Origin of the sequence: Kribbella sp. VKM Ac-2571 (assembly GCF_004362255.1) — a bacterium.
In the GTDB taxonomy this organism is placed as follows: domain Bacteria; phylum Actinomycetota; class Actinomycetes; order Propionibacteriales; family Kribbellaceae; genus Kribbella; species Kribbella pratensis.
On record NZ_SNWS01000024.1, the window covers coordinates 1 to 114,755 of the forward strand.

Here is a 114,755-nt window from a genome sequence, read left to right on the forward strand (position 1 = left end):
TCCCGTCCTGGACTGAGGAGCGGAGGGAGCGAAGCGACCGGAGCGACGAGGGAAGGACGGGAGTTCCAGCCCCATGACCCGCCGCGCCGGAGGCGTGGCATCCAGTACTGGCCGTTGATCGACATGGTCCGAATAGACTAGCATCGCGGATTGTTCGGGATATTTGGATCATTGGAGCTGATGATGGCCGAGGTCGTGCTGTACCACCACTCACAGGGGCTGACCGACGGCGTGAAGGCGTTCGCCGACGAGCTCCGGCAGGCGGGTCACACCGTCCACACGCCGGACCTGTACGAAGGCAACACCTACGCGACGCTCGAGGAGGGGATGGACTACGCGCGGGCCACCGGCTTCGGGGTCATCGCCGAGCGCGGCGTCCAGGCCGCGCAGAGCCTGCCGTCGAACGTCGTGTACGCCGGGTTCTCGCTCGGCGTCGTACCGGCTCAGCAGTTGGCGCAGACTCGTCCCGGCGCTACCGGAGCGCTCTTCTACTACTCGTGCCTGCCGGTGGAGGAGTTCGGTGCCTGGCCGGACGGCGTACCGGTGCAGGTGCACGGCATGGACGAGGACCCGTACTTCACCGAGGAAGGCGGCGACCTGGACGCTGCCCGCGCCCTGGTCGCCGCCAACGAGAATGCCGAACTCTTCCTCTACCCCGGCAAGGAGCACCTGTTCGCCGACTCATCCCTCCCGGGATACGACGAGTCCGCCGCCAAGCTCGTCCTGGAGCGCACCCTCGCCTTCCTTGCTTAGATCCCGTCGAGGGCTGATCAATCGAAGGCAGTCAGGTTCCGGTCGGCCCAGCTGCGGAAGGTACGGGCAGGGCGGCCGGTGAGGTCCTGGACAGTCGTCGTGACCAGGTCGGAGGCTGGACGGTTCTGGGCGCTGCCGATGAGCGCCTCGACGAGCGCCGGCGGGCGACCATCTGCGAGCAGCTGTGCTCGCGCGTCGTCGAACGGTGTCGCCTCGAACGTCAGCTCGCGGCCGAGCGCGTCGCCGAGGATCCGCACCTGATCGGCCCGGCTGAGTACGTCGGGACCGGTCAGCGTGTGGGTCGTGCCGGGTTGCGAATCACGCAGTACGGCCGCCGCGACCGCAGCGATGTCCGCGGGGTCGATCACCGCGGTCGCGGCGCTGTCCGGCCCACGTACGACGTCACCCGCTCGGAGTTGCCCCGCCCAGCCGAGCGCGTTGGACGCGAACGTGTCCGCACGCAGGATCGTCCACTCCAGCCCCGACGCCTGCACCGCCGTCTCCAGATCGGCATGCAAACGGGTGATCGGATCCGTGTCGGCCCCGAACCGGACTGCCGACGACGACAGATAGACAACCCGCCGCGCTGACTCCGCGATCTTGCCGAGCACCGCACTGGCACCATCGGACGTGAGGAACGGCCAGACCAGGAAGACAGCGTCGACGCCCTCCAGATCAAGCGTCTCGGGCCGGGCGAGATCGGCACCCGACGAGCGGTCGAGCGCGCGCGCCTCCGGCAGCAGCGCCGCCAGTTCGCGCCCGACGTTGCCCGTTGCGCCGGTCAAGAGGATCACTCAGGCGGCAACCTGCTCAGGCGTTGTCGGTATTCCCGGCTACAGTGCTGTAGATGATCAACGGAGCGCATGTGATCATCTACTCCACCGACGCCGACGCGGATCGCGCCTTCTTCCGGGATGTGCTGGAGTACCCCTCCGTGGACGCGGGCCACGGGTGGCTGATCTTCAAGCTGCCGCCGGCCGAGGTCGCGATGCATCCGGCGGAGGCCGCCGCGCACGAGCTGCTGCTGATGTGCGACAACCTCGAGCAGACGATGGCAGACCTGTCGGCACACGGCGTGGAGTTCGTGCGACCGGTCGAGCGGCAGCAGTGGGGAGTGCTGACAGCGTTCCGGTTGCCGGGCGGGGGCGAGGTCGGGTTGTACGAGCCGCTGCACGAGCGGGCGCATGATCTCTGAGTTCCGGATCGCGGTGCCGGACGCGGAGCTTGCGGATCTGCGGGGCCGGCTGGCGCGGGTTCGTTGGGCTCGCCAACTACCTGGGGACGGGTGGCAGCGCGGCGTGCCGGTCGGGTACTTGCGGCGGGTGGTCGAGCGGTGGGCGGCGTACGACTGGCGGGCCTGGGAAGCACGGCTCAACGAGTATCCGCAGTACACGACCGAGATCGACGGGCAGACGATTCACTTCCTGCACGTGCGATCGGCCGAGCCGGATGCGTTGCCGTTGGTGCTCACGCACGGGTGGCCGGGGTCGGTGGCGGAGTTCCTGGAAGTGCTCGGGCCGTTGACCGATCCGGCGGCGTACGGCGGGGATCCGCGCGACGCGTTCCACGTCGTCGCGCCGTCCGTTCCGGGGCACGGGTTCTCGGTGCCGTTGACGTCTGGTTGGAATCACGTACGGATCGCCCGCGCTTGGGCGGAGCTGATGCGGCGCCTCGGGTACGAGCGGTACGGCGCGCAAGGCGGCGACACGGGATCCGTTGTCTCGCCCCTTGTGGGACAGGTGGATCCGGCGCACGTGGTCGGCGTACACATCAATGGGGGACTGGCGTATCCGGTCCTCGAACCGGGTGATCGCGAGCAGTTGAACGACGTCGAACGCGAGCGGCTCGCGGCGGCCGAGCGGTTGCGTGCGGTCGGCACCGGGTACGCCGAGTTGCAGGGGACTCGGCCGCAGACGGTGTCGTTCGGGCTGAGCGACTCGCCTGTCGGACAGTTGGCGTGGATTCTGGAGAAGTTCTGGGAGTGGACCGACCCGGCACGCGAACTGCCCGAGGACGCGATCGACCTCGACCACCTGCTGACGAACGTCTCGATCTACTGGTTCACCAACACCAGCGCAACCTCCGCCAACCTGTACTACGAGAACCGGCAAACCACCGACGACCTAACACCGGGCGTGCCGACAGGCATCGCAGTCTTCCCGACCGACCCAGCAATCCGCCGGGTACTGGACCGCCAACACCACATCGTCCATTGGTCAGAGTTCCCCCAAGGCGGCCACTTCGCCGCCCTGGAAGCCCCCGCCCTACTCGTCAACGACATCCGAACCTTCTTCCGCCTGCTCCGCTAGCCAGGTCCGCCCACGCAGCACTACGCCCGGCTCCTCCGTACCCTCACGGGTAAGCGATTGCTCGGCGAAGATGCGCATCCGACCTGACTAGTGTGTGAGCAAGCAGGGTAAGCACCATGCGGGAGGAAGTGTGGAGACCAAGGTCAGGACGCCGCATGAGGTGTTCTTCATGCCTCAGCGTCTGCTGGTCCCGCTGTTCCAGCGTCCGTACGTGTGGACGCGCGAGAATCAGTGGACAATGCTGTGGGACGACATCCGTCGCCACGCCAACCTCAGGCACTCGGGCATGCGTTCCAGCCCTCATTTCCTGGGGGCGGTAGTCCTGCAGAATCAGTCGGCGTCCGTGGGAAATCTGCCGTACTGGACGATCATCGACGGTCAGCAACGGCTCACCACGATGCAACTGCTTCTCGACGCTGCGCATCAAGCTCTGACGCTGGTGGGCTCGGAGACGCTGGCACGCCAGGTAGAGGACCTGATTCGCAATCCTGAGCACTTCTGCCGCACCGCCGAGGACCGGTTCAAGGTTTGGCCTACCAACCGTGACCGGGCCGCGTTCAACGAGGTCATGGCGGCGACGCTTCCGGTGGCCTACTCACGGCTCTCGCACCAAGACAGCCGCATGACGCAGGCGCACCAGTTCTTCAGCGACGAGATGACCGATTGGTTGTCGGGGGAAGACAGCGAATCCCGCGCCGAGGCCCTGACCCAGGTGCTGCTCAACGGATTGCAGCTGGTGGTGATCCAGCTCGAGGCCGACGAGGACAGCCAAGAGATCTTCGAGACGCTCAACGCCAGGGGTACGCCGCTGACCGCGGCTGATCTCATCAAGAACTTCGTCTTCCAGCGCCTCGACCTTCCGGCCAACGAGAGCGAGGCCGCCTACGAGAAGTATTGGAAGCTCTTCGAGACCGCCTTCTGGGAAAAGGAGGTCGGAGCCGGCCGCAACGCCATGGCCCGCAGCTCACTGTTCCTGAACCAGTGGCTCATCGCCCAGACCGCCGAGCCGATCGGCGTCCGCGAGGTGTTCTCCCGATTCAAGTACTTCACCACACACGATTCGAACGCACCGATGGGCGACCTGCTGCCCACGATCCATCGTGCTGCCCTCGACTACCAGTCGTGGACCGAGGCCGCACGCATCAAGGACGGCGCGCTCGACCGCCTGGCATTGTTCGTCTACCGAATCGGCGCCCTGGACTCCGAAGCGACCAAACCCCTGCTTATCTGGCTGAGAGACCCTGCTCTGGAAACGGTGGCTCCTGCAGTCGAGGAGCGCTTCCTCACGCATCTGGAGAGCTGGCTCGTCCGCAGGTCCTTGCTCCGCCTCTCGGCGCAGAGCTACTCAGACCTGATCGCGCTCCTGCTCCAAGAGCTCAAGGACAGACCCAGGCAGGAAGCCGCGATCGTCACCGAACGGATCCTGCGAGAGCAGACCTCGGGCAACCTCTACTGGCCCGCAGACGAAGAAGTGCAGACATGGCTGGCCACCGCGCCCATCTACCGGCGGCTACGTCGTGGTCGGCTGCGCATGGTGCTCGAAGCCATCGAGGACCACTTCCGCGGGTACGACAGCGACCGGCCTTCGTACGCCGGGCAACGGATAGCTCGCGACCACCACGCGATCGAACACATCTTGCCCCAGTACTGGCAAACCCACTGGCCGGTCGAAGACCTTGCAGCACGCCTTCGGCGAGACAACCACGTTCACGTTCTGGGCAACTTGACACTCCTTACGCGCGGTCTCAACAGCAAGGTGAGCAACGGACCTTGGCTCGGCGAGAACGGGAAGATGGCTCACCTCGCGCAGCATGACGTGATGCTGATGAATAACAACGTGCGGATATCCGGCGCGGACGGATGGGACGAGCAGAAGATCGACACGCGGACCACCGAAATGACCCGTGCGATCCTTGAAATCTGGCCCACCCCACCCGGGCACACGGGCGCCCACTCGGGGGCAGCGACCCAACCCACTTCCTACATCGGTTTGGATGCCCTGATCTCCGAGGGGCTGCTCAAAGTCGGTCAGACCCTTACTGGCCGGGGACGGTTCAGTGACGTCCAGGCGACGGTCCTGCCGGACGGATCGCTGCAGGTGGGCGACAGGATCTACGAGAGCCCCTCCGGCGCCGGCCGTGCCGTACGCAAGCGAAGCACGAACGGGTGGACGTTCTGGGAGGTCGATGCTGGCAACGGCATCAGGCTTGACGACCTCAGGGGCCAGTACTCGGTCCAGTTCGGTGTCGAGGTCGACAATGACGACGAGCAAGACACGTCGCCGCCCGCTTAAGGAAGCCCAAGCGCTGTGCGAGCATCGGAGAACGTGCTGGCCTGAAACCCCGTGACCACAGCGGTCGGCCACCCCGACGTGCATCCTTATCGAAGTGCGGCGCAAGCCCACACCCATCGTTGCCAGGCCACACAGCCCGCCCGCTCTCCCTGTGATACGGCACGGGGCGGCAGCGCGGCCTCGATGCGTGGCTACTTGGTGGCCCCGACTCGCCCCAGCTTGTCGCACCAGTCCCGTATGCGGGCGTTCCTGGCCGCGACGAAGTCCGCGACGTTGTCGAGGTAGTGGCGGTAGGCGTCGAGCGTCCGAGGCAGCGGGGGGCGACCGAAGTGCCACTCTCGACCGACATGGCCATCGAGCCACCGCACTGCGTCTGGGGATGCGAGGTCCTGCAGGTGGAAGAACTCGACGAAGGTAGCGAAACCTTGTGGCCCGGCGCCGAAGAGCCCGAAATAGTCGCCGTCCAGGCGCAGCACGTCGGCGAGCGGGTTGTCGGCCCAGCCGAGATAGTGCTGTCGAATGCACTCCAGAGTGAGGTCGAACCTGTCCGCGATGGTCCCCGCCGTGCCTCGTCGTTGGTTGAGGGACTGAGGTCGCGTCGGAAAGATGATGAAGCCGCCGATCGTGTAGAACGACCGACCGTATCTCGTCCGCTCGTTCTCAGTGAGGTTCTCCCACATCTGCGCGGCACCGAGGCGCCGGTAATTCGAGTGGGTGGTGGCGATGGTGTCGCTCGACACGCGAACATCGCCGTGGACCAAGCAGGAGGTGCCTGGCTCGAGATTCCAGGCGATCCGGTGACCGCTGGGCAGGGACTTGCTCCACAGTTGCTGGTGCCACCTCCTGAGCATGCGGCTGTCGCGGTCGGCGTCGGTGGCGAAATCGGGGTCGTCGTAGAAGCAGAAGTCGACGTTGATCTGGTCCACAATGCTCACGGTAGACGAGGACTCAGGCGATCTGCGCTGTCGCGAACTGGTGTGCGACACGTGCGCACGAAAGTCATGGCAGTCACTATCCCCGAGAAGGCACCTGTTCGATACCCGATGCACACCAGGTACCGAGGGGTACTCCGCGCCCGGGATCTGAATTCATCGTCAAAGTTTTACTCGGTTACATGGTCGGCAAGGAGGAGCCACCGCGGGAGGTGGTATTCGCAATGGGAACCCTGGCCAGCCGTGCATACAACCGCCTCCAGGCAGGATGGTCGGAAGTTCCGTCCGCCGTCAGTGGCCGCGCGCTTACGAGGACGACTCGGCCGCTAACGCCTCATGCCGCCGCAGGAGGCTTGAACGCCGTCAGATGGTCGTAATCACATCTGGACATGCCGCTTGTCGGCCGGTCGCGTCAAGGACAGGCGGCCGCTCGAGGGCCTACGCTCGCTCGAACGTCACGTCGACGGTTAGATCATCGAACGTCGGCTCGCCCGGACCCGCGCTGGCGTAGAGGATGACTGCCGTGTTGCCCCTTGGTTCGACGAGGAGACCGGCGTTCGATACCCAAGCCATCGTCGAGCCCCAGTGCTCGTGCTTCCAGATGTTCCAGATCCGAACAGAGAGCGCTTGACGGCCGCGTACCGGCTTCACATCGATCTCCACGCGGTTGGGTGCCGTGACCGTCCAGAGTGCAAACTGCTTGGCCTTCTCGCCGTTCACAGTGAGCCAGCCACCGTCCGCGCGAATGCCGACGCCCTGCTCGAGGTCTCCGGTAGCCCGCATTCGCACCTTCAAGACGCCGGCAGGCAGCGGCGCCATCACATGGGACATGTGTACGAACCGGCCATCCAACGCGATCGGCTCACCACGCGACTCCACAAATCGGCTGCCCAGATCGCTCACGCAGGAAGCATCCCACGGTGGCGATGCTGCCGCCCTGGTCCACAAACGCACTCATTTGCCGCGATCCGCGCCGTCATGCCAAGGGTCGGATGCGAGCATGCGCTCATCGCATCACCGGTTCGGGTTCTCACGCTGGCAAGTCGCGGTCGGTCGGCATCGCTTCGGCTCAGTGGCTGATCCGATGATCACGCGTTCCGCCGGCGCCCACGGGCCGACCATGCCGCTGGCCGCCCGAAACCGCCTTTGAATCTTCCGCGACCGGCCGGAACGCTCCTGCCAAGATTCCCACGTCTCGTGACGCGGGACGTGCCGCCGGAGGGTGTGCCAAAGGAGGACTCGCCGAACCCTCGTAGACAGCCGTGCAGGCTTCACTGCAAAGCCCGCGACGCCGAGTTCCACACGAACCTCGTCGCCACCCTCCGAATCACTGGAGCCCTAGTACTCCGAGGCCGCTGGACCCAGTTGCGACACACGAGGCATTGCGCGACAACCTTCTGACCACGTCGGCGCGTAGTGCGGCGACGGAGGAGCCGTGCGTAGCACCGCGTGGGGACACCACAGTCTGCGGGGTGGGCTGTCGGCGGGTGTTAGTGCGCCGGCATCACGTCGTGCATCGGCCGGAGGTCGCGGTTGAGGTGCTCGGGTTGCTCGTTGATGACGGGCACGGGTTCTTTGGGGTGGTTTGGTAGGCGGGCGGGGGTTGTGAAGGTTAGTTGGGCGCCGTCGCGTTCTACTGTTGCGTTGGGCCAGCGGCGGCGGAGCATGCGGAGGGAGCGGTCGTTGGCGGCGCTGACCACGAACAGGAAGTGGGTCGCGCCGGAGGCGATCGCGTCGGCGGCGGCGATGGAGAGCATTCGGATTCCGAGGCCGCGGCGCTGGTCGTCCTCGGCGATCACGGCCGCGAGTTCGGCGGTCGCTTCACCGGGAGCCCAGGCCCACATCGCGTGGCCGACGATCGTCTCGTCGCGGGTAGCGACGAAGGCAGCGCCGGTCGGGCACAGCATCCGCAGCAGCAACGCCTGACGTGGCGGCGTACCGATCGCGGTCTGGAACCGGAAGTAGCGGCTGAGGTCCGTCAGCCCGGACAACATCCTCGCCAGCTCGTCCGCGTCGGGTTCGCCGGCGCGGCGGACGAGTGGCGGTCTCGTCTGAGTCTGGTTCACGGATTCAGCCTTGCTCCACTTGGCTGAGTCTGTCAAGCAGACTTATGCTGGTTCACATGAGCGCGGCAGTAGATGAACAGGTGCCGGAGGCGATGAGCTGGTCCACGGAGAACTGCACGATCTCCCGGACGATGGACATCCTCGGCGACAAGTGGACTTTTCACGTCCTGCGCGAGGTCTTCGTCGGCGTCCGCCGGTTCGAGGACATCCGGGCGCGGGCCGGTGTGCCGCGCCAGGTTCTCACCGAGCGGCTCGCCGCGTTGATCGAGCGCGGTCTGATCCGCCGCCACCCGTACCGCCTGCCCGGTCAGCGCGAACGCTCGGAGTACCGGTTGACCCAGGCGGGGCTCGATCTCTACCCGGTGCTGGTGGCAATGATCCAGTGGGCCGACCAGTACCTGCCGCTCGACTCCGGTCCGCCGATCGAGCCGCGCCACCGGGGCGACTGCGGCGAGCGCGTCACGGTGGTCATGCGGTGCGAGGCCGGCCACGAGCCGACCCCGCGTGAAGTTGCCTTCCGTCCCGGGCCGGGCGCGCAACCGCGTTAGCGGTCGAGGTCCTCGATCGCCTTGCGGAGGATGGCTTCGGTCTCGCGAGGCTGGGCCGCGGTGATCGACACGGCGTCCATGGTGACGACGTACGTGTCCAGCTCCTCGCGCTTGTCGAGGTAGACCGCGCTGGTCAGATGCTCGATGTAGACGATGTCCGGGAGGTCGGCGTCGTTGAACCGGAGCAGCGTGAACGCACCGCCGGTCGCGGTGTACCCGCCCTTTTCGAACGGGATGATCTGCAGCGTCACGTTGTGCCGGCGCGCCGCCTCGATCAGGAACTCCAGCTGGGCCTTCAGAATCTGGCGGCTGCCGATCGGGCGTCGCACCACCGCCTCGTCGATCACCGCCCACAACCGCGCGGGTCGTTGCCGCGTCAACACTTCCTGGCGGCCCATTCGCAACGAAACAAGGCGATCCTGCTCGGCCCGCGACAACTGCCGGTCCTGCTGGCCGAGTTGCATGACGGCCCGCGCGTAGTCGGGCGTCTGCAGCAGACCCGGCACGAACTGCAGCTCGAACGTACGAATCAGGTCGGCCGCCATCTCCAGGCCGAGGTAGGAGTGGAACCACTGCGGCGTCAGGTCGTCGTACCGTTGCCACCACCCCGGATTGTTCGCGTCGCGGGCCAGCGTGAGCAGCCGCTCGCGTTCCTCCGGGTCCTCGAGCTTGTACAGCGTCAGCAGGTCGTCGACGTCGCGAACCTTGAACCCGACGCGGCCGAGCTCCAGGCGGCTGATCTTGGACTCCGAGCCGCGGATCGCCCAGCCCGCATCGGTGCGGCTGACCTTGGCGGCCTCGCGAAGCCGGCGCAGGTGCACACCGAGCACGATGCGCAGAGCGGTCGGGCCGCCGTACGCCTCCGGCTCGGTCACCTCTGGCCTCCCAGCAGCAATGGTTCGGTGTGCGGCAGCTGATCATTTCATAACAGGTCGTGAACATGTCCATACCGCACGCGGCGACACGGTGTGTTCAGCGCGCCGTACTCTCGGTAGAGTCGGGCGAACAGACTTCCCGATCACTCTCTGCGAGGTTCACTGATGGTCGACGCCACCAAGGCACCCAGTTCGATCCCGGTCGGCGTGGACACCTCCCGGGCCAGTATCGCCCGGGTGTACGACGCCTTCTTGGGGGGCAAGGACAACTTCGAGGTCGACCGCGAGGTACTGCGCGGGGTCCAGGCCGCCGCGCCGCAGGCCCAGGACCTGGCCAAGTCGAACCGGAACTTCCTGATCCGGGCCTGCCGGTTCCTGGCCGGCCAGGCGGGTATGACGCAGTACCTCGACTGCGGGTCCGGTCTGCCGACCGCCGAGAACACCCACCAGATCGTGCAGCGGATCCAGCCCGACGCCAAGGTGCTGTACATCGACAACGACCCGGTGGTGCTCGCGCACGGCCGCGCGCTGCTCGAAGAGAACGAGAACACGCTGTTCATCAGCGCCGACATCTTCGACCCGGACGAGGTGCTGGCCAACGACGAGGTGCGCAGCTTCCTCGACTTCAACGAGCCGATCGCCGTGATCCAGAACGGCACGCTGCACCACTACATCGGCACCGAAGGTGCGCAGATCATGCAGAAGTACGTCGACGCGGTGGTGCCCGGGTCGTACACGGTGGTGTCGCACTTCTTCAACCCGGAGACTCCGGAGCACTCCGAGGTCGCCCGGAAGATGGAGGACAAGTTCATCCACAGCCCGATGGGCAGCGGTAGGTTCCGCACCCGCGCGGAACTGATGGAGTTCTTCCCCGATCAGGAGCTCGTCGCCCCGGGCCTGGTGCTCTGCGACGACTGGTGGCCGGACGGTCCGCGGCTCAAGCCGCTGAACCAGGTGGAGGAGTGCATCGTCGGCGCGGTCGGCCGCAAGCTCTAGAAGCATCTGACCGTACGTCGCGACGCCCGGGACCACTGCGGTCCCGGGCGTCGCGCTGTTTCAGACCGTCCAGCGCTGCGCTGCCGAGTTGTTGCAGGTGGCAACGGTCACGGCGTTGCCGAGGGCGGCTGGTGCGGTGAGGCAGCGGCCTCCGGTCCGGATCGTGCCGTCGCCGGGCAATGTCCACTGCTGGTTCGTGCCGCCGTGGCAGCTGTAGAGGATCACGGTGCCGGCTTGGGTGGCGCTCGCGTCGAGGCAACTGAACAGGGCGTGGAACGTGGAGTTCTCCGCGTGCACCCAGTTCTGGTTGTTGCCGCCGGTGCAGGTGTACAGCAGGATCGTCGTACCGTCCGAGCCGGAGACGTCCAGGCAGCCGCCGCTGCCGCGGATGTCACCCGAGTCCGAGTTGCCGATGCCGTTCTCCTGGACGGCGGTCGATCCGTTCAGCGTGACCTGGCTGTCCGCGGCGCAGCCGCTGCTCTCCGACGTGCCGGTGAAGTGCGCGGTGAGGCTGCCGCTGGTCGGCGCGCTCATCGTAAGCTTCGAGTACGGTTCGTCGTCGCAGGTGGCCTTGTCGTTGTTCCAGTCGAAGTACTCGGTCCAGCTGACCATTCCCGACGTACTGATCGTGTTCCCGGAGCCGGTTTGCAGGCTGCCGAGTTTGAACGACGTACCGGCGGTGAGGTCGCGGACCGTCACGCCGTACCAGCCGCTGCCCTCGCTCGCGACGGCGAACGTGTAGGTGTGGCCGGCGGTCGGGGCCTGGTCGAGGCGGCAACTGCCGCCGGTGCCGTCCTCCTGGAATTTGATGCAGTAGGTGCCTGCGTCTCCGGCCTTCCAGGCTGTCGAGTTCCAGAGGGAGTACAGGAACATGCCGCCGCCGTCGCGGTGGGTCTGCATGCCGGTGTACCCGCCGACGTCGCCGCCGGTGAAGCCGAACTGATTGGCCCAGTAGACGTTCGCGCGGCCGGGGGAGGCGTTGATCGTCATCTTGAACTCGGCCTGGGTGAGCGATGCGGTGTCGAACGTGTAGTTGACGTAGGTGCCGGGGGTGACGCCGACTGCCGACGCGCTACCGGGAACGAGGGCGGCGGCGAGGCCGAGAAGAGCGCAGAGCAGTAAGGACTTGAGTCTCATCGGGGTGCTACCTCCAAGCGAAGTGGGGCGGGACTTCGTTAGAGAGCTCTCTGAAGTGATGATGCGCAGAGCTGCGCGTAGATGTCCAGAGGTGAGCAGTTAACGTTACAGATGCTCGAAAACGATCGTCGTTTGCTGTGCTGGCGGCCGGGTACCGCGAACGGGATGACCGGAACAGTCGAACGGATCCGAACGAGCCGTCGTGGCCCGTTCCTGGTGGTGGCGACAGGGTTGTTCGTGCTGCTGCTGGACGGGAACCTGCCGACGCCGCTGTACGGCGTGTACCGGGAGCGGTTCGGTTTCTCCGGGACCGAGCTGACGCTGATCTTCGCCGTGTACATGGCGGTCCTGGTCCCGTCGCTGATCGTCTTCGGCCAGTTGTCGGACCAGATCGGGCGGAAACGGGTGCTGCTCGGCGGGCTGGGTCTCGGCGCTGTCGGACTGATCCTGCTCGCGGCGGCCCAGAACACCGCGTGGCTCTTCGCCGGCCGGATCGCGGCAGGTATCGCTCTGGGCGCCACTGCGGGAACCGCGGCCGCGGCCCTGGTGGAGCTCGAACCGGACGACGATCATGGCAAGGCGGCGTTGGCCACGGTGCTCGCACAAAGTGGCGGCAGCGCGGCTGGACCGCTGGTGGCCGGCGTCGTGGCGGGGTGGGCGCCGGCGCCACGCCAGTTGCCGTACGGCGTGGGACTCGTGCTCACCGTAGTGACCGCGATCGCCGTCTCGCGGCTGCCGCACGAGCCGGTCGGTGGCCGCTGGCGGCCGCAGCGTCCGTCGGTCCCGCCCGAGATCCGGGCCGACTTCGCGCGGGCGAGCCTGAGTGCCGCGACCGTGTGGGCGACCGGTGGACTCTTCCTGTCGGTCGTTCCGTCGTACACCGCGCAACTGCTGCACACCCACAACCTGGCCTTGCTCGGCGCTGTCTCGGCGATGATGCTGGCGGCCGCCTGCGCCGTGCAGGCGGTCTCCGTCCGGGCGCAACTGCCGCCGCGCCGAGCTCAGCCTGCCGGCCTGGTGTCGCTCGTCGTCGGCCTGTCCGCACTTGTCAGCGCATTCCCGGCGAAGTCGCTCGCGCTCATCGTCGTCGCCGCGGTATTCGCAGGCGCCGGACTGGGGCTGACGTACTTCGGCTCGCAGGCCGAGATCAACCACCTCGCGCCGAGTGGGCGGCGTGGTGAGCTGACCGCGGCCTTCCTGACGTGCGTGTACCTCGGTGTGGCCGCGACCGCCATCTCCACGGGCTTGCTGAGCGATGCGTACTCGCTGCCGACCGCGATCGCCGTGGTATCGGCCGTGGCGGGCGCGACCGCGCTGCTTGCCTTCGGGTGGCAGCTGAAGCGGCGCTAGACGTGCTCGGAAACGAGCGTGGCCGCCGTACCTTCCTCGAGGGCCTGGAAGACGTGCGGCAGGTCGCCCGGGTAGGCGATGTAGTCGCCCGGGGTGAGTTCGACCGGGTCGTCGAGCGGGCCGACCAGGGCGCGGCCGGAGCCGAGGATGACGTGTTCGACGACGCCGGGCATGTGTGGCTCGGACTTCCGGCCGGGCCCGGGGGCGGCGACGATGCGGTAGATGTCACGGCGCGCGTTCGGCGGGCTGGAGGCGACCAGCGTGGCGCTGTACTCGGCCTGGTCGGAGTAGATCGCCGGACCCTCGCCGGCGCGGATGACCTGCACCTTCGGACGCGGCGGGTCGAGCAGCGCGGCGAACGGGGTGTCGAGCGCGACGGCCAGCGCCCACAGGGTTTCGACGCTCGGGTTGCCGGTGCCGGACTCGAGCTGGGACAGCGTGGACTTGGCGACGCCGGCGCGTTTCGCGACCTCGGTCAAGGACAGCCCGGCGCGGGCCCGGTGCCGGCGCAGGGAGGTCGCGATCACGTCGAGTGGTGCCTTGGTGTCCATCGCTGTTCGCTCCATCGGTCTGATCGTTCGGCTTGACGAACGGTCCATGCGTTGTTCATCATAATGCCCATGCGTTCGATCTGGCGAACACTCGATCGGGGACTCGCCCGCGACATCGGCCTGGTCTGCCTGGCCGACGGCGTCGTCGGGCTGTCGTACGGCGCGATCAGCGTCGGCGGCGGGCTGCCGTTGTGGGTACCGGTCCTGCTGTCGATCGTGGTCTTCGCGGGCGCGTCACAGTTCCTGTTCGTCGGGATCGTCGCGGCCGCCGGCAGCCCGATCGCGGCGATGGCCGCGGGACTCCTGGTGAACACCCGGCACATCGCGTTCGGGCTGGCGGTCAGCGACGTGATCGGCAGCGGCTGGCGACGCTGGCCGGGCAGCCACGTGATGACCGACGAGAACGTCGCGTTCGCGATGGGACAGGATGAGCTGAAGCAGCGGCGGGCGGCGTACTGGGCCGGCGGGATCGGCATCTTCGTCTGCTGGAACATCGGGGTCGTGATCGGCGGTCTGGCCGGTTCGGTGATCACCGACACCGACGTCTTCGGACTGGACGCGGCCTTCCCGGCGGTGTTGCTGGCGCTGGTGCTGCCCGCTCTCCGGGATCGATCGACCCGTACGGCGGCACTCGTCGGCGTCGTGATCGCCTTGATAGCAACGCCTTTCCTGCCGTCCGGTCTGCCGGTACTGCTCGCCCTGGCCGGCATGCTGTTCTACCGCGCCGGAAAGCCCGCACTGGAGGAGGCGCCGAATGAATAACACTCCACTGGTACTCGTCGCGATCGGGGTGCTTGCTGTCGGCACCTTTTCCATGCGGTTCGCGGGACCGGCGCTACGGAGCCGGTTCGAGATGCCGGAGCGCGCGCAGCAGTTCCTCGCCGCGGCCGCGATCGTCCTGCTGAGCGCTCTGGTCGCCACGTCCGCATTGACGGAGGGCCACGGCCCGGCAGGCGTCGCGCGCCCAGCCGGCGTCCTGGTCGGCGGCATCCTCGCCTGGCGCAAGGCCCCCTTCGTGCTGGTCGTGCTGGCAGCCGCCGCGACCGCAGCCGGCCTGCGACTCCTCGGCGTCCCCTAGCAGTCCGCCGGACGCTGGGAAGTCCTCGGAGCGGATACCGTGCGGGTATGACGATGTATCCCCCTCCGCCCGCGGCGCCCAAGAAGTCGGTTCTGCCGAAGGTCGGCATCGCCTGTTTCGTCGTCGGTGCGGTGCTGGTCGGGTTCTTCGTGTGGCGGATCGTGATGACCGCGCCGCGGACGCCGCAGTCGATCGAGGGCGGGGTCGTGCACCTCAAGAAGGAAGGGTTGACGATCTACGCGTCGATCCCGGTGCTGAACCCGCCGTGCGAGGTGCAGGACGCGAGCGGGAACGACGTACCGATCAAGCCGCCGACCGGGTCGGAGACGATCACGATCAACGGTGAGAGCTGGTACGTCGTCGCGCGCTCGACGCAGACCGTGCCGGCCGGGGACTACAGCATCTCGTGCACCGACGACGAGACCAGTGCGACCTACGCCGCCGGTCCGAAGTCGTCCGTCTTCGCGTTCGTACTGTCGATCCTCGGCACCGTGTTCTCGTTCCTGATCTTCCTCGGGCTCGGCATCACGTTCCTGACCGTCGGCGCGGTCAAGAAGCGCCGGCGCAACCGTCCGGCGAACACCTTCCCCGGCCAGCAAGGTGCCCCCGGCAACTACCCGTACCCGCCGGCGCCCCCGCAGCAGAACCACACCTTCCCGGCGCCCCCGCCGTACAACCCGGGCCCGAACCCGGACCGCCCACAGAGTCGCCCACAGGACCGCCCACAGGACAGGTGACAGTGATGGATCTCGACTGGCCCGGATGCCGCAACGTCCGCGACGTCGGCGGCCTGCCGACCGCTGACGGACGCGTGGTGCGCGAGGGCGTGCTGATCCGGGCGGACAGCCTGCAGTACCTGACCGCGGACGGCATCGAGGCGGTACGTCGCTCCGGGGTCAGCCGGATCCTGGACCTGCGCGGTGACGGCGAGGTCGCGATCGCGCCGACGCCGTTCACCGGTACGCCGTTGGCGGTGCGGCAGTCGCTGGTGGATCCGGCGGACCCGGACCACGGGCAGGCGACCATCGTCTCGGCGTGCACGTGGATGCTGGACAAGCGGCCGGAGTTGTTCGCGGCCGCGGTGAAGGCGATCGCGGACGAGCCGGACGGTGCCGTGGTCGTGCACTGCCACGGCGGAAAGGACCGCACCGGCATGATCGTCGCGCTGGCGCTGAGTGTGGCCGGCGTACCCGAGGAGGAGATCGTCGCCGACTACTACCTCACGCAGTCGCGCCTGGCGCAGTGGCTGGAGGAGCAGCTCGCCGAGGAACCGGACGTCGCGAAGCACCCGGAGCTGATCGAGTTCCGGGACACCCGGGCCGAGTCGATCGTCGAGATCCTGCGGCATCTCGACGAGAAGTACGGCGGACCCGAGGCATACCTGAGGCAAGGTGGACTGACCGACGAGGACCTCACGAAGCTGAGAGCCCGCTTAGTGGCCTGACCTGCGTCACCTGTGCGTCACGGAGCGCAGTACATTGGCGCAATGCCAACCGCCGCAGACACCGATCCCGCGGCGTTGGCGCGGCGCTACGGGCTGTCCAAGAGTTCCGTCCGCCCGCCGCTCGGCTCGTATCTGCACGAGTTGTGGAGTCGTCGCCAGTTCGTCGTCAGCTACGCCGCCGCGCGCACGTACGCCATGTACGCCGGAGCTCGCCTCGGGTCGATCTGGCAGGTGCTGACACCGCTCCTCAACGCCGCCGTGTACTACCTGGCGTTCGGTGTCCTGCTCGGCACGAAGAACGGGATCGACAACTACGTCGCATTCCTGCTCAGCGGGATCTTCGTGTTCACGTTCACGCAGCGCTGCATGACCGAGGGCTCGCGATCACTCGCGCTGAACCTGTCGCTGATCCGCACCCTGCACTTCCCGCGCGCGACTCTCCCGCTCGCCTACGTACTGAACGAGCTGAACCAGATGCTGGTGTCGCTCGGCATCCTGTTCGTGGTCGTCGGATTCACCGACGGGCCGGCGTGGAGCTGGCTGCTCGTCGTACCGGCGATGCTGCTGCAGGTCATGTTCAACATCGGGATCACACTGGTGTTCGCGCGGATCGGGACGTTCGTCTCCGACATCACGCAGTTGCTGCCGTTCGTCACCCGCACCTGGCTGTACGCGTCAGGGATCTTCTTCTCGCTGCCGGCCAAGCTGAACCAGGTCGACGCGCCGGGCTGGGTGATCCAGGTGCTCGCCTTCAACCCGATCTCGGCGTACATCGACATCATCCGGCGGTCGCTGCTCGAGGAGCACGGACCGAACCAGCTGCCGCACGCGTGGTCGATCGCGATCGTCTGGTCGTTCGTGATGCTGGCGTCCGGGTTCTGGTACTTCTGGCAGGCGGAGGACCGCTATGGCCGTGGCTGATTCCGGGGCTGAACCAACGGTCATCGCGGACCGGTTGGACATCATCTACAAGGTGATCGCCGGGCAAGGCGGCAAAGGTACGGCGGCGACCGCGCTGCGCCGGATCGTGAAGCGCCAGGACCGGCCGACGATCCGCGAGGTACACGCGGTCAAGAGCGTCAGCTTCACGGCGTACAAGGGCGACGCGATCGGCGTGATCGGGCGCAACGGCTCCGGGAAGTCGACGATGCTGCGCGCGATCGCCGGCCTGCTGCCGCCCGCGGCCGGGGCCGTCTACACGGCCGGCCGGCCGTCGCTGCTCGGCGTCAACGCGGCGATGATGAACGACCTCACCGGCGACCGCAACGTCGTCCTCGGCTGCCTCGCGATGGGCATGTCCGCGGCCGAGATCCAGCGCCGGTACGACGAGATCGTCGACTTCTCCGGCATCGGCGACTTCATCGACCTGCCGATGTCGACGTACTCCTCCGGGATGGCGGCCCGGTTGAAGTTCGCGATCGCGTCCGCGAAGACGCACGACATCCTGCTCGTCGACGAGGCGCTGGCGACCGGTGACGCCGAGTTCCGGGTCCGTTCGGAGCGCAAGATCAAGGAGCTTCGCGACCAGGCCGGCACGGTGTTCCTGGTCAGCCACAGCCTGGACGTGGTGCAGGAGACCTGCAACCGCGCGCTGTGGCTGGACGCCGGCGTACTGAAACTCGACGGGCCGGTCGACGAGGTCGTCGCGGCCTACATCAAGTCAACGAGGAGCTAGACGGCCTTCGGCTTCTCTCGGAGGCCGATGAGGAAGCCGAGGCCCCAGGAGACGTGCATGGTGGCGCAGACCAGGGGAAGCCAGGCGAGGGCCTTCCACGGCAGGTAGCGGCCTTCGACGGCGGAGCCGACCAGCAGCAGGACGGCGTACCCGATCGGCGCCAGGAAGCCGAGGTCCAGCCAGCTGATGCCGGTGGCCAGGCCGATGATGCCGAGGATGGTGCCGACGGCCAGGCCGATGACCGCGACCGGCGGCGCCAGGTACCGCTTGCTGGCGGTCTCCGGGTGCCGGCGGACCACCTCGCGGCGCCACTGGCCGGTGTGGAAGAACTGCTTCGCCACCGCGGACAGCGACGACCGCGGCCGGTACGTGACGGACAGGTCCGGGCTGAACCAGATCAGGCCGCCGGACTTGCGGATCCGGTAGTTCAGCTCCCAGTCCTGAGCGCGGTGCATGGTCTCGTCGAAGCCGCCGACCCGCTCCAGCGCGGCCCGCCTGAACACCCCGAGGTACACGGTGTCGGCCGGGCCGGCCTTGCCGCCCTGGTGGAACGTCGACGCGCCCAGACCCAGCCGGGAGCGGTACGCGCAGGCGACCGCCATCTCGGTCGGGGTCCGGCCCTCGGCGGCCATCACGCCGCCCACGTTGTCCGCGCCGCTCTCCTCCAGCACCTCCACCGCGCGGGTGATGTACCCGTCGGTGAGCGCGCCGTGCCCGTCGACCCGGACCAGGATGTCGTGCTTGGCGTGCGCGATGCCGACGTTCAGCGCGGCCGGCGTCTTACCGGTCGGGTTCGGCACGATGCTGATCCGGTGGTCCTTCTCGGCCAGCTTGTCCGCGATCTCCTGGGTCCGGTCCTTGCTCGGACCGATCGCGAGGACGACCTCCAGGTTGCCGGGGTAGTCCTGCTCGAGGACGCGGCCGACCGCCTCCTCGAGATGGCGTTCCTCGTTCAGCACGGGCATCACGACGGACACGGGTGGCCAGTGGGACAGCGGCATATCAGGTCAGGCCTTACAGATCGATGCGACGTCGTCGACGCCAGCGGCGGGTGTGGTCGGTGAGGTGGTCGGCTTCTTGGTGCTCGGCTTCTTCGTCGTACCGGTGGTCGGGGCGGTGCTGGTGCTGCTACGCGGAGTGCTCGAAGTCTTACCGTCTCCTCCCGAGCCGTCCTTGTCCAGCGATTCGGACTTCGCGATCGTCTCCGCGACCTTGGTGCGGATCAGTGCGAAGTCCGGGTCGCCGGTGTGGATCAGCGGCGGGACCGCGGAGAAGCTTGACACCGGCAGCTTCTTCGCGTCCAGCGCGAGATCGGTGAAGGTGCCCAGTTCACCCGCCGGAATGTTGGTCTTGACCACCTGTTTGCTGGCCGAGGCGATGCCCTGGAACTTGGTCAGCACGGTCTGCGGGGACAGCTGGTTCAGCATCGCGGACATCACGCACTTCTGCCGCGCCATCCGCTCGTAGTCCGACGACTCGGCCCGGGAACGGGCGAACCAGAGCGCGTGGTACCCGTCCAGGTGCTGGTTCTTGCCGGCCTCGATGTAGCCCTTGATCGGTGAGCTGCCGCCGCCGATCGGGACCCGCTTGCCGATGTCCAGGGTGATGCCGCCGACCGCGTTCAGCAGGTCGCGGAAGCCGGCCAGGTCGATCAGCACGTAGTAGTTGAGCTTCAGGCCGGTGACGGCCTCGACGGCCTGCATGGTCGCGGTTTCACCGGGATTCGCGTCGCCGGGGAACAGGTTCTTGTGGTTGGCGGCGTACGTGTAGACCGCGTTCAGCAGGCATTCCGCGCCGCAGTTCTTCCACTTGAAGCCCTCGGGGAACTGCTTCGCCATCGCCGTACCGGCCGGGAACGGCACCTTGGACAGGTTCCGCGGGAGGCCGATCAGGACCGTCCGGCCGGTGTCCGCGTCGATGCTCGCCACCGTCATGCTGTCCGGCCGGGTGCCGATCCGGTCCGCGCCGGAGTCGCCGCCCATCAGCAGCACGTTGTAGCGGCCCTTGTCGGCCTTCGACTTCTGCCCGTTGCCGAACACGCTGGCGACGAAGTCGCGCTGGGTGTTCACGATCACGCTGGCGTAGATCAGCGCGCCGACGACGACGAAGATCAGGACGCCGTCCATGATGCTGGTCATCAGGCGGTGGTTCCGCTCCAGCGTCAGCGGCTGACCGAGCCGGTACGCGTCCACGAACAGCGCCGCCCAGCCGACCGCGAGCAGGATCAGCAGCACCTGGACGATCCGCAGCGTGCCCGGGCGGGCCAGGATGTTGATCGTGCCGGACCGCCAGATCAGGCCGAGGATCACGAAGAAGATCACGATCGCGATCAGGCCGGCGACCACCCGCCAGACCCAGCGGCCCGTCTTCCGCGAGCCCGCGACGATCTGCGCCGATCCGGGCAGGACCAGCGTCATCAGCAACAGCGTCAGCGCCCGCTGGAACCGCTTCGGCTCGCGAAGATTGCGCAGGTCTGGCTTCTCCTGCGGCATGACGTCCTTCCGTTCTCCTCCGGGCGGCTGAAGCCGACCGTACCTTGTCCTTCAACCGTGCACTGGTACGACGTGCCGGGGCGCGGGATGGTTCGAGACCGGGCGGATCCGGAAACGAAGAGTAGCAGTCCTGACACGGAGCGCAGGAAAACCCCTGCGATGACCCTGTGGACAGCCGGTTTCACGCAACTGTGATGGAGACCGGCCGGGGGATGGGTTACGAAGTGCTGCAAGCACAAACAGTGAGGAAACCGCCCCCATGAAACTGTTCCGTACGCTCCTGGCCGCCACTGCGGTCGCAACGACTTCTCTCCTCGGCACCACCTCCGCCCAAGCCGCAACGCCCGGCGCCGACTTCACCGGCATCGCCGCACTCAGCAACTGCTCCGCATCACTGGTCCGGTACGCCGAATCGGTCCCCACCGACAAGGCGCTCGTCCTCACCAACGGGCACTGCTACGAGGGCGGGTTCCTGCAGCCCGGCCAGGTCCTGGTGAACAAGACGTCGACGCGTTCCATCACGCTGCTCAACCCGGACTCCAGTCGGGCCGGTACGGTCCGCGCCGCGCGGATCCTGTTCGGCACGATGACCAAGACCGACATGATCGTGTACGAGGTCAACGAGTCCTACGCGTCGATCAAGAGCCGCCTGAACGTGTCCCCGTTGACGCTGGCCAAGCAGGGCCCCGCGGACGGCGCCGGCATGGCTGTCGTTTCCGGGTACTGGAAGCGGATCTACACCTGCTCGGTGCAGGCGACGATCCCGCAGCTCCGCGAGGGCGACTGGACCTGGCAGAACTCGATCAAGTACCAGCAGCCCGGCTGCGAGACGATCGGCGGTACGTCGGGATCGCCGGTGGTCAGCACCTCCTCCGGTGAGGTGATCGGCATCAACAACACCGGCAACGAGGACGGCGAGCAGTGCACGGTCAACAACCCGTGCGAGGTGGACGCCGACGGCAACGTCACCGTCGACCAAGGTGCGGCGTACGGCCAGCAGACCTGGTGGCTCTACACCTGCCTGACCGCCAACCGCACCATTGACCTGAACAAGTCCGGCTGCGAACTCCCGAAGCCGGCCCGCCGTCACTGACCGCGATTCGAACAGTTTGAACAGAGAGTAACGATGCGTGCGGGGTGACGCAGAGCACTTCGATATCCGGTAACGTCGCCCCGCATGGCAGTCGACTCCGCTACTGATCACGTCGTCACGACCGGATGGCCGAGCCCGTTCGGAGTTCGGACGCGGTTGGTCGCGTCCAGCGCGCTGATGCTGTTCGTCGAGCTCGCGCTGATCCGCTGGACCGGTTCCAACGTCGTCCATCTGAGTTACTTCTCGAACTTCGTGCTGCTCGGCTCGTTCCTCGGGATCGGGATCGGCGTACTGCGCTCCGGCCGCGCGAAACGGCTGCCGTACTACTCGCCGATCATGCTGGGCCTGCTGGTCCTGGTGATCGCGTGGAAGCCGGTCACGGTCAACCGCGGCAGCTCGTCGAGCGTCATCTACTTCACCAGCCTGAACACCACCGGCCCGCCGGTCTGGGTGATCCTGCCGATCATCTTCGTCGCGGCGGCCGTGGTGCTGGCCGGTCCCGCGGAGCTGGTCGGCCGTTGTTTCGCGGAGCTTCCGCGGCTGACGGCGTACCGCTTCGACCTGGTCGGATCGCTGATCGGGATCATCACGTTCACCGCGCTGTCGTTCCTGGGCGCTCCGCCGATCTGGTGGGGGCTCATCGTCACAGCCGTGTTCGCGGTGCTGATGATCCCACAGTCGTCCGGCGCCGGCCGGCGGGCGGTCGCTACCGCGCTGAGCGCCGCGATGGTGCTGGCGCCGCTGCTCGTGATGCTCGGGGTGCTGTTCAAGGAGTCGACCAAGGCCGACAACAGCTGGTCGCCGTACTACAAGGTGCAGACGAAGCAGTACACCTGGGAGGGTGTGCCGCTGCTGACCATCACGGTGAACGGCGTACCGCACCAGCAGGCGATCCCGGCCGACGCGCGACTGCAGTGGGAGCCGCAGTACGGGTTGCCGTACGAGCGGGCGACGGCCGGTAAGCAGCCGAAGAACGTGCTGATCATCGGCGCCGGCTCGGGTTCGGACGTGGCGATCGCGCTGAAGAAGGGCGCGCAGCACGTCGACGCGGTCGAGATCGACCCGCGGATCCGGGACCTCGGCAAGGCGCTGCACCCGGACCGGCCGTACCAGGACCCGCGGGTGAGCTCGCACATCGACGACGGGCGGGCGTTCCTGTCCCGGACGGACAAGAAGTACGACCTGATTCTGCTGGCGCTGCCGGACTCGCTGACGCTGGTCAACGGCGCGAGCTCGCTGCGGCTGGAGAGCTACCTGTTCACGCAGCAGGCGTTCGAGTCGGCGCGTGACCACCTGAACCCGGGTGGCGCGTTCGCGATGTACAACTACTACCGCGAGACCTGGCTGATCGACCGGCTCGCCTCGACGGCGCAGCAGGCGTTCGGGCACAAGCCGTGCGTGGACAAGATCGGCGACGGTCTGCAGCAGGCGGTCGTGACTGTCGGTCTGACCGAGCAGGACCAGAACTGTTCCGCCGAGTGGGCCGGTGCGACCGCGGAGACGCCGCCGCCGGCGACGGACAACCGGCCGTTCCTGTACCTGTTCACGGACCGCATCCCTTCGCTCTACCTGGTCACACTCGGACTGATCCTGGTCGCCGGTCTCGTCGGCGTCGGGATCGCAGGCGGCGGTTCGTCGTACCGGCGGATGCGTCCGTACGCGGACCTGTTCCTGCTCGGGGCCGGGTTCATGTTGCTGGAGACGAAGAGCATCACCGGGTTCGCGTTGCTGTTCGGTACGACGTGGGTCGTGAACGCGATCGTGTTCGCCGGCGTGCTGGTGGCGGTGCTCGCGGCGGTCGAAGTGACGAGACGGTTCAAGACACCACCGATCAAGGTGATGTTCGCGGTGCTGTTCGGCGGGCTCGTGTTGTCGTGGGTGTTCCCGGACAGCTGGCTGCTCGGGATGCCGGTCGGGTTGCGGGCGCTGGTCGCGGTGGTGATCGCGTTCCTGCCGATCTTCGCGGCGAACGTGATCTTCGCGAAACGGTTCACCGACACCGCCGACGGTACGGCGTCGTTCGGCGCGAACCTGCTCGGCGCGATGCTCGGCGGCTGTCTCGAGTACGCGGCCCTGATCATCGGCTTCCACGGCCTGCTGATCATCGCCGCCCTGCTGTACGTCGGCGCGTTCCTGCTCACGCCGAAGGTCAGATCGGTCGCCAAGTGAGCGATTTGGCTGACTACTACCGCAAGCGTGCCGGTGAGTACGACGCGGTGTACGACAAGCCGGAGCGGCAGGAGGACCTGGCTCGTCTGCGGTCCCTCCTGCCGCCGCTCGTCGCGGGGCGTTCGGTCCTGGAAGTTGCCGCCGGCACCGGTTACTGGACGACCGTGCTGGCGACCACGGCGGCGTCGATCGTCGCGACGGACCTGAACGACGAGACGCTCGCCGTCGCGCGGACGCGGTCCTACGGTCCGGCCGACGTACGGTTCCAGACCGCGGACGCGTACGACCTCGGTGCGGTCCCGGGGCGCTTCGACGCGATCTTCGCGGGCTTCTTCTGGTCGCATGTCCCGCGTGCCGACGTACGCCGATGGGCCGCGAGCCTGAAGGATCGGGTCGAGCCGGGTGGCGTCGTGATCCTCGCCGACAACCGGTACGTGGAGGGCAGCAACTATCCGATCACCCGGACGACGGACGACGGCGACACGTACCAGACCCGGCAGTTGTCGGACGGGCGCACGTTCGAGGTGCTGAAGAACTTCCCGTCGCGGGAGGAGTTCGCGGCGCAGGTCGCGCCGGCCGAGGTGGAGTGGACCGAGCTGGCTTACTTCTGGCTGGCAACCGTCTGCTGATTGGTACAGGTTCGGCCCGTTGACGGGGTCCCGGCCAGAGTCCGGTGGCAGGATCTGAGACATGACATGGCTCGTGACTGGTGGTGCCGGATACATCGGGGCGCATGTGGTGCGCGCCTTCCGCAACGACGGGATCGACGTGGTCGTGATCGACGACCTGTCGAGCGGGAAGGCCGAGTTCGTCCCGGACGGGGTGCCGTTCGTGCGGGCGAACCTGCTGGACGGTACGGCGGTCCGCCAGGCGCTGGAGGGCGTCGAGGGCGTCGTCCATCTCGCGGGGTTCAAGTACGCCGGGGTCTCGGTGCAGCGCCCGCTGCACACGTACACGCAGAACGTGACCGCGATGGTGTCGCTGCTCGAAGCGATGGCGGACAAGGAGATCCGCAACCTCGTGTTCTCGTCCAGCGCCGGTGTCTACGGGACGCCGAAGGACGAGGTCGTCACCGAGGACACCGCGCCCGACCCGCAGTCGCCGTACGGCGAGTCGAAGCTGATCGGCGAGTGGCTGCTCCGCGACCAGGCGGCCGCAACGGAACTGCACCACACCTCGCTGCGCTACTTCAACGTGGTGGGGTCCGGTGACCCGACGGTGTACGACGCGTCGCCGTACAACCTGTTCCCGATCGTCTGCGACCTGCTGACGCAGGGCAAGGTGCCGCAGATCTACGGCACCGACCACCCGACCCCGGACGGTACGTCGGTCAAGGACTACGTGCACGTCGCCGACCTGGCCCGCGCCCACGTCGCGGCCGCCCGCGCGCTCGAGTCCGGCAAGACCCTCGAACGCGTCTACAACCTGGGCAGCGGCACCGGTACGTCGGTCCGCGAGATCATGGACGCCGCCCGCCGGGTGACCGGAATCGACTTCACCCCGACCGAGGGCCCGCGCCGCCCCGGCGACCCGTCCCGGGTGGTGGCCAACGGCGACCTGGCGGCCCGGGACCTCGGCTGGCAGAACACGTTTTCCGTCGACGAGATGTTCGCAACAGCCTGGGAAGCCTGGCCGAAGAACTAGGTCCTGTCTGGCAATCCATCGCCTACTGCGGGGCACTCGGCACGGCACCTCGCCGCACCGAGCACCTCCTCGCTACGGCGCTGGATTACCAGACAGGACCTCATCGTGGTGCGTGGTCCTGGAGCGGCTGTACCCTGTGGCGCAGTTCACTGAGTTGCCCGTGTGCCGGGCACGATCGAGGGGTGCGATCCATGAGTCACGAGAGCCTGCCGCAGTTCCTGGGGAAGATCGACCTCTTCGAAGGGCTGTCCAAGGACACGCTGTCCGACCTGATCGAGCGCGGCACCACGTTGAAGGTTCCGGCCGGTAGCCGAGTGGTCGAGCAGGGCGCCCACGACGCCGGCCTGCAGGTCGTGCTGGAAGGCTCGGCCGCCGTGGAGGTCAACGGCGTCGTGCGGGAGCCGCTGGGTGTCGGCGACTACTTCGGCGAGATCTCGCTGATCGACGGCCGGCCGCGCTCCGCGACCGTGGTGGCCGGGCCGGACGGGCTGACCACGTTCGCGCTGTCCGCGCTCGCGTTCGAGCCGGTCGTGAAGGAGAACCCGGAGGTCGCCCAGACCCTGCTCAAGGCCCTGACCGCCCGGATCCGCTCCCTCGAGTCCCAGAGCTGAGCCGATCTGGGGCAGCGGGCGCGCCATGAGTGAAGAGCGCAAGGTCGTCACGGTGCTGTTCTGCGACCTCGTCGGCTTCACCAGCGCGTCCGAGTCCGCCGACCCCGAGGACGTCCGGCGCTGGCTGGCGCCGTACCACTCGACCCTGCGGCAGACGGTCGAGCGGTACGGCGGGACGGTCGAGAAGTTCGCCGGGGACGCCATCCTGGCCGTCTTCGGCGCACCGCGGTCCCGGGAGGACGACGCCGAACGCGCGGTCCGGGCCGGTCTGGCGATCCTCGAGGCGGTGCGGCAGTTGCCGGACGGGCCGTTGGAGGTCCGGATCGGCATCGAGACCGGTGAGGCGCTCGTCCAGCTGACCGCGCGACCCGAGCTCGGCGAACCGTTCGTCACCGGCATGGTGGTCAACCTCGCGGCCCGCCTGCAGTCCTCCGCGCCGATCGGCGCTGTCGTCGTCGGGCGCGGTACCCACGAGGCGACGAGTCGCGTTTTCGGCTACGACGCGCTGGAACCCGTTGCGGCCAAGGGAGTCGGCCGTCCGGTCGAACGCTGGCAGGCCGGCTCGCCGCGGGCACGGTTCGGCACGGACGTCATCCGCGACCTCAGTACGCCGATGGTCGGCCGGCAGCGCGATCTGACCATGCTGTGCACGGCGTTCGAGAAGGCCCTCGCGGAGCGGGTGCCGCAGTTCGTCACGCTGCTCGGCGAGCCCGGCATCGGCAAGTCCCGCCTGGTCGCGGAGTTCGGCGCCTGGCTGGATCAGCACGAGGAGCTCGTGACCTGGCGCGAAGGCCGATCGCTGCCGTACGGCGAGACGCCGTTCGGGCCGATCGCGGAGGTCTTCAAGGTCCAGGCCGGGATCCTGGACACCGACCCACCCGCGCAGGCCGTGGCCAAGCTCGACGCGATCGTGCCCGACGGCGCGGACCGTGCCTGGTTGCGCGCCCGCGTCGGCCCCCTGGTCGGCGCCGACCAGTCCGCTCAGCCGGGGTCGGCGACCCAGGAGGAGTCGTTCGCGGCCTGGCGGCAGCTGCTGGAGTCGTTCGCCGAGCAGTCGCCGGTGGTGCTGGTGTTCGAGGATCTGCACTGGGCGACGGACGCGATGCTCGCCTTCATCGATCACCTGGCCGAGTGGCTGACCGATCTGCCGATGCTCGTCGTGGTCACGGCCCGCCCCGAGCTGCTCGAACGCGGACCGCAGTGGACCCGCGGGGTGCAGAACGCCCTCACCCTCGGCCTCTCGCCGCTGACGGCGGACGAGACCGATCAACTCCTCACCGGGATGTTCGCCGGTCAGGAGGTGCCGGAGGAGATCCGCCGGCGCCTGGTACGCCGTGCCGACGGCAACCCCTTGTACGCCGAAGAACTCGCCCGGATCGTGACCGACTGCGGCCCGGACCAAGCCACCTCGGCCGAGCTACCGGCGGGAATCGCCGCGCTGATCGCGGCTCGGCTGGACACGCTGGAACCCGATCGCAAGGCACTGCTCGCGGATGCCGCCGTCGTCGGCCGGGTGTTCTGGGCCGAAGCCGTCGCCGCCTTGTCCGACCGCGACCCGGCGGAGGTCGTCCAAGCACTGCAGGAGCTGGCCCGCAAGGAGCTGGTGCGGCCGGTCCGGCGGTCGTCGATGCTGGGGCAGCACGAATACACCTTCTGGCATGCACTGACCCGCGACGTCGCCTACAGCCAGGTGCCGCGCGCGGCCCGGTCAGCTCGGCACCTCGCGGCCGCCGACTGGCTCGAGCTGCGCTGCGCCGCCTGCCAGGCCGAGACGCCGAACCTGATCGCGTACCACCTCAGCACGGCATTGGACCTTGCCGCCGCGCTGGGCGACACGGACGCGGTCGCGGCGATCGCTCCCCGGGCGCGTAAGTACCAGCTGATGGCCGCGGAGCTGGCGATGAACCTCGATACCCGCGAGGCGATCGCCCTGCTGGACCGCGCGCTCGAGCTCACCCCGGCCGGGGACCCGGAGCGTCCGGCGGTCCTCACACGCTGGGGCTGGGCGGCCTTCCTGGCCGGCCGGCTCGGTGAGGCCAACACCGCTTACCGCGAGGCGATCGCCGGGTTCGAGGCGATCGGCGACATCCGCGGGCTCGCCCGCGCCCTGCGTGCGTCGACGTACGGGCAGAGCAGTATGGAGGAGAGTCTGGCGACGGTCGACCGGGCGGTCGCGATGCTCGAGGAGCTCGGGCCGAGCGAGGACCTGGTCCAGTTGCTGTCCGGTCAGGCGAGCATCCGGGTGGTCGCGAGCCGTCGTGAGGACGCGATCTACTCGGCGAACCGGGCGCTGCGGATCGCCGCCGAGCAGGGGTACGCCGTACCGCACCGCGCCCTGGAGTCTCGCGGCCTCGCCCGCGTCGCTCAGGGCGACACCGGCGGGCTGGTCGACATCAAAGAGGCGCTGGCCGCGATGCTCGAGCTCGGGCAGGGGCGCGACGCGGCGGTGATCTGGCTGAACTACGGCTGGGTGCTCTGGCAGATCGAGGGACCGGTGGTCGCGCTGGGCGAACTCGACACCGCTCGCGAGTTCTCCGCCCGGCGCCGGCTGGCCGAGATGGAGCAGCAGATCGGCTGTACCGTCCTGCAGTTGCTGATCGAGACCGGCCGGACGGCCGAGGCCGTCGCGGCATGCCGTGGTCAGCTCGAACATCCCGGGCCTGCCTTCACCACCTTGCGGCGGATCGAGGTCCTGTCGGCGCTCGCAGTGGCGGAAGTCGAGTCCGGCCTTCCGGATGCGGGTGATCCCGCCGAAGAGGCGTTCCGGCTGGCGGTGGACACGGGCTGGCCGGACTTGATCGCCATCGCGGGGTCTCCCGCGGCGACCACGCGGGCGCGGGCCGGCGACCAGGACGGCGTACTGGAGATCCTCCAGATGCTCGCGTCGCTGTCCGACCTGCGCGGCAGCCTCGAGTTCGATGCCCGGCTGCCGTCGCTGGTGCGGGCGGCGCTCGCCGTGGGCCACGCCGACGCCGCGGCCGTGCTCGCGGACTTCGTGGAGCCGGTGCTGCCGATGCGCGAGTACTCGGCGACGACTGCCCAGGCGCTGCTCGCCGAACACCGCGGTGACACCGAGAGCGCGGCCGCCGGGTTCGCGCGCGCCGCCGCGGACTGGGGTGCCTTCGGCAACAAACTCGAACAGGCGCATGCTCTTCGCGGCCTGCATCGCATCACGGGCGATCCCGGCGCGCTGGCACAGGCCGAGCAGCTGTTCAGACCATGAGCGTGCCGCCGGAGGCGCCCGCCGAGTGCGGATGCGGGCGGCCCGGGAAGCAGCCCTGGCGGACGCGCGATGCGCTGTGGAGCCCTGCCTCGGTCGTGGGTTGGCTGCTCTGGGTGCTGCTCGGGGCGGGTTCGCTGCTCGGCGGCTGGACGGTGTTCGGCGTCGTGCTGCTCGCGGTCCTGAGCGCGCTGATCATCGGCAGCCTGGTGCTGCAGGGCGTCCGTGGGCACCGAGGGCGGTGCTGGCTGTTCCGCGGCCTGTGGTTCGGTGCGGCCGTCGCCGGGTTGCCTCTGCGGGTCGTCGGCGCGTTCGGCTTCTAGTACTCCTTCTTGAAGGGGCCTGAGGGGGTCAGGTCGAGGACGCCGGGACCGGTGAGGACGCCGCCTTCGACGGGGAGGGTGTGGCCGGTGATCCAGGAGGCGTCGTCGGAGGCGAGGAACGCGACGGCGGCGGCGATGTCCTCGGGTTCGCCGATACGGCCGAGTGGGTACATCTTGCCGAACTTCTCCAGGGTGTCCGGCTGGTTGTCCCAGTTCGGCGTCCGAATGGTGCCGGGAGCAACCACATTGAACCGGACGCCGAGGTTGCCGTAGCGGGCCGCGTAGTTGACCGTCATCGCGATTTGTCCGGCCTTGGCGGCGGCGTACTCGATGTTGCCGAAGGCGGCGATACCGTTCACCGAGCTGATCGTGACCACGTTGCCGCGGTTCTTCACCAGCTCCGGCAGCGCGGCCTGGATGCAGCGCGAGGCGCCGACCAGCGTGAGGTCGAGTTGCGCGTGGAACTCCTCGGCGGTGGCGTCCTCGGGCACGGATCGCACGATGCACCCGCCGGCGTTGTTCACCACGACGTCCAGGCGGCCGAACCGCTCGACCGCGGCCGCGACCGCCGCGTCGATGTCGTCGCGGCTCGTCACATCGACCCGCATTCCGAGCGCGTTCGAGCCGATCTCCTGCGCGACCTCGGTGACCTTCTCCTCCTGGAGATCGGTCACCACCACCGACGCACCTTCGTCGGCCAGCCGCCGCGCGACCGCCGAGCCGATACCCTGCGCCGCCGCCGTGACCAGCGCAACCTTCCCCTCGAACCGCCGCACGCTACCCCTCCCTGCTGTCGAGCACTCGGTCGACCTTCTCGTCCGTCACCCGGCGCTCCAGTTTGGTGGTGTCCAGGTTGCGGCAGAGCACGATCGAACCACCTCCGGAGATCACGCCGACCAGCAGGGCCAGCCCGTCGCGGTCCGTCAGCGTGCGGGTCACGAGAATGCGGTCGCTGATCGGTTCCGCCGTACCGATCAGGTCCTCGTGGGTGAGGTCGTCGTACGCCGGGGAGGCCGGCGTCGGCGGGTCGAACGGGACGAACACGTCCGGATGGTTGTAGACCTCGGCGCCGTAGTCCTGGATGCCGTCCGGGAGCGGCTCGCGGAAGCGGCCGCCGAGCGGCAGCAGCGCGGAGGCGACGGTCTCGCGCTCGCCGCGGATCGCGAAGTCCGGCCCGGTGATCGCGAGCGTGCCGGTGCCGCTCGTCAGCGATGCGCCGACCGACCAGGTGGACAGCGCCCAGACCACGCCGAGCCAGTGCGGCGGCAGGCCGATCGCAACGGTTTCGCCGGCCTCCAGGTCGTATTCGTCGACGAGCAAGTTGGCGGTCTTCGCGACCCAGTTCGCGGTCGTGACCGCGCTGAGCTCGATCCGCTCGCCGGTCGTGTCGTCGTAGTAGGTGAGGAACGGGGCGCCGCCGTCCCGGCGGACCGCGGCCGCGAACAACTCGGGCAGGACTCGTGACATATGGCCCACCCTACGTTTCGCGGACCGACGTACCTTGGACGGGGATTGACCGGAAAGAAGGCTTGTCATGGTGCCAGAGCTCGCGCTGCCCGAAGGCGGCGAATGGATCGTCATCCTGGTCATCGTCGTGCTGCTGTTCGGCGCCAAGAAACTCCCAGAGCTGACCCGGAACGCGGCCCGCGCGATGAAGGAGTTCGAGAAGGCCCGGCACGGCGACGAGGAGACTCCCACCCAGGTCACGGCGCAGCAGACCCCCGGCGGTCCGGCGCCCGCTCCGGCACCTGCGGACGGTTCAGAGCGGCGGGTTGACCTCGAGGGCGGCGGCACGCAGGGCAGCAGCCAGTAGCGCTGTCGGCTCGGTCATCCGCCCGGGCAGCCGGGCGAGGATCGTACGGCGCAATTCCTGCGGCTCGCCCCGGACCGTGACCACCCGAACACCTGGCGGCACCGCGGACGCCATCGACGCGGAGATCGTGGTGAGCCCCGCCCCGGCCGCGACCAACTGAAGTTTCGCGAGCCAGTCGCGGACCGTGTGCGCGATCACCGGCCGCTCGTCCAGCCCCGGCCACACTCCCATCCACAGCTCGCTGCTCGACGCCGGTCCGGCGATCCACCGCTGACCGCGCAGGTCCGCGACCTCTACCGAGTCGGCCGCCGCGAGCGGATGTCCGGTCGGCACCGCCAGCCGCAGGCTCCGCTCCGCGAGCGTCTCCAGCTTCAACGCCGGCGACTCGGCGTCCGGCGGCCGGAACGGCGGAGCGGACGCGATCACCGCGAGATCGATCGTGCCGGCCCGGAGCGCCCGGACCAGCGCGGGCGTGGATCCTTCCCGGGTCGTCACGGTGATCGCCGGGTGCGTACGACGTACCGCGCTGATTGCCCGTGGCAACAAGACCGCGCCCGCGCTCGGGAACCAGCCCAGCCGCACGGTCCCGCCCGTGACCGGAAGCCCGGCCAGTTCGCGGGCGGTGGCGTCGATCTGGTCGAGTACGGCGGCGGCGTTCCGCAGTACGACCTGTCCTGCGTCGGTGAGGGCGACGCCTTCGCGGCGGCGCTCGAGGAGTTGGTTGCCGGCGGCGCGTTCGAGGCCGGCGATCTGGCGGGAGACCGCCGACTGCGTGTATCCGAGCGCGGTGGCCGCGGCCGTGAACGTGCCGCGTTCGGCGACCTCCCGGAACACGCGCAGGGCGACCAGCGAGACGTCGGTGAAGTCCATGACGTCTACGCATACCATGTGTGCTGAACTTTCGTTGGAGTCATACCTGTCGTGGACCTACGTTGAAGGCATGACAGAACAACGCATCGCTTTGGTGACCGGTGCCAATCAAGGCATCGGATATGCATTGGTGGAAGAACTGGCACAGCGGATGAACCCGGAGGACCTGGTCCTGCTCACGGGCAGGAACCCGGAGCGGGTCGCCGCCGCGGCAGCTCGAGTGGAAGGGCGGGCACGGGTCGAAGGGCGCGTGCTCGATGTGACCGACGGGGAGGCCGTACGACGACTGGCAGCCGAACTGGGGGCTGTGGACATCGTGGTGTCCAACGCGGTCGGGCCGTTGGAGCCCGGGGTGGCGCCCGTGGAGCAGGTTGACGAGTTCGTCGACGTGGCGAACCTCGGGGCGCAGCACATGCTGCGGGCGTTCGGGCCGATCCTGCGGCCCGGGGGACGGCTGATCGTGGTGGCCAGTTCGCTGGGGACGCTGGAGCAACTGCCGAAGGACCTGTGGGGACGGTTCGACGAGGTCTCGCTGGAGGACGTCGAGAAGGTCGTGGAGGAGTGGCGTACGGCGGTCCACGACGGTACGGCGCAGGCACAGGGCTGGCCGGAGTGGATCAACCTCCCGTCGAAGGTGGCACAGGTCGCCGCGGTGCGCGCGGTCGCGGCCGAACGACGGGACCGGGACCTCGCGGAGAACACCCTGGTTGCGTCCGTCTGCCCGGGGCTGGTCGACACCCGCGCGTCGCGCCCCTGGTTCGAGGACTTCAGCCAGGCGAAGTCGCCGGCCGAGGCCGTCGTACCGATCGCCGACCTGATCCTGGCCGACGCCGTCGATCCGGGCGTGTACGGCGAGCTGATCCGCGACGGCGAGGTGGTCGCCTGGAAGCCGCGCTAGACCCTGCGGCAGTGGGGCTGACCCCGCGCTATGGGAGTCGCCGGAGTTCTCATAAGGTCGTCCCATGCTGATCCTGGCCGGCCTGGGCCTGATCCTGGTGCTGACCGTTGCCACTGGCTACTTCGTCGCCCAGGAGTTCTCGTACGTCGCTGTCGACCGGAGCCGCCTGCGGACACTGGCCGCGGACGGGGACGCGGCTGCCGCACGAGCGCTGAAGGTCACCGCGCGCCTGTCGTTCGTGCTGTCCGGCGCGCAGGTCGGCATCACGATCACCGCGCTGCTCGCCGGGTACTTCGCCGAGCCGTACCTCGGTGCGGGGCTGGAGAACGTGCTCGGCGGGGCCGGCGTACCGGACGCCGTGAGTACGTCGGTCTCGGTGATCCTCGCCTTGCTGCTGGCAACGATCATCCAGATGGTGCTCGGCGAGCTCGCGCCGAAGAACCTGGCGATTGCGAAGGCCGAGGCGATCGCGCTCCGCCTGGCCCGCTCCACCCTGCTGTACCTGGCTATCGCCGGCCCGCTGATCCACCTGTTCGACTCGGCGTCGAACCGGATCCTGCGCCGCGTCGGCATCGAGCCGGTCGAGGAACTGCCGCAGGGCGCGACCGCGCAGGAGCTCGACAAAATCATCGAGACGTCGTACGAGCACGGCCTGCTGGACCAGGACACGATGCGGCTGCTGGACCGCGGCCTCGACTTCCGCGGCCGGACCGCGGGTGAGGCGATGGTCCCGCGGGTCGACGTCGTCACCGTGCACCGCGAGGAGCCGCTGACCCGGGTCGTCGAGCTGCAGGACACCGGGCACAGCAGGTTCCCGGTGATCGGGGCCTCGGTCGACGAGGTGATCGGCGTGGTCGCGATCGGCGAGGTCGTCGAGCTCGAACCGGCCGATCGCGCGACGATCGCGGTCGGATCGCTGGCGTCGCAGCCGGTCGCCGTACCCACGACCCTCCCGTTGCCAGCGGTCCTCGAGCGACTCCGGGTCGCGCGCCGGCAACTCGCCATCGTCGTCGACGAGTACGGCGGGTTCGCGGGCATCGTGTCGCTGGAGGACATCGCCGAGGAGCTGGTCGGCGAGATCCGCGACGAGGACGACCTCCCGGAGACCGGTCTGGTGCAGGGCGGCGACGGGACCTGGGTGGTGCCTGCTCGACGACGGGTCGACGAGGTCGCCGAGGTGACCGGCGTACAGCTGCCCGAGAGCGACGACTACGAGACGGTGTCCGGTCTGGTGATGGCGCGGCTCGGCCGGATCCCCGACGTCGGTGATTCGCTCGTCGTCGAGCTTCCGCACCGGATCGACCACGACGGACGGCCGGTGCCGCCGGAGTTCGTGCGGCTCACGGTGCAGACCGTCGAGCGCCGGGTGCCTGGCATCGTCGTGATGGAGCGGACGGCATGAGTACGACGCTTGCGCTGATCATCTCCGCCGTACTGCTGGCGTTGAACGGGTTCTTCGTGGCCGCCGAGTTCGCGCTGGTCGCGTCCAAGCGGCACCGGCTCGAGGAGGCCGCGGCGTCCGGAAGCCGTTCGGCCCGGGCCGCGATCGCCGGCGTCAGCGAGCTGTCGCTGATGCTCGCGGGCGCCCAGCTCGGGATCACGTTGTGCACGCTGGGCCTCGGCTCGCTGAGCGAACCTGCGGTCGCGCATCTGCTGCATCCGCTGTTCGAGCTGGCGCACATCCCGGAAGGCGTCGGGCACGTGATCGCGCTGATCATCGCCGTCGCCGGGATCGGCCTGCTGCACGTCCTGCTCGGCGAGATGGCGCCGAAGTCGTGGGCGATCAGCAACCCCGAGCGAGCGGCGCTGGTGCTGGCGATGCCGTTCCGCGGATTCACGTACGTCTTCCGCCCGCTGCTGAGCGTCCTCAACTGGATCGCGAACCTGTGCGTCCGGCTGGTCGGCGTGACGCCGCAGAACGAGATCGCCAACGCGCACGGCCCGGACGAGCTGCGGCTGCTGATCGAGTCCTCGCGCGAACACGGGACCCTCGAACAACCCGAGCACGAGCTGCTGACCGCGATGCTCGCGCTGCAGAACACCACGGTCGGCCAGGTGATGACGCCGATCGCCCGGCTGTCCACGGTCCCGGCGTCCGCGTCGGCCCGCGAGGTGGAGCTGACCAGCCGCCGCGAGGGTCACTCCCGCCTCGCGGTCGTCGGGCCGCGTCCCGACGGGTCCACCGGGATCTGCGGCATCGTGCATGTCCGCGACGCCGCCCGCGTGACCACCGCAGGCGACACCACGAGCCGCGCGTCGGACTTGATGACCGAGCCCCTCGAACTAGGCGACAACACCCCGGTAGCCAGGGCGATCCGCACCATGCGCGACGAACGCGCCCAACTGGCCGTCGTCTGCGGCGGCAACACCGCGATCGGCGTAGTAGCCCTGGAGGACCTCCTGGAAGAGGTCATCGGCGAGTTCGACGACGAAACCGACCCCATCATCACCGCCACCCACCCCACCCCACCCACCTGACCCGCCAGCAGGACCGCTCGCCGTCGGGCGTTGCACAGGCACTGGGGGTGGTCGTACAGGAAATAGCCTGTTCAACGCCACCGCCACGCGGGTCCACGCCCGCCGGCTGGAGCGCGGGCGCGGTGGGTGCGGGGCGCGGTGGTGGGGCGGGCTACCGTGGGGCGGGGAGATTGTGGAGGAGGAGTGGCGTGCCGATCAGGCGGCTTGGGCTGGTGGTTCATCAGGGGCGGCCGGTGGCGGTGGAGACCGCGCAGACCGTCCGCCGGTGGGCGACCGCGCACGGCATCGGCTGCACGGACATCGACGTCTGGAAAGACCATCAGGAACGGCGTACCGGGACCGACGAGCTGCATCACGCCGGGGATCCGGATCTGGTGGTCACGCTCGGCGGTGACGGGACGTTCCTGCGCGGCGCGCGGATCGCGGCCAAGAACAACGCCGCCGTCCTCGGAGTGGATCTCGGGAAGGTCGGTTTCCTCACCGAGGTCGCGTGCAAGGACGTCGAGGAGGCGCTCGAGGCGGTGCATCACGGCGGAGCGACGTACGAGGAACGGATGACGCTGACGATGCGGGCGTCGCGGCCGTTGGAGATCCCGAGCGGGATCGAGTCGCTGCTGCGCTACGGGCACGGGCCGTCGTTGCCTCCGCCGCCGGTAAGGCACGAGATGGCCGAGGGCGACGGCTGGGGGATGGCGCTCGACGTGACCGCGTTGAACGACGTCGTGGTGGAGAAGCTCGCGCGCGATCACCAGGTGGCGCTCGGCGTGTACCTGTCGGGCCGGCTGCTGGCGTCGTACTCCGCCGACGCGGTGATCGTCGCGACACCGACCGGGTCGACGGCGTACAGCTTCGCCGCCGGCGGGCCGATCCTGTCGCCGAACACCGAGGCGATCGTGTTCACTCCGGTCGCACCGCACATGACCTTCAACCGCACGGTCGTCGCGGCACCGGACGAGCCGATCGCGCTGCGGGTGCTGCCGCACTCGGGGCAGGCCGCGGTCAGCATCGACGGACAGCTGCGCGGCGTACTCGATCCGGGGGACTGGATCGGGGTCTACGGATCACCACGGCGGCTGCGCCTGGTGCGGCTGCGTCCGCCGGACTTCTACGGGCGGTTGCGGGACCGCTTCCGGCTCACGGACGCACCGGCGACGGCGCTCGACGGAGAGGCCGAGTTGTTCTGGCAGCCCGCGGATTCGCCGATCCCTCCGGATCTGCAGCACCTCAGGATTCCGATGCCGCCTGGTGACGACCGGTAGGGTCTCTCCTCATGCGAAACGTGGTGATCCTGGCGGGTGGTTCAGGGACGCGGTTGTGGCCGATGTCCAGAGACGACAGGCCGAAGCAGGTGCTGCCGCTGGCGGCGGGACAGTCGCTGCTACGGGTGGCGTACAACCGGCTGCTGGGACTCGTCGCTCCGGAGAACATCTACGTCTGCACCGTCGGTGCGATCACCGACGTGGTGCGCAAGGAGCTTCCGGAGCTGGGCCCGCACAACATCATCGGTGAGCCGGCCCGGCGGGACACCGCGAACGCCGTCGGTCTCGCGTCCGCCGTGGTTGCACGCAACGATCCGGACGCGGTGGTCGCGTTCGTCGGATCGGACCATCTGATCAGCCCGGAGGACGAGTTCCGGGCGGCGATCGAGCACGGGTTCGAGGTGGTGGAGGCGCGCGGCCGGTCGCTCGTGACGTTCGGGATCGAGCCGACGCATCCGCACACCGGGCTCGGGTACATCGAGCGTGGCGCGCCGATCGAGGGTACGTCGGCGTACGTCGTGGACCGCTTCCGGGAGAAGCCCGACCGGGCGACGGCCGAGGAGTACCTGGCGACCGGGCGGTTCTGGTGGAACTCCGGGATGTTCGTCTGGAAGGCCTTCACGGTGCTGAACGTGCTCGACACGCTCCTGCCGGAGTCGGCCGCGCGGCTGCGTGAGGTCGCCGCGGTCTGGGACACCCCGGAGCGGGAGGCGACCCTCGCGGAGATCTACCCGAACCTGCGCAAGATCAGCGTCGACTACGCGGTCATGGAGCCGGCGTCCCAGGGCAAGGTCGACGCGGACGTGGTCGTCGTACCGATGCCCGTGCACTGGCTGGACGTCGGCTCGTGGGCCGCGCTCGCCGACACGTACGACGCCGACCCCAACGGGAACCGCACCGACAGCGTGACTCTGAGCTGCCTGCTCGACTCCCACGACAACATCATCGTCACCGACGACCCGAACCACCTGGTCGCCACCGTAGGCCTCCGCAGCCACATCATCGTCCACACCCAGGACGTCACCATGGTCTGCCCTCTGTCCGACGGCGAACGCGTAAAAGACCTGGTAGCCCAAGTCCAGTCCGACCACGCGAACTACATCTGACAACAGAACGCCCCCGAGGGGTTCCTCGGGGGCGTTCTGGTTGCATGGTGTTGGGGTCAGCCGCCGTTGGGTTCCTGGGCGTCGGTGGCTGGGTATTTCTCCATGAACTGTTTGAGGGCCTCGCCGCTGACGGAGCCGCAGAACTGGCGGTGGCCGAAGGACTTCTGGGCCGAGTCCGGGCCGCTCCAGTGGGCGAAGGCGAGGTTCTTGCCGTCCGGCCACGCCTTGCCGTCGGTCTCCTTGAACGGCGCCGCGATGAACTTGCCGAGCGAGCCGTCGGGCAGCTTGGACTTGGAGATCTTCTCGATCTGGTCGATCTGGTCCTTCGGCAGTGTGTCGCGGTACCAGAGGATCGTGTAGCCGTGCTCGAGGTTGTGCACCAGGTTCTCCACCGGGGGACGGTCGCCGTCGGAGTAGAACTTCTTGTCGAACGGCGCCCAGACCGCGTAGTGCGGGCCCGAGGACGGCGGGGAGACGGCGTACATGATCTTCTCGCCGTCGGGCCGGTGGTCCTGGGTACCGCCGGCCACGTCGTTGGTGGGCGCGTCGCACGAGGCCGCGGACGCGGCGACACCGAAGTCGGTCAGGGCCTGGTTCTTGGTCCGGGAGTCCTGGATCAGCTTGATCGCCGGGTAGGCGATGATGGCCAGGCCGACCACGATGGAGCACACCACGATGAGGATCGTGCGGCGGCGGTCCGAGCGGGCCTGCTCGCGCTGCATCTTCTCGATCATCTCGCGGCGCGACTGTTTCTGCGACGACGCTTTACCCACAGTGTTGGTCTTCCCGGATCTGGGCGGCCACCGCGCCGCCGTGCGAAGGCAGTGTACGAGGTGCCCCTGAGAAGTTGCCTAGAAAACTATCGGGACCGTGAGCCGAACGTGACCGTCGCCTCGTTGCCCGGTCCCGGACGCACCGCCACGCCGTACCCCTCGGCGTGCAGCAGCACGGCCAGGCGCTCCGCGACCATGCCGACGGTCACCGGATCGTCACCGAACACCGTGACACCGTTGTCAGCCGCCTCGAGGCGGACACCGTCGACGTCAGCCAGCAGTCCGGACCACAGCGCCGGATCGGCCTCGCGTGGCCCGGCCGGCGGTTGCCGGTCGAGTACGGCGGCCCGCGCGGCCTCCCGCGTTCCCAGGCTGAACATGTCGTGCTCGGCGTCCCGCACCAGCGCCCGCGCACCCGGCCCGTGCTCACCGGCGGGCAGTACGGCGTCGTCCAGGCCGCGCAGTACGGCGACCGGCACGCCGTCCGCCTTGCCCTTGACCAGTTCGCTGGCACCCGCGATCTCGTCGGCGAGCGCCGGCTCGGTCACCGCGAGGACGTTGCCGTGGCTGTCCGTCGTACCCCGCAGATCCTCCATGACGCGGACGCCGGCGGCCCCGATCGCCAGGTCGGTCTGACCGTTGCGCCACGGGCGGCCGAGCGTGTCCGTGACGACGATGCCGACATTGACGTCGTACCGCTGCTTCAAAGCGGTCCGCAGGTCGCGGGCCGATGCGTCGGGGTCGACCGGGAGCAGCAGGACCGACCCGGGCGCCGTGTTGGACGTGTCGGTCCCCGCCGCGGCCATCACCAGGCCGTGCCGGGTCTGCACGATCCGCGTCTCACCGCGCTGCGCGACGACCCGCACGAGTTCGGCGTCGATCGCCTCCTGGCGGGTGCCGTACGTCAGCCGGCCCTCCGCCTTGCTGACGATCTTCGACGTCACCGAGACGACGTCGCCGTCGCGCAGGTCCGTGCCTTCGGCGATCAACGCGGCCAGGTCGTCACCGGCCGCCACCTCGGGCAGTCCGGTCACCGGGAAGATCTCCAGGTGCTTCCTCATCGCCGCACGGCCTCCGCGAGGGTCAGGGCCGCGTCAGCCATCGCGGCGGTCTTGGTCTCGTCCGTCATCCACAACGGCACCGCCTGCACGTGAATTCCGGCCCCGGCGATCGAGTCCGCCTGGATCGCGTCGGAGGAGTCGATCAGCCAGCCGTCCAGTACGCCGCCGGAGGCGCGGGAACCGTAGTACCGGGCCACGGCCGACGCGGTGGACGCGACACCGACGGTGGCCAGCACCTTGTCCGCCATGCCGCGGACCGGACCCGTGCCGATGATCGGCGACAACCCGATGACCGGGGCCTTCGTCTCCCGGACCGCGTCCCGGATCCCGGGGACGCCGAGGATCGTGCCGACGGAGACCACCGGGTTGGACGGCGGCACGATCAGTACGTCGCAGTCCGCGATCGCCTCGAGTACGCCGGGTGCGGGCTTGGCCTTGTCCTGGCCGACGGCAATGATCTGGTGCGCGGGGATCCCGGCCTGGTAACGGACCCAGTACTCCTGGAAGTGAATGGCCTTGCGCCGCCCGGGCTGCTCCGGGTCGTCCACCACGACGTGGGTCTCGATCCGGTCGTCACTCATCGGCAGCAGCCTGACCGGCAGCTTCCAGCGGGTGGACAGCGCCTCGGTGACCGCACTGAGCGTGTAGCCGGCGTCCAGCATCTGGGTGCGCACCAGATGCGTCGCCACGTCGCGGTCGCCGAGCCCGAACCAGGTCGGTTCCACGCCGTACGCCGCGAGTTCCTCCTTGATCACCCAGGTCTCGTCCTCGCGGCCCCACTTACGCTCCTGGGAGATGCCACCGCCGAGCGTGTACATCACGGTGTCGAGGTCCGGACAGACCCGCAGCCCGAACAGGGTGATGTCGTCCGCGGTGTTCCCCACGACGGTGATCTCGGCGTCCGGACGGGCCTTCAGGAGCCCGAGCAGGAAGGTGGAGCCGCCGATGCCGCCGGCCAGCACTGTCAATCGCATGGGAAGAGTCTGCCCGAGTCGTCAATGCGGCGGACCACCGCACGACTATGCTGCGGAGGGTCATCACATCCGCACAGCTCAGTTGTACGGCCCCCCAACATCCGAGGAGCCCTCGTGGTCACCGACGCAACCAAGAAGCTCAGAGAGCCGGTCGCGTACATCCTGCTCGCATACTCCGGCCTGCTCGCGCTGGCCGCGTTGATCCGGCTGTTCGTCGGCGGAGCGGGTTTCGTCTCCGCTTCCACCTACGTGTCGAACCTGCTCATCCCGTTCGGCGGCCAGCTCGGCCTCGCCGGGCTGGTGAGCGCCGTCGCCCTGGTCGGCGCGGTGTGGCTGGTGAACGAAGGTGAGCGGACCCCGAATGCGCGGATCGTCGCGCTGGCCGCACTCGTCATCACGGGCGTGACCGCGCTGATCCTCCTGATCGCGGGGTTCGCCGGCTTCAACGACAACGGCACCGCTGGTCTGAAGATCTTCAGCTTCCTCATGGTGCTCGCCGGCCTCGCGCTGTACGCCGCCGTCGGCTTCTACGTCCTGAAGACCTTCCAGGCACTCCCCGCGCCGGTGCGTGCGCCGAAGCCGGGTCAGTTCCAGCAGGGTCAGCCGGGTCAGCAGTACGGCCAGACAGCGCCGTACGGTCAGCAGCAGGGCTTCGCCCAGCAGGGTTACGACCAGGGTCAGCAGGGCCAGTTCGGCGGCCAGTACGACCAGGGTCAGCAGTACGGCGGTTACGCCGCTGCTGGTGGTGCCGGTGCTGTCGGTGCCGCAGGTGGCTATGTCGCGGGCCAGGACCAGGCCCAGCAGTGGCCGCAGGAGCAGGGCTGGAACCAGGGCGAGCAGCAGAACTGGTCGGCCAGTGAGGCCGAGGCCCAGCAGGCCGGTCAACACTCCGCGCAGCACGCCGGTCAGCCGGGTGCCGAGCAGGCGTGGCCCGCAGAGGGCCAGAGCGCCGAGCCGACGCAGCCGTGGAACTCCGAAGGCCAGCAGCAGTGGGGCGGCCAGGACCAGGCCCAGCCGGCGCAGCAGTGGCCACAGGAGCAGCAGTGGCGCGGCGCTGACGCCGGCCAGCAGCAGTGGGGCGCTCAGGAGTACGGCCAGCAGACTCCGGCCGGCCAGGAGTGGGGCCAGCAGGAGCACGGCGCTGTCGAGGGTAGCCAGCAGCCGGCGGAGGCCCAGCAGGCTCAGCAAACATGGCAGCAGGAGCAGGCCTGGCAGGCCGAGGAGACCCCGGCCGCCGAGCAGCAGCCGGGTGCTGCCGACCCGGCACCGCAGGCCGAGGCCGCCGACGAGACCCGGATCGACCCGCGGGCCGAGTCGGACAAGAACGACCCGAACCAGCAGGGCCAGGGCCAGCAGGGTTGGTGGTCGCAGCCTTCCTGATCAGGTAACAGCAAGGGCGGTTCTGTGCCAGCAAGGGACAGCAAGCCCTTACCGAACCTGCGGGAAAAATCCGGGAACAACGGGGTTTGAGCCCGGGTACACAGCGCGAGAGGCCTGTATCTACAGGCCTCTCGTTCTTTTGCGGCCATGTTGCGGATGATCCCAATAGCAGAGCACGGCTTGACTTTCGTGGATTGCAGGAATGTAATTTCAACCGTGTCGTTCGTTAGGACACTCGGTATCGGGGACCGTTGCAGAGCGCAGGACGGACGAGGTCAGGCATGTGGACCGCAAACCCACATGTACAGGGGAACGAACAGGGTCGAGGAGGTCGTACCGTGACAGAGCTGATGGCGATTGTCGACGGTGAGGCGATCGAGGAGGAGCCGAACTGGCAGGAAAGGGCGTTGTGCGCCCAGACCGATCCAGAGGCTTTCTTCCCGGAGAAGGGCGGTTCCACCCGCGAGGCCAAGAAAGTGTGCCTCGGTTGCGACGTCCGGGGCGAGTGCCTCGAGTACGCGCTGCAGAACGACGAGCGCTTCGGGATCTGGGGCGGCCTGTCGGAACGGGAACGCCGCAAGCTGAAGAAGAAGGCCGTCTGACGGCCCGACCGCAGCGAACAACTTCACGTAGGACTTCCGCGAGGCCCCGGGGTGATCACCCCCGGGGCCCGCGGCTTTCCCGACCTGAGCCCGCGGCTTTCCCGACCGGGGCGGTGGGGCGGGGGAGTTGGATATGGACGTTGCGACGGCGGCTGTATGGTGAGTGCTCGCCGGGACTGCGGTCACGGTGACCGTCCGCAAGCATCGAGGTGTCACAGCTCCGCATGGAACAAGAAGCCCCGGCCGGCTGGGAATTCTTCGACTCCGTCGACTTCCCGACCGATCACATCGACGACCCGATGGGTCGTCCGCGGGTCCGGCATGTCGTCACCGCGGTGGTGGTCGGGCATGAGGGCGCGGCCTGGCTGCCGCGGCTGTCCGAGGCGTTGTGGGCGCTCAACCCGCGCCCGGACCGGCTGATCGCGGTCGACACCGGATCCACCGACGAAACCGCCGAACTGCTCGCCGCGATGCCCGGCGTGGAGCCGGTCGTCAGCGTCTCTGCGCGGACCGGCTTCGGGATGGCGGTGGCCCGCGGTCTCGAGACGCACGGTTTCGCGCCGATCCCGAGTGCCGTCGGTCCGTACGGCGACGACGGCCACATGCCTGTGGTGGAGTGGCTCTGGCTGCTCCACGACGACTGCGCACCGGCGCCGAAGGCCCTGGAGAAATTGTTGCTCCAGGCCACTATGTCGCCGAATACCGGTGTCTGGGGCCCGAAGCTGCGGCTCTGGCCGCGGGACCGGGAACTGCTCGAGGTCGGCGTCACCACGTCACTCGGCGGCCGCCGCGACACCGGCATCGAGAACGGCGAGCTGGACCAGGGCCAGCACGACCAGCCGCGGAACGTCCTCGCGGTCAGCTCGGCCGGCATGCTGGTACGCCGCGACGTCTGGGAGGCACTGCACGGTTTCGACCCGCGGCTGCCGATGTTCCGCGACGACATCGACTTCGGCTGGCGCGCCAGCCGCGCCGGCTACCAGGTCGGGGTCGCACCCGACGCGGTCGTCTACCACGCGCAGGCCGCGGCGACCGGCGAGCGAGCACTCGCCGGCACCCGTCGGCACGCGTACCAGCTCGACCGCGCCCATGCGTACTACACGGTTCTCGCGAATGCTCCCGGCAAACTGCTTCCGCTGCTGATCCTGCGGTTCCTGCTCGGCACCGTGATGCGGTCGATCTGGTTCCTGCTCGGCAAGACACCGTCCGGCGCCGTCGACGAGTGGACCGCGTTGCTCGGCACCCTCCTGGCCGGTGGCTGGACGCAAGCACGCAAGAACCGCCGAAGTCTCGACCAGGTGCCGTACGACGACATCAAGGGACTGTTCTCCCGGTCCGTGCACGCACTGCGGCACAACCTGGAGGAGACGACCAGCACGATCTCCGAGCGGATCCGCGAAGCCTGGGCGGACGAGCCGGAAGAACAAGTCGTCACCACCGCCCGGCGAGCCAAGTCCACTGCCCGTGTAGCGGTCGACCAGCCGAGGTGGCGGCGTCAGCTGATCCGGCGGCCGTTCCTGATCGCATGGGTCGTGCTGGCGATCGGTGCGCTGATCGCGGCGCGCGATCTGATCGGCGGCGGCGTACTTCGGTCCAACTTGTTGCTGCCCGCGCAGGAGAACCTTGCGGCGTTGTGGCACGCAGCTGCGTCGGCTCCGCCGGGCGTGACGCCACCTGCTTGGCTGGCGCAGTTCTGGGCGTTCTCGACGGTCATGTTCGGTCCTACCGGTGCGGTGAACGTTCTGCTGCTCGGCGCGGTACCACTGGCCGGTCTGGCCGCGTGGGCGTTGCTGCGGGCGTTCGTCGTCGACCGCGTCGCGCGGGCCTGGGGTGCATCGGCGTACGGGCTGGCTGTTTTCACGAACGGTGCGATCACGCAGGGGCGGATCGGGACGTGTGTGGCGGCGATCGTGCTGCCCCTGCTCGGTGCCGCTGTCCACACCGTTGCCCGACGGCGGCGCGTGGTTGTTCAGGGCAGTTGGCGGGCCGCGTGGTTCGCGGGGATCTGTCTGGCGGTGCTGTTCGCGTTCACGCCGGCACTGGCTCTTCTGGTCAGCGTCATCCTGGTCCTCGGCGCGGTGCTGGGGCTGGGCTGGCGGCGGCAGGGACGCCAGCTGGTCTTCTCGGTCGTGCTTGGCCTGCTGCTCGTGCTGCCGTGGACGCTGGAGCTGGTGCAGCACCCCTCGAAGCTGGGGCAGGAGGCGGGCGGCCCGCCGACCGCTGCGATCGGTCCGGGCGACAGCCTGCCGCATCTGCTGACAGGTACGCCGGTCGGTGCGCCGGTGCCGTGGTGGTTTGTCGTACCGCTGATTCTGGTGGCTCTGGTCAGTCTGCTGCGTCAGTCGCGGCAGCGGTACGAGCTGGTCGGTTGGTTCGCCGCGCTGGCCGGTCTGGCCGCGACGCTGGTTGCCAGCCGGCTCGGCGGTGGCAGCGGGCCGCTGATGTTCCTCATGACTGCCGGCTGGATCATCACCGTGGCGGTCGCCTGGGACTCGGTCGGCAAGTCCACCGAGATCATCGTCCAGGGCGTGCTCGGGATCGTGTTGCTGACGACCGTGGTGACGGCCGGCTTCTGGCTGGTGCGAGGGACCGACGGTCCGTTGTGGCGTGGTCCCGCGCAGGACCTTCCGGCGTACCTGGTCGCTTCGCAGGATCCGCCGGACAACCAGTCGATCCTGGTGGTGCGGAAGGCGCCGGAAGGCCAGATGCGGTTCTCGCTGGTCAAGAACGGCGGACCGCGGATGGGAGCGCTCGAGGCGGCGCCGACCGCGGCACAGACCAAACCACTCACGGATGTCCTGTCGACCCTCGGTGGTGGCGGTAGCGGTGAGGAAGGCCGGCAGTTGGCCGGTCTCGCGATCGACTACGTGTACCTGCCCGGTCCGGTGGACCCGACGCTGCAGTCGACGCTCGACTCGCTGCCGGGCCTCACCAGGGCCAGTGCGAACGACGGCGACGCCTCGTGGCTGGTCGACCGGTCGAAGGTCAAGGGCCAGACGCCGCTGGTCGACCAGACCCACACGGTCTGGCGCGTCCTCGGTCTGATCGGCTGGATCCTCGCATTGATCTTCTGTCTGCCGACGGTGCGCCGCACCGTCGCCGTACCGCAGGGCACTCACGCGAGGAGGGAGCGGTGACCCGGTTGCTGTCCGACCCGCGTCTCCGGATCGGAGCCGTCGTCGTTGCCATGGCCGCGCTGGCAGGGATCGGTGTGGTCACCCACCCCGGGAAGGCCGACACCCGCGCACAGGCCGCCGTCACCGAGCCGGCCCGCACAGTGGTGAACCGTACGGCGCTGTCGTGCCCGGCGCTGTCTCCCGGCGGCAAGATGACCAGCGTGGTCAACGGAGTGGCACCGACGCTGCCCGAAGGTACGCCGACCGCGCCAGGGGCCGCCGAGCCGTTGACGATCGCTCCGCTGCCCGCCACGTCGGACCCGGTCGGATCGCTGCTGAAGCGCGGAACGATCGGTTCGAGTGCCGTGGTCGTGAAGCCGGAGCCGCTGTCCATCAAGGGCACCGGACCGCTGGCCGCGGGGACGGTCGGCACGAGTACGACGACCGCGCAGGAGGGCGTGAACCGCGGCATGGCCAGCGTGCCGTGTCAGGTGCCCGGTTCGGACTTCTGGTTCGTCGGAGCCTCCGGCGCGAGCGACCGGCGGGACGTGCTGGTGCTGACCAACCTGGACAGCGTCAACGCGGAAGTGAACGTCAGTGTGTACGCGCGGACCGGTGCGCAGGACCTGCCTGCGGCCCGGGGGATTGTGGTCCCGGCACTCGGCACGGCCGAGCTGTTCCTCAAACAGGTTGCTCCGAACCTGCGTGACATCGCCTTGCACGTGGAGTCGACAGGTGGCCGGGTAGCGGCCGCCGTCCGGTCCAATCAGTCGAACGGCAGTCAGCCGGGTGGCGTGGACTGGCTGAACACCGCAGCGGCCCCCGCGACCAAGGTGTTCGTGCCCGCGGTGGCTCCCGGTGCCGGTCTGCGGATCCTGTCGGTCGCGAACCCGACCGACCTGCAGGCGACGGCGAGCCTGACCGTGAACGGGCCGAACGGGCCGTTCAAGCCGGCCGGGCTGGAGACCGTGCAGATCGCGGCCGGCTCGGTGAAGACGTTCATGCTCGACTCGGTGCTGCACGGTGACGCCAGCGCGATCACCGTGACCTCGGATCAGCCGGTGACCGCCTCGGTGCGGTCCACGGATGCGAGCCGGACCGAGTTCTCGTCGCTCGGGTCGGCGGAGGCGCTGACCGGACCGGCGTACCTGGTCATCCCGGCGCACAAGCAACCGGCGATGCTGCAGGTGACCGCGCCGGGGAAGACCGGCAGCGTGAAGTTCGAGCTACGGGACGCGGCGGACCGGGTGCTGACCACGCGGGCGCTGGACGTGGTCGGTGGTGCGACCGCACAGATCTCGTTCCCGGCGCAGCCGCGGCCGACGTACCTGATGGTGCAGCAGACGCGAGGGACTGTGGTCGCTGGCGTCACGCTGATGCCCGCGGCGAAGCCGGCCGAGGACGACGTACCGCAGGTGGCCGCCTGGCCGTTGACGACGTCGCTGGTGTTCCGCGCGCAGCTCGGCGCCCAACCGGACGTCACCGCAGCGCTGCGCTAGTCAGCCCTCGTTGGTGTTGGCGCCGGGGTCCTGCAGCATGCGGAGGTGGCCGCGGCGGGCTACCTCGACCGGGGCTCCCGGCGTACCGGCACCGGGCTCGCGGCGGGGGAGGGGGCGCGCTGCCTCGCGGACCGCGTTCGCCAGGGCTTCCAGGTCGTCGGAGGACGGGCCTGCGGCAGCGGGGTCCGGAGCGAGCCGGATGACCTCCCAGCCGTTCGGAGCGGTGAGGCGGTCGGCGTGGTCGGCGCACAGGTCGTAACAGTGCGGCTCGGCGTACGTCGCGAGTGGACCGAGGACACAGGTCGAGTCCGCGTAGACGTAGGTGAGCGTCGATACGGCAGGCTTCTGACATCCGGCGCGCGAACAGATCCTGGCGATGCTCACGACCAGACATTACGCCCACTAGGCTGAGCGCGTGACCGAGGCTCGCCGTCATCGCAGGCACATCGACCGCCACGGGCGTGGCATGCTCGGCCCGATCAGCCGGCCGAGCACGTTCGCGCCGCGTGGTCTGCCGCTGCAGCGGTCCGCCGCCGCGCAGTTCGACGAGGTGGTCGCGATCGAGGTGACCCGACTGGAGAAACGGCTGCCGCAGGTGGTCGCGCGGGTCGAGTTCGCCATCGAGGACGTGCCGAACCTGGACCTGGACGCCACCGAGATCCCGCTCACGCACGCCACCGGCGGTACGTCGCACGAGCCGTACCGGATCGTGGTCTTCCGGCGCCCGATCGAACTCCGCGCCGAACGCTCCGGCGCCGGCCTGTCGTGGCTGGTCCGCTCTGCCCTCGTCCTGGAGCTGGCCGACGTCCTGGCCCTGTCCCCCGAACAGATCGACCCCGACTTCGACACGGACGACGACTGACCCGTGTCATCACCCGGGGCCGTGGACAGGAACCGGTCCCGCTGCACAGGCAATAACCTGTTCACCGCCCCCGCCACACCGGCGTGCCCCCGACTTCGGCGCGACGGCGACCGAGACCGATCCGTTAGAACTAGTGGGTTGACCGGTGTTGAAACCTGTTCCGTAGTGTGGGAAGCGGTTGTGTCCTTCGTTGTCATCGGGAGAGGATCGTGTCTGTGAACGATCAAAAACTGCGGGTCGGTGTCGTAGGACTGGGCTTTGCCGGGCGGACGGCGCTGGAGGCGTTCTCCGAGCTGCCGGATGTTGAAGTGATCGGCCTGGCGGGCCTGGAGAAGGACACCCTGAGCAGTCTGGGCGAGAAGCACGGCGTACCGCATCTGTACGAGAAGTGGGAGGACCTGCTCGAGACGCCGGGGCTGGAGGCGGTCAGCATCGGTACGCCGACGCAGCTGCACGCCCCGATCGCACTGGCGGCCCTGCAGAAGGGTCTGCACGTTCTGTCCGAGAAGCCGCTGGCCAGGACCGTGGCCGAGGGCACCGCGATGGTCGAGGCCTCGAAGCAGGCCGGCCGGGTGCTGAAGGTCGTGTTCAACCACCGCGAGCGCGGTGACGTCGCGGCGCTCAAGCACCAGATCGACGAGGGACAGCTCGGCCGGATCTACTACGCGAAGGCGCACTGGATGCGCCGTAACGGCATCCCCGGGATGGGCGGCTGGTTCACCAATCGGGAGCTGTCCGGCGGCGGGCCGCTGATCGACCTCGGCGTCCACATCCTCGACATGGCACTGCACCTGATGGGCGAGCCCCAGGTCAGCACGGTGTCGGCCGACACGTTCGCCGAGCTCGGCCCGCGCGGCAAGGGCAGCCGGGACCCGAACGCGAACACGCTCGGATCGGCGTTCGAGGTGGAGGACCTGGCCACGGCGTACCTGCGGCTGAAGGGCGGCGGTGCGCTGCAGCTGGAGACCAGCTGGGCGACGTTCCGGGCGCCGGGCGACAACTTCGGGATCGAGCTGTTCGGCACCGACGGCGGCGCCAAGATCGAGGTGCAGAACTACACGAACGAGGACACGCTGCGGATCTTCACCGATGTCGGCGGCGTACCGGCCGAGGTGAAGCCGGCGACCGGCGCCGGGCTCGGCCACCGCGCGGTGGTGCGGGAGTTCGTCCGGATCGTCAAGAGCGGTGAGTGGGAAGGCCAGAACGGGTCCGAGGCGCTGCTGCGGACCGAGATCATCGACGCCTGCTACGCCTCGGCGAAGGCGGGACGAGAGGTTGTGCTCAATGACTGAGCGAAATCAAGGACCCATTCGTGTCACCGTCTGGGGCGAGAACGTCCACGAGGGCCGCGACGAGTCCGTCCGCAAGGTCTACCCGGACACCATGCACGAGACGATCGCGGCGGCCCTGCGGGACAAGCTCGGCGGTGACAGTCGAGACGTCGTCGTCCGTACGGCGTGGCTGCAGCAGGACGAGCACGGTCTGACCGAGGAAGTGCTCGCCGACACCGACGTACTCACCTGGTGGGGGCACGCCGCGCACGGTGACGTCGACGATGCGATCGTCGACCGGGTGCAGCAGCACGTGCTGTCCGGGATGGGCCTGATCGCGCTGCACTCGGCGCACTTCAGCAAGATCTTCATCAAGCTGATGGGCACCACCTGCTCGCTCGACTGGCGGGCGGAGAACGACCGCGAGCTGATCTGGACCGTGGCCGCCGGGCACCCGATCGCGCAGGGCATCCCGCACCCGCTGGTGATCGAGCGCGAGGAGATGTACGGCGAGCTGTTCGACATCCCGCAGCCCGACGAGCTGGTGTTCGTCAGCTCGTTCTCCGGCGGCGAGGTGTTCCGCTCCGGCTGCTGCTACCGCCGCGGCCAGGGCCGGGTCTTCTACTTCCGCCCCGGCGACCAGGAGTACCCGACGTACCACCAGCCCGAGGTCCAGCAGATCATCGCCAACGCCGCCAAGTGGGCCGCACCGACCAGCCCCCGTCAGCTGCCGACGGTTCACCACCGCAAGAACCCGGGCTGGTTCGAGAAGGCCTGATCTGTCAGAGCTTCCGCTGCCAGGTCAGGTGGCCTTCGTCCATGGTGGCGTGGCCGTCGGCGCCGGCTGCGACGTTGAGGTCGTGGGTAGCCACGATCACCGCGGCGCCGCGGCCGGCTTCCCGGCGGAGGAGGTCGAGGACTCGTTCACGGTTCGTGCCGTCGAGTTCGCTGGTGGACTCGTCGGCGAGGATGACGCGGCCCTGCTGTGCGAGTCCACGGGCGACGGCGACGCGTTGCTGCTCGCCGCCGGACAGTTCCTCGACCAGGTGGTCGCCGCTGTCCTGGAGCCCGACGTCGGCCAGTGCCTGCTCGACCTGTCGGTCGACCGTTTCCGGGTCGGTGCGCTGGGCGAGCAGCGGCAGACAGAGATTCTCCCGGGCAGTCAGCACCCGGGCCAGGCCGTTGCCCTGCGGGATCAGCACGACGCCGTGAGCCGCGGCCGCGGGCCGGTCGCTGATCGTGAGACCGTCCACCTCGACCTGGCCGGAGCTCGGCCGGACCGCTCCGGCGAGGGCCCACAGCAGCGAGCTCTTGCCGGCTCCGGACGGCCCACTGACCGCGAGTACGAACCCGGGCGGCACTCGCAGCGAAACGTCCGTCACCGCGACCAGGTCGTCGTAGGCGACGGTGAGGTTGGTGACCGTGATCACGACTGACCTTCTTGCTGTACAGGGCTCAGGCGAACGTCGCCGGCTTCGGTGGTGGTGACGCGGAGCAGGGTTCCGGGAGGCAGAAACTCGGCGACGTGCGGCGGCAGCGGCAGCGACCCGTCGGTGGCGACGACCGCGAACTCCTCACCGCTGCGCCCCTCGGATGCGATCCGCCCGTCGCGGATGGTGACGGTGCGGGGGAGCACCGCGGCGACGTCGGGGTCGTGGGTGACGAGCAGCACCGTCATGCCGGTGCTCGTGTTGATGGTCGAGATCGCGGCCAGGACCTCGTCCCGGGCCCGGTGGTCCAGTTGGCTCGTGGGCTCGTCGGCCAGCAGCAGGCCGGGGAACGTGGCGATCCCCACTGCCACCGCACAGAGCTGGATCTGGCCAGGCGTCAGCGAGGGCAACGGAGTACGGGAGTGGTCGGTCAGACCGACCAGGTCGAGTACTTCCTCCGGCGCCGGCAACGACCGATCGCGCGACGCGGCGCGCTGTGCGTAACGGACGTTGTCCACCGGGGACAGGTAGGGGATGAGATTGCGCCCGGCTCCCTGCAACACGATGCCGACGTCACGGGCACGCATCCGGTCGAGCTCGGGCTCGGTCATCGTGGTCAGGTTGTGTTCGCCGATCTGCAGCCGCCCGGCGCTCGGCGTCAGCAGACCGCCGCACAGCTGAAGCAGTGTGGACTTGCCGGCGCCGGACGGGCCGAGCAGCCCGACGAACTCACCGGGCCGCACAGTGATCCCGATACCCGACAAGGCAGCGACGTCATGGCCTTGGCTCCGGTAGATGTGGACCAGGCCGCTGGTGCTGATCGCGAGTCCGCTCATGACAGGTCCTCCCGGATCCGGCCGTAGCCCGCCCGCCGGTTCACGCTGGTGCCCAGCACCAGCGTTGTCGCCGTCAGCACGACGGTGCCGGCCAGCCAGAGGATCACCGCTCCGGGCCAGTTGATCGCCAGGTCGAGCGGAATCGGCGAAGGTACGGAGGTCTCCGCGAAGAGCGGGAACATCGGTAGCGCGATGTGGGCGCCGATGATGCCGCAGGCCGACCCGAGCAGCGCTGCCAGCGCGACCGGTCCGGTCTGTTCCCAGCGCGCGGCCCCTCCGGTCGTGCTCGCCGGTACGCCGTTGATCCTGAGGCTCGCGTAGTCCTGGGCCCTGGAGCGCCACGAGCTGACGCCCGTCAGCAGCAGGACGATGACCGCGAGGGCCCAACTGGCGATTCCGACGATCGGAGTGAGCTGGAGCGCGAGTGCGCTGGCGGAGCGCCCGTATCCGTCGATCCGGTCCGACCGCCGGTCGATGAGTGTGGGGGTGAGCCCGGCCGCGGTCAGGCCGTCCATGATCTTGCCGACGTTCGCGAGCCCGTCGGCGTTGAGCCAGAGCTCGAACTCCGTCGAAGCGCGGTCGACGCCCCCGCCGACCCGGCGGGCGGTCTCCAGGTCGAGGACCGCGACCCGCTCGGTGTGGCGCGGCACCGGGATCTGAGGGTTGCCGAGCTTGGCGATCGGGATCGAGATCCCGTCGAGGCCGGGCACCGTCAGAGCCTCGCCGGCGGCGTCCTGGCTCACCAGTGCGGGCACCGGCGTGGGGACCGCGGCGTACTGAAGGTTCAGCTCGCCGCCGAGGCTGGTCACGTCCAGCGCCAGCCCGTCAGGCGCGTTGCCGGCCGCGATGCTGCCCTGGTCGGCGCCGGCCTGCGAGTTGTCCGTCCAGTCCTGCATCCGGCCCAATGGGATCGACTGCTGGGTGTCGGTCGCCAGGCGGTTGATCGCGATCTCGCCTTTGAGACCGGCCGTGTCACCCACTTCGCGGGACACCCCGAGCCGGAGCAGCTGACAGGACGGCAGGCAGCCGAGCGCCGTACTCAGCGTGACCGGACCGCGGCGACCCACCGGTATCGGCGGGAAACGCACCAGATAGCGCCCCCCGCTGCGCTGGTTGACCACCGTCGCCTGCAGGATCACCGACTTGGCCGGCTCCTCGGGGGGAGGAGCCGCGTTTTCGCCGGCGGGTGGCTCGTACGGCGTCATCGCGCCGGCGTCGGCGGTCACCGTCAGCCGCTGACCGGTCAGCTCGATCGGCTTCGGCTCGGTGGGTGCCTGGAGCTTGCCGAAACTCTCGGCATCGGTGAGCCGATCGCCGTGGAAGGCGATCCGCCGATAGCTGTCCGACTCGATCAGCATGGCGCGCAGGCTCTCCGCGGACGGCGGACTGGTGAGCACGACGGGAGTCAGCCACCGCCGGTCCGGATCGACCTTGTCGGCTGCCGCGGTGAAGACGCCGAGGTTGGTGGAGTCGATCGCCAGTACCGCCTCGGCGCCGGTCTCGTAGCCGGCCCGGGTGTCCCGGTTGCGGTCGGCGACCGATGCCGCCTGCCCGGCGAACGAGGCCAGGCCGGTCGCGACGGCGACCACGGCGACGAGTCGCGTCACGGCCGGGCGCCGGGCCACCTGCAGAGCGCCGAGCGCGAGGCCGAGCCGTCCCGTGCGCAGCGCCTGCCGGCTGACCAGCCCCGCGACCGGCAGGAGCAGGTGTGCGAGGGCGAGTCCGGCTGCCAGAGCGAGCAAGGTGGGGGTCAGGATGGGGAGCGGGCCTCGTCCACCACTGGTCAGCCCGGTCACCAGCCCGGCCGACGCGACGACGATGACGGTGAGATCGATCAGGCCGATCGTGCGGTGGCGTCCGCGGAGCGGGATCCGCCGGAGCAGGCTGGAGATCGGCCGGCGGACGACGGTGCGAACCGACAGCGCCACGACCGTCAGTCCGACCAGAGCCGCCACGGCGACCGCCGCCGGAACCGTCCACGGCAGCTCCAGCGGCGCTGCTCCGCCCAGCCAGGCCGCTCGTACGGCGAGGAGCATCGCGAAACCGGCCGCCGCGCCGACCAATGTTCCGAGCAGCACGGGCACGCTCAGCTCGACGGCCAGTGTCCGGCCGGTCGCGCCGACGCCCGACCCGCGCAGTCGCGAGACCGCCAGCTCCGGTCGGCGCTGGTCGACCACCGTGGCCAACGCCAGCGCCAGCACGACCACTCCGAACAGGGCCACCTGCACCATCACCAGGGGGATGATCGTCGTGGCCTGGCGTCGCTCCGCCTGGATGCCGTCGATGACCCCGACCAGTCCTGAGCTGTTCCGCGCGTCGACGCCGCGTTCGGCGATCTGGGCTTCGAGTTCATCGGTCACCTGCCGCATCCGGTCCAGGTCGTCGACTCGCACGCTTCCCGGCTGCGGGCGGGTGTCCAGCGTCGAGTAGGGGTCCCAGTTGCCCGCGGAGAGGGTGCCACGCTCGGCGAGCAGGAAGTCGCCCAGCGGGGGCTGGGAGTCGCTGGCCTGCCGCGAGTTCCCGGTCGGTCTGCGGCCGAACCAGTAGGTGTCTTCGGCGTCCGCCTGGTAGATGCCGACCACGCGGAGCGGGCTGCGCTTGGGGTCGCTGGCGGTCTGGGCCCTGAGCGTCGCCCCGACCGTCAGGCCGAAGTTCTTCGCGTCCGCTGTCGATGCGGCGACCTCACCGGGGCCGCGGGGGCACCGGCCGGCGGTCAGTTCGAGTCGGTCGCAGTAGCCGTCCCGCCACACCACCCGGCCTTCGACGGTCGGTCTGTCGTTGCCGCGACCCCAGATCACTACGGCGGTCCGCCCGTACACGGGTGGGGTGAACAGTTGCTTCAGGTCGGCCGGGACGAACTGGGCGAGGTCCTCCGGCGGGGTCGACTCGGCCGGTCCGCCGACGGCGGTCGACGGCGTGCTCTTGAGCTGCCAGGCCGCGGAGTTCCACTGGTGCGTCAAGGCCTCGGTCGTGACGGTCTGTTCGACCGCCCGGGCGAACCAGGGCGCGAACGCCGCGCACGTACCGATCAACAGGCTGATCCCGCCGAGGACCAGACCTTGGGACCTCCGGTAGCGCAGAGCCTGCCGCAAGAACGTCATTGGCCACCCCCCAGCCGCCAGGCCACGCCGCTCGGTGACCAAGGACCGAACATACGAAACCGAAGGGGGCAACGTCAGGACGCCTGCTGACAACGATGCCCAGTTGTTGCCTGGAGTCGCCGGACCGAGGCTGGGATTCGGCTTTTCCGCCTGGCCGGATAGGGTCCGTGCATGGTTGATGTTGCGGGGATCTTCAAGGCTTATGACGTCCGGGGGGTTGTGCCGGACCAGTTGGACGAGTCGGTGGCGCGGGCGACGGGGGCTGCGTTCGTCGAGGTCCTGGACGTGCTCGGCGGGCCTGGCGCTGTCGTCATCGGGTACGACATGCGGCCGTCCAGCCCGGCGCTGGCCGCCGCGTTCGCCGAGGGCGTGGCCGGCACCGGCGCGGACGTGATCGACATCGGCCTCGCCTCCACCGACCAGCTGTACTTCGCGTCCGGGCGGCTCGACCTGCCCGGCGCGATGTTCACCGCCAGCCACAACCCCGCGCAGTACAACGGCATCAAGATGTGCCGCGCGGGCGCTGCCCCGGTCGGCTCCGACTCGGGGCTGCGCGACATCGCCGACCTGGTCGCGAAGGCCCTGACCGAGGGGCCGGCCGCCGGGTCCACCAGCGGTCACATCACGCACAAGGACCTGCTGACGGCGTACGCCGACCACCTGCACCACTTGGTGGACCTCGGCGGCATCCGCCCGCTCAGCGTGGTCGTCGACGCCGGCAACGGTATGGGCGGCCACACCGTCCCGGCGGTGTTCGCCGAGGGCCCGGTGACGATCGTCCCGCTGTACTTCGAGCTCGACGGCAGCTTCCCGAACCACGAGGCCAACCCGCTCGACCCGAAGAATCTGGTCGACCTGCAGGCCAAGGTCCGCGAGACCGGCGCCGACCTCGGCCTCGCCTTCGACGGCGACGCGGACCGCTGCTTCGTGGTGGACGAGAAGGGCGACCCGATCTCACCGAGCGCGATCACCGGTGCGGTCGCCGTACGGGAGCTCGCGAAGCACCCCGGCTCGACCATTCTGCACAACCTGATCACCTCCAAGGCTGTGCCGGAGCTGGTCGCCGAGCACGGCGGTACGGCGGTGCGAACACGGGTCGGGCACTCCAACATCAAGCAGAAGATGGCTGAGACAGACGCGGTGTTCGGCGGCGAGCACTCGGCGCACTACTACTTCCGCGACTTCTGGCGCGCCGACACCGGCATGCTTGCGGCACTGCACGTCCTGGCCGCGCTGGGTGAGCAGGACAAGCCCGCCAGCGAGCTGTTCGCCGAGTACGAGCGGTACGTCGCGTCCGGTGAGATCAACAACAAGGTCAAGGACGCGGCGGCGACGGTCGCGGCGATCGAAGACACATATTCTGGCGTCGACGGCGTGACCGTCGACCATCTGGACGGGTTGACCGTGTCGGCGGGACAGTGGTGGTTCAACGTCCGTGCGTCGAACACGGAGCCGTTGCTGCGGCTGAACGTCGAGGCGGCGGACCGGCCGGAGATGGAACGCGTCCGCGACGAAGTACTGGCCCTGATCACCGGCGCATCGGTGGAGGAGAACTGAATGGCAGTCAATCTGGACCCGGACCTGCTGAGCATCCTGGTCTGCCCGAAGTGCCGCTCGGAGTTCCGCGTGGACGACGAGGCGAACGAGCTGATCTGCACCAACGCCGCCTGCGGGTTGGCGTACCCGGTGCGTGACGACATCCCGGTGCTGCTGATCGACGAGGCCCGGGACACCAGGGAAACCACCGCGACAGAGAGCTGACACCGAGCTGATGAGCGTCTTCGACGACACCCGGCTGGACGACCCGGCCGCACTCCAGGCGGCGGACCACCTGCTACGCCGGCTGGCGATGGCCGGTGCGCGGATCCGGGCCGAGCTCGAAGCGTCCGAGGACGTGCTGACCAAGCTGGAGTCCGACGGCTTCCGGCCGCGGGCGGTGGTCGCCGCCGGTCGGGACGCCCGGCTGGTCCGGGCGGTACTGGAGCCGGTCTGCCCGGTTCCGTTCCTCGCCTGGCCAGGACCGGGGCTACCCGGGTGGGCCGGTCCGCTGGACCTGGTGATAGTCCTGGGTGGTGCTGCCGAGGACACGGAGGCAGTGTCCGCCGCGGGCGAAGCGGTACGGCGTGGTTGCGGGCTGATGGTGGCTGCGCCGGAGGACTCACCCGTGGCAATCGCCTCGGCCGGTCTCCGGCATGCGATCCGGCTGCCGTCCCAGTCGGACGACCAGTTGGCTGCCGCAGTCGCCGTACTGCAGGCGCTGCACCAGATGGAGCTGGGCCCGGAGGTCGACCACAAGTCCGTTGCTGCGTTGCTGGACGACGTTGCGATCGAATGCTCGCCCAACAACGACGTGTCGTCCAACCCGGCGAAGGAGCTCGCTCTGGTGCTGGCGGACGCGCTGCCGCTGGTCTGGGGTGGCTCTGTCCTGGCTGCGCGTGCTGCCCGCCGAGTCGTCGAGGCGCTGCGGCTGGCCAGCGGACGGCCGGCGCTGGCTGCTGACGCAGGTCATCTCCTGCCAGTGCTCAACCAGCCGCCGCGGGACCTGTTCGCCGACCCGTTCGACAAGCCGGAAGAGCTACGCCCAGCGCTGATCATCCTGGACGACGGTGTCGACGAGGCCGGCATCGCCGACACCCGTCGCAAGCTGGAGTACAAGGCCGAGGCACACGACGTCCGCGTGCACACGATCAGGCAGGCCAATGGAACGGACGTCGCCCGGTACGCCGCTCTGACCCAGCAGGGCCGGTACGCCGCGGCGTACCTCGGGATCGGCCTGGGCCGCTACGGGATGGCGACCGTCGACGACCCGGCCGAGCCGGGGATTCCTTCGGAGGACCCAGCGTGGTAGTCCCGCTGCAGAACACGATCCGCGACTACGCGTGGGGTTCGCCGACCGCCCTCCCCGAGTTGCTCGGGGTGCAGCCGACCGGCGAGCCGCAAGCAGAGATGTGGATGGGCGCCCACGAGTCCGCTCCGTCGGTGCTGCCGAACGGCGACACCTTGTACGACGTGGTGTCCGCCGACCCCGCCGCGGTGCTGGGCGCGGAGACGGCCGAGCGTTTCGACGGTCGGTTCCCGTTCCTCGCGAAGCTGCTCGCGGCCGCGCAGCCGTTGTCGATCCAGGCGCACCCGTCCCCGGAGCAGGCGATCGTCGGGTACGCGCGGGACGAGGCGGACGGGATCCCCCGGGACGCCGCGGACCGGAACTACAAGGACGCCTGGCCGAAGCCGGAGATCCTGATCGCGCTCGAGCCGTTCGACGCACTGGTCGGTTTCCGGCCGCTGGGGAGCACCGTCGCGCTGCTGGACGCCCTCGGACCCGCCGGCTTCGGCGAGCTGACGGACCTGCTGCGGAACGGCAAGCTGCGCGAGGCGTTCACCGATTTCATGAGTCGTGACCGGGACGCGATCCGTCCGCTGGTCGCCGCCCTGGGGTTCGCGATCGACACCTACACCGGTGACGCGTTCGCGTTGGAGCGCGAGACGATCTCGCGGCTGTGCGCGGACTTCCCGGACGACCCCGGCGTACTCGCGGCCCTGCTGCTGAACCGGGTGCGGCTGCAGCGGTTCGACGCGGTGTACCTGCCGGCCGGGAACGTGCACGCGTATCTGCGGGGGCTCGGGTTCGAGGTGATGGCGAACTCGGACAACGTGCTGCGCGGTGGGCTGACGAGCAAGCACGTCGACGTACCCGAGCTGGCTTCGGTGGTGGACTTCGAGCCGCTCGCCGATCCGGTCCTCACCGCAACCACGGTCAGTGACGGCGTCGCGACGTACGAAACGGGTTGTGAGTACTTCGGTGTGCACCGTGTCGAGCTGGCGTCGGACGAGCGCACGCTGGACGGGATCGGGCCGCGGATCGTCTGCTGCGTCGACGGAACAGTTGATGCTGTTGTTGATGGCGGGGTCGGTGCTGTCGGCAAAGAATCTGCTGTGAAGTTGTCCGCAGGGCAGTCGGCGTTCGCCTCGGGAACCGAAGGACCCTGTACCCTGCGTGGTTCCGGCACGGCGTTCGTCGTGTCCGCACGCTGATTTCACTCGACGGAGGACCTGAACAACCATGGCTGGTGGCGGGAACAAGGCCGTTGTCGCGGCTTTGCTGGCGAACACCGGGATCGCGGTCACCAAGTTCGCCGCCTGGGCGCTGACCCAGTCGGCGTCGATGCTGGCCGAGGCGATCCACTCGCTGGCCGACGCGGGCAACCAGGTGCTGCTACTGGTCGGCGGTCGGCGGGCCAAGCGGGCGGCCGACGAGCTGCACCAGTTCGGGTTCGGCCGGGAGCGGTACGTCTACTCGTTCATCGTGTCGATCGTGCTGTTCAGCGTGGGTGGTCTGTTCGCGCTGTACGAGGGCTACCACAAGGTGCACGACCCGCACGGCATCGACAACTGGAAGTGGGTTCCGGTCGCGGTGCTGGTGGTCGCGATCGTGATGGAGAGCCTGTCGTTCCGGACCGCGATCGTCGAGGCGAACAAGGTGCGCGGGCACGTGTCCTGGGTGCGGTTCGTCCGGAACGCGCGGGCGCCCGAGCTGCCGGTCATCCTGCTGGAGGACTTCGCGGCGCTCACCGGTCTGGTGCTGGCGCTGATCGGCGTCGCGCTGACGCTTGCCACCGGCAACGGTGTATTCGACGGCCTGGGTTCGATGGCGATCGGCGCGCTGCTGGTCGCCGTGGCGATCTTCCTGGCGATCGAGATGAAGTCGCTGCTGCTGGGCGAGTCCGCGACCCGCGAGGCGCAGCAGAAGATCGTCGCCGCGATCGAGAACACCCCGGGTGTGCAGCGGCTGATCCACATCAAGACCCTGCACCTGGGTCCCGAAGAGGTCCTGATCGCCGCGAAGGTCGGCGTCGAGCCGACCACCGACGCGGCCGTCGTCGCGGAGGTCATCGACGCGGCCGAACGCGCCGTCCGAGCGGCCGAGCCGATGAGCCAGCACATCTACCTCGAGCCCGACGTGTACGTCGAGAACCACGTCCCCGACGAGCGCCCCGCCGTACCGGAAGCGCCCTCGCACTAGTCGCGGTACGCGTAGTACTGCAGGAACATCTCGACGCCAGTGTCGATGAGTTTGCCGGTGGTGTGCGCGTCGAGGGTGGCGCCGTACGTGCTGTGGACCAGGTGCGGGTAGAGGACCAGTGCGTACAACTGGAGGATCGCGGTGTCCACGTCGGGCATGGTCAGACGGCCGGCCGCGATCAGGCGCTCGAAGGCCGCCGCGAGGGTGGGGCGGGCTCTGTCCGGCCCGTGCTCGCGCCAGGCGGTGCCGAGTTCGGGGAAGCGCCGCACCTCGCTGGTGACGAGCTGACGCAGCGCCAGCATGTCGGGCTGGGTCATACTGGCCACCCAGGCGCTCGCGGTCCACTTGAGCGCGGCGCGCAGGTCGTCGGACTCGGCCAGGCGCTGCGCCGTACCCGCGATGACCTCGGCCAGGGCGCCCTCGAGCGCCTCGCCGATGACGGCTGTGAACAGCGTTTCCTTGGTGCCGTAGTGGTTGTAGACGGTCACCTTCGACACGCCTGCCTCGGCCGCGATCGAGTCCACCGAGGCGTCGAACCCGTCCCGGACGAACGCGGCCCGCGCGGCCGGGATGATCGCCTCCCGTTTGCGCGCCGCCCGGTCCCCGGTGAGCTCCCGCGGAGCTGACTTCGCCATATCAGGAGCTTAGCAAATATCTGAACTGAACGGTTGAGTTCATCTGAACTGTTCCGTACAGTTCGGATTATCCCAGTGGAGGAGGAGTCATGGATCGGAGGAAGTCCGCGGCGCTCGCGCTGTTGTCGTTCGCGATGCTGATCGTGTCGCTGGATCAGTACATCGTCGTCGTCGCACTCCCGGAGATCGGGCGCGAGCTCGGATACTCCGCGCACACTCTGCAGTCGGTGATCAGCGCGTACGCGATCGCCTCGAGTGGCTTCCTGCTGTTCGGCGGCCGCGCTGCCGATGTGCTCGGGCGGAGGCGGATGCTGATGACCGGCCTTGCGCTGTACGGCGTTGCGTCGCTGGCCGGTGGTCTGGCGACCGGACCGGCCTGGCAGTTGACCGCGCGGGCGGTCCAGGGGCTTGGCGGCGCACTGGTGTTCCCGAGCACGCTGGCGATCATCAACACCATGTTCGTGGAGGGCCGCGACCGGAACCGCGCACTGGGCATCTGGGGTGGGTCCGGGGCGGCTGGTCTGGTGATCGGCGTACTGCTCGGTGGCGCGCTGACCCGGTTGTTCGGTTGGGAGGCGGTGTTCTTCGTCAACCTGCCTTTGGTCGGTGCAGCGCTGCTCCTGGCCGTGCCACTGCTCGATGGCGGGCGTCCGGAGGTACGTCGGCTGTTCGACCTGCCGGGGGCGCTGACGGCGACCGGCGCGGTCACCTTGCTGGTGTTCGCTCTGGTGCAAGGTCCGGCGCTCGACTGGAGCATCCTCGTCGGGACCTCGGCTGCCGCCGTTGTCCTGCTGGTGGCCTTCGTACGGATCGAACGGCGCAGTCCGGATCCACTGGTTCCACCGAACCTGCTGAGGAACGGGGTCCTCGTGGTCGCGCTGGTGATCGCGTTCCTGTTCATGGCGACGTTCGGGTCGCTCCTGTACTTCCTGTCCCTCTACTTCCAGGACGTGCGTGGGTACGACCCGTTGCAGACCGGTTTGGGATTTCTGCTCCCCACCGCGGTCGTCGTGGCCGGGTCGACGATCGCCGGGCAGGCGGTAACTCGATTCGGGTTGCGCCGTACGTTGCTCACCGCGCTGGCGGTCGGAGCTGCCGGAGCGGTGGTGCTGGGGCTCGGCCTGTCGGCCGATGGGTCGTATGTCGTGCTCGTACCGGGCCTGGTGCTGGTGAGTATCGGGGACGGCGCGGTGTTCACGATGATGTTCATCGCCGCGGGCACCGGGGTGTCCGACCGGAAGCAGGGGGTCGCGTCAGGCCTGGTGTCGACCAGTTCGGGGATCGGTGCGTCGGTGGGACTCGCCGTACTGGTCCTGGTGGCCAACGCGCACACATCTGGGCTCGTCGGTGAAGAGCTGCGTACGGCGGCTGCGGACGGGATCCGTACCACCGTGTTCGTGATCGGTGCGGGGATCCTCTTGACGTTGCTGTTCGCGCTGCGGCTTCGCAAACCCGCAGAGGTCTGTGGTTGATGCGCTTTCGTTCCTCCCCTCCCGCTCTTTCCTTCCTTCAGTTAGCGCGGTTTGGGTGGCAGTACTCCACTGCGGCCGAGCCAGCGGAGGGCGCGGTCGCGGTCGATCTGGGCCTGGCTGGGCGGGGCGGTGAGGCGGCCGGTGCGGTAGCCGAGGTTGCGGATGTCCGCGGCCACGGACGGTTCGGCGAGCGCTCTCAGCGCGAAGGCGAGCGCGGCCGGCGTCACGTCGTACCGGCGTTCCAGGTCGAGCGCGAGTTGGACGGCGGCCAGGTCGCGCTCGTCGTACTGGCGCTGCGCCGTGTGTTCGGACCGGGAGCGGGGGAGCAGCCCGAGTGCCTCCCGGTAGCGCAGCATGCGCGGAGTGGTACCCAGTTGGCGAGCGGCCTCGGTGATGCGCATAGCATCAATCCTGACATTTCGGTGTCAAAAATGCGCCTGGAGCGATCAAACCGCGTGGCTCGGCCCTCTAGGCTCAGGTGGTGGCTGGTGACTCCACCACCTAGCACGAACCAATCACTGTCTTCAGGGGAGCGGCATGACCTTCGACTACAAGGTGGCGGACCTCGGCCTGGCCGAGTTCGGGCGCAAGGAGATCCGGCTGGCCGAGCACGAGATGCCCGGCCTGATGGCGATGCGCGCGCAGTACGGCGAGAGCAAGCCGCTGGCCGGCGCGCGGATCATGGGTTCACTGCACATGACGATCCAGACCGCGGTGCTGATCGAGACGCTGACCGCGCTCGGTGCCGAGGTGCGCTGGGTCTCATGCAACATCTTCTCCACGCAGGACCACGCCGCCGCTGCGGTCGTCGTCGGCCCGGACGGTTCCGCCGAGAACCCCGCCGGCGTTCCGGTGTTCGCCTGGAAGGGCGAGACGCTGGAGGAGTACTGGTGGTGCACCGAGCAGGCGCTGAAGTGGCCCGGAGGTGACGGCCCGAACATGATCCTCGACGACGGCGGTGACGCCACGATGCTCGTCCACAAGGGCACCGAGTTCGAGAAGGCCGGCGCCGTACCGGACCCGTCGACCGCGGACTCCGAGGAGTACGGCGTCGTCCTGAAGCTGCTGACCCGCACGCTGCAGGAGGACCCGCAGCTGTGGACGACGATCGGTCAGGGCATCAAGGGTGTCACCGAGGAGACCACCACCGGCGTGCACCGGTTGTACGAGATGCACAAGGCCGGCGCGCTGCTGTTCCCGGCGATCAACGTCAACGACTCGGTGACCAAGTCGAAGTTCGACAACAAGTACGGCTGCCGGCACTCGCTGATCGACGGCATCAACCGCGCCACCGACGTACTGATCGGCGGCAAGGTCGCGGTCGTGTGCGGGTACGGCGACGTCGGCAAGGGCTGCGCCGAGTCGCTGCGCGGCCAGGGCGCCCGGGTGATCGTCACCGAGATCGACCCGATCTGCGCGCTGCAGGCGGCGATGGACGGATACCAGGTGACGACCGTCGACGACGTGGTCGGGATCGCCGACATCTTCGTCACCACCACCGGCAACAAGGACGTCATCACCGCCGACCACATGGCCGCGATGAAGCACCAGGCCATCGTCGGCAACATCGGCCACTTCGACAACGAGATCGACATGGCCGGGCTGTACAAGACCCCGGGCGTCGAGCGGGTCAACATCAAGCCGCAGGTCGACGAGTTCCGGTTCCCGGACGGCCACACGATCATCGTCCTGTCCGAGGGCCGGCTGCTGAACCTGGGCAACGCCACCGGGCACCCGTCGTTCGTGATGTCGAACTCGTTCACCAACCAGGTGCTGGCGCAGATCGAGCTGTTCGTGCGGACCGCGGAGTACCCGACCGACGTCTACGTGCTGCCGAAGCACCTCGACGAGATGGTCGCCCGCCTCCACCTCGACGCCCTCGGCGTCAAGCTCACGGAGCTGACCAAGGAGCAGGCCGCGTACCTCGGGGTGCCGGTCGAGGGGCCGTACAAGGCTGAGGCTTACCGCTACTGAGCGGACCGCCAGGCAGACAAAACCCCCTTCAAACGGTCGGAAATGGCCGTTTGGAGGGGGTTTTGCTTGCGCTCAGGACCACTGCTCGTTGCTGCCCGGTACAGCCCAGCCTTGGGTGTTCACCGTCGCGGGGCGGGCTGCTGACGGTGGGGCGGGCGGCGCGAACGGGCCCGGGGCGGGTGGGGCCGGCGGGAGAACGCCGTACGGGCTGGGTGGGGCGAACGGGCCGGCCGGAACCGCGTACGACGGGGCAGGGGCGGCGTACGGGTTTGGGGTGAAGGGGCCGGTTGGGGTGGGGTGTTGGGTGGAGAGGCGGTTGAGTTCGCGGCGGCGGCGTTCGGCGAGTACGGCGGACAGGTAGGCGGGCGCGATGATCTGGGTCGGCGGTGCGGGGGCGATGACTGCGGCTACGCGCGCGGCCAGTGCCTCGCCCAGGGCGTACTGCGCGCCGGGGAGGAGCTCGGCGTACCGGGACAGGTAGTCGCGGGCCGCGTTGGCCAGCTCGTCGGACAGCCGGGACAGTTCGAGCGACTGCGCCCACTGGACCAGGTGGCCGGGGACGAACAGCGGCGGCGACGCCATCGACTGGTGCCGTTCACGAATGACGACCGTACCGGCGACCATGTCCCCGATCCGCTTGCCCTGCTTGTTCATCAGGCTCGCCACGATCCCCGGGCTGGCCGCGAACCACGGCGCGAAGTCGACGAAGAACCACATCAGCGTCCGCACCAACGCGTGCCGGAACCGGATCGAGCTGCCGTCGTCGCGCACCACCTTCAGCCCGAGCACCATCTTGCCCAGCGTCCGCCCCCGGGTGAGCGTCTCCATCACGACCCGATAGCCGACCACCACGAGCAGTACGACGATGAAGATCAGCGCCACCGCCAATGCCTCACTGGACTCGCTCCCGAACAGGAAACCGGCCAGCAACGCGAGCAGTACGGTCAGCACGATGCCCTGCAGCACCATGTCGATCGCACAAGCCAGGGCCCGCGTCGGCATCCGGGCGATCCGCACCTGGAGGACGACCGCTTCGCCGGTGACCAGCTGAGACACTTCGCCGCCCCCTCCCCCTATAGACGCGTTAGACACTCGGTCCGGTTAGTCTGCCACCAGTCGGGTGGAGGAGGTGTGGCGGTGGACGTAGAAGCGTTTGTCTCGGTGCACCAGCCGCAGTGGGACCGCCTGGCGTACCTGACCCGTCGCCAGCGCCGCCTGTCCGGTGCGGAGGCCGAAGAGCTTGTAGTGCTCTACCAGCGCGTCGGCACCCACCTGGCCGCGCTGCGAGCAGCCGGAGCGGATCCGGTCTCGATCGGTCGCTTGTCCGGGCTGATCGCGGACGCGCGTGGTGCCGTGACAGGTGCACAGGCGCCCGTCTGGCGTGATATCTCGAAGTATTTCCTGGTCAGCTTCCCGGCCGCGCTCTACGCGTCCAGGCGCTGGTGGGTCACCATCGGTCTGCTCTTCTACCTGGTCGCGGCCTGGACCGCCTGGCGGGTGCTGGCGCACCCGGAGGTGGTGGACTCGATCGGTACGCCGGACCAGATCAAGCAGCTCGTCGAGCACGACTTCGAGTCCTACTACTCGGAGAACCCGGCACAGGACTTCGCACTCCGTGTCTGGATCAACAACGCCACGATTAGTGCCGCCGTACTGGCCCTCGGCATCCTGCTGATCCCGTCCGTCTTCATCCTCTGGGACAACGCGCTCAACCTCGGCCTCAGTGCCGGGCTGATGATCAGCCACGACAAGGGTGGTCTGTTCTTCAGCCTGATCACGCCGCACGGTCTGCTCGAGCTGACCACGGTGTTCGTCGCGACCGCGGCCGGCCTGCGTCTCGGCTGGTCCTGGGTCGTACCCGGGCCACGCACCCGCATGCAGTCCGTCGCCCGGACCGGCCGCGCCACCGTCGGTATGGCGATCGGCCTCGCCGCGGTTCTCCTCGTCACCGGGCTGATCGAAGCGTTCGTCACGCCGTTCCTGCCCGGCCCGGTCCGCATCACCATCGGCATCCTCGCCGAGCTGGCGTTCTTCACCTACGTCTGGACCCTCGGCCGCCGAGCTCACCGCCAGGGCGAGTACGGCGACATCGACGAAGCGGACCGCGAGGCCACCGCACCTGTCTCCGCCTGACCGTTTCTGCCTGACCGTTTCTGCCCGACCGTTTCTGCACTGGGCACCGGTCAGAGCGTGACCAACGCTCAAGAAGTCCGCTACAGCAAGACGTACGGCATGGCGATCACGGCCGGCCTGGTCGCGTACGGCGTCGTACATCTGCTGATCGCCTGGATCGCCCTGCAACTCGCGTTCGGCAAATCGTCGCAGGAAGCCTCGCAGCAAGGTGCTCTGCGGGAACTGTCCGGCAAGCCTCTGGGCGGTGTGCTGTTGTGGATCGTCGCGATCGGGCTGTTCGCACTGGTCGTCTGGCGGGTTCTGGAGATCGGGTGGGGATATCTGGACCTGCGCAAGAAGGCGTCGTCGGCCGGCCGCGCGATCGTGTACCTCGTGCTGGGTGTCAACGCGGTGAAGGTCGCCGTCGGTTCCGGCGGATCGAGCAGCGGCGGGCAGCGTACGGTTTCGGCCCGGCTGATGGCGCACGGCGCGGGCCGGGTCCTGATCGTCGCCGTCGGGGTCGCAATCATCGGGATCGGCTGCTACCAGGGGTACAAGGCGATCACGAGGAAGTTCACCGAGGACCTGGTCGGCGGTGTCTCCGAGGTGACCGTCCTGCTGGGCCGGATCGGGTACTTCGCGAAGGGGATCGCGTTCGTCGTGGTCGGTGTGCTGTTCGGGTGGGCGGCGATCGCCTACGACCCGCAGAAGGCCGGCGGTCTCGACACGGCGCTGCACACGATCAAGGACCAGCCGTTCGGTCCGGTGCTGCTGACCGTGCTGGCGGTCGGGATCGCGGCCTTCGGCGTCTACTGCTTCAGCTGGTCCCGGAACGCCCGCCGCTGAGATCTACGCCGGCAGATCCCGTCGACGAAGCCCGACCAGGCCGGCGACGCCGACGAGGATCGCGATCGCGAGCAGGACGAGGAACGGACCGGCCGACACCGAGCCGCCCGGTAGCGACGGCAGATGGGTGAACGGCGAGATGTCGAGGATCCAGTCGGCGGTGCTGACGCCGGCGCTCACCAGGCCGATCAGGATGCACACCGTCGGCCCGGCCCAGGACGCCATCGAGGCCTGCGGGAAGAACCCGAAGATCGCGACCGCGATCGCGGCCAGAACCCAGACGGCCGGCAACTGAGCGAGCGCCGCACCGATCAGTCGCGGCAACTGTCCGCCCACATCGCCGATCGCCGCGCCGTACGCAAGCCCTTCGGCGACACCCGCTGCGAGCAGCGCGACAGCCGGCCCCAGCAGGCTGAACACGAGATGGCTGGCAGCCCATTGCCAGCGACTCGTCGCGGTCGCCAGCACCGGCTCGACCCGTCCGCTGCTCTCCTCGACCCGCATCCGCAACGTCGCCTGGACGGCGTACGCCGAGGCGATCAGGCCGACGAGCGTCATCACGCCGGCCAGGAACGAGTCGATCAACCCGGCCGCGCCGCCCATCCGCTGAAACATCTCCTGGATACTCGGGTCGTCGCGCATCATGTCACCGACACCCTCGGCGACCCCGCCGAAAAGCAAGCCCAGCAAAGCGAATCCGACGGTCCACGCGGCGAGCAGCCCGCGGTGCAGGCGCCACGCCAGTCCGAGCGGCGAGCCGAGCGTGCCATCCGCAGGACCGAGCCGATCCGCCAGGATCCCCGACCCCACATCCCGCCGTACGGCGAGGCTCACCGCAACACCCACGAGCAGAACGGTGACCGCCAGTAGGACGACCGCCAACCACCAACGGTTCTGCGCATACGGGTGGATCCGCTGCGCCCAACCGATCGGCGACAGGTAGGACAACCACGCAAGCGGACCATCCGTATGCGCACTGGTGTCGCCGGCTGCCCGCAGTACATAAGCCCCTCCGAGCACACCGATCGCGATCCCACGCGCAGTACCGGCGCTCGCAGTCAACTGCGCCGCGACCGCACCAACCGCCGCGAACAGCCAGCCGGTGCCGGCGTAGACGATGCCGATGGCAACTGATCCGGACAGCGGCAGGTCCTGACTGTGCATGCCGAGGGCAAGCAGTACGGCGAGCACAGGTTCGCACCGAGGACCGTGGCGAGGGCCGCCGCGAGCTGCGCATGCCGCCCGACGACAGTTGATCCAAGCAACTCACGTCGCCCGGTCTCCTCCTCGACGCGGGTGTGCCGGATCACCGTGAGCAGACTGATCAGACCGATCATCACCGGTACGAAGCCGAGTCGCCAGGTGACGAACTCGCCCAGGCTCGGCCCGGAAAGTTCGCCGTACAAGGTGATGAAGCCGGCATTGCTCGCGTACTTGACCCGCGACTCCGGCGTCGGGAACAGGTCGCCGTACTCCTGCACGTAGCTCACCGAGATCGCCACGAGCAGTACGATCCACAGCGGCAGTACGACGCGGTCGCGGCGCAGGATCAGCCGGATCAGGCCGCCGGTGCCCGCCAGCGACTTCATTTCACGGCCTCGGGTTCGTACAGCCGCAGGAACAGTTCCTCCAGCGACGGCGGCTGGCTGACGAGACTCCGTACGCCGATCTCCGTCAAACGCCGCAGTACCTGGTTGATCTCGTCCGTGTCGACGTCGAACCGGACGCGGCCGTCGTCCACCTGCAGATCGTGGACCCCGGTCAGCTGCGCCAGGCCGTCCATCGGGCCGACCAGCTCGGCCTGGATCGACGTACGGGTGAGGTGGCGCAGCTCGTTCAGCGTGCCGCTCTCGACAGCGCGGCCGGCCCGGATGATCGTGACGCGATCACACAGCGCCTCGACCTCGGACAGGATGTGGCTGGACAGCAGCACGGTCCGGCCTTCGCGGTCGCTGATCTCCTGCACGACCTCGCGGAAGACCTCCTCCATCAGCGGATCCAGCCCACTCGTCGGCTCGTCGAGGAGCAGCAACTCGACGTCGGACGCGAACGCGGCGACCAGCGCGACCTTCTGCCGGTTGCCCTTCGAGTACGCGCGGGCCTTCTTCCGCGGATCGAGGTCGAAACGCTCGAGCAGCTCGGCCTTGCGCTTCTTGTCCACGCCGCCGCGCATCCGGCCGAGCAGGTCGATCGCCTCGCCGCCGGACAGGTTCGGCCACAGCGTCACGTCACCCGGCACGTACGCGAGCCGCCGGTGCAGCTCGGTCGCGTCCGACCACGGGTCGCCGTCCAGGACCCGCGCCGTACCCTCGTCCGCCCGGGTCATTCCGAGCAGGATGCGAATGGTGGTGGTCTTCCCCGCGCCGTTCGGGCCGAGGAACCCGTGCACCTCACCGGTGTGCACCGCGAGGTCGAGACCGTCCAGGGCATAGGTCCGTCCGAACGACTTGACCAGACCTTCCGTGCTGATCGCAGCCGGCATGATCACTTCTCCCGATTCCGCATGTTGTCCACTTGTTCCTGGGTGAGCAGCGGGATCGTGAAGACCTCCATCATGGCCTGGCCGATCCGGTTGTAACCCGCCGCTGTGGTGATGTCCTCGCCGAGCGCCTTCGAGACCTGGTCGCGGAACACGAAGACGCTGAGCTTGATCGCGGCCAGCGCGGCGGCGTACCCGCGCCGGTCCTTGGGGTTGATGCCGTAGCTGGTGGTCCACTCCTCGACCGCGTCGACACCCTCGAGAAAGAGCGCGGTCGCGGTCTCCGAACCGTCCATCATCGAGCGCACGATGTAGAGCTGCAGCGGGAACGCGACCGGGTGCAGCGCCAGCGGATCGAGCCCGGTGAGGTCATGGTCCTGGGTGAGCTCGGCGCCGATCTGGAGCATCCGCTCCTTCGCGTAGTGGTCACACGCCTCGCGCAGCGCCTCCTTCGAGCCGAAGTGATGCCGCACCAAGCCCGACGACACCCCGGCCTCGGCCGCGATGTCCCGGATCGAGGCTCCCTCGATCCCCCGCTCCCCGAACAACCGGATCGCCGCATCCCGAATGCGGGCCCGAGCCGTCAGGTCGTCCGCCGGACGCTCCATTCCCAACCCCTCTCCCTACACACAAAAGCAAACTACTACACGATCGTGTAGTCAAGCCCATGGGTGTGGCCCGGCGTTGCGCAGGCGAGCTGAGTTCTACCGACCGTCGAGTCGGTCGGCCATCGCGTCGAGGGTCGGCCAGGGAGGACCCTCGCGCAGTACGCGGAGGAATTCCTCGCGCCATTGCTGCCGGTTCGGGAACTGGTCGCCGGCGTCCCAGCGCCACGCTGCGACCATCGCGAGGACGAGTTGCCGGCAGTCGTCCAGGAGTCCTTCATCAACGCCCGGGTACTGCGCGCAGACAGCCTCGGGGACATGGGCGAGATCCAACTCGACGGGTCCACGGCAGCACGTCTCGAGGTCGATGAACAACGCGCCGTACGTCGTGCTGAGCACATTGCCTGGATGTGGCTCGCCATGGAGCAGCTGCTCCGCGGCGCCGCGCGCGTCAATAGCCCGACGTACGCTTCGCAGCCTGCTGCTGAGGAACGCGCGGTCTGCGTCCGCGAGCTCCGGGGAGAGGCTCGGGTCGGCGACGATCTTCTCCGCCTCGGTGATTCGATCCGAGAAGTGTGGACTCGCCATCTCGACCTTGCGCATGCCGACGTGCAGCTGCTCCAGCGCCTCGGCGTAGTCGACTGGTGAGAGCTGCGGTGTCACGGGCTCGTAGTAGGTCCACAGCGTCACTGCGAAGCCGTCGCGGGTGTACACCAGCGGATCCGCCCGAGGCTCCAACGCGGCCACCGGGGATCCGACGTCGGCGAGGCGTTGCGCGAGCTCGACCTCGAACTGTGCAACTTCTTGCCCCACCGGGGCGACCCGGGCGAAGACGTCGCACGGCGTCAGCCGCAACGCCAGCTTGTTCGAGTTGTGGAGAACGATCGCGTCGTTCGCAGTCAGGCCGAGCGATCCGGCAATGGACGTCGCAGCCGCGATCGCACGCGTGACCTCAGGCATCTCCATGACGTGGTGAGGCTACCGTCGCGAGCTTGTTCTGTCCCCTGGATTTGCCGGGCCTGCCCGGTAAGAAGGTTACTTCGGTGTGACAAAGCTTCGTACCTTGTTGACAGCGGGGTGGTTGCTGGTGTGGGTTCTTCCCCAAACACCAACACCAGCTGAAGGTGGGGCGGCCCGATGAGGAAGTTGTTGGCGGTGCTGGCGGCGTTGTGCTTGCTGGCGGCGGTGCCGGGTACGGCGATGGCGGCGGATCCGGCGCCGAAGAAGGTCATCAAGATCGGGGTGACCCAGGCGGTCGACTCCATGAACCCGTTCCTCGCCGTACGGCTGGTGACGGGGTCCATCCAGCGGATGATCTACGGCTTCCTCACGGTGCCGGACTCGAAGACACTGCAGCCCAGCCCCGATCTGGCCGAGTCCTGGACGACGTCGCCGGACGGCCTGACCTGGACGTTCAAGATCCGCCAGGCGAAGTGGTCGGACGGGCAGCCGATCACCGCCGACGACGCGGCCTGGACGTTCAACAAGATGATGACCGACGACGCCGCCAAGACCGGCAACGGGCCGGCGGTGGAGAACTTCGCGAGTGTCACTGCGAACGGCCAAGAGCTGACCATCAAGCTGAAGGCGCCGCAGGCGTCGATGCTGGACAACCCGGTGCCGATCATGCCCAAGCACGTCTGGGAGAAGGTCAAGGACATCGGCAAGTACGACGCCGAGGTGTACCCGACCGTCGGCAGCGGGCCGTACGTCGCGGTGGAGCACAAGAAGGACCAGTTCGTCCGGCTCGAGGCGAACCCGGACTACTGGCGCGGCCGGCCGAAGATCGACGAACTGCAGATCATCTTCTACGACAACCCCGCGGCCTCGATCGTCGGCCTGAAGAAGGGTGACATCGACCTGATCGGCCGGCTGAACCCGTCGGACTTCGAGTCGCTGAAGGGCGACGACAACATCGTCCAGTGGAACACGCAGGGCCGGCGGGCGACGTACCTGCAGATCAACCACGGTGCGACGACCAGCGACAACAAGCCGATCGGCGACGGGCATCCGGCACTGAAGGACCCGAAGGTGCGGACCGCGCTGCACTACGCGATCGACAAGCAGAAGCTGGTCGACGAGGTCCAGGGCGGGCTGGCGAAACCGGCCGACGGGTCGATCATTCCGCCGCTGTACAAGGACTTCTTCTGGGAGGCGAGCGGCGCCGAGAAGATCACGTTCGACCTCGCGAAGGCGAACAAGATCCTCGACGACGCGGGGTACAAGAAGGGCCCTGACGGTGTCCGGACGATGCCGGACGGGTCGCGGAAACTGCAGTTCCGGTTCAGCATCCACACCGACGCCCCGGTCGAGGACAAGCTCGCCGAGTACCTGACCGGCTGGTTCAAGGAGGTCGGCATCACGCTGACCACCAAGCGGCTGGACTCCAGCAAGTTCACCGAGGAGACCGGTACGACGGCACTCTTCGACATCGCGATCAGCGGGTGGTCGGTGAACCCCGACCCGGAGGAGGTGCTCGGCACGCACCTGTGCAGCCGGCGCCCGACCGCGTCCGGCGACGGCGGCGGCACCGAGTCGTTCTACTGCGACCCGACCTACGAGCGCCTGTACCTGGAGCAGCAGAAGGAACTCGACCGCGGAAAGCGCGCGGAAACGATCAAGAAAATGGAGGAAAGGCTCTATACCGACGCTCCGGTGATCGCGATCTACTACCCGAACGACCTCGAGGGCTACCGCAAGGACCGGATCGCCGGCATCACCCCGATCCCGGAGGACAAGGGCCTGCTGTACGGCGGTTCCGGATACTGGCCGTTCTACACACTCGAGGCGGTCTCGAAGGACGGCGCATCGGCTGACGGCGGCGGCTCGAGCACCGGCGTGATCGCGGGCATCGCCGGCGGAATCGTCGTACTCGCGCTAGCCGGCTTCTTCGTCCTCCGCCGCCGCAGCGGCGCGGCCGACGAACGCGAATGACGGTGTCATGGCCACGCCTCCCGCGACGGGAGGCTCCATGACCACCACCGCGGTCGAGGAGCTGGAGCAGACGCCTGTCCGTCATGGTTTGTTGCGTTATGCGGCGACCAAGGCGGGTGGGGCGTTGCTCAGTATCGCGATGGTGATCGTCGCGACGTTCTTCCTGTTCCGGTTGCTGCCGGGCGATCCGGTTCGGGCGCTCGCGCAGGGCCGGAACATGACGCCGGAGCAACTGGACCTGGAGCGCGCGCGGCTCGGGCTGGACAAGTCGATTCCCGAGCAGTTTGTGCACTTCGTGGGTCAGACACTGCGGTTCGACCTCGGGGTGTCGTACGAGTACAAGCGGCCCGTCCTCGACCTGATCGGCGAGCGGATCGGCTCGACGCTGCTGCTCACCGGCACGGCGTTGGTGCTCGCGGTGAGCCTCGGTCTCTGGCAGGGAGCACGCGCCGGATGGAAGCCCGGCAGCAGGTTCGACAAGGTGTCGACCGCCATCTCGCTGGTGCTGTGGTCGGTGCCGACGTTCTGGCTCGGGCTGCTGCTGTTGATGGTGTTCGCGGCCGGAATCGGCCCGATTCCGGGGATCTTCCCGACCCGCGGGAGCTCGAGCGTCGACAAGCCGGACGGATTCGCCGGCGTACTGGATGTCGCGCAGCACATGGTGCTGCCGTGCCTGACGCTGGTCGCGGTCGTCTACGCGCAGTACCTGCTGGTGATGCGGTCGTCGGTGATCGACGAGGTCGGGCAGGACTACATCACGACCGCGCGGGCGAAGGGTTTGCGCGACGACGACATACGGCGCAAGCACGCCGTACCGAACGCGCTGCTGCCGACCGTGACGCTGGTGTTCATGCGGATCGGGTTCGTGGTCGGGGGCGCCGTGACCGTCGAGGCGATCTTCAGTTGGCCTGGACTCGGGCAGCTGTTCTACGAGGCGATCCGGGTGCCGGACTTCACGTTGATGCAGGGCACGTTCCTGCTGATCACCGTGTCGGTGATCCTCATGAACACGTTGGCGGACGTCGTGTACCACCTGCTGGATCCGCGAGTGAGGTCTGCATGAGTGAGCGAAGCGAACTCATCATCAAGCACAGCGCCTGTCGTGTCTCATCCGCGCCCGGAGCGAAGCGAGGACGTGGATGAGCACCGTGGCGTGGGTACGCCGTAGGCGTGCGATCGGGCGGTTCTGGGCGGATTTCCGCACGCATCGGGCCGGTGTCGCCGGGTTGGTGATTCTCGCCGTGGCCGTTGTCCTAGCACTGCTGGCACCGCTCTTCATCGACTCCGGCGTGACGAACGTGGTGAGCGGCACCGGCGCGAAGATGGCGCCGCCGAGTCTCGACGATCCGTTGGGGACGGACGAGTCGGGCCGTTCGGTGTTGCTGATGATCTGGTGGGGGTCCCGGACCTCGCTACTGATCGGGTTCCTGGCCGCGTTGCTCAGCATGGTGATCGGGACCGTGCTCGGGATCGCGGCCGGGCATTTCCGGGGCTGGATCGGTGCGGTGATCCTGCGGGTGACCGATTGGTTCCTGGTGCTCCCGTCGCTGGTCACCGCGCTGGTCCTGGCGGCGATCCTGGGCGGCTCGACCGCGACGATCATTGTCGCGATCGGCGTGACGTCCTGGCCGTCGACGGCGCGGCTCATCCGTGCGCAAACGTTAGCCGTGGAGGCACGCCCGTACATCGAACGCTCCTTGGCGCTCGGCGCCGGCCACTGGCACATCACGACGCGGCACGTGCTGCCGAACGTCGCACCGTTGCTGTTGGCAAGTACCACGCTGGAGGTCGCGAGTGCGATCGTCACCGAGTCGACGCTGGCGTTCCTCGGCGTGAGTGCGAACAAGACCTCGTGGGGCACGATGCTGCGCGGCTCGTACGACTGGGGCGCGGCGACCGCCGGCGCCTGGTGGTACATCCTCGTGCCGGGTCTGTGCATCGTGACCGTGGTGATGGCGTTCACCTTGTGTGGAAGGGCTTTGGAGACTGTGCTCAATCCCCGCCTGCGGACGCGGGCCCATGCTTGAGCTCGATGAGTTGTCCGTGACGTACCGGCTCGAGTCGTCCGACGTGCCCGCCGTACGGGGAGTTTCGCTGCAGTTGGCGTCCGGCGAGGCGCTCGGGCTGGCGGGGGAGTCGGGATCGGGGAAGTCCTCGGTCGCGCTCGCGCTGCTCCGGCTGCTGCCGCGCTCCGCCGTCGTCGGTGGGCGGGTGCTGCTGGACGGCGAGGACGTGCTGGCGATGAAGTGGGGCCGGCTGCGGGCTGTCCGGTGGTCTTCGGCGTCGATCGTTTTCCAGGGCGCGCAACACGGCCTGAACCCGGTGCAACGGATCGGCGATCAGATCGCGGAACCACTGCTCGTCCATCGGCAGGCGTCTGGCGCGGACGCGTCCAAGCGAGTACGAGAACTGCTGGCGCAGGTCGGGTTGCCGGCCTGGCGCGCCCGGAGCTATCCGCACGAGCTGAGCGGTGGCCAACGGCAACGAGTGATGATCGCCATGGCTCTGGCGTGCGAGCCGCAGCTGATCATCGCCGACGAGCCCACAACCGCGCTCGACCTGATGGTGCAGGCGCAGGTGCTGACGCTGATCCGCAAGCTGATCGCGGACCACGGCATCTCGTTGCTGATGATCTCGCACGACCTGTCGGTCCTCGCGGACGTGTGCGATCGGCTGGCCGTGATGTACGCCGGGCGGCTGGTCGAGGTCGGCCCTTCGTCCGGGCAGTTCCAGCACCCGTACAGCCAAGCGCTGGCGGCCGCGTTCCCGACCGTCGGCGATCCCGCGTCCCGCCTCGCTCCGCGCGGGCTGCGCGGCGATCCGCCGGATCCACAACAGCTGCCGGGCGGTTGTGCGTTCCACCCGCGTTGCCCGGTCGCACTCGAGTCGTGTGCGACTGCCGACGTACATCTGCGGGCGTCCGGTGCCGACCGGGCCGCCGCCTGCGTCCTGGTAGGGGAGTGACTCTTGCTAGAGGCAACTGAGCTGCACGTCGAGTTCTCGGGCCGTGGCGGACGCCGGGCGCGGGCGGTCGACGGCGTGAACCTGTCCGTCGGCGCCGGCGAGATCGTCGCGCTCGTCGGCGAGTCCGGCTGCGGCAAGACCACGCTCGCGCGCACGCTCCTCGGGCTGGAACGTCCCACCTCCGGCCAGGTCTCGTACGACGGAACACCGCTGAGCTACTCCGGCCGCGCGCTGCGGGCTTTCCGCCGCGAGGTCCAACTCGTGCTGCAGGACCCGATGGGTTCGCTGAATCCTCGCCATACCGTCTACGAGGCGGTTGCCGAGGGCCCGCGGATCCACCGGCTGCCCGACGAGGAATCGGTGGTGGCCGACGCCCTCTCGCGCGCCGGCCTGCGACCGCCGGAACGCTTTTTCCAGCGTTTTCCGCACGAGTTGAGTGGCGGCCAGCGCCAACGCGTCGTCATCGCCGGCGCGCTGGCGCTCGACCCCAAGGTGCTGATCGCCGACGAACCCGTCGCGTCCCTCGATGCCTCGGTCCGTGGCGAGATCCTCTCGCTGCTGCTCCGGCTGCGCGACGACCTCGGGCTGTCCGCGCTCGTCGTCACCCACGACCTCGGCCTGGCCTGGAACATCGCCGACCGGGTCGCGGTCATGTACCTCGGCCGCATCGTCGAGTCCGGCCCCACCGAGGACGTCCTGAAGAACCCCCAACATCCTTATACGCAAGCGCTTCTGAGCGTCCTCCCCGAGTCACCGAACCGGATCGTCCTCACCGGCGAGCCCCCGGACCCGACCCGCATCCCCACCGGCTGCCGCTTCCACCCCCGCTGCCAACTCGTCGCCGCCGGCCGGGGCGTCGACGCCTGCACCACCACCCCACTCCCCGTCCTCCCCGCCGTCACCCAAACACAGGTCTCCTGCCATTTGGTTCCAGTCATTGACAATAGTTAACAGATGGTAGAACTATTGCGGTATGGCGGAACATCAGGTGGATCGGTTCTTCGAGGTGCTGGCTGATCCGACGCGTCGGCAGGTTGTGCAACTGCTGGGCGAGGGACCGCAGCGGGCCGGGCAGTTGGCCGCGGCGACCGGGGCGTCGTCGCCCGCGATGAGCCGGCACCTGCGGATCCTGCTCGAGGCCGGACTGGTCGCCGACGAGCGCGTGCCGGACGACGCCCGGGTCCGCGTGTTCCGCCTCAACCCCGAGCCTGTCGTGGCCGTCCAAGCCTGGCTCGACCAGGTCCAGGCGCACTGGCGCGACCAGTTGGGCTCCTTCAAACGTCACGTCGAGCAGAAGGGCAAGTCCGATGACTGAACCGTCCGCGACCGCATCCGTCGAGGTTGCCGTTGATCCGGCCACTGCGTTCGAGATCTTCACCGAGGAGATCGACCTGTGGTGGGTGCGGGGACCGATCAACTTCTTCGACGCCGCCCGCGCCACCGCGATGCAGATCGAGCCCGGCGTCGGCGGCCGGATCCTCGAGGTGTACGCACCGCCCGACGACGTCCTCGAGCTCGGCAAGATCACCGACTGGACGCCGGGCGCGCGGTTCGCCTATCGCAGTTCGGTCGACGACACCGAGACCCGCATCGACTTCGAGGCGTACGACGGCGGCACCCGCGTGACCGTCGTACAGTCGCTCCTCCCCGGCGGTGAGAAGGCCTTCTACTTCTGGCCGAACGTCATTCACTGGCTCCCGGCCTGGGTCGAACGGCGCGATCACGCGTCGCGGACGCCGCGTGAGCTGGACCGGCTCGCGATCGCCTTGTACTACGAGGATCCCGCCGCCGCGGCCCGCTGGCTGCACACGGTCTTCGGCCTGGACTCGTGGGACAGGATCCCGGCCGAGGGCACAGACCCGTCCTGGATCGAGCTGCAGGTCGGCACCCGCGCGATCCTGCTGTTCAAGCTCACGGAGAAGCGCACCGTGCAGCTGGACCACAGCGTCTGGGTGTACGTCGACGATCTCGACGCCCATTTCGCGCACAGTCAGGAGAACGGCGCGAAGATCCTCTCGGACATCCACCAGCACGGATACCGTTGCTACGAAGCCGAGGACCTGGAGGGCCACCACTGGACCTTCGCCCAGGCCCGCCCCACGATGGCGTGATCGAGCAACCGCTGGCCGGAGGCCGTCTGACGCCCGGGGTGGTTCGTGTCGCCGACACGGTACGTCGCCCCGGGTCGGACAGCTCGGCGTTCACCGCGAACCTCCTGCGGCTCCTGGAGGAGCGCGGTGTCACCGCCGCCCCGAAGTACCTGGGCCAGGACGAGACCGGCCGCGACATCCTCACGTACCTTGAGGGTTGGGTGCCGCCCAGATACCAACGCTGGTCCGACCAACAAATCGCCGCCGCCGGTGCAGTACTCCGCGGGTTCCACGACGCCACCCGTGACAGTGCGCTCACCGCCGGCCAACCGGTCGTCTGCCACCACGACCCCGCCCCCACCAACTTCGTCTTCACCGACGATCTCCCGGTCGCCATGATCGACTTCGACCTGGCCGCCCCGGGCGATCCCCTGGAAGACCTCGGGTACGCCGCCTGGACCTGGTGCATCGCGTCCAAACACAACGACCCCGCCCGCCAGGCCCACCAGGTCCGCGTCCTGGCCGACGGCTACGACCTGCCCGCGGCAGATCGTCCCGACCTCATCCCCGCCGTCCTGTCCCGTCTGCTGCGGAACGTCGACTTCTGGACCCAGAGACCCCGCCCGGAAGCCGCCGAGCGCATCGCCTGGTCCCACCGCGAGCACGCCTTCACCACCGCCAACCGCGACATCTTCGAGGCGGCGCTGAGCTAGAGCCGACCGGCCTTCTTCAGCGCGAGGTACGTGTCGGCGAGTGCGGGGGCGATGTGGTCCGGGGGTTCGTCGACGACGGTGGCGCCGGCTCGGGTGAGGGTGGCGGTCAGGCGGTCCCGGTCCAGGCGGGTGCGGGCGGCCGAGGCAGCGCCGTACACGTCCAGAAGGTCTCCGCGGGCGGCCTCGAGTTCGATCAGGCGCGGGTCGGCCACGGACGCCAGCAGTACGACGTGCCGTCGCAGCAGCGGGCCGATGACGGGCAGCAGGGACTCCTCGATCACCGCGGGGTCGAGGCCGGTGAGGAGGACGACGAGGGAGCGTTGCCGCAACCGCTCCAGCACCTGTGACACCACGATGCGGAAGTCGGTCTGCACGAGCTCGGCCTCGACGTTCGCCAGAGCGTTCACGAAGGACGGCAGCACGTCCTCCGGAGCGGGACGCCGTACGTCGGCACGCACCGCGGAATCGCAGGCCAGCAAGGACACCCGGTCCCCAGCGCGTGTGGCCAGTGCTGCCAGCAGCAGCGCCGCGTCCATCGCGTGGTCGAGCCGTGGCGCGTCGCCGACGCGGCCCGCGGACAGCCGTCCGGAGTCGATCACGATCACGACCTGCCGGTCCCGCTCCGGTCGCCAGGTCCGCAGTACGACGTTCCCGCGCCGCGCCGTCGCGCGCCAGTCGATGCTCCGTACGTCGTCACCGGGCACGTAGTCCCGCAGCGAGTCGAACTCCGTTCCCTGCCCACGCACGAGCAACGCCGTACGTCCATCAAGCTCCCGCAACCGGGCCAGCCGCGACGGCAGATGCTTCCGGCTCTTGAACGGAGGCAGCGCCCGCACCGTCCAGGCGACCTGATGCGACCCCTGCCGACCGGCGAACCCCAACGGGCCGATGGATCGCACAGTCACCCGGAACGCGTGCCGGTCACCCCTGCGTGTCGGGACCAGGTGTGTGGTCAGCCGACGCCGTTCGCCGGACGGCAGGTCCAGCTTGTGCGGCGGATCCAGTACGCCGGCTGACGGCGGCCACGCGTCCCTCAGCAGCCCGCGCACTCGCCGTCCCGGGTTGGTGATCAACAGATTCACCATGGCCTGCTCACCGAGCCGTACGGCGTTGTCGCCTTCCCTGCTGAACTGCAGCCGACGCGGCGATCCCGCCAGCAGTATGTCGACCAGACACACCACCAGCACCGCAGCAACGACCACACCGACACCGGCCCACGACGGCATCACCAGAGCGACGAACACCACTCCAGCTGCAGCCAGGATGCCGGCTCGGCCAGTCAGGACCATCAGCGTGGCACCGGCACCGTCGCGAGCACGCTCTCCAGCACCGCGTCCGCGCTGACACCCTCCAGCTCAGCCTCCGGCCGCACCTGCACTCGATGCCGAAGGCAAGGACGCGCCATCGCCTTCACATCGTCCGGAATGACGTAGTCGCGGCCCGACAGCCATGCCCAGGCACGGGAGACCGCCAGCAACGCCGTGGCGCCACGTGGGGACACACCCAGTTGCAGCGACGGCGACTGGCGCGTGGCGCGGCACAGGTCGACGACGTAGGCCAGCACGTCCTCCCGGACCGCAACCCGGCGTACTGCGTTCTGTCCGGCCAGCAAGTCCTCGGGGCCGGCCACTGGGCGCAACCCCGCAGCCTCTAGGTCCCGCGGATCGAAGCCCTGCGCGTGCCGGGCGAGTACGGCGATCTCCGCGTCGCGTGGCGGGATGTCCAGCGTCACCTTCAGCAGGAACCGGTCGAGCTGCGCCTCGGGCAGCGGGTACGTGCCCTCGTACTCCACCGGGTTCTGGGTAGCGGCCACTACGAACGGCACCGGCAGCTTGCGCGGCTCGCCGTCCACGGTGACCTGCCGCTCCTCCATTGCCTCCAGCAACGCCGCCTGTGTCTTCGGCGGCGTCCGGTTGATCTCGTCCGCCAGCAGGATGTTCGTGAACACAGGGCCCGGCCGGAACTCGAACTCGCTCGTCTTCGCGTCGTACACCAGTGACCCGGTCACGTCACCCGGCATCAGGTCCGGGGTGAACTGCACACGCTTGGTGTCCAGCCGCATCGCCGTCGACAGCGCCCGGACCATCAGCGTCTTCGCCGTACCGGGGACGCCCTCCAGCAGCACGTGGCCGCGGCAGAGCAGCGCGAGCACCAGTGCGGTCACAGCAGTGTCCTGGCCGACCACCGCCTTGCCGATCTCGGTCCGGAGCGCGACCAGCGCCTGCCGGGCCTGGTCCGCGGTGACCTCGGTAGTCGTCACGGGTGTCGTACCTCCTGCGTCAGTACGTCGAGTTCCTGGGACAAGGACATCAGAGCGGCGTCAGTGAGCGGCGGCATGCCGTAGAGCAGCTCGTACAGCATGGCGGGATCCCGGCCGGTCCGTGCGGCGACAGTAGCGACCACAGCCGACGGATCGGCCCGCCGTGGGATGCCGTGTGCCTCGTGCAGCTGGCCGAGCGCTGACTCGCGCAACGCCGACGCTGCGCGGTCGCGGGCCCGTGAGCGTCGGTAGAGCCGCGCCCTGCCCTCAGTGGTCTCGGCCGCGTGCACGATCACCGGCAGCTGCTCTGCCACCACTGGGCCGAGCCGCCGCCCTCGCCAGATCGCTATCACTAGTACGGCGAACGCCAGCGCCCACGCGATGTAGCGGACATCAGGTGGAATCAGCTGTGCGCTGCTCTCGCCGCTGGAGTCGGGGTAGTCCGACTCCCACTGCGGCAGGTACCAGGTCAGATCCTGGTGCGTGCCGAGCAGGTTGAGCGCCAACGCTGCGTTGCCGTCCTCAGCGAGCCGGGCGTTCATGAACGACCCCGGCGTACCAATCACGTCAACGAGCCGGTCGCCGACCTCCAGCCGGACCACGGTGTTGTTGATGCCGTCGCCGTAACAGGTGGTCGCTCCCTGGGGAGCGAAGTACGTCGGTCCGTTGACGGTGACCGTGCCCGCCTTGACCGCAGCTGGAAGCTCACACCCAGGCTGACGGCTGCGGCTGGCCAACGAGGTGCCCGTGGGCCGCACACCTGGCGCCAGGGCCTCCAGAGCGCGGCTGCTGGGCCGGATCAAGATGACGTGGCTCCACTGCGCCTGCGCGATCCGCCGCCAGTCTCCGTCGTCCAGCGAGCCACCTGGCCCGATGAGGAGCGCGCTGCCGCCTCCTGCTTGTACGGCGTCGTTGAGCGACTCCGTGCCGTGTACGTCGACGTTGTGGTCCTCCAGCAACGCTGCCAACGCCCGTGCCCCGGTCGACTCGGTGGAGTCCGGGCTGAACTGTCCTGACGTCCGCGCGGACGTAGCGATCAGGACAACGATCGCGGCCAGCACAACGAAGCCAGTGACGAGCAGCGGTACCCGCAACGCACGCCAGCTCTCGCCAACACCCCGCCCTACCGGCGTGCTCATGCAGCCACCCGTGCGGATCGCGCAGCGTCGTCAGCAGCCACCACGACGGCGTACCGCTCCGGCGTCCCCGGGCGGTTGCCGTAGACAACCTCCGTGAACACCAGTGCAGCCGGCTGCAGCGGCTCACGCAGTACGGGCGCCGCCCGCGACGCATCAGCGACCACTTCGTACGCCGTACGTCCGGCCCGCTCGTCCAGCACGGTCCGCTCGGTCAGCTCCGCTACGCACGCCCGGAAACGGCTGCGGATCGCCAACGCGAAGTCGCCCGACGCCGCCTCCCGCTCCGCGAGTGCGCGGTACTCCGCGGCGCTCTGCGGCCGGGTGGTGTCGAAAACGGCCTGGGCCTTCGTCCTACGGCTGGTCCGCAGTACGCCGGAGCGCCAGAGCACCACGACCACCACAAGGAGCAGCAGACCGATCAGCATGGCCAGACCGGCGTGGCCGTTCGGCGAGGAGCCGGTGAGGCTGTCCAGCAGGTCTCCGATCCAGTCCACCACCTTGCGGATGGCCCTCTCGATCAGCGAGCCGGAGTCCCGGTACGCGGACTTGGACAGCTCCTTGGCCGCCTCCTGGGCTGCCTGGTCCCGGTGGATGTCGACCGGCGGCTCCAGCGGGAAGAAGGTCACACCGTCTCCTCGAACCGCAGGGCCGGCCGCATCCACAGGTCGAGACCTTCCCGCCGGACCCGGAGGTCGAGGTAGATCAGGGCCTGTACGGCGGACATGAACGCCAAGCTCGCGATCAGCGTCATCAGCGTCGCGATCCCCGCTGCCACGGCCAGCGCGATCGTCACCACCACGGCCCCGGTGCTGTCACTCAGATCGGCCCACGAGCCGACGGTGACGATCAGCATGCTGACCCCGAACTGCAGCGCGTAACCGATGATGTTCACCACCAGCCCGCCGAACAGCAGGATCCCGAACACCCGCCAGAACTTGCCCTTCACCAGCTGCCAGGACCGCCGCAGCGCACCCCAGACCCCCACCCGGACCGGGATGTAGAGGCCGATGTCCGGTGCGTGCCGGCCCTCCATCAGCACCACTGTCCCCGCAAGCACCAGGCGGACGCCGAAGATCAGCACCAGGACGCCGCCGACGAACATCATCGCCAGCGCAGCGGCCCCGGCCGCCTCGGAGGAGACCGCGGCATCCGCTCCGGCACCGATACCGAGCACTGCGAGCCCCCAGCCGCCGATCAGCAGCATGAACGACAGGGACTGCACCAGACCGACGGCGGCGAGTGCGGGCAGCGCAGGCCGCACCAGCCGCATCAGCTCGCGCGGACCGGCCCGGTGGGCCAGCTGACTGCGCACCGCGGCCAGCGCGATGATGCCGGCCAGCATGCTCGACACCACCGAGAACAGCACCACCTGTACGCCGTACGTGAGCAAAAGGGCCGCACCGGCCTGCCCGAACGGATCCTCTGCCCCGAAGAACCCGCCGAGCCCACCAGGTACGGCGACCTCGGTCAGGACGGCCTGCACCGCGACCAGGGCGATCCCGGCCAGCACCGGCAGGCCCAGCATGATGGTCTTGTTGTCGGAGATGGTCCGGGCGGCGTTGTCGAGCAGATCCGCCGGCAGCCACGGCCGCAGCGGCTCGGTCGCCACGTCGTCGTGCAGGCGCATACTCTGGTCGGCCACTGCGTCCTCCTCTCCCGATGAATGTCCCGGTGAACCGTCGTACCGGCGGGCACGTGAGTTGTGGTGAACCCCCGCGGTGCACCATGATCCCGGATGATCACAGCCCAACTCGGGGTCATACGGCGATCCGGCGTGTGCAGTACCGCGGGAATGGGACACTATCCGTAGTGCGTACGGCCTGGTACCCGCCGGGCGCACCCCGAGCAGTCGAATCGGTCGGCAGCGGACGGCAAGGAGCTAAGGGCGTGGCAGACGGTAACCGGACGATGCGGGGCCGCATCCTCATCGTCGACGACGACACAGCGCTGTCGGAGATGCTCAGCATCGTGCTGCGCAACGAGGGCTACGACACGTATCTGGTCGCAACCGGTGACAAGGCGGTACCGGCGTTCCGGGAGTTCAAGCCGGATCTGCTGCTGCTCGACCTGATGCTGCCCGGGATGGACGGGATCGACGTCTGCCGGGCGATCCGGGCCGAGTCCGGCGTGCCGATCGTGATGCTGACCGCCAAGAGCGACACCGTCGACGTGGTGCTCGGCCTGGAGTCGGGCGCCGACGACTACGTGGTCAAGCCGTTCAAGCCGAAGGAGCTGGTGGCCCGGATCCGGGCCCGGCTGTGCCGGATGGACGAGCCCGGTCCGGAGTCGCTGACCATCGGCGACCTCACCATCGACGTCGCCGGCCACTCGGTGAAGCGGGCCGGCGAGACGATCCAGCTGACGCCGCTGGAGTTCGACCTGCTGGTGTGCCTGGCGTCGAAACCCTGGCAGGTGTTCACCCGCGAGGTGCTGCTGGAGCAGGTCTGGGGCTACCGGCACGCCGCCGACACCCGGCTGGTGAACGTGCACGTCCAGCGACTGCGCTCCAAGATCGAGAAGGACCCTGAGCACCCGGAGATCGTGGTCACGGTCCGCGGTGTCGGATACAAGGCGGGTGCGGACTGATCGAGTACGGACGCGGCCAAGAGTCGCAGGCTGCCGCCGACGATGTGGTGGTGGACCCCGGCACCGAGGTCCACACCGGACAGATCGCCGACCACCAGGGCGCGCAGCCGACGGCGCCGCCCGAGCAGGAGGCGCCCGAGTCCCGCGGGACGGAACTGGAACTGACCGCCGCGGTGGACTGGTCTGCCCAGCCGCAGCCGCTGTGGCGGACCCACCCCAAGCACTGGCCGGACATCTGGCGCCGCTCCATCCAGGCCCGGATCGTCACCGGCACCCTGCTGATGTCGACGCTGGTCCTGATCCTGGTCGGCTGGGTGATGATGAGCCAGGTCACCGACGGCGTCCTGGAGTCCCGCCGGGTGAGCGCACAGGCCGAGGTCCGCGCGCAGCTCGAGCAGCTGTCCGTGACGATCGACGCCGCCAACCGCAACACGGTCAACCAGGAGCTGTCCAAGCTGGTCCTCGGCTCCAACCGCCCGGGCCTGTACGACGTCCTGCTGGTGCCGACCGACCAAGCGGCGTCCAACGCGATCCGCTACACCGGACTGGTCGACAGCAACTCGATCCCGCAGCCGCTGGCTTCCTCGGTCGTGAGTGACGGCTCCAAGCTGTGGGACACGTACACACTGATCAACTACCGGGAAAGCCCGAGCGTCCCGGGGCTGGTGATCGGTTCGCAGATCCGGATCGACTCCACCGGCGACAAGTACGCGATCTACTTCCTGTTCCCGCTCACCGCCCAGCAGGAGACGCTGGACGTCGTACAGCGGGCTCTGTTCACCGCAGGCCTGTTGCTGATCGTTCTGCTCGGTGCTGTGGCCTGGCTGGTCACCCGGCAGGTCGTGACCCCGGTGCGGATGGCACGGCGGATCGCCGAGCGGCTGGCGGCCGGCAAGCTCGAGGAGCGGATGCAGGTCCGCGGTACCGACGACCTGGCGCGCCTGGCCGTGTCGTTCAACAAGATGGCCTCCAACCTGCAGCGGCAGATCCGCCGGCTGGAGGAGCTGTCACGGCTCCAGCGCCGGTTCGTGTCGGACGTGTCCCACGAGCTGCGCACGCCCCTGACCACAGTCCGGATGGCCGCCGACCTGCTGCACGAGACCCGTGACCAGTTCGACCCGATCAGCCGGCGCTCGGTGGAGCTCCTGCAGAACGAGCTCAACCGGTTCGAGGAACTGCTCGCCGACCTGCTGGAGATCAGCCGGTTCGACGCCGGAGCGGCCGCCCTCGACCTGGAGGACGTCGACCTGCGCGACATCGTCAACCGAGTCCTGGAGAACCACGAGACCCTGCTGGACCGCAAGGGCTGCCAGGTCGAGCTGGACATGCCGAGGCCCTGCCGGGCGAACGTCGACTCCCGCCGGATCGAGCGGATCCTGCGCAACCTGATCGGCAACGCGATCGAGCACAGCGAGGGCCTGCCGATCCGGATCAGCACGGCGTACGACGACGATGCCGCCGCGGTGGCCGTCCGCGACCACGGGGTCGGCTTCCGGCCCGAGGAGGCCGAGATGGTGTTCAGCCGGTTCTGGCGGGCCGACCCGGCCCGGGCCCGGACCACGGGTGGCACCGGCCTCGGCCTGTCGATCGCGCTCGAGGACGCCCGGCTGCACGGCGGCCGCCTGGACGCGTGGGGCTCGCCGGGCGACGGCGCGTACTTCCGGCTGACGCTGCCGCGCCGTCCGGACGTGACTCTCACCGGCTCGCCGTTGCCGCCACGCCCGCCAGACGCGACCCGGGTCGTCACCGAGCTGGTCGATGTCGGCGCGCCGTACCAGAAGCTGAGCGGCGGTGAGGAGCGGTGAGACGCCGACTGCTCGGGTTCGTACTGGCCGTGGCGCTGCTCGGCGGCTGCGCGACCGTGCCGACCAAGGGCACCATCCGCAACGGCGAGCGGGAGGGACTCGCGCGCGATCTGGGCGGCGTCGGCGTCGAGGCCAAGCCGCCGCGGGCGAACATCGGCGACATGCAGATCGTCAGCGGCTTCCTGGAGGCCATGTCGGACTCCCAGGCCTACGACGTGGCCCGGCAGTACATGACCCCGGAAGCCGCGGGGGCATGGAAGCCGGAGGCGCAGACCGTGGTGTACGACCAGGCTCCCGAGTCGTTGACCCGGACGAACAACGGGATCCAGCTGACCGCCCAGAAGATCGCCACCATCGGCGCGCGCGGCGAGTGGACCCCGGCAGGCCCCAACGAGAAGGCCGACTTCTTGTTCAAGCTGAAGAAGGTCGACGGGCAGCTCCGCGTCGCCAGCGTGCCTCCGGGTGCGTTCCTGGGCAGCAACCAGGTCGACCTGAAACTCGCTCCCCGGGACCTGTACTTCTTCAACCCGTCCAGGGACCTGCTGGTGCCGGACCAGGTCTGGCTGCCGCAGACCCTCCCGTCCGGCCAGGCCGCGACGCAGCTCATCCAGGAACTGCTGAAAGGCCCGACGACCCGGCTGGGTAACGGCGTGGTCTCCATCGCGCCACCCGGCACCGAGGTGCAGGTGTCGGTCCCCGTGGACCTCGGCGTGGCCACCGTGGCGCTGAACGACACCGCCGGATCGCTGCGGGACCAGGACCGGCGGCTGCTCGCGGCGCAGATCGTCTGGACGCTGAACCAGCTCAACCTCCGCGCCAAGATCACCGTCGGCGGAGCGCCGCTGCTTCCGGACGAGCCGGAGGTTCTGCCGTTCGCCAACTTCAGCGCGTACGACCCGCAGGCAACGGCCGGTGCGATGACCAAGCTGTACGGTCTGCTCGGGGAGAAACCGCAGCGGATCGTCGGGCTGGACGGTGCGTCGAACATCTCCGCCCAGCCGCTGAACTCGGGCCCGTTGGCGCTCTCCAAGGCACAGTCGTTCGCGGTCACGCTGGCCGGTGACGCCGGGGCGATCGTCACCGCCGACGGTCACCGCGTCGTCTACGGGAAGCTGGACCCACCCGACAACCCCGGCAAGCCGTCCGAGATCCCGGTCGACGGGCGAACCTTGCCGCCGAGCTTCGACGGCCAGGACAACCTGTGGATCCTGGACAAGGCCGACGGCGACCATCCGCGGCTGCGCGTCCGCCACGACGACGGGCACCTCAGCGCGGTCGAGACCGAGTTCGCGGGAGACACTCCGGTAGCCCTGCGGATGGCGCCGGACGGTGTGCGGGCGCTGCTGGTGATGCACAGTGCGGCCACGAAGCAGAACTATGTCGAGACGGCGACTGTCCAGACCACGAACGGCGGTAAGCAGGTGAAGCTGGGGGAGTTCCAGCCGCTGCGACTGGCGCTGACCAACATCACCGACGCGGCCTGGGACAAGCAGGGCATCATCGTGATCGGGACCGACAAAGCCGCCCCACAGCCTTGGCTGGTCAGCACCGACGGCTCCAGCCTGCAGTTGCTGCCCGGCGCAGCACCGGGCTTCGTCCCCGAACACGTCGCGTCGAACACGCACAAGGAGACCCTGCCGGTGATCCAGGACGACGCCGGCCACATCCACTGGCTCAGCAAGGACCTCGCGTGGGTGTCCATGAACGACGACGACAGCCAGGCCACCATCAAGCCCACCTACCCCGGCTGAGCCCCGGCTGACCCGTTTGTCCACAGGCTCCGGCGCCCGCGGTTGCGGGGGCCGCGGCGCATCGTGGACCGTGAGGTGGTGCGCGGGTGGGACGGGTTCGTGGACCTGGTGCTCGGCGGGCGGTGCGCGGGCTGCACGCGGCCTGGCGTCACTCTCTGTGGTGGTTGCCGTCGGCTACTGACCGAACTGACTCCGTTCCGTGCATGGCCCGACCCCAGTCCGCCCGGTCTCGCGCCCCCGACCGCCGCCGCGCCGTACGCCGGGGAGCTCCGCAACCTGATCCTCGCGCACAAGGAGCACGCGCGGTACGCCCTTGCCAGGCCACTCGGTGAGCTGCTGGCGACCGTCGTACGGACGGCCCTCGACCAGCGGCGGGCGGCATGGATCTGTCCGGTGCCGTCGCCGCGGGCAACGGTCCGCAAACGCGGGCACGATCCGCTCGGGCGGATTACGAAGGCCGCCGTCAGATCCCTGCGCAGACAGGGAATCGACGCCCGTACGGCCGCCGCGCTGCGGGTCGTGGGACGTCCCGACGACCAGGCCGGGCTGTCCGCGGAACGCCGTACCGCGAACCTGGACGGGGCGTTCGGGCTGCGTTCGCGCTGGGCTGAAACGCTGATCGATCAACCGGTCCTGCTGGTCGACGACGTGATCACCACCGGATCCACGCTCACCGAGGCCTGCCGCGCCTTGGAATCCGGGGGAATCCAGGTCCTCGGCTGTGCGCTGCTCGCGGCGACCGCCCGGCACCGGACGTCTGGTTCATGAGAACTTCCCTACCGGTTTTCGCCGAAGCCGACTAGCGTTGGCTTATGACACCCGCTAGGGCTTGTCGGGCAGTGGAGTGGTGGAGGACCGGATCAGCCGGATTCCTCGCCACCGGGTCCGACGGGTTCGACAGCGGGTGTTCTCGTTTCGGGCACCGTCACCAGGAGCACGGGGGTCCGAACACGTAAAAGAAGTCGCCGATCGATGGAGGTTTCCGTGGACGTCGTTGTCAAGGGTCATCACTGCGAGGTCAGTGACCGCTTCCGGCAGTACGTCGAGGAAAAACTCGAACGGATCGAGAAGGTCGATCACCGGGTACTGCGGTGCGAAGTGGAAGTCAGTCAGGAAAAGAACCCGCGACAGCACGATCGGGCGATGCGTGTCGAGCTCACCATGTACACCAAGGGTCCGGTGGTCCGCGCAGAGGCGTGCGGGGAGACCAAGCAGGCGGCGTTCGACGTCTGCCTGGACCGGCTCCGGTCCCAGGTCCGCAAGGCGGCCGACCGGCGTCGTGTGCACCGTGGTGAGCGTGCGCCGGAAGGCCTGCGGCACGTGAACGCGAAGCAGCCGGTGAACGGCACCGCACCTGTAGTGGAGGAACCAGTCGCCGAGGACGAGGTGGCGACGCACAAGTACGGATCTGTCCTGGTCACCGGCGACGGACCGCTGGTGATGCGCGAGAAGACCCACACCGCCAAGCCGATGACCCTGGACCAGGCGCTCTACGAGCTCGAACTGGTCGGGCACGACTTCTACCTGTTCGTCGATGCCGACGAGAACCAGCCCAGCGTCGTGTACCGCCGTCGCGGCTACGACTACGGCGTGATCCGGCTGGCCGTCTGAGACCTCAGGAGGTGCACGACGAAGGGGCCGGGCGACTCGCCCGGCCCCTTCGCTGTCCCGCGGTGCGTCAGCTGTCGATCTGCTGCTGCAGTTCGGCGGCGTACGTCGCGACCTCGGCGTACACGCCCGGCTTGCCGGCGTCCGCGCAGCCGACGCCCCACGACACGACGCCGAAGAGGCGGCCGTTGAGGACCAGCGGGCCGCCGGAGTCGCCCTGGCAGGAGTCCTTGCCGCCTTCCTCGTACCCGGCGCAGATCTCGCCGTCGGCGGTGTAGCCCTCGCTCGCGTACGCCTTCCCGCAGTACGCGTCGCCGAGCACCGGTACGTCGACCTTCTGGAAGGTGTCCGCCGGTCCGGTGCCCTCCGTCTCGCCCCAGCCGTAGACGATGGAGGCCGCGCCGGCCGCGTCGGCCGCCTTGTCGGTCTCGAGCGCCAGCGTGTCGACACCCTCGAACGGCGTCGCCAGCGTCATCACCGCGACGTCGTGCGCCGGCGACTTGCCGTACTCCGGGTCCACCCAGATGCTGCTGATCTTCGATTCCTTGCCGGTGGACTTGTCGGCCAGGTCGTCGCGACCCTGGATCGCGGTGTAGGTGGACGCGGCCTCCTGTGCGCAGTGGGCCGCGGTGACGATCTTGTTCGCCTTCACCAGCGTCGAGCCGCACCACTCACCGGGCGAGGCCGGCGAGCCGCTGTTCGACAGCTGAATGGCCCAGGGCGTGTCGGCGGTGTGGGCGATGGTGCCGCCGACGATCCGGGTCTTGGGTCCGTCGGGCGACTGCGCAGCCGACGCAGAGGCGGCGCCAGCCATGGCCACCGCACCAAGTGACGCCGCGGTCAGTACGCCGGCCGCGAGGGCAGCGCGGACCACATGCTTGTTTCCTGTCATGCCTCACTCCAGGGTGATAGGGGCCGCACGGGCGGACGGCCTCCCTCGCAGGCTCTCCCGAACACCATCCGTAGCGCACCTCCCACTTTCGGTAACACCAGAGTTATGTCCGCCGCCCCAACACCAACTTTGAGAAGCCACCGATCATTTTCGAGCCGCGGAAATGGTCGGTGGCTTCTCAAAGTCGGAGCGGGGACTGTCGGTGGGGCCCGGCAGAATTCGGGGTATGACGACGCAGTTGCAGGTCTCGACGGCTCAGGCGCGGCGGGTGGCGCTTGCGGCGCAGGGCTTCACGGACCCGCGGCCCAAGGGCGTCCCCGACATGCGGGCCCTGACCCGGGTGCTGGGTCGCATCGGGCTGATCCAGATCGACTCGGTCAACGTGCTGAGCAGAACGCAGTACCTGCCGCTCTACTCCCGCCTCGGCCCGTACCCGCGTGAGCTGCTGGACCGCGCCGCCGGGAAGGCCCCACGCCGCCTGGTGGAGTACTGGGCGCACGAGGCGTCGCTGATCCCGGTCGAGACGCACCCGTTGATGCGCTGGCGGATGGCCCGGGCGACGACCGAGGCGTGGGGCGGCCCGCGGTCGATCGCGAAGGAGCGGCCGGACCTGCTCAAGCAGGTGCTCTCCGACGTCCGGAACCACGGTCCGCTGACCGCCCGCGAGATCGACGACGACGTCGAGCGCGCCAGGGACAACTGGGGCTGGAACTGGTCCGACGTCAAGCGCGCCCTCGAGTTCCTGTTCTTCGCCGGCGAGATCACGGTCGCCCGCCGCAACCAGCAGTTCGAGCGGCTGTACGACGTACCGGAAAGGGTGCTGCCCAGCGCTGTCGTCGAGACGCCGACCCCGACGCTCGACGAGGCGCACCGCGGGCTCGTGTCGATCGCGGCCCGGGCCCACGGGGTGGCCACCGCGCAGTGCCTGCGGGACTACTTCCGGACCGCGCCCGCGCCGACGCAGCAGGCGATCTCCGAGCTGGTCGAGGAGGGCGAGCTCCTCCCGGTCCGGATCGACGGCTGGAAACGCCCGGCGTACCTGCATCGCGACGCGCGGCTGCCGCGCCGGGTGAACACGCGGGCTCTGGTCAGCCCGTTCGACTCGCTGGTGTTCGAGCGCACCCGGACCGAAGTCCTGTTCGACTTCCGGTACCGGATCGAGATCTACGTCCCGGCGGAGAAGCGCATCCACGGGTACTACGTGCTGCCCTTCCTGCTCGGGGACCGGCTGGTCGCGCGGGTCGACCTCAAGGCCGACCGCCCCGGTGGTGTGCTGCTCGTCCAGGCGGCGCACGCGGAGCCGAAGGCGCCCGTGGAGACCGCCGAGGAGCTGGCCGAGGAGCTCGTCCAGCTGGCCGGATGGCTCGGGCTGGACCAGGTCCGGGTGGCCGGCGGCGGTGACCTGTCGCCAGCGCTCAGTGACGCTCTGCGCGGTTCCTGAGGACCACCTGGGAACTTTCGCGCACGCTCGGACGTGGGTGCAGTGGGGCTCGAGGCACGCTGCGGGCGTGGCTTGGCACACCCGGCCCCGTACGATGGGGGACGCACGCCTTCCCGGTGGGTCGGCCGTGCCCTGTCGGCGTTCGGCCGCAACCCAGGCTTCAGCAGCAAGGAGTGAACTCCCCACCATGAAGGTTGTCGACAAGGTTCTGCGGATCGGCGAGGGCAAGATCCTCCGCCAGTTGCAGGGCATCGCGAAGATGGTCAACTCCATCGAGGACGACTTCGTCAACATGACCGACGAGGAGCTGCGCGCGCAGACCGCGGAGTTCAAGGAGCGTCACGAGAACGGGGAGTCCCTGGACGCGCTGCTCCCGGAGGCCTTCGCGGTGGTCCGGGAGGCCGCCAAGCGGACGCTGCACCAGCGGCACTACGACGTCCAGATCATGGGTGGGGCCGCGCTGCACCTGGGCAACATCGCGGAGATGAAGACCGGTGAGGGCAAGACCCTGGTCGGCACGCTCCCGACCTACCTGAACGCGCTGTCCGGCAAGGGCGTGCACGTGGTCACGGTGAACGACTACCTGGCCAAGTACCAGGCCGAGTGGATGGGCCGGGTGTACCACTTCCTCGGCCTCGACTACGGCGTGATCCTGCCGGAGATGACCCCGGCCGAGCGCCGGATCGCCTACGCCAAGGACATCACCTACGGCACCAACAACGAGTTCGGCTTCGACTACCTGCGCGACAACATGGCGAGCAGTATCGAGGACTGCGTCCAGCGCGAGCACAACTACGCGATCGTGGACGAGGTGGACTCGATCCTGGTCGACGAGGCCCGGACCCCGCTGATCATCTCCGGCCCGGCCGAGGACAGCCAGCGCTGGTACGTCGAGATGGCCCGGATCGCGAACTCGCTGAAGGCGTGGACGCTGGCCGACGAGGCGGAGCTGAAGCGGAAGAACCCGCGGATCACCGACCTCGAGATCGACGAGACCAAGCGCCGGGTCGCCGACTACGACGTGGACGAGAAGAAGCGCACGGTCGCGATCCTCGAGCGCGGGATCGAGAAGGTCGAGGACCGGCTCGGTATCGACAACCTGTACGAGTCGGCCAACACCCCGCTGATCAGCTACCTGAACAACGCGCTGAAGGCCAAGGACCTGTTCCACCGGGACAAGGACTACGTGGTGGTCGACGACGGCGAGGTGCTGATCGTCGACGAGCACACCGGCCGGACGCTGCACGGCCGCCGCTACAACGAGGGCCTGCACCAGGCGATCGAGGCCAAGGAAGGCGTCGAGATCAAGGAGGAGTACCAGACCCTCGCGACGATCACGCTGCAGAACTACTTCCGCCTCTACACCAAGCTGGCCGGCATGACCGGTACGGCGATGACCGAGGCGAACGAGTTCTCCAAGGTCTACAAGCTCGGCGTGGTGCCGATCCCGACCAACAAGCCGATGATCCGGGTCGAGGAGCGGGACCTGATCTACCGCACCGAGGACGCCAAGTTCGACGCGGTGGTCAAGGACATCGTCGAGGTGCACGCGACCGGCCAGCCGATCCTGGTCGGCACGACGTCGGTGGAGAAGTCCGAGCGGCTGTCCCGGATGCTGCTCAAGGAGAACATCAAGCACGAGGTGCTGAACGCGAAGCAGCACGCGCGGGAGGCGGCGATCGTCGCCGAAGCCGGCCGCAAGGGCGCGGTCACGGTGGCCACCAACATGGCCGGTCGTGGTACCGACATCATCCTCGGCGGCAACCCGGAGTTCCTGGCCGACAAGGAGCTGCGCGCGCGCGGCATCGACCCCGCCGAGGACATCGAGCAGTACGAGGCCGAGTACCCGGCGATGCTCGAGCGGTTCGAGAAGCAGGTGAAGGAGGAGCAGGAAGAGGTCCGCGAGCTCGGCGGCCTCTACGTCCTCGGCACCGAGCGGCACGAGTCCCGCCGGATCGACAACCAGCTGCGCGGTCGCGCCGGCCGGCAGGGCGACCCGGGCAAGTCCCGGTTCTACCTGTCGCTCGAGGACGACCTGATGCGGCTGTTCAAGCGCGAGATGGTCGACTGGGCGATGTCGCGGAACAACGACGACAGCCAGCCGCTGGAGAACAAGGTCGTCACGAAGGCGATCGCGTCGGCGCAGGGTCAGGTCGAGGCGCAGAACTTCGAGACCCGGAAGAACATCCTGAAGTACGACGACGTGATGAACCGCCAGCGGCACGTCGTGTACGACGAGCGCCGCCGCGTGCTCGAGGGCGCCGACCTGCGCGACCAGGTGCAGGACATGCTCGAGGAGACCGTCACCGGGTACGTGCAGGGCGCGACCGCGGACGGGTTCGCCGAGGACTGGGACCTGGACGCGCTGTTCACCGCGATGAAGACGCTGTACCAGACCGAGCTCACCGAGGAGCAGCTGATCGAGGAGGCCGGCGGCGAGAAGGCCGGCCTGACGCAGGACTTCCTGATCGAGCGCTTCCTCGAGGACGCGACCGCGGCGTACGACCGCCGTGAGGAGCTGCTCGGCGAAGAGGCGATGCGCGAGCTGGAGCGCCGCGTCGTACTGAGCGTCCTGGACCGGAAGTGGCGCGAGCACCTGTACGAGATGGACTACCTGCGTGAGGGCATCGGCCTGCGGGCAATGGCGCAGCGCGATCCGCTGGTCGAGTACCAGCGCGAGGGCTACGACATGTTCGCCTCGATGATGGAGTCGATCAAGGAGGAGTCCGTCGGCTTCATCTTCAACGTCGAGGTGGATGTCGAGGCGATGCGCGCCGAGATGGAGCTCGCGAACGAGGCTGCGCTCGCGGACGAGGACAACCTCCAGGGCCGCCGGATCCAGGACATCCTCGGCTCCGGGCCGGCGGCGGCGGAGCTCGCCGGCGCCGAGGACGAGGAGCGACCGCAGGACACCCCGCGGCCGCGGGACACGCCGCGCCTGCGGGCCAAGGGCCTCACCAACGAGCCGCGTCCGCAGCGGCTGACGTACTCGGCGCCGACGATCGACGGTGACGACGAGGTCGCGATGCACCAGGACGCCGTCGAGGGAGGCACCCTGGAGTACGCCGGCACACCGCGCAACGCCGCCTGCCCCTGCGGCTCCGGCAAGAAGTACAAGCGCTGCCACGGCGACCCCCAGTCCGACGTCTACAAGTTCTAACCACCACCCACCAACGGCCGGTTCCCCACGCGGGGAGCCGGCCGTTTCGCGTGGGTGTGAACAGGAACTCGGGCGTGAGCGGGGGAAATAACCTGTTCACCCCCACCGCCGCGCGGGTCCACCCCCACCTCCCGCCCGCCGAGCGAGTGCCCCGTATGCCACCGCGGGCAGCGGTTGTGGTGCGGGCGACGGTGCGGCAGGGTGCGGAGCCGCCACGGCGGGGTGGGGGTGGTGCCGGCCGCGGTGCGTACTGGTGTGGTGCTGGTTATGGCGGGGTGGGGTGGGGGTGTGGTGCGCTTGGGGTATGTGGCTGCGGGAGAGGTTTGGGGTTCGGGTGCCGGTGGTTGGGGCGCCGATGGCTTATGTCGGTGGCGGGGAGCTGACTGCGGCGATCTCCGCCGCGGGTGGGTTGGGGATGCTCGGGGCGGGCTCGGCTGTCACGGCTGACTGGATCCGGACCGAGGGAGCGATCGCGGCGGCAGCTGGGACGCCGTACGGGATCGGGTTGATGGCTTGGTCGTTGAAGGATCATCCTGAGCACCTGGAAGCGGTGCTGGAGTTGCGGCCTGCGCTGGTGTCGCTCAGCTTCGGGGATTACACGCCGTACGTCGCCCCGCTCCAGGAGGCCGGGATCGTCGTAGCGACGCAGGCCGGCACGGTCGCGGACGCGCGGGAGGCTGTGGACGCCGGTGTGGACGTGATCGTTGCCCGCGGCGCCGAAGCCGGCGGGCACGGCAGGAACGCCGTCGCCACCCTCCCGCTGCTGCAGGCGATCCTTGACGCGACCGACCTGCCCGTACTCGCGGGTGGCGGGATCTCCGGCCCACGCGGTCTGGCTGCCGTGATGGCCGCCGGCGCAGTCGGCGGCTGGATCGGTACGGCGTTCCTCACCTGCGTCGAGGCGCAGACCAAGGAACCGGCGCGGCAGCGCATCATCGAGGCCGACGAGACCGATACCGTCTACGGAACAGTGTTCGACGCCGCCTCACGCGCCGGCTGGCCGGACGAGTTCGGTGGGCGCGCCCTCCGCAACGCCTTCTTCGACACCTGGGAAGGACGCGAGGAGGAGCTGAAGACCGAGGACTCGGCCCACGCCCTCTGGGTCGAAGGGTCCAAGACCGCCGACCCCGCCCGCGCGTCGATCTACGCGGGCCAGGGCGTCGGCGCACTGACCGGTCAACCTACAGCGGCCGAGGTCCTCGCCGGTTTCGCGACGTACCGCGACTATCTGAGCGCCGCCCTCAACGACGGGTCCAAGTAGTTGCGGTGAGCAAGCACCAGGTCGTTGCACAGCTCCCAGATCTGCTCGACGGGTAGTGCGGCCGCGGTCGCCGGGTCGACCATGACGGCCTGGCGGATCGCCCGCGGATCCTCCTCGATCGCTGCCTGTACGGCGAGTTCGGCCACGTTCAGGTACGAACGGTTGAGCGCCGCGCACTGCGCCGGGAGTGCTCCGACCGCGGTCGGCCGGACACCGGACGCGTCCACCAGACACGGGACCTCCACGACGGCCCCGGACTGCAGGTTGGGGATCAGGCCGGTGTTCGGTACGTTCCCGTAGACCGTCCGGGGCGTGCCGGTGACGATGCTGTGGATGATCTGCGGGGCGTACTCCATCGTGGGGTCGACCTCGACCGGCTCGCCCGCCTTCAACGCGTTGCGGGTCTGCTCGTACGACGCGAGGTTGTCCGCGACGATGTCGAGGTACGCGCCGATCGGCAGCCGGAGTCGCTCGATCTCGCGCGCATGCCCGAGGTACCACGGGACGTACTCCGCGGAGTGCTCGCTCGTCTCGGTCGGGTAGAACCCGAGCCGCCGGTACATGTCCACCCGGACCCGGCGCAGCAGTTCCGGGTCCGCCGCGATCGCCTCGTCCAACCGGTCGTAGAGGTTCTCGGCTCCGCGTTCGAACCGCAGTACCCACGACTGATGGTTCACCCCGGCGGCCAGGTAGGTGACGTCGTCGTACGGTACGCCGACCAGCTCGGACAGCCCCTGCATCGTCCAGTACACCGAGTGGCAGAGCCCGACGACGTTGCGGACCCCGAGCGCCTTGAGGTACCAGACGTTCATCACCATCGGATTGGTGTAGTTGAGCAGCCATGCGTCCGGGCAGACGTCGGCGATGTCCTTCGCGAGCCCCCGCAGTACGGGGAATGTCCGCAGCGCGCGGAACACCCCACCGACGCCGAGCGTGTCGCCGATCGTCTGCCGGATCCCGTACCGGGCGGGGATCTCGAAGTCGACGTGGGTCGCCGCGTTCATCCCGACCTGCACGATGTTGATGACGAAGTCGGCGCCGTCCAACGCTGCCCGGCGCTCGAGATGCTTGCTGATCCGCGGTACGACGCCACGCTCCCGGGCGATGTACGCCGCCGCGGCCGCAGCCGTCTCGAGCCGCTCGGGGTCGATGTCGTGCAAAGCGATCTCAACCGGCCCGAGCTCGAGCGCGAACAGATCGGCGAGCAGACCCTGCGTGAACACCACACTGCCCGCGCCGATGAAGGCGATCTTCCTCATGTCGTCATGCTTTCTACTGCCTCGTTCCAGTCGGGTTGTGCGGCGGTGCCGCCTGCGGCGCGGGTTGAGAGCGAACCGCAGGCCGCGGCGATCGCCAGGGCACGGTCGGTCCGGGATCCGTTGAGTACGGCGGCCACCCAGCCGGCGTCGAAGCTGTCGCCTGCTCCGACGGCGTCGATCGTGTCGACCTTGAGCGCCGGTGCGGTGACGACTTTCGACCCGTTGTGCGCGATGGCGCCGTCGACGCCGTTCTTGACCACGACGAGAGGGCCGCGGCGGGCGAGGATGCCGGCGGCGTCCTCGACCTGGTGATGGCCGGTCAGGGCCAGAGCCTCGGCGGCGTTGGGGAGGAAATAGTCGGTGACCCGCAGGATCGGGTCGAGGACCGACCGGTCCCAGCGTCCGGTGGGATCGTCGTTCGGATCCAGTGACGTGGTCGCCTTCGCCGCCTTCGCCTCCTTGAAGATCCCGGCCAGCCCAGCGGCCAACTCGGGCAACAGGTAGAACGACGCCGCATGCACGTGCCGCACCGACCGCACCAGCTCCAGCGGTACGTCGTCCGCGGTCGTACTGGGCAGACATCCAGGAGACGTGAGGATCGCGCGATCGTCGCCCGAGGTGAGGATCGCGGTGAGGGGCGTCGGCAGCGAGGAGTCGACCACCAGCGCGTCGACGTTCACGCCCCGGTCGGCAAGCGACGTACGGACGAAGTCGCCCGCGGGGTCGTCGCCGACGCGACCGGCGAACGCGACGCTGAGCCCGAGCCGGGCCGCGCCGCACGCCATGATCGACGCGGAGCCGCCGAGAACCAGCGACCCGGCCGGAACCAGACGCTCCCGCTGACCGAACAGGATCGGTTGGTCAACGGGCCCGATCACCACATCAGGGTTGGCGTCGCCAATGACAAGCAGGTCCATAGTCAGCCTTTGAGTCCGGTGGAGGCCAGAGAGCGGATGAACGCCTTCTGGGCCAGGAGAAACCCCAGCAGGACGGGCAGCACGGTGATGACGTTGCCGGCCATCACGGCCGACCACTGGGTGTGGTGCTGTCCCTGGAACGTGGTGAGTCCCAGCTGGAGGGTGTAGGTGGTGTCGGTGTTGATCGCGATCAACGGCCAGGTCAGGTCGTTCCAGGTCGCGAGGAAGGTCAGTACGGCGACAGTGCTCAGCGCCGGCCGCGCGAGCGGCAGCACGATCGACACCAGGATCCGGAGCCGCCCGCAGCCGTCGATCCAGGCCGCCTCCTCGAGCTCGCGGGGCAGCGACACGAAGAACTGCCGGAACAGAAACACGGAAAGCGGTGTCACCAGCGACGGCACGATCAGCGCGCCGAGGGTGTCGATCAGGCCGAGCTGCTTCATGACCAGGAACGTCGGGATCATCGTCAGCTGGAACGGGATCACCATCGTCGCCAGCATCAGCCCGAGGACGAGCTTCGACCCGGCGAACCGGATCCGCGCGAACGCGTACCCGCCGAGCGACCCGAGCACCAGGTTCGCCGTCACCGCCACCGCGGAAACGATGAAGGAATTCAGGAACCAGCGCGGAAACAGCGCGTTTCCGAGCACGTACCGGTAGCCGTCGAGCTTGATCCCGTGCGGCCACAGCGCCGGCGGAAAACGGTTGATTTCCGCGTTGCTCATCACCGAGCTGACGAGCAGCCACACCAACGGCAGCGCGAACAGCAACGCCAGCGGCGCGAGCACAAGATGCCAACCGCTGAAAGGCAATCTCTTCATCGGGCAGCCGCCCTCCGCCGATAGATCTGCAAGGCGGCGCCGACCACCAGCAACGCGACGGCCAGCGTGTACGCCGCTGCCGCGCTGTAGCCGGCCGTGAACGTCTTGAAGGCCTTCTCCCAGATGAAGTACACGATCACCGTCGTCGACCCGAGCGGTCCGCCCTTCGTGGTGACGAACACCTGCAACGCGTTGATGGTCTGGAACAGCAGCAGGAAGATCGTGACCGGTGCCAGCGCGGGCAGCGTCACGTGCCGCAGCACCCCCCAAACGGCCGGCGCCGTCGATCCGCGCCGCCTCGACCAGCTCGGCCGAAACCCCTTGCAGGCCGGCGAGATAGACGATCACGCAGAACCCAGTGCCGCTCCACAACGAGATCGCGACCAACAGGTACAGCGCCTGACCCGGATCGCTGAAGAACCCCTGCGCCGGCAGGCCGAGCTTGTGCAGCAACGAGTTCGCGACACCGAACTCCGGATCGAGCACGAACGAGAACAGCACGCCCTGCGCCGCCGCCGACACCACGAACGGCACGAACACCAACGTCCGGTACAGCCCGATCAGCGCGATCTTCCGGTCCAGCGCGATCGCGATCCCCAACCCGGCGACCACGCTCAACGGCACGTACAGCGCCGTGTAGATCAGCGTGTGCGAGACCGCCGACCCGAACGCCGGATCCTTCACCAGCGCCTTGTAGTTCGCCAGTCCGACCCACTCGCTCGGCGACACCAGATCGTTCACCTGGAACGACAACAGCAACGACCACAGCACCGGTACGACGCTCAGCCCGAGAATGATCACCACCGACGGACTGACGAAGGCCCACCCGGTCGCCCCTTCACCGCGAGCCCGCCGTTTGGCGGCCCGGGAGCGTGGATCGACGGTGAACGTCCCGACCACGCTGGCCATCAGTTCGGCACCGCCAGCACCTGGTTGCACTGGTCGACGGCCTGCTTCAACGCGTCCGCCGGACTCTGCTTCCCGAGCAGTACGGCGGCGATCGCCGCACCCATGTGCTCCGAGATCTTCGGGTACGTCGAGATCGTCGGCCGCACCTTCGCGGTGTCGAGGGCCGTCACGAACACCTCGAGCCCGTTGGTCTGCGTCGAGTGCTTCTTCCACTGCGGCAACTCGGCCGTCGCCTTGGTGATCGGCAGGCTGCCGCCCTTGATGTCCCACTGGATGTCCTGCGCCGGGTCGGCCAGCCAGGTGACGAACTCGGTGGCCGCCTTCACCTTGGCCTTGCCGTTGTCGAAGATCGTCCAGGTGTCCGGCCCCGAGATCGTGATCGGCTTCCCGGAGTACGACGGCAGCGGCACCACGCCGTACTCGATGCCGTTGTCCTTCAGTTCGGGGAGCTGCCAGGGGCCGGTGGCAACCATCCCCATCCGCCCGCCGAGGAACACCTGGTACAGCTGCTCGCTGCCCGGCTTCGGGTCGACGTACAGCGACTTGTCGCTCCGCAACCGGTCCAGCGTTTCCAGGGCCTTCGTCCCGACCGAGTCGAATCCGGCCTTCTTGCCGTCGCCGCTGACCACGTCGCCGCCGAGGTCCCAGATCATCGGCCAGATCCGCCAGACCGTGTCCTCGTCGCCGACGCCCGGCCAGCCGGTGCCGAAGATGCCCTTGGCCGGGTTGGTCAGTTGCTTGGACGTGGCAACGAAATCGTCCCAGCTCCAGCCGGCCTTCGGCGGGGCCACACCGGCCGCGGCGAACAGCTTCTTGTTGTAGACGACGCACAGCGAGTCGAGCAGTGCGGGAGCGGCCCGGACCTTGTCCTTCACGCTGACCGCGTCCTTCGCCGCCGGCCAGTAGTCGTCGATCTTCAGCTGGCCGGTGAGATCGGCGACCTTGGGAGACTTGGTCAGGCTGGCGAGGTCCGACCCGAAGATGTATGCGATGTCCGGGTAGGACCCCGCCGCCAGACCCGCGGTGACCTTCTGCAGCATGCTGTCCGCGGTCACACCGCCACCGCCGCCGACCACCTTGATCTTCGGGTGCGACTGGTTGAACGCTGTGATGAGGGAGTCGATCGCGGCCTTGCCGGTATCCACCTGGCCGTGCCAGAGGTCGAGCGTCACGACACCGTCGGCGTCGGCCCCTTCGGCGTCGTCGTTCTTCTTGCAGGCGCCGAGGGTGCCTGCGGCCGCGACGACGGCGGCCGCGCGGAGAATGTCACGACGGGACAGGTTTCGAGCATGCTGAGACATGGCGGTCTCCGGAGAGGTTGGAGGAAGGAGTTTCAGCAGGTCTTGCGGACGTACCCGGAGTCGCCCGGGACGGAGACGTCCACATCGCGCTGCACGATCGAGAGCGTTCCGCCGTACTGCGAACACGCCGTACGCCGGCCTTTGTCGGTGTACTCGATCACGATCACGTTGTTGCCGAAGGCATCCACATAGTCACCGCACTCGTCGTACTGGCCGCACTCCTCGGCGACCGCGAAGTCCAGGCCGACCGAGCCGCGTTGGCCGGCCAGCTCGACCGTGTTCTTCTGGCCGATGGCGAGGCTCTTGCTGTGTGCGTGGGTGGCCAGCAGGCTCAGGTAGGCCTTCGCCTGGCCGGCGGTGAGGAGGTTCTTCGAGCGGGTGTAGCTGTCGTAGTTGTCGGGCTCGATCGCCTGGTAGCCCTTGGCCGCGCAGCCGTCGATCCAGCCGTTGACCTTGGCGGCGATCCGGGTCCGTTTGGCCGCCGTCCGGAGGTCGAGCAGCGGTTCGCCCCAATCCTCGTCGATGACGAGCTTGCCTGCAGCATCGCGGAGCAGCAGGTCGGCGTCCCACTGGCCCTGTTCGCCGGGCTGGACCTGGAAGGCGTTGACATAGCAGATGTTGTAGAGCCCGGACGCCGGAACGGCAGTCCGGTCGCGGGTGACCACCTGGACACCGGTGGGCGGGGTGTACGCGCCGCCGATCTGGTAGTCGAACCTCGCGTGCGTCGGCGGGAGCGTGACGGCCGCGTCGGCGGGGTGTCGGGTGAGGGTGGAGGCGGTGACTGCGAGCGCTGGCGTGAGAATGGCCGCGGCTGTCACCAGCAGGCGGCGGACGAGTCTGGACACGATTGGCTCCATCGGTCCCGGGGACGCGACCCCGCCTCGGGCTTCTCACCGCCCTGGCGCCGGGAAACCGGACTTCAGGCCGTCGGCCTGGTACCGGCTGGGTGCGTCACTGCCGACCAGTCAAGCGCCGCGACAACGACTCCGTCAAGCGATCGGCTGCAAACGAGTGCGCGGAACTCCCCGCAGATTGCGCTACTGCGCACCCCGCGAGATCTTGACAGGCGCGGTTTAAACCGGTTTAACTCGTCTTTAAACCGGTTTAATGAGGAGTTCGAGTGACCAAACGGCCGACGATCGCGGATGTGGCGCGCCGGGCCGGCGTGTCCAAGGGTTCGGTGTCGTTCGCGCTCAACGGGCGCCCCGGGCTGGCGCAGTCGACGGTCGACAAGATCCTCGCGGCCGCCGACGAGCTCGGCTGGCGACCGAGCAACCGCGCGCGGTCGCTGTCGGTCTCGAAGGCGTTCGCGCTCGGCCTGGTGATCACCCGGGACCCGGCCGTGCTGTCGTCGGACCCGTTCTTCCCGGCGTTCATCGCCGGAGTCGAGAGCGTGCTGTCGACGCGGGGGCAGGCGCTGGTCCTGCAGGTGGTGACGGCAGGGGAGTCCGAGGAGGACGGGTACCGGCGGCTCGCGCAGGACGCGCGGGTCGACGGGGTGTTCCTGTCCGACCTCCGGCACGACGATCCGCGGATCGGCCTGCTGGTCGAGCTCGGCCTGCCCGCGGTCACCCTGAACCGTCCGGACGGCGACTCGCCGTTCCCGGCGGTAACCCTCGACGACCGGCCGGGCACGGTGGCGGTCGTCGAGCACCTCGTCGGACTCGGACACACCCGGATCGCGCAGGTCGCCGGTCCGCCCGCGTTCGTGCACGCCACAGCACGGTCCACGGCCTTCACCGACACTCTGGCCGCCGCCGGTCTGGAACCGGTCGCGGTCGAGACCGGTGACTTCACGGCGGCCGGCGGGATCGCGGCCACCCGGCGGCTGCTCGCGCTGCCGGAGCCGCCGACCGCGATCTTCTACGCGAACGACCGGATGGCGATCGCGGGTCTCGGTGCCGCGCAAGCCGCGGGCCTGAGCGTGCCGGACGACCTGAGCATCGCCGGCTTCGACGACAGCGAGCTCGCCGAGTACGTGCATCCCGGTCTGACCACGGTCCGCGCCGACCCGTTCCGCTTCGGCGAGGCGGCGGCCCGGACCCTCAACAGGGTCGTCGACGGCGACACCGACGTACCCGACGTCGAGCTGCCGCCCGCCGAACTCGTCGTACGGCGCTCCACCGCCGCACCCCCTTCGTAGGAGGAACCCAATGAAGTTGCAAGCTGGACTGCTGGCCGTGGTTCTGGCCGGCTCGCTCGCCGCGTGCGGGAGCGGCGGTGGCGGCGCTGGTGACGCCGACGCCGCGGCGCAGGCCCGCGGACCGATCACGATCTGGTACTCGAACAACGCCGAGGAAGTGGCCTGGGGCAAGCAGATGGTCGCGGCCTGGAACGCCGAGCACGCAGACCAGAAGGTCACGGCCCAGGAGATCCCGACCGGGAAGTCGTCGGAGGAGGTCATCGGCGCGGCGATCACCGCGGGGAACGCACCCTGCCTGATCTTCAACACCTCGCCGGCGTCGGTCTCGCAGTTCCAGAAGCAGGGCGGTCTGGTGCCGCTGGACGCGTCCTACATCGAGGAGCGGTCCGGTGACGTTGCGCAGCAGTACAAGTCGGCGGACGGCAAGTACTACCAGCTGCCGTGGAAGTCGAACCCGGTGATGATCTTCTACAACAAGAAGATCTTCGCGAAGGCCGGTATCACCGATCCCTCGCTGAAGACGTACGACGAGTTCCTCGCCGCATCGCGCAAGGTGGTGGCGTCGAAGGCGGCGAAGTTCGCGATCTACCCGGCGCCGAGCAACGAGTTCTACCAGTCCTGGTTCGACTTCTATCCGTTGTACGCGGCTGAGACCGGCGGCAAGCAGCTGGTTGCCGATGGCAAGGCGACGTTCGCGTCCGACGAGGGCAAGAAGGTCGCGCAGTTCTGGCGGACGATGTACGCCGACAAGCTCGCCTCGCCGGAGAAGTACACCGGGGACGCGTTCGTGGACGGCACGGCGGCGATGGCCGTGGTCGGTCCGTGGGCGATCGCGACGTACAAGGGCAAGGTCGACTGGGGCGTCGTGCCGGTGCCGACGTCGTCGGGGAAGGCTCCCGAGGAGATCCACACGTTCAGTGACGCGAAGAACGTCGCGATGTACTCCGCGTGCAAGAACCGCGGCACCGCGTCCGACGTGCTGAAGTTCGCGACCAGCAAGGAACAGGACGGAAAGTTCCTGGCCGCGACCGGGCAGATGCCGTTGCGCAAGGACGTCGCGTCGACGTACGCCGACTACTTCGCGAAGAACCCGGAGTACAAGACGTTCGCGGACCAGTCGTCGCGGACCGTCGAGGTTCCGAACGTTCCGAACTCGATCACGATCTGGCAGACCTTCCGCGACGCCTACTCCAAGTCGGTGATCTTCGGCCAGGAAGACATCGGCACAGCCCTCGACGGCGCCGCCCAGAAGGTCGACCAACTCGCCAAGCAGTCATGAGGTCGCGTGGTCCGCTCGGCCGGATTCTCGGTGAGCATCCGGTCGGGACCGCGTTCGTCACGCCGTACGTCGTTTTCCTGGCCGCGGTGTTCGCGTATCCGCTCGGGTTCGCGGTGTACATGTCGTTCCACGACTACTTCTTCGCGGCGCCGGGGGCGATCGTGGAGCGGCCGTTCGTCGGGTTCGACAACTACGTGACGGTGTTGTCGGATCCGGCCGTACGGCGGGCGTTCGGAAACGTTCTGGTGTTTCTGGTCATCAATGTTCCGTTGACGGTCGTCCTGTCGCTGCTGCTCGCGAACGCGCTGAACGCGGCGATTCGGTGGCGGACGTTCTTCCGGGTCTCGTACTACGTCCCGTATGTCACGGCTTCGGTCGCGGTCGTCGGGGTCTGGCTGTTCCTGTTCAACTCCAACGGACTGGTCAACTCCGTCCTGGGTCCGCTCGCGCCCGATCCGTCGTGGCTGGTGAACTCGTCGCTGGCCATGCCGACGGTCGCGATCTACGTCACTTGGAAGCAGCTCGGCTTCTTCATCCTGCTCTACCTGGCCGCGCTGCAGAACGTCTCCAAGGATCTGTACGAGGCCGCGTCGATGGACGGTGCCGGGCGATGGAAATCGTTTCTCAACGTGACAGTTCCTGGTGTGCGGCCGGCGACGACGCTCGTCGTCCTGGTCGCCACGGTGACCGGCGCGAATCTGTTCACCGAGCCGTATCTGCTGACCGGCGGTGGTGGTCCGGACGGCGCTTCCGCGTCTCCGGTTCTGATCATGTACCAGCGCGGGATCGAGCAGGGAAACCCCGATGTGGGTTCGGCGATCGGTGTGTTGCTCGTGATCGGAGTGCTGGCGCTCGCGTTGATCGAAAGGCGTTTCGTGGGGAGGGAGGAGTCGTGAAGCTCAAGTTCGCCGGCCTGCTGGTCGGGGCCTTCGTTTTCCTGTTTCCCTTCTACTACATGCTGATCGGCTCGCTGCAGGCCGAGCCCGATCCGTCGGTCGGCGGCGCGTTTCCGTCGCCGGGGAACCTCACCGGCCACAACTACGCCGAGATCAACCAGTCGATCCATCTCGGCCGGTCGTTGCTCAACTCCGGGATCTTCACCGGCGGCGTGATCCTCGGGACGCTCGTGTTCGGGGTGCTCGCCGGGTACGCGCTGGCACGGTTGCAGTTCCGCGGGCGCGGGCTGGTGTTCAACCTGATGCTGCTGATCCAGGTCGTACCCTTCCAGTTGCTGACGATCCCTCTGTACGTGCTGATCGTGCGCAGCTACGGGCTCGCCGACAGCTACCTCGGGATGATCCTGCCGTTCCTGATCAACTCGACCGCGGTCTTCGTTTTCCGCCAGTATTTCCTGCAGTTGCCGGCCGAGTTGTTCGACGCGGCCCGCATCGACGGGGCGTCGGAGCTGAGCATCCTGTGGCGGATCGCCGTACCGCTGGTGCGGCCGGCTCTGCTGACCGGCGTTCTGCTCACGTTCATCGGGCCGTGGAACGAGTTCCTGTGGCCCTTCCTGATCACCAAGCAGCAGGACCTGCAGCCGCTCGCGGTCTCGCTGTCCAACTACCTCACCACGGTCTCGGCACGGGCCGCGAACCCGTTCGGTGCCGTGCTCGCCGGCGCGTGTGTGCTCGCCGCGCCCGCGGTCACTTTGTTCATCGTCTTCCAGCGCCGCTTCATCTCGACGAACCTGTCGTCGGGCGTCAAAGGCTAATCTCTGAAGGGCTTTTCCGTGACTGTTCCTTACACCCTTACTCGCGTCGGCGTCCTGATGACGGCCGAGCCGGGCAACGAACTCGAGGCGGAGGGGGTGCTGAACCCGGCGACCGGCCACACGCCCGACGGGCAGTTGTACCTACTGCCCCGGCTGGTTGCTGACGGCAACGTGTCGCGGGTCGGCCTGGCCGCCGTCGAGCTGGTGGACGGCGTACCGGTCGGCGTCCGGCGGGAAGGTGTCGTGCTCGCGCCGGACGAAGGCTGGGAGCGCGGCAAGAACAACGCGGGCGTGGAGGATCCACGGGTCACGTTCGTCGCGTCGCTCGGGCTGCACGTGATGACGTACGTCGCCTACGGTCCGCTCGGTCCGAAGCCGGCACTCGCCGTGTCGTCGGACCTTCGCGAGTGGCGCCGGCTGGGGCCGCTGCACTTCGAGTACCAGCCGGATCTGGACACCGATCTGAACCTGTTCCCGAACAAGGACACCGTTTTCTTCCCCGAGCCAGTGCCGGGTCCGGACGGCGAACCGTCGTACGCGATGCTGCACCGGCCGATGTGGGATCTCGGATGGTTCCGCGAGGGCGAGGGTGTGCATCTGCCGGCGGGCGTCACCGACGACCGGCCGGGGATCTGGGTGTCGTTCGTCCCCGTGGCCGCCGTCGAGGACGACCTGCGGAACCTCGTTCATCTGCGTCATCACCGGCTGGTCGCGATGTCGGAGTACCCCTTCGAGGAGTTGAAGATCGGTGCCGGTCCGGCACCGCTGCGGGTCCCCGAAGGCTGGCTCGTCATCCACCACGGCGTCACCGGCGAGCAGCCGGAAGGCTTCGACCCCACTACCCAGAAGGTCTGCTACGCGGCCGGCGCGCTCATCCTCGACCCCGACGACGTCACCCGGGTCGTCGCCCGGACCACCGAACCCCTGATGGTCCCGGAAACCGAGGAGGAAAAAGTCGGAACGGTAGGAAACGTCGTTTTCCCGACCGCCGTCGAAGAGGTCGAAGGCGTGCACTACGTCTTCTACGGCATGGCCGACGCCGCCATCGGCGTGGCCAGATTGGACCGCCTGCCATGAACCCCACCCGCCGCACCGTCCTCGGCGGAGCACTCGCGGTGGCCGCCGCCTCCACGGTCACCCTTCCCGCAGCTGCCTCCACCCGCCTGTCCAATCTCGCCCACCTCGACTTCCTCCGGGCTTCGGTCTCACCACCCGCCGCCGCGGGCCACACCACCTTCGGGTCCGGCCCGTTGGGCGTTCTGTGGACGTACGCCGACCATCAGGCGGATGGCTCGTACCGGAGAATTGGTGGTGGGACCTACGACCCGGCGACGAACACCTACGGGCAAGGCGCCTACAACGCCGACGACATCGCGCGGGCGGCCGTCGTCTACCTGCGGCACTGGAAACTCTTCCACCAGGCGACCTCGCTGCAGACCGCGCGCGACCTGCTGCGAGCGCTCACGTTCTTGCAGTCGCCAAACGGAAACGTCGTGCTCTGGATGCAGCCCGACGGAACGCTCAACCCGAGCGCCGAGCCGGTCGAGCTCCCTGACCCCTCCGACTCCGGGCCGTCGTACTGGCTGGCCCGCACGGTCTGGGCGCTGGGGGAGGGGTACAGCGTTTTCCGCCGGACGGACCGCGCCTTCGCCGCCTTCCTCCGCGACCGCCTCGAGTTGGCGATCGCCGCCCTCGAACGCCAGGTCCTGATCCGCTACGGCCAGTACAACGTCGTCGACGGCCGCCGTCTCCCCGCGTGGCTGATCGTGAACGGCGCGGACGCGACCTCGGAAGCAGTCCTCGGACTCTCGGCGTACGTCGACGCCGGCGGATCGCCCCGGGCCCGTCGAGCCCTCACGCGTTTCGCCGAAGGTATCGCACAGATGCAGGCGGGTTCGACCCGTGAGTGGCCTTTCCGCGCGCTCCTGCCTTGGGGCGAGTCGATCTCCGACTGGCACGCCTGGGGTGCCCAGATGCCCTCGGCCCTCGCCGTCGCCTCGGCCACCCTCGACGAAACCGTTTTCCTCACCGCGGCGATCGGTGACACCGCCGGCTTCACCCCGCTCCTGCTCACCGCCGGAGGGCCCGACAACGGCTGGCTCCCGACACCGATTGACCGATCCCAGATCGCGTACGGCGTCGACGCCCGCCTGCAGGCACTCCTCGCGATCGATCGCCCCGGCCAGAAACATCTCGCAGCCTTCGTCGCCGCCTGGTACTTCGGCGCCAACCGCGCCGGTCAACCCATGTACGACGCCACCACCGGCCGCACGTACGACGGCATCTCCGGCGACGGTGTGATCAACCGCAACTCCGGCGCCGAGTCCACGATCCACGGGCAACTCTCGATGCTCGCCCTCGACGCCCACCCGGACATCGCCCGCCTGTCAGGCGCATCGGCGTACGATGGGCTCCAGATCGTCGAGGCGGAGACTGCCACCGGTGGTGCGGTCGTCACACCGCCATCGGCGTGGACCGGGGAATCCCAATGGAGCAACGGCTCCTACCTTTCCATCGACGGTACGGCGACGTGGACCGTGCCACCGTCATCACAGCCGCGGCTGGTGCTCCCGGTCGTCAACCTCGTCGACACACCCACGCCGGCCCGGAGCACCTGGACGAGCGGCGGCCGCACTCTCGGCACGCTGGTCCATGCCTGCGGTCCGCAAGGCATCTCGGCTGCACCCGGCGCGCTCCAACCGCTGACACTCGCCAACCCGCTCCCTGCCAACGCGACCACGCTCAACGCGCAGACAACGGGCACGGCCCAGTTGGACGCCGTACTGCTGCTCCCGACCATCAGCAGCCTGCGGATCGGAGCAGCGACGTTGCTGGTCAGCGTCGACACCCGGCCGCGCGTAGTCACCGCTAGCGGGCACGCCTACACGTACGACTCCTCCGGCCAGTTGGTTGCCCGCGGCAAACCACTCGTCGTACCTGGAGGTTTCACCGTCGTGCTCGGCTGAGCGCCTCGGCACACCAGTAGGCAACGAACAGCAGGGCCTGGCCGCGCTGGTGGAACAGGTACCTGCTGTCGACCTTGCGGTGATAGGCGTTGTGCGTCGTGTCCGAGGCCCTGCCAAGCAGACCGGGCAGGAGCCAGGCGTACTTCACACCGGACGCCATCACCGCCAGGCGCACCTGATCCGGGTCACCGCGCCAGCCCGCATCCTGCAGGCCGTCGAGGTAGTTGGCGATGCAGGTCTCGGCCAGCTCGGGAATGCGCTCGGCCGGCCAGAACAGGTCGAACACCGCGTCCGGGATGTAGTTGCCGATGTCCTCGCCGAGCGCGCCGTCACCGAGGAACGACCAGTCGAACAGTGCGAGCTCGCCGGTCGGTTTCTGGATCACGTTCGACACCCAGAAGTCGAGATGACAGCGGGCGCGCGGGAGGGACGCGACGAGGTCGAGCAATGCGTCGCGATGGACCAGCAGGCCGGTCCATGCCTCGCGCAGTTCGGCCGGCCAGGTCTCGCGGATCAGCGGCTGCTGCCAGGCCGCGTTGTCGGTCATCAGCTGCCAGGGGACATCGCGGGTCGTCGAGTAGTCGCGCAGGAAGCCCATCGACGTCCAGGGTCGTTCCGGTGCGGGACGGGCCTGCCAGCGGCCGCAGGCGCGTGCGAGGGCTGCATGTTCCGCAAGGCTGAAATGTGTGCCCGGCGTACCGGCGATGTCGTCCATCAGCAATACGGCGCCGTCGGGCTTCTCGTCGATTTGCGCGGCGGGCAGGACCAGTCCGGCGTCGGCGAGTTGTTCGCGGAGCTCGTCGTCGCGATAGACCTCGAGCTCGCGGCGCCAGTAGTTCCAGTGCCGCGGGTCGGTCGACGCGGCCCACGGCCCGGGTGAGTCGCGCGGCCGCCGCAGTTGTTTGCGTACGGCGGTCCGGCCGTCGGCGTACGTCACCCGCTCGACGCTCGCCGTCACCGCGTTGAGCGGGTTGTGCCGCAACGCCGTCGTACCGACCTCGGTCATGAGGAGCAGTTTGTCAGCCCAAGAGGATCTTCGGTGGCAGACCGGTGAGAGCTTTCACATCGCGGGTGAAGTGGGCCTGATCGGCGTACCCGGTGAGTACGGCGACGTCGGCGAGCGGGACGCCGGTGCGCGCGTGATCGAGGGCAACGTTCATCCACAGCACCCGGTCGAGCGTCTTCGGGCCGTAGCCGAACGCGTCCAGGCAGCGCCGGTGCAGCTGCCGCTCGCTGAGGCCGATCGTCGCCGCGAGGCGGGAGACGCCGGCCGTGCCGCGAAGCAGGCCGCCGCGGACGCTGCGCAGTACGTGCGCGGTCAGGCGGTCGGTCGGTTCCTCGACCAGTTTGGCGACCTCGAGGTCGAGTGCGGTCGCGCGGTCGGGCGCTGACCGGATCCGATCCAGCAGGCGTCTGCTCCGGTTCGGCGACCACAGGTCGGCGAGGCGGACCCGCTGGTTCAGCAATTCACGGGCCGGTACGCCGAGGAATCCCGGCGCGGCGCCCGGCGCGAAGCGGATTCCGGCGTACCGCGTGCCCCGCGGCGCGCTGCCCGTCCAGGCGCGGCTGTCCGGTCCGGCGACGATCAGGTCGTCGTCCATCAGCAGCAGATCCATGCAGCCGTCGGGCAGGATCCGGTACTCACCGCCCGCTGCCGTCCGCGTCCAGAGGTCGGCGCCGGCGATGCGCGCGGGGCGCTCCCGGTACGGCTCGACGAGGACCACAGTCACCTCTCCAGTCTGCTACGCCCCGCCGACAGTTCCAGTGGCACCGCTTCTCCACTGGCGGCGCTTTCTGTTGCATCGTTGGATTCGCGCGGCCAGGATGGGAAATTCGCCGGCGAGAAGGAGATTCTGGTGGCACGTCGCGACGACCTGTCAGGGGTTCCGCTGCTCGGGCGGACGGTGGCGCCGGAGGGATCCGGCCTCGTCCTCGCCGAGTGGGAGGCGGCGGGACGTACGTCGGACGAGGTGGCGTGGCAGGCTCCGCTGCATGTGCATCACACCGACGACGAGGCCTGGTACGTGCTGTCCGGGACGATGCGGATGCGGATCGACGGCGAGGATTACGACGTACCGGCCGGGTCCGGGATCGTCGGGCCGCGCGGCGTGCCGCACACGTTCGGCAACCCGGCCGAGGAACCGGCGCGGTACGTGCTGGTGATGTCCGCGACCACGCATGCGATGCTGCGCGAACTGCACAGCGGGTTCTCGGGTGACGTGGCGGCGCTGTTCGAGAAGTACGGGTGCTCGCTGCTCGGGTGATCAGTCCGGGAGAACGACGTCCAGCACCGGTACGTCGACCGGCAGGTACTTGACCAGGGCAACGTTCTCGCGGATCAACTCGTCGCGGACCGCCGTACCCGTGCGGCGATCGATCACGGTCCGCCAGATCTCGTTCCGCCGGAAGTAGTCCGCGCCGACCCGGAGGAACCGCTCCTCCTTCGCGAACACCCGGTACGACGACTCCGCCGGGACGTCGGCCAGGATCTCGCCCTCGAGGTAGCGATCGCCGACGCCCACATGCAGCTGGAACGTCTGATCGGTGTCGTTGCGGAACTGCAGGTCCACGTAGTTGTAGACGATGCTGCAGCCCACACCCCACGGCAGCACCCGCCCGTTGTCGGGGAACGGGTCGAAGCTGTGGGTGGATCGCTGCGTCACGGTCAACGGCGAGTGCAGGACCATCCAGTGCAGCAGATTCGCCAGCTGGCAGATGCCGCCGCCGATACCCGGTTTGGCCTGCCCGTTCGACAGTCGCATGCCCTTCATATACCCCTTGCGGCGGGTCGCGTTGCCGACCACCTTGTTGAACGAGAACGTCTCACCCGGCCGGATCACCAGCCCGTCGACCTGTGAGCAGGCGAGCTTCAGGTTCGTCACCTTGTTGTGCTGCATCCACATCTCGGTCTCACCGAGCTGCCGCAACAGCAACGACTTGTGCCGCTTGATGCGCACCGGTAGGTCGTTGACGTCGCGAGTCCCGGCGTACGGCGTGCTGGACCTCATCCACTCCAGCCGCTTGGCGGCACGGTGGTAGCGCACTGCCAACGGATACAGCACGGGGATGCGTTCGCTCCACCGTCGCCGACGTACCGCAGGAAGGACCCGCGCCCGCTCGGCCGCGGTCAACTCCCGAACATCGACCTGCCACGCCGCCTCGGCGGCTGCACTCTCCAACATCCCATTCCCCCGAACCAGAAGACCTCGGCCAACGTACGCTGCCCCGCCTCCAACCACATGACAGAAGCAGCACAATCGAATTGCGCCTGATGAGACGCCGAACCTCGGCCGAGAGTTCGCCGCTTCTCGCTCTAACCGAGTTCGAGCGCGGTGCAGACCCAGCGGTTGCGGCGGACCTCCAGGCGAAACGCGACCGCGCGTGACCGCTCCCCGTGCCGCACGTGCGCGGCGACCTCGGCGATGCACGGCTGGGGCATGAACACCCGCACCGAACGCACGGTGCTCTTCTCCTTCGACCCCCGTGTACCCGCGGTCGAGTTCATCCCGAGCATCCGCACCCGCCGATTCAGCTCCATGAACACCACGTCATCGGTGAACCGCACCAGCTGCGAGATCGGCCGATCCCCCGCCAGCACCTCCGAAACCGCCTGAGCCAACCGAGCCCCCCAAACCCGAACCTCCGGCAACACCGGAGCCACCCCCGGCCGCCCCTCCGGCCCCCCAACCCCGCCCTGCCCCCGCCCGTCCTGAGCCCCCGCAGCCCGCCCAGCCCCCCGCTTCCCAACACCCGCCACCCCACTCGCGACGGCCGGCGCGGTGCGGGAACGGCCGTCGGCCGCTGTGGTGGTGGAGCGGGCGCTGGCCGGTGTGCTGCCGGACGCGGCTGCACCCAGCGTGGTGCTGCCACCGGTGGTGGCTGGCGTCGTGGTGGTGGACTGGACGGTGGCCGGTGTGCTGCTGACCGGGGCTGCCCCCGGCGTGGTGCTGCCAGTGGTGGTGGCTGGCGTGGTGGCGGAGCGGACGTCGGCTGGTGTGCTGCTGGACGGTGCTGCGGCCAGCGTGGTGCTGCCGAGGGTGTCGGTCGGCGTGGTGGTGGGGGTGGTGTCGGTCGGGTTGGTGTTGGCTGACTTGAGCGACGCCCGGGCCCCGTCAGGTTGCCCAGGCGCCGCGACCGCGTGCGTGGCGCCTGCAACCGGCGGTACCACGCTGAGCTTCCGGCCCTCCTTCGCCGGCCCTTCGCCGGCGGGAGGCGCGGTCTGGGGCTGGGGCGTGGCAGCGGCGTCGATGCTCGACAGGTGTCGCGGCGCGGACGCGACGCCCAGCCGCGTAATCGCCTGCAGTCGCAGCGCCAACGCCCCGTCCGTCAGCTCCCCGGCGTACCGCGCGGTGGCCGGCACAGTGTGCTCTCCCGACCCACCGCCAACCGAAGCCAACCGAGGCCGAGCCACCGCAGCCAGCATCCCCGCGACATCCACCCCACCTCCACCAACCGCAGAGCCACCAACCCCAGCTCCATCAACTGCTGCACCACCTACCGCGGAGCCAGCAACCGGAGCTCCAGCAACCGCACTGTCACCAACCGCGGAGCCAGCAACTGCGGAGCCAGCAACTGCAGCTCCATCAACCGCGGAGCCGTCAACCGCAGCTCCAGCAACGGCACCTTCACCAGCCGCGGAGCGAGCAACCGCAGCTCCATCAACCGCGGAGCGGTCAACCGCAGCTCCAGCAGTTGCGGCGTTGGCGAGTGCGGTTCCTGCTGCCGTGGCTGCGGGTGCGGCGGGGGTCTCGGCGGGCGCTGACGGCGTGGCGGCAGCTGCGGTGGTCGGGATCGCCTTGACCGGGGGAGTCGGC

107 protein-coding genes are annotated in these 114,755 nt (G+C 68.7%); 65 read left to right on the forward strand and 42 right to left on the reverse strand.

Annotated elements, in window-relative coordinates; genetic code table 11:
- Positions 1-180: 180 nt before the first annotated feature.
- A complete protein-coding gene (locus EV651_RS37175) occupies positions 181-753 on the forward strand; it encodes a dienelactone hydrolase family protein (RefSeq protein ID WP_238157458.1) in 573 nt (190 codons plus the stop codon).
- A gap of 17 nt (positions 754-770) precedes the next feature.
- Here EV651_RS37175 and EV651_RS37180 read toward each other — a convergent pair whose 3' ends face one another.
- Positions 771-1,547, reverse strand: a complete 777-nt coding sequence (locus EV651_RS37180; protein ID WP_133790183.1) for an NAD(P)H-binding protein — start codon at positions 1,545-1,547, stop codon at positions 771-773.
- 53 nt (positions 1,548-1,600) lie between these two features.
- Here EV651_RS37180 and EV651_RS37185 point away from each other — a divergent pair, with 53 nt between their 5' ends.
- The 3 genes from EV651_RS37185 (at position 1,601) to EV651_RS37195 (ending at position 5,355) form a co-directional block, all read left to right on the forward strand.
- Positions 1,601-1,948, forward strand: coding sequence for a VOC family protein (locus tag EV651_RS37185; protein WP_133790184.1), 348 nt, complete (start codon positions 1,601-1,603; stop codon positions 1,946-1,948).
- The gene (locus tag EV651_RS37190; RefSeq protein ID WP_133790186.1) at positions 1,938-3,062 is read left to right on the forward strand and encodes an epoxide hydrolase family protein; all 1,125 of its coding nucleotides are present in this window, start codon (positions 1,938-1,940) and stop codon (positions 3,060-3,062) included. Before EV651_RS37185 ends, EV651_RS37190 begins: the two co-directional genes overlap by 11 nt.
- Before the next feature lie 130 nt (positions 3,063-3,192).
- Entirely contained in the window at positions 3,193-5,355 is a 2,163-nt protein-coding gene (locus EV651_RS37195; RefSeq protein WP_133790188.1) for a DUF262 domain-containing protein, read from the forward strand.
- Between the two features lie 191 nt (positions 5,356-5,546).
- On the opposite strand, the gene EV651_RS37200 is transcribed toward EV651_RS37195, so the two are convergent.
- The 3 genes from EV651_RS37200 to EV651_RS37210 form a co-directional block, all read right to left on the reverse strand.
- Positions 5,547-6,281 carry a hypothetical protein gene (locus EV651_RS37200; protein ID WP_133790190.1) on the reverse strand — a complete coding sequence of 245 codons (735 nt, stop codon included), beginning with the start codon at positions 6,279-6,281 and terminating at the stop codon, positions 5,547-5,549.
- Between the two features lie 444 nt (positions 6,282-6,725).
- Positions 6,726-7,190: a hypothetical protein gene (locus tag EV651_RS37205; RefSeq protein WP_133790193.1), complete on the reverse strand. Its 465-nt coding sequence runs from the start codon at positions 7,188-7,190 to the stop codon at positions 6,726-6,728.
- A gap of 587 nt (positions 7,191-7,777) precedes the next feature.
- Positions 7,778-8,353: a GNAT family N-acetyltransferase gene (locus tag EV651_RS37210; protein WP_133790195.1), complete on the reverse strand. Its 576-nt coding sequence runs from the start codon at positions 8,351-8,353 to the stop codon at positions 7,778-7,780.
- A 56-nt stretch (positions 8,354-8,409) separates the two neighbouring features.
- Here EV651_RS37210 and EV651_RS37215 point away from each other — a divergent pair, with 56 nt between their 5' ends.
- Positions 8,410-8,901, forward strand: a complete 492-nt coding sequence (locus EV651_RS37215; RefSeq protein ID WP_133790197.1) for a helix-turn-helix domain-containing protein — start codon at positions 8,410-8,412, stop codon at positions 8,899-8,901.
- On the opposite strand, the gene EV651_RS37220 is transcribed toward EV651_RS37215, so the two are convergent.
- A complete protein-coding gene (locus EV651_RS37220) occupies positions 8,898-9,776 on the reverse strand; it encodes a helix-turn-helix transcriptional regulator (protein WP_133790199.1) in 879 nt (292 codons plus the stop codon). The two genes, EV651_RS37215 and EV651_RS37220, sit on opposite strands and share 4 nt — an antisense overlap.
- Before the next feature lie 165 nt (positions 9,777-9,941).
- Here EV651_RS37220 and EV651_RS37225 point away from each other — a divergent pair, with 165 nt between their 5' ends.
- Positions 9,942-10,772, forward strand: coding sequence for an SAM-dependent methyltransferase (locus EV651_RS37225; RefSeq protein ID WP_133790201.1), 831 nt, complete (start codon positions 9,942-9,944; stop codon positions 10,770-10,772).
- 60 nt (positions 10,773-10,832) lie between these two features.
- On the opposite strand, the gene EV651_RS37230 is transcribed toward EV651_RS37225, so the two are convergent.
- Positions 10,833-11,909: a ricin-type beta-trefoil lectin domain protein gene (locus tag EV651_RS37230; RefSeq protein ID WP_133790203.1), complete on the reverse strand. Its 1,077-nt coding sequence runs from the start codon at positions 11,907-11,909 to the stop codon at positions 10,833-10,835.
- A 165-nt stretch (positions 11,910-12,074) separates the two neighbouring features.
- On the opposite strand from EV651_RS37230, the gene EV651_RS37235 reads away from it, so the two are divergent.
- Positions 12,075-13,259, forward strand: a complete 1,185-nt coding sequence (locus EV651_RS37235; RefSeq protein WP_166658919.1) for an MFS transporter — start codon at positions 12,075-12,077, stop codon at positions 13,257-13,259.
- On the opposite strand, the gene EV651_RS37240 is transcribed toward EV651_RS37235, so the two are convergent.
- Positions 13,256-13,825, reverse strand: a complete 570-nt coding sequence (locus EV651_RS37240; RefSeq protein ID WP_238157441.1) for a helix-turn-helix domain-containing protein — start codon at positions 13,823-13,825, stop codon at positions 13,256-13,258. The two genes, EV651_RS37235 and EV651_RS37240, sit on opposite strands and share 4 nt — an antisense overlap.
- Before the next feature lie 54 nt (positions 13,826-13,879).
- Here EV651_RS37240 and EV651_RS37245 point away from each other — a divergent pair, with 54 nt between their 5' ends.
- Genes EV651_RS37245 through EV651_RS37270 form a run of 6 tightly spaced genes read left to right on the forward strand, consistent with a single transcriptional unit; the run spans position 13,880 to position 18,007 of the window.
- The gene (locus EV651_RS37245; protein WP_133790208.1) at positions 13,880-14,572 is read left to right on the forward strand and encodes an AzlC family ABC transporter permease; all 693 of its coding nucleotides are present in this window, start codon (positions 13,880-13,882) and stop codon (positions 14,570-14,572) included.
- Positions 14,565-14,888, forward strand: a complete 324-nt coding sequence (locus EV651_RS37250; RefSeq protein ID WP_133790211.1) for an AzlD domain-containing protein — start codon at positions 14,565-14,567, stop codon at positions 14,886-14,888. The genes EV651_RS37245 and EV651_RS37250 overlap by 8 nt, the downstream gene beginning before the upstream one ends.
- A gap of 47 nt (positions 14,889-14,935) precedes the next feature.
- Positions 14,936-15,625, forward strand: a complete 690-nt coding sequence (locus EV651_RS37255; protein WP_133790213.1) for a hypothetical protein — start codon at positions 14,936-14,938, stop codon at positions 15,623-15,625.
- A 5-nt stretch (positions 15,626-15,630) separates the two neighbouring features.
- Positions 15,631-16,332: a tyrosine-protein phosphatase gene (locus EV651_RS37260; RefSeq protein ID WP_133790215.1), complete on the forward strand. Its 702-nt coding sequence runs from the start codon at positions 15,631-15,633 to the stop codon at positions 16,330-16,332.
- 42 nt (positions 16,333-16,374) lie between these two features.
- A complete protein-coding gene (locus EV651_RS37265; protein WP_133790217.1) occupies positions 16,375-17,253 on the forward strand; it encodes an ABC transporter permease in 879 nt (292 codons plus the stop codon).
- The gene (locus EV651_RS37270; protein ID WP_133790219.1) at positions 17,240-18,007 is read left to right on the forward strand and encodes an ABC transporter ATP-binding protein; all 768 of its coding nucleotides are present in this window, start codon (positions 17,240-17,242) and stop codon (positions 18,005-18,007) included. Before EV651_RS37265 ends, EV651_RS37270 begins: the two co-directional genes overlap by 14 nt.
- Here EV651_RS37270 and EV651_RS37275 read toward each other — a convergent pair.
- Positions 18,004-19,008, reverse strand: coding sequence for a glycosyltransferase family 2 protein (locus tag EV651_RS37275; protein ID WP_133790221.1), 1,005 nt, complete (start codon positions 19,006-19,008; stop codon positions 18,004-18,006). The two genes, EV651_RS37270 and EV651_RS37275, sit on opposite strands and share 4 nt — an antisense overlap.
- Positions 19,009-19,014: 6 nt before the next feature.
- Positions 19,015-20,499, reverse strand: coding sequence for an LCP family protein (locus EV651_RS37280; RefSeq protein WP_133790223.1), 1,485 nt, complete (start codon positions 20,497-20,499; stop codon positions 19,015-19,017).
- 259 nt (positions 20,500-20,758) lie between these two features.
- Here EV651_RS37280 and EV651_RS37285 point away from each other — a divergent pair, with 259 nt between their 5' ends.
- The 7 genes from EV651_RS37285 (at position 20,759) to EV651_RS37315 (ending at position 29,559) form a co-directional block, all read left to right on the forward strand.
- Positions 20,759-21,592, forward strand: a complete 834-nt coding sequence (locus tag EV651_RS37285; RefSeq protein ID WP_133790225.1) for a serine protease — start codon at positions 20,759-20,761, stop codon at positions 21,590-21,592.
- A gap of 84 nt (positions 21,593-21,676) precedes the next feature.
- Positions 21,677-23,761 (forward strand): spermidine synthase, encoded by a 2,085-nt coding sequence (locus EV651_RS37290; protein WP_133790227.1) that lies wholly within the window; start codon positions 21,677-21,679, stop codon positions 23,759-23,761.
- Entirely contained in the window at positions 23,758-24,390 is a 633-nt protein-coding gene (locus EV651_RS37295) for a bifunctional 2-polyprenyl-6-hydroxyphenol methylase/3-demethylubiquinol 3-O-methyltransferase UbiG (RefSeq protein WP_166658920.1), read from the forward strand. The genes EV651_RS37290 and EV651_RS37295 overlap by 4 nt, the downstream gene beginning before the upstream one ends.
- A 61-nt stretch (positions 24,391-24,451) precedes the next feature.
- Positions 24,452-25,405, forward strand: a complete 954-nt coding sequence (galE, locus tag EV651_RS37300) for a UDP-glucose 4-epimerase GalE (protein ID WP_133790231.1) — start codon at positions 24,452-24,454, stop codon at positions 25,403-25,405.
- 191 nt (positions 25,406-25,596) lie between these two features.
- On the forward strand, positions 25,597-26,016 hold the full coding sequence (locus EV651_RS37305) for a cyclic nucleotide-binding domain-containing protein (protein WP_133790233.1): 420 nt from the start codon (positions 25,597-25,599) through the stop codon (positions 26,014-26,016).
- A 25-nt stretch (positions 26,017-26,041) separates the two neighbouring features.
- The gene (locus EV651_RS37310) at positions 26,042-29,239 is read left to right on the forward strand and encodes an adenylate/guanylate cyclase domain-containing protein (protein WP_133790235.1); all 3,198 of its coding nucleotides are present in this window, start codon (positions 26,042-26,044) and stop codon (positions 29,237-29,239) included.
- Positions 29,236-29,559 (forward strand): hypothetical protein, encoded by a 324-nt coding sequence (locus tag EV651_RS37315; protein WP_133790237.1) that lies wholly within the window; start codon positions 29,236-29,238, stop codon positions 29,557-29,559. Before EV651_RS37310 ends, EV651_RS37315 begins: the two co-directional genes overlap by 4 nt.
- On the opposite strand, the gene EV651_RS37320 is transcribed toward EV651_RS37315, so the two are convergent.
- Both EV651_RS37320 and EV651_RS37325 read right to left on the reverse strand, forming a co-directional pair.
- Positions 29,556-30,335 carry an SDR family NAD(P)-dependent oxidoreductase gene (locus EV651_RS37320; RefSeq protein WP_133790239.1) on the reverse strand — a complete coding sequence of 260 codons (780 nt, stop codon included), beginning with the start codon at positions 30,333-30,335 and terminating at the stop codon, positions 29,556-29,558. The two genes, EV651_RS37315 and EV651_RS37320, sit on opposite strands and share 4 nt — an antisense overlap.
- A 1-nt stretch (position 30,336) precedes the next feature.
- Positions 30,337-31,026 carry a TIGR03089 family protein gene (locus tag EV651_RS37325; protein WP_133790241.1) on the reverse strand — a complete coding sequence of 230 codons (690 nt, stop codon included), beginning with the start codon at positions 31,024-31,026 and terminating at the stop codon, positions 30,337-30,339.
- A gap of 67 nt (positions 31,027-31,093) precedes the next feature.
- Here EV651_RS37325 and EV651_RS37330 point away from each other — a divergent pair, with 67 nt between their 5' ends.
- Positions 31,094-31,372 carry a twin-arginine translocase TatA/TatE family subunit gene (locus EV651_RS37330; RefSeq protein ID WP_133790243.1) on the forward strand — a complete coding sequence of 93 codons (279 nt, stop codon included), beginning with the start codon at positions 31,094-31,096 and terminating at the stop codon, positions 31,370-31,372.
- Here the strand turns inward: EV651_RS37330 and EV651_RS37335 are convergent.
- Positions 31,319-32,242: a LysR family transcriptional regulator gene (locus EV651_RS37335; protein ID WP_133790245.1), complete on the reverse strand. Its 924-nt coding sequence runs from the start codon at positions 32,240-32,242 to the stop codon at positions 31,319-31,321. The genes EV651_RS37330 and EV651_RS37335 overlap by 54 nt on opposite strands.
- 70 nt (positions 32,243-32,312) lie before the next feature.
- On the opposite strand from EV651_RS37335, the gene EV651_RS37340 reads away from it, so the two are divergent.
- From EV651_RS37340 to EV651_RS37360, 5 genes are all read left to right on the forward strand, one after another.
- The gene (locus EV651_RS37340; RefSeq protein WP_133790247.1) at positions 32,313-33,140 is read left to right on the forward strand and encodes an SDR family oxidoreductase; all 828 of its coding nucleotides are present in this window, start codon (positions 32,313-32,315) and stop codon (positions 33,138-33,140) included.
- A 64-nt stretch (positions 33,141-33,204) separates the two neighbouring features.
- Positions 33,205-34,542 (forward strand): hemolysin family protein, encoded by a 1,338-nt coding sequence (locus EV651_RS37345; protein ID WP_133790248.1) that lies wholly within the window; start codon positions 33,205-33,207, stop codon positions 34,540-34,542.
- On the forward strand, positions 34,539-35,618 hold the full coding sequence (locus EV651_RS37350) for a hemolysin family protein (protein WP_133790250.1): 1,080 nt from the start codon (positions 34,539-34,541) through the stop codon (positions 35,616-35,618). The genes EV651_RS37345 and EV651_RS37350 overlap by 4 nt, the downstream gene beginning before the upstream one ends.
- Before the next feature lie 188 nt (positions 35,619-35,806).
- Positions 35,807-36,877 carry an NAD(+)/NADH kinase gene (locus tag EV651_RS37355; protein WP_133790252.1) on the forward strand — a complete coding sequence of 357 codons (1,071 nt, stop codon included), beginning with the start codon at positions 35,807-35,809 and terminating at the stop codon, positions 36,875-36,877.
- Between the two features lie 11 nt (positions 36,878-36,888).
- A complete protein-coding gene (locus EV651_RS37360) occupies positions 36,889-37,983 on the forward strand; it encodes a mannose-1-phosphate guanylyltransferase (RefSeq protein ID WP_133790254.1) in 1,095 nt (364 codons plus the stop codon).
- 56 nt (positions 37,984-38,039) lie between these two features.
- On the opposite strand, the gene EV651_RS37365 is transcribed toward EV651_RS37360, so the two are convergent.
- The 3 genes from EV651_RS37365 to cofD all read right to left on the reverse strand — a co-directional run bounded on the left by EV651_RS37365 (position 38,040) and on the right by cofD (position 40,791).
- The gene (locus EV651_RS37365) at positions 38,040-38,717 is read right to left on the reverse strand and encodes a DUF3105 domain-containing protein (protein WP_238157443.1); all 678 of its coding nucleotides are present in this window, start codon (positions 38,715-38,717) and stop codon (positions 38,040-38,042) included.
- A gap of 125 nt (positions 38,718-38,842) precedes the next feature.
- A complete protein-coding gene (locus EV651_RS37370) occupies positions 38,843-39,817 on the reverse strand; it encodes a coenzyme F420-0:L-glutamate ligase (protein ID WP_133790258.1) in 975 nt (324 codons plus the stop codon).
- Complete coding sequence (cofD, locus tag EV651_RS37375) at positions 39,814-40,791, reverse strand: 2-phospho-L-lactate transferase (protein ID WP_133790260.1); 978 nt, start codon at positions 40,789-40,791, stop codon at positions 39,814-39,816. The genes EV651_RS37370 and cofD overlap by 4 nt, the downstream gene beginning before the upstream one ends.
- 114 nt (positions 40,792-40,905) lie before the next feature.
- Between cofD and EV651_RS37380 the strand changes: the two genes are divergently transcribed.
- The 4 genes from EV651_RS37380 (at position 40,906) to EV651_RS37395 (ending at position 47,388) form a co-directional block, all read left to right on the forward strand.
- Positions 40,906-42,171, forward strand: a complete 1,266-nt coding sequence (locus EV651_RS37380) for a hypothetical protein (protein ID WP_133790262.1) — start codon at positions 40,906-40,908, stop codon at positions 42,169-42,171.
- Between the two features lie 350 nt (positions 42,172-42,521).
- A complete protein-coding gene (locus tag EV651_RS37385; RefSeq protein WP_020389877.1) occupies positions 42,522-42,773 on the forward strand; it encodes a WhiB family transcriptional regulator in 252 nt (83 codons plus the stop codon).
- 224 nt (positions 42,774-42,997) lie between these two features.
- Positions 42,998-45,910, forward strand: a complete 2,913-nt coding sequence (locus EV651_RS37390; protein WP_133790264.1) for a glycosyltransferase family 2 protein — start codon at positions 42,998-43,000, stop codon at positions 45,908-45,910.
- Entirely contained in the window at positions 45,907-47,388 is a 1,482-nt protein-coding gene (locus EV651_RS37395; RefSeq protein WP_133790267.1) for a DUF5719 family protein, read from the forward strand. Before EV651_RS37390 ends, EV651_RS37395 begins: the two co-directional genes overlap by 4 nt.
- On the opposite strand, the gene EV651_RS37400 is transcribed toward EV651_RS37395, so the two are convergent.
- Positions 47,389-47,772, reverse strand: a complete 384-nt coding sequence (locus tag EV651_RS37400; RefSeq protein WP_130382495.1) for a DUF3499 domain-containing protein — start codon at positions 47,770-47,772, stop codon at positions 47,389-47,391.
- A gap of 31 nt (positions 47,773-47,803) precedes the next feature.
- On the opposite strand from EV651_RS37400, the gene EV651_RS37405 reads away from it, so the two are divergent.
- From EV651_RS37405 to EV651_RS37415, 3 genes are all read left to right on the forward strand, one after another.
- Positions 47,804-48,250: a metallopeptidase family protein gene (locus EV651_RS37405; protein WP_238157444.1), complete on the forward strand. Its 447-nt coding sequence runs from the start codon at positions 47,804-47,806 to the stop codon at positions 48,248-48,250.
- Positions 48,251-48,459: 209 nt separating this feature from the next.
- On the forward strand, positions 48,460-49,542 hold the full coding sequence (locus EV651_RS37410) for a Gfo/Idh/MocA family protein (protein ID WP_238157445.1): 1,083 nt from the start codon (positions 48,460-48,462) through the stop codon (positions 49,540-49,542).
- On the forward strand, positions 49,535-50,299 hold the full coding sequence (locus EV651_RS37415) for a ThuA domain-containing protein (RefSeq protein ID WP_133790268.1): 765 nt from the start codon (positions 49,535-49,537) through the stop codon (positions 50,297-50,299). The genes EV651_RS37410 and EV651_RS37415 overlap by 8 nt, the downstream gene beginning before the upstream one ends.
- A 4-nt stretch (positions 50,300-50,303) precedes the next feature.
- Here EV651_RS37415 and EV651_RS37420 read toward each other — a convergent pair whose 3' ends face one another.
- From EV651_RS37420 to EV651_RS37430, 3 genes are read right to left on the reverse strand one after another with little or no spacing between them, the layout of a single operon-like run.
- A complete protein-coding gene (locus EV651_RS37420) occupies positions 50,304-50,951 on the reverse strand; it encodes an ABC transporter ATP-binding protein (RefSeq protein ID WP_133790270.1) in 648 nt (215 codons plus the stop codon).
- On the reverse strand, positions 50,948-51,787 hold the full coding sequence (locus EV651_RS37425) for an ABC transporter ATP-binding protein (protein ID WP_133790272.1): 840 nt from the start codon (positions 51,785-51,787) through the stop codon (positions 50,948-50,950). The genes EV651_RS37420 and EV651_RS37425 overlap by 4 nt, the downstream gene beginning before the upstream one ends.
- Positions 51,784-54,888, reverse strand: coding sequence for an FtsX-like permease family protein (locus EV651_RS37430; protein WP_133790274.1), 3,105 nt, complete (start codon positions 54,886-54,888; stop codon positions 51,784-51,786). The genes EV651_RS37425 and EV651_RS37430 overlap by 4 nt, the downstream gene beginning before the upstream one ends.
- A gap of 171 nt (positions 54,889-55,059) precedes the next feature.
- On the opposite strand from EV651_RS37430, the gene EV651_RS37435 reads away from it, so the two are divergent.
- The 5 genes from EV651_RS37435 to EV651_RS37455 are packed head-to-tail and all read left to right on the forward strand — an operon-like array spanning position 55,060 to position 59,908.
- Complete coding sequence (locus EV651_RS37435) at positions 55,060-56,445, forward strand: phosphomannomutase/phosphoglucomutase (protein WP_133790276.1); 1,386 nt, start codon at positions 55,060-55,062, stop codon at positions 56,443-56,445.
- On the forward strand, positions 56,446-56,649 hold the full coding sequence (locus EV651_RS37440; RefSeq protein WP_133790278.1) for a Trm112 family protein: 204 nt from the start codon (positions 56,446-56,448) through the stop codon (positions 56,647-56,649). It abuts the gene before it with no gap.
- 10 nt (positions 56,650-56,659) lie between these two features.
- On the forward strand, positions 56,660-57,736 hold the full coding sequence (locus EV651_RS37445; RefSeq protein ID WP_133790280.1) for an SIS domain-containing protein: 1,077 nt from the start codon (positions 56,660-56,662) through the stop codon (positions 57,734-57,736).
- Positions 57,730-58,920 (forward strand): mannose-6-phosphate isomerase, class I, encoded by a 1,191-nt coding sequence (gene manA, locus EV651_RS37450; protein ID WP_133790282.1) that lies wholly within the window; start codon positions 57,730-57,732, stop codon positions 58,918-58,920. The genes EV651_RS37445 and manA overlap by 7 nt, the downstream gene beginning before the upstream one ends.
- 28 nt (positions 58,921-58,948) lie before the next feature.
- The gene (locus EV651_RS37455) at positions 58,949-59,908 is read left to right on the forward strand and encodes a cation diffusion facilitator family transporter (RefSeq protein WP_133790284.1); all 960 of its coding nucleotides are present in this window, start codon (positions 58,949-58,951) and stop codon (positions 59,906-59,908) included.
- Here the strand turns inward: EV651_RS37455 and EV651_RS37460 are convergent.
- Positions 59,905-60,543 (reverse strand): TetR/AcrR family transcriptional regulator, encoded by a 639-nt coding sequence (locus EV651_RS37460; RefSeq protein ID WP_133790286.1) that lies wholly within the window; start codon positions 60,541-60,543, stop codon positions 59,905-59,907. The two genes, EV651_RS37455 and EV651_RS37460, sit on opposite strands and share 4 nt — an antisense overlap.
- A gap of 89 nt (positions 60,544-60,632) precedes the next feature.
- Here EV651_RS37460 and EV651_RS37465 point away from each other — a divergent pair, with 89 nt between their 5' ends.
- Positions 60,633-62,015, forward strand: a complete 1,383-nt coding sequence (locus EV651_RS37465; protein ID WP_133790288.1) for an MFS transporter — start codon at positions 60,633-60,635, stop codon at positions 62,013-62,015.
- A 41-nt stretch (positions 62,016-62,056) separates the two neighbouring features.
- Here the strand turns inward: EV651_RS37465 and EV651_RS37470 are convergent, their stop codons facing one another.
- Positions 62,057-62,416, reverse strand: a complete 360-nt coding sequence (locus EV651_RS37470; RefSeq protein WP_133790290.1) for a MerR family transcriptional regulator — start codon at positions 62,414-62,416, stop codon at positions 62,057-62,059.
- A 136-nt stretch (positions 62,417-62,552) separates the two neighbouring features.
- Here EV651_RS37470 and ahcY point away from each other — a divergent pair, with 136 nt between their 5' ends.
- Positions 62,553-63,989, forward strand: coding sequence for an adenosylhomocysteinase (gene ahcY / locus EV651_RS37475; protein ID WP_133790292.1), 1,437 nt, complete (start codon positions 62,553-62,555; stop codon positions 63,987-63,989).
- 72 nt (positions 63,990-64,061) lie between these two features.
- On the opposite strand, the gene EV651_RS43155 is transcribed toward ahcY, so the two are convergent.
- A complete protein-coding gene (locus tag EV651_RS43155) occupies positions 64,062-65,045 on the reverse strand; it encodes an RDD family protein (RefSeq protein ID WP_305000133.1) in 984 nt (327 codons plus the stop codon).
- A gap of 81 nt (positions 65,046-65,126) precedes the next feature.
- Here EV651_RS43155 and EV651_RS37485 point away from each other — a divergent pair, with 81 nt between their 5' ends.
- Positions 65,127-66,122, forward strand: coding sequence for a stage II sporulation protein M (locus EV651_RS37485; RefSeq protein WP_133790294.1), 996 nt, complete (start codon positions 65,127-65,129; stop codon positions 66,120-66,122).
- A gap of 57 nt (positions 66,123-66,179) precedes the next feature.
- A complete protein-coding gene (locus tag EV651_RS37490; protein ID WP_238157446.1) occupies positions 66,180-66,947 on the forward strand; it encodes a DUF1206 domain-containing protein in 768 nt (255 codons plus the stop codon).
- A gap of 3 nt (positions 66,948-66,950) precedes the next feature.
- Here the strand turns inward: EV651_RS37490 and EV651_RS37495 are convergent, their stop codons facing one another.
- The 4 genes from EV651_RS37495 to EV651_RS37510 form a co-directional block, all read right to left on the reverse strand.
- Entirely contained in the window at positions 66,951-68,138 is a 1,188-nt protein-coding gene (locus EV651_RS37495) for an ABC transporter permease (protein ID WP_238157447.1), read from the reverse strand.
- A gap of 394 nt (positions 68,139-68,532) precedes the next feature.
- Complete coding sequence (locus EV651_RS37500; protein ID WP_133790296.1) at positions 68,533-69,429, reverse strand: ABC transporter ATP-binding protein; 897 nt, start codon at positions 69,427-69,429, stop codon at positions 68,533-68,535.
- 2 nt (positions 69,430-69,431) lie between these two features.
- Complete coding sequence (locus EV651_RS37505; protein ID WP_133790298.1) at positions 69,432-70,034, reverse strand: TetR/AcrR family transcriptional regulator; 603 nt, start codon at positions 70,032-70,034, stop codon at positions 69,432-69,434.
- Positions 70,035-70,130: 96 nt separating this feature from the next.
- Positions 70,131-70,997 (reverse strand): phosphotransferase, encoded by an 867-nt coding sequence (locus EV651_RS37510; RefSeq protein ID WP_202870694.1) that lies wholly within the window; start codon positions 70,995-70,997, stop codon positions 70,131-70,133.
- A gap of 171 nt (positions 70,998-71,168) precedes the next feature.
- Between EV651_RS37510 and EV651_RS37515 the strand changes: the two genes are divergently transcribed.
- The 8 genes from EV651_RS37515 to EV651_RS37550 all read left to right on the forward strand — a co-directional run bounded on the left by EV651_RS37515 (position 71,169) and on the right by EV651_RS37550 (position 78,732).
- Positions 71,169-72,965: an ABC transporter substrate-binding protein gene (locus EV651_RS37515; RefSeq protein WP_133790300.1), complete on the forward strand. Its 1,797-nt coding sequence runs from the start codon at positions 71,169-71,171 to the stop codon at positions 72,963-72,965.
- A gap of 37 nt (positions 72,966-73,002) precedes the next feature.
- Positions 73,003-74,028, forward strand: a complete 1,026-nt coding sequence (locus EV651_RS37520) for an ABC transporter permease (protein WP_133790302.1) — start codon at positions 73,003-73,005, stop codon at positions 74,026-74,028.
- 76 nt (positions 74,029-74,104) lie between these two features.
- Positions 74,105-74,992, forward strand: coding sequence for an ABC transporter permease (locus EV651_RS37525; RefSeq protein ID WP_133790304.1), 888 nt, complete (start codon positions 74,105-74,107; stop codon positions 74,990-74,992).
- On the forward strand, positions 74,985-75,929 hold the full coding sequence (locus EV651_RS37530; RefSeq protein WP_133790306.1) for an ABC transporter ATP-binding protein: 945 nt from the start codon (positions 74,985-74,987) through the stop codon (positions 75,927-75,929). The genes EV651_RS37525 and EV651_RS37530 overlap by 8 nt, the downstream gene beginning before the upstream one ends.
- Positions 75,930-75,932: 3 nt before the next feature.
- Positions 75,933-76,880 carry an ABC transporter ATP-binding protein gene (locus EV651_RS37535; protein WP_133790308.1) on the forward strand — a complete coding sequence of 316 codons (948 nt, stop codon included), beginning with the start codon at positions 75,933-75,935 and terminating at the stop codon, positions 76,878-76,880.
- A 22-nt stretch (positions 76,881-76,902) separates the two neighbouring features.
- Entirely contained in the window at positions 76,903-77,244 is a 342-nt protein-coding gene (locus EV651_RS37540; protein ID WP_130382441.1) for a helix-turn-helix transcriptional regulator, read from the forward strand.
- Entirely contained in the window at positions 77,237-78,040 is an 804-nt protein-coding gene (locus tag EV651_RS37545; protein WP_133790310.1) for a VOC family protein, read from the forward strand. Before EV651_RS37540 ends, EV651_RS37545 begins: the two co-directional genes overlap by 8 nt.
- A complete protein-coding gene (locus EV651_RS37550; RefSeq protein WP_133790312.1) occupies positions 78,037-78,732 on the forward strand; it encodes a phosphotransferase in 696 nt (231 codons plus the stop codon). The genes EV651_RS37545 and EV651_RS37550 overlap by 4 nt, the downstream gene beginning before the upstream one ends.
- On the opposite strand, the gene EV651_RS37555 is transcribed toward EV651_RS37550, so the two are convergent.
- From EV651_RS37555 to EV651_RS37575, 5 genes are read right to left on the reverse strand one after another with little or no spacing between them, the layout of a single operon-like run.
- Entirely contained in the window at positions 78,729-80,021 is a 1,293-nt protein-coding gene (locus tag EV651_RS37555) for a DUF58 domain-containing protein (RefSeq protein ID WP_133790314.1), read from the reverse strand. The two genes, EV651_RS37550 and EV651_RS37555, sit on opposite strands and share 4 nt — an antisense overlap.
- On the reverse strand, positions 80,021-80,992 hold the full coding sequence (locus EV651_RS37560) for a MoxR family ATPase (protein WP_131287453.1): 972 nt from the start codon (positions 80,990-80,992) through the stop codon (positions 80,021-80,023). The genes EV651_RS37555 and EV651_RS37560 overlap by 1 nt, the downstream gene beginning before the upstream one ends.
- Complete coding sequence (locus tag EV651_RS37565) at positions 80,989-82,131, reverse strand: DUF4350 domain-containing protein (protein ID WP_133790316.1); 1,143 nt, start codon at positions 82,129-82,131, stop codon at positions 80,989-80,991. Before EV651_RS37565 ends, EV651_RS37560 begins: the two co-directional genes overlap by 4 nt.
- Positions 82,128-82,757, reverse strand: a complete 630-nt coding sequence (locus tag EV651_RS37570) for a DUF4129 domain-containing protein (RefSeq protein ID WP_133790318.1) — start codon at positions 82,755-82,757, stop codon at positions 82,128-82,130. Before EV651_RS37570 ends, EV651_RS37565 begins: the two co-directional genes overlap by 4 nt.
- Positions 82,754-83,773 (reverse strand): hypothetical protein, encoded by a 1,020-nt coding sequence (locus EV651_RS37575; RefSeq protein WP_238157448.1) that lies wholly within the window; start codon positions 83,771-83,773, stop codon positions 82,754-82,756. The genes EV651_RS37570 and EV651_RS37575 overlap by 4 nt, the downstream gene beginning before the upstream one ends.
- Before the next feature lie 266 nt (positions 83,774-84,039).
- Here EV651_RS37575 and mtrA point away from each other — a divergent pair, with 266 nt between their 5' ends.
- From mtrA to hpf, 5 genes are all read left to right on the forward strand, one after another.
- On the forward strand, positions 84,040-84,717 hold the full coding sequence (mtrA, locus tag EV651_RS37580) for an MtrAB system response regulator MtrA (RefSeq protein WP_133790420.1): 678 nt from the start codon (positions 84,040-84,042) through the stop codon (positions 84,715-84,717).
- Between the two features lie 50 nt (positions 84,718-84,767).
- A complete protein-coding gene (gene mtrB, locus EV651_RS37585; protein WP_238157449.1) occupies positions 84,768-86,522 on the forward strand; it encodes an MtrAB system histidine kinase MtrB in 1,755 nt (584 codons plus the stop codon).
- Positions 86,519-88,273, forward strand: coding sequence for an LpqB family beta-propeller domain-containing protein (locus EV651_RS37590; protein ID WP_133790319.1), 1,755 nt, complete (start codon positions 86,519-86,521; stop codon positions 88,271-88,273). Before mtrB ends, EV651_RS37590 begins: the two co-directional genes overlap by 4 nt.
- A gap of 78 nt (positions 88,274-88,351) precedes the next feature.
- Entirely contained in the window at positions 88,352-89,041 is a 690-nt protein-coding gene (locus tag EV651_RS37595; protein WP_133790321.1) for a ComF family protein, read from the forward strand.
- Between the two features lie 216 nt (positions 89,042-89,257).
- Complete coding sequence (gene hpf / locus EV651_RS37600) at positions 89,258-89,884, forward strand: ribosome hibernation-promoting factor, HPF/YfiA family (RefSeq protein ID WP_202870696.1); 627 nt, start codon at positions 89,258-89,260, stop codon at positions 89,882-89,884.
- 67 nt (positions 89,885-89,951) lie between these two features.
- Here the strand turns inward: hpf and EV651_RS37605 are convergent, their stop codons facing one another.
- Positions 89,952-90,773 (reverse strand): trypsin-like serine protease, encoded by an 822-nt coding sequence (locus EV651_RS37605; RefSeq protein ID WP_133790325.1) that lies wholly within the window; start codon positions 90,771-90,773, stop codon positions 89,952-89,954.
- Between the two features lie 226 nt (positions 90,774-90,999).
- On the opposite strand from EV651_RS37605, the gene EV651_RS37610 reads away from it, so the two are divergent.
- The 3 genes from EV651_RS37610 (at position 91,000) to EV651_RS37620 (ending at position 96,635) form a co-directional block, all read left to right on the forward strand.
- Positions 91,000-92,214, forward strand: a complete 1,215-nt coding sequence (locus tag EV651_RS37610; protein ID WP_133790327.1) for a winged helix-turn-helix domain-containing protein — start codon at positions 91,000-91,002, stop codon at positions 92,212-92,214.
- A gap of 187 nt (positions 92,215-92,401) precedes the next feature.
- Positions 92,402-95,374 (forward strand): preprotein translocase subunit SecA, encoded by a 2,973-nt coding sequence (gene secA / locus EV651_RS37615; RefSeq protein ID WP_133790329.1) that lies wholly within the window; start codon positions 92,402-92,404, stop codon positions 95,372-95,374.
- 355 nt (positions 95,375-95,729) lie between these two features.
- Entirely contained in the window at positions 95,730-96,635 is a 906-nt protein-coding gene (locus tag EV651_RS37620) for a nitronate monooxygenase family protein (protein WP_238157450.1), read from the forward strand.
- On the opposite strand, the gene EV651_RS37625 is transcribed toward EV651_RS37620, so the two are convergent.
- Genes EV651_RS37625 through EV651_RS37650 form a run of 5 tightly spaced genes read right to left on the reverse strand, consistent with a single transcriptional unit; the run spans position 96,599 to position 102,687 of the window.
- Positions 96,599-97,894 (reverse strand): alpha-glucosidase/alpha-galactosidase, encoded by a 1,296-nt coding sequence (locus EV651_RS37625; RefSeq protein ID WP_133790333.1) that lies wholly within the window; start codon positions 97,892-97,894, stop codon positions 96,599-96,601. The genes EV651_RS37620 and EV651_RS37625 overlap by 37 nt on opposite strands.
- A complete protein-coding gene (locus EV651_RS37630; RefSeq protein ID WP_133790335.1) occupies positions 97,891-98,811 on the reverse strand; it encodes a carbohydrate kinase family protein in 921 nt (306 codons plus the stop codon). Before EV651_RS37630 ends, EV651_RS37625 begins: the two co-directional genes overlap by 4 nt.
- A gap of 2 nt (positions 98,812-98,813) precedes the next feature.
- Complete coding sequence (locus EV651_RS42785; protein ID WP_238157452.1) at positions 98,814-100,541, reverse strand: ABC transporter permease subunit; 1,728 nt, start codon at positions 100,539-100,541, stop codon at positions 98,814-98,816.
- Positions 100,541-101,842 carry an ABC transporter substrate-binding protein gene (locus EV651_RS37645; RefSeq protein WP_133790338.1) on the reverse strand — a complete coding sequence of 434 codons (1,302 nt, stop codon included), beginning with the start codon at positions 101,840-101,842 and terminating at the stop codon, positions 100,541-100,543. Before EV651_RS37645 ends, EV651_RS42785 begins: the two co-directional genes overlap by 1 nt.
- Positions 101,843-101,874: 32 nt before the next feature.
- Positions 101,875-102,687, reverse strand: a complete 813-nt coding sequence (locus EV651_RS37650; RefSeq protein ID WP_238157453.1) for an endo alpha-1,4 polygalactosaminidase — start codon at positions 102,685-102,687, stop codon at positions 101,875-101,877.
- Positions 102,688-102,962: 275 nt separating this feature from the next.
- On the opposite strand from EV651_RS37650, the gene EV651_RS37655 reads away from it, so the two are divergent.
- The 6 genes from EV651_RS37655 to EV651_RS37680 are packed head-to-tail and all read left to right on the forward strand — an operon-like array spanning position 102,963 to position 109,941.
- Entirely contained in the window at positions 102,963-103,985 is a 1,023-nt protein-coding gene (locus EV651_RS37655; RefSeq protein ID WP_133790342.1) for a LacI family DNA-binding transcriptional regulator, read from the forward strand.
- A 10-nt stretch (positions 103,986-103,995) separates the two neighbouring features.
- Positions 103,996-105,264 (forward strand): extracellular solute-binding protein, encoded by a 1,269-nt coding sequence (locus tag EV651_RS37660; RefSeq protein WP_133790344.1) that lies wholly within the window; start codon positions 103,996-103,998, stop codon positions 105,262-105,264.
- The gene (locus EV651_RS37665) at positions 105,261-106,160 is read left to right on the forward strand and encodes a carbohydrate ABC transporter permease (protein WP_133790346.1); all 900 of its coding nucleotides are present in this window, start codon (positions 105,261-105,263) and stop codon (positions 106,158-106,160) included. The genes EV651_RS37660 and EV651_RS37665 overlap by 4 nt, the downstream gene beginning before the upstream one ends.
- The gene (locus EV651_RS37670) at positions 106,157-106,975 is read left to right on the forward strand and encodes a carbohydrate ABC transporter permease (protein ID WP_133790348.1); all 819 of its coding nucleotides are present in this window, start codon (positions 106,157-106,159) and stop codon (positions 106,973-106,975) included. The genes EV651_RS37665 and EV651_RS37670 overlap by 4 nt, the downstream gene beginning before the upstream one ends.
- Positions 106,976-106,993: 18 nt before the next feature.
- Positions 106,994-108,052 carry a glycosidase gene (locus tag EV651_RS37675; protein ID WP_238157454.1) on the forward strand — a complete coding sequence of 353 codons (1,059 nt, stop codon included), beginning with the start codon at positions 106,994-106,996 and terminating at the stop codon, positions 108,050-108,052.
- Positions 108,049-109,941 carry a hypothetical protein gene (locus tag EV651_RS37680; protein WP_133790350.1) on the forward strand — a complete coding sequence of 631 codons (1,893 nt, stop codon included), beginning with the start codon at positions 108,049-108,051 and terminating at the stop codon, positions 109,939-109,941. The genes EV651_RS37675 and EV651_RS37680 overlap by 4 nt, the downstream gene beginning before the upstream one ends.
- Here the strand turns inward: EV651_RS37680 and EV651_RS37685 are convergent.
- Positions 109,922-110,947 carry a phosphotransferase gene (locus EV651_RS37685; RefSeq protein ID WP_133790352.1) on the reverse strand — a complete coding sequence of 342 codons (1,026 nt, stop codon included), beginning with the start codon at positions 110,945-110,947 and terminating at the stop codon, positions 109,922-109,924. The genes EV651_RS37680 and EV651_RS37685 overlap by 20 nt on opposite strands.
- Before the next feature lie 13 nt (positions 110,948-110,960).
- Positions 110,961-111,671 (reverse strand): helix-turn-helix domain-containing protein, encoded by a 711-nt coding sequence (locus EV651_RS37690; RefSeq protein WP_238157455.1) that lies wholly within the window; start codon positions 111,669-111,671, stop codon positions 110,961-110,963.
- Between the two features lie 126 nt (positions 111,672-111,797).
- Between EV651_RS37690 and EV651_RS41680 the strand changes: the two genes are divergently transcribed.
- Entirely contained in the window at positions 111,798-112,205 is a 408-nt protein-coding gene (locus EV651_RS41680; RefSeq protein WP_166658921.1) for a cupin domain-containing protein, read from the forward strand.
- Here EV651_RS41680 and EV651_RS37700 read toward each other — a convergent pair whose 3' ends face one another.
- The 3 genes from EV651_RS37700 to EV651_RS37710 form a co-directional block, all read right to left on the reverse strand.
- Positions 112,206-113,123 carry a VanW family protein gene (locus EV651_RS37700; RefSeq protein WP_166658922.1) on the reverse strand — a complete coding sequence of 306 codons (918 nt, stop codon included), beginning with the start codon at positions 113,121-113,123 and terminating at the stop codon, positions 112,206-112,208. It lies immediately after the preceding gene.
- A gap of 131 nt (positions 113,124-113,254) precedes the next feature.
- Positions 113,255-114,301 carry an Rv3235 family protein gene (locus tag EV651_RS41685; RefSeq protein ID WP_166658918.1) on the reverse strand — a complete coding sequence of 349 codons (1,047 nt, stop codon included), beginning with the start codon at positions 114,299-114,301 and terminating at the stop codon, positions 113,255-113,257.
- 134 nt (positions 114,302-114,435) lie between these two features.
- Positions 114,436-114,618, reverse strand: coding sequence for a hypothetical protein (locus EV651_RS37710; protein WP_133790359.1), 183 nt, complete (start codon positions 114,616-114,618; stop codon positions 114,436-114,438).
- Positions 114,619-114,755 lie beyond the last annotated feature (137 nt).

Bases quoted from the DNA above. Each gene is read 5' to 3' on its own strand.
- EV651_RS37330 (WP_133790243.1), top strand. From the start codon at position 31,094: ATGGTGCCAGAGCTCGCGCTGCCCGAAGGCGGCGAATGGATCGTCATC.
- EV651_RS37360 (WP_133790254.1), top strand. From the start codon at position 36,889: ATGCGAAACGTGGTGATCCTGGCGGGTGGTTCAGGGACGCGGTTGTGG.
- EV651_RS37245 (WP_133790208.1), top strand. From the start codon at position 13,880: ATGCGTTCGATCTGGCGAACACTCGATCGGGGACTCGCCCGCGACATC.
- EV651_RS37370 (WP_133790258.1), bottom strand. From the start codon at position 39,817: ATGAGGAAGCACCTGGAGATCTTCCCGGTGACCGGACTGCCCGAGGTG.
- EV651_RS37190 (WP_133790186.1), top strand. From the start codon at position 1,938: ATGATCTCTGAGTTCCGGATCGCGGTGCCGGACGCGGAGCTTGCGGAT.
- EV651_RS37620 (WP_238157450.1), top strand. From the start codon at position 95,730: ATGGCTTATGTCGGTGGCGGGGAGCTGACTGCGGCGATCTCCGCCGCG.
- EV651_RS37260 (WP_133790215.1), top strand. From the start codon at position 15,631: ATGGATCTCGACTGGCCCGGATGCCGCAACGTCCGCGACGTCGGCGGC.
- EV651_RS37465 (WP_133790288.1), top strand. From the start codon at position 60,633: ATGGATCGGAGGAAGTCCGCGGCGCTCGCGCTGTTGTCGTTCGCGATG.
- EV651_RS37565 (WP_133790316.1), bottom strand. From the start codon at position 82,131: ATGAGCACGCCGGTAGGGCGGGGTGTTGGCGAGAGCTGGCGTGCGTTG.
- EV651_RS37445 (WP_133790280.1), top strand. From the start codon at position 56,660: ATGAGCGTCTTCGACGACACCCGGCTGGACGACCCGGCCGCACTCCAG.
- EV651_RS37305 (WP_133790233.1), top strand. From the start codon at position 25,597: ATGAGTCACGAGAGCCTGCCGCAGTTCCTGGGGAAGATCGACCTCTTC.
- EV651_RS37645 (WP_133790338.1), bottom strand. From the start codon at position 101,842: ATGTCTCAGCATGCTCGAAACCTGTCCCGTCGTGACATTCTCCGCGCG.
- EV651_RS37340 (WP_133790247.1), top strand. From the start codon at position 32,313: ATGACAGAACAACGCATCGCTTTGGTGACCGGTGCCAATCAAGGCATC.
- galE (WP_133790231.1), top strand. From the start codon at position 24,452: ATGACATGGCTCGTGACTGGTGGTGCCGGATACATCGGGGCGCATGTG.
- EV651_RS37545 (WP_133790310.1), top strand. From the start codon at position 77,237: ATGACTGAACCGTCCGCGACCGCATCCGTCGAGGTTGCCGTTGATCCG.
- EV651_RS37680 (WP_133790350.1), top strand. From the start codon at position 108,049: ATGAACCCCACCCGCCGCACCGTCCTCGGCGGAGCACTCGCGGTGGCC.
- EV651_RS37270 (WP_133790219.1), top strand. From the start codon at position 17,240: ATGGCCGTGGCTGATTCCGGGGCTGAACCAACGGTCATCGCGGACCGG.
- EV651_RS37240 (WP_238157441.1), bottom strand. From the start codon at position 13,825: ATGGAGCGAACAGCGATGGACACCAAGGCACCACTCGACGTGATCGCG.
- EV651_RS37665 (WP_133790346.1), top strand. From the start codon at position 105,261: ATGAGGTCGCGTGGTCCGCTCGGCCGGATTCTCGGTGAGCATCCGGTC.
- EV651_RS37630 (WP_133790335.1), bottom strand. From the start codon at position 98,811: ATGGACCTGCTTGTCATTGGCGACGCCAACCCTGATGTGGTGATCGGG.
- EV651_RS37385 (WP_020389877.1), top strand. From the start codon at position 42,522: ATGGCGATTGTCGACGGTGAGGCGATCGAGGAGGAGCCGAACTGGCAG.
- EV651_RS37225 (WP_133790201.1), top strand. From the start codon at position 9,942: ATGGTCGACGCCACCAAGGCACCCAGTTCGATCCCGGTCGGCGTGGAC.
- EV651_RS37250 (WP_133790211.1), top strand. From the start codon at position 14,565: ATGAATAACACTCCACTGGTACTCGTCGCGATCGGGGTGCTTGCTGTC.
- EV651_RS37275 (WP_133790221.1), bottom strand. From the start codon at position 19,008: ATGCCGCTGTCCCACTGGCCACCCGTGTCCGTCGTGATGCCCGTGCTG.
- EV651_RS37540 (WP_130382441.1), top strand. From the start codon at position 76,903: ATGGCGGAACATCAGGTGGATCGGTTCTTCGAGGTGCTGGCTGATCCG.
- EV651_RS37500 (WP_133790296.1), bottom strand. From the start codon at position 69,429: ATGCCGGCTGCGATCAGCACGGAAGGTCTGGTCAAGTCGTTCGGACGG.
- EV651_RS37230 (WP_133790203.1), bottom strand. From the start codon at position 11,909: ATGAGACTCAAGTCCTTACTGCTCTGCGCTCTTCTCGGCCTCGCCGCC.
- EV651_RS37290 (WP_133790227.1), top strand. From the start codon at position 21,677: ATGGCAGTCGACTCCGCTACTGATCACGTCGTCACGACCGGATGGCCG.
- ahcY (WP_133790292.1), top strand. From the start codon at position 62,553: ATGACCTTCGACTACAAGGTGGCGGACCTCGGCCTGGCCGAGTTCGGG.
- EV651_RS37310 (WP_133790235.1), top strand. From the start codon at position 26,042: ATGAGTGAAGAGCGCAAGGTCGTCACGGTGCTGTTCTGCGACCTCGTC.
- EV651_RS37625 (WP_133790333.1), bottom strand. From the start codon at position 97,894: ATGAGGAAGATCGCCTTCATCGGCGCGGGCAGTGTGGTGTTCACGCAG.
- EV651_RS37660 (WP_133790344.1), top strand. From the start codon at position 103,996: ATGAAGTTGCAAGCTGGACTGCTGGCCGTGGTTCTGGCCGGCTCGCTC.
- EV651_RS37215 (WP_133790197.1), top strand. From the start codon at position 8,410: ATGAGCGCGGCAGTAGATGAACAGGTGCCGGAGGCGATGAGCTGGTCC.
- EV651_RS37530 (WP_133790306.1), top strand. From the start codon at position 74,985: ATGCTTGAGCTCGATGAGTTGTCCGTGACGTACCGGCTCGAGTCGTCC.
- EV651_RS37510 (WP_202870694.1), bottom strand. From the start codon at position 70,997: ATGGAGATGCCTGAGGTCACGCGTGCGATCGCGGCTGCGACGTCCATT.
- EV651_RS37255 (WP_133790213.1), top strand. From the start codon at position 14,936: ATGACGATGTATCCCCCTCCGCCCGCGGCGCCCAAGAAGTCGGTTCTG.
- EV651_RS37185 (WP_133790184.1), top strand. From the start codon at position 1,601: ATGATCAACGGAGCGCATGTGATCATCTACTCCACCGACGCCGACGCG.
- EV651_RS37525 (WP_133790304.1), top strand. From the start codon at position 74,105: ATGAGCACCGTGGCGTGGGTACGCCGTAGGCGTGCGATCGGGCGGTTC.
- EV651_RS37460 (WP_133790286.1), bottom strand. From the start codon at position 60,543: ATGGCGAAGTCAGCTCCGCGGGAGCTCACCGGGGACCGGGCGGCGCGC.
- EV651_RS37415 (WP_133790268.1), top strand. From the start codon at position 49,535: ATGACTGAGCGAAATCAAGGACCCATTCGTGTCACCGTCTGGGGCGAG.
- EV651_RS37235 (WP_166658919.1), top strand. From the start codon at position 12,075: ATGACCGGAACAGTCGAACGGATCCGAACGAGCCGTCGTGGCCCGTTC.
- mtrA (WP_133790420.1), top strand. From the start codon at position 84,040: ATGCGGGGCCGCATCCTCATCGTCGACGACGACACAGCGCTGTCGGAG.
- EV651_RS37610 (WP_133790327.1), top strand. From the start codon at position 91,000: ATGACGACGCAGTTGCAGGTCTCGACGGCTCAGGCGCGGCGGGTGGCG.
- EV651_RS37390 (WP_133790264.1), top strand. From the start codon at position 42,998: ATGGAACAAGAAGCCCCGGCCGGCTGGGAATTCTTCGACTCCGTCGAC.
- EV651_RS37700 (WP_166658922.1), bottom strand. From the start codon at position 113,123: ATGTTGGAGAGTGCAGCCGCCGAGGCGGCGTGGCAGGTCGATGTTCGG.
- EV651_RS37505 (WP_133790298.1), bottom strand. From the start codon at position 70,034: ATGGAGCGTCCGGCGGACGACCTGACGGCTCGGGCCCGCATTCGGGAT.
- cofD (WP_133790260.1), bottom strand. From the start codon at position 40,791: ATGCGATTGACAGTGCTGGCCGGCGGCATCGGCGGCTCCACCTTCCTG.
- EV651_RS37555 (WP_133790314.1), bottom strand. From the start codon at position 80,021: ATGGTCCTGACTGGCCGAGCCGGCATCCTGGCTGCAGCTGGAGTGGTG.
- EV651_RS42785 (WP_238157452.1), bottom strand. From the start codon at position 100,541: ATGGCCAGCGTGGTCGGGACGTTCACCGTCGATCCACGCTCCCGGGCC.
- EV651_RS37520 (WP_133790302.1), top strand. From the start codon at position 73,003: ATGACCACCACCGCGGTCGAGGAGCTGGAGCAGACGCCTGTCCGTCAT.
- EV651_RS37430 (WP_133790274.1), bottom strand. From the start codon at position 54,888: ATGACGTTCTTGCGGCAGGCTCTGCGCTACCGGAGGTCCCAAGGTCTG.
- EV651_RS37265 (WP_133790217.1), top strand. From the start codon at position 16,375: ATGCCAACCGCCGCAGACACCGATCCCGCGGCGTTGGCGCGGCGCTAC.
- secA (WP_133790329.1), top strand. From the start codon at position 92,402: ATGAAGGTTGTCGACAAGGTTCTGCGGATCGGCGAGGGCAAGATCCTC.
- EV651_RS37285 (WP_133790225.1), top strand. From the start codon at position 20,759: ATGAAACTGTTCCGTACGCTCCTGGCCGCCACTGCGGTCGCAACGACT.
- EV651_RS37425 (WP_133790272.1), bottom strand. From the start codon at position 51,787: ATGAGCGGACTCGCGATCAGCACCAGCGGCCTGGTCCACATCTACCGG.
- EV651_RS37325 (WP_133790241.1), bottom strand. From the start codon at position 31,026: ATGTCACGAGTCCTGCCCGAGTTGTTCGCGGCCGCGGTCCGCCGGGAC.
- EV651_RS37515 (WP_133790300.1), top strand. From the start codon at position 71,169: ATGAGGAAGTTGTTGGCGGTGCTGGCGGCGTTGTGCTTGCTGGCGGCG.
- EV651_RS37335 (WP_133790245.1), bottom strand. From the start codon at position 32,242: ATGGACTTCACCGACGTCTCGCTGGTCGCCCTGCGCGTGTTCCGGGAG.
- EV651_RS37435 (WP_133790276.1), top strand. From the start codon at position 55,060: ATGGTTGATGTTGCGGGGATCTTCAAGGCTTATGACGTCCGGGGGGTT.
- EV651_RS37470 (WP_133790290.1), bottom strand. From the start codon at position 62,416: ATGCGCATCACCGAGGCCGCTCGCCAACTGGGTACCACTCCGCGCATG.
- EV651_RS37280 (WP_133790223.1), bottom strand. From the start codon at position 20,499: ATGCCGCAGGAGAAGCCAGACCTGCGCAATCTTCGCGAGCCGAAGCGG.
- EV651_RS37440 (WP_133790278.1), top strand. From the start codon at position 56,446: ATGGCAGTCAATCTGGACCCGGACCTGCTGAGCATCCTGGTCTGCCCG.
- EV651_RS37455 (WP_133790284.1), top strand. From the start codon at position 58,949: ATGGCTGGTGGCGGGAACAAGGCCGTTGTCGCGGCTTTGCTGGCGAAC.
- EV651_RS37175 (WP_238157458.1), top strand. From the start codon at position 181: ATGATGGCCGAGGTCGTGCTGTACCACCACTCACAGGGGCTGACCGAC.
- EV651_RS37685 (WP_133790352.1), bottom strand. From the start codon at position 110,947: ATGACCGAGGTCGGTACGACGGCGTTGCGGCACAACCCGCTCAACGCG.
- EV651_RS37345 (WP_133790248.1), top strand. From the start codon at position 33,205: ATGCTGATCCTGGCCGGCCTGGGCCTGATCCTGGTGCTGACCGTTGCC.
- EV651_RS37605 (WP_133790325.1), bottom strand. From the start codon at position 90,773: ATGACAGGAAACAAGCATGTGGTCCGCGCTGCCCTCGCGGCCGGCGTA.
- EV651_RS37365 (WP_238157443.1), bottom strand. From the start codon at position 38,717: ATGATCGAGAAGATGCAGCGCGAGCAGGCCCGCTCGGACCGCCGCCGC.
- EV651_RS37315 (WP_133790237.1), top strand. From the start codon at position 29,236: ATGAGCGTGCCGCCGGAGGCGCCCGCCGAGTGCGGATGCGGGCGGCCC.
- EV651_RS37350 (WP_133790250.1), top strand. From the start codon at position 34,539: ATGAGTACGACGCTTGCGCTGATCATCTCCGCCGTACTGCTGGCGTTG.